Annotated in this window: 113 protein-coding genes, 3 tRNA genes and 2 pseudogenes (2 of these 118 running past the window's edge); 54 read left to right on the plus strand and 64 right to left on the minus strand. The window is 69.5% G+C overall.

Translation table 11 applies throughout. The features are described from left to right. Window positions 1-30: the 5' end (the start) of a serine/threonine-protein phosphatase gene (locus INQ48_26340; protein ID QRF56808.1), read on the minus strand. It extends 882 nt beyond the left edge of the window; the window shows 30 of its 912 coding nt (coding positions 1-30); the start codon lies at window positions 28-30; its stop codon lies off the left edge, out of view. A gap of 49 nt (window positions 31-79) precedes the next feature. Then, the gene (locus tag INQ48_26345) at window positions 80-1,087 is read right to left on the minus strand and encodes a serine/threonine protein kinase (protein ID QRF56809.1); all 1,008 of its coding nucleotides are present in this window, start codon (window positions 1,085-1,087) and stop codon (window positions 80-82) included. Between the two features lie 91 nt (window positions 1,088-1,178). Between INQ48_26345 and INQ48_26350 the strand changes: the two genes are divergently transcribed. The 4 genes from INQ48_26350 (at window position 1,179) to INQ48_26365 (ending at window position 5,328) form a co-directional block, all read left to right on the plus strand. After that, window positions 1,179-2,102, plus strand: coding sequence for a YicC family protein (locus tag INQ48_26350; protein ID QRF56810.1), 924 nt, complete (start codon window positions 1,179-1,181; stop codon window positions 2,100-2,102). Between the two features lie 20 nt (window positions 2,103-2,122). Next, window positions 2,123-2,743: a guanylate kinase gene (gmk, locus tag INQ48_26355; protein ID QRF56811.1), complete on the plus strand. Its 621-nt coding sequence runs from the start codon at window positions 2,123-2,125 to the stop codon at window positions 2,741-2,743. Between the two features lie 30 nt (window positions 2,744-2,773). After that, entirely contained in the window at window positions 2,774-2,977 is a 204-nt protein-coding gene (locus INQ48_26360; GenBank protein ID QRF56812.1) for a DNA-directed RNA polymerase subunit omega, read from the plus strand. A 95-nt stretch (window positions 2,978-3,072) separates the two neighbouring features. Beyond that, entirely contained in the window at window positions 3,073-5,328 is a 2,256-nt protein-coding gene (locus INQ48_26365) for a bifunctional (p)ppGpp synthetase/guanosine-3',5'-bis(diphosphate) 3'-pyrophosphohydrolase (protein ID QRF56813.1), read from the plus strand. 8 nt (window positions 5,329-5,336) lie between these two features. Here INQ48_26365 and greB read toward each other — a convergent pair whose 3' ends face one another. The 4 genes from greB to hrcA all read right to left on the minus strand — a co-directional run bounded on the left by greB (window position 5,337) and on the right by hrcA (window position 7,289). Then, window positions 5,337-5,912: a transcription elongation factor GreB gene (gene greB, locus INQ48_26370; GenBank protein ID QRF56814.1), complete on the minus strand. Its 576-nt coding sequence runs from the start codon at window positions 5,910-5,912 to the stop codon at window positions 5,337-5,339. 107 nt (window positions 5,913-6,019) lie between these two features. After that, window positions 6,020-6,096 (minus strand) — tRNA-Arg (locus INQ48_26375). A 69-nt stretch (window positions 6,097-6,165) separates the two neighbouring features. Continuing rightward, window positions 6,166-6,242 (minus strand) — tRNA-Ile (locus INQ48_26380). 39 nt (window positions 6,243-6,281) lie between these two features. Then, on the minus strand, window positions 6,282-7,289 hold the full coding sequence (gene hrcA / locus INQ48_26385) for a heat-inducible transcriptional repressor HrcA (protein ID QRF56815.1): 1,008 nt from the start codon (window positions 7,287-7,289) through the stop codon (window positions 6,282-6,284). Between the two features lie 30 nt (window positions 7,290-7,319). Between hrcA and INQ48_26390 the strand changes: the two genes are divergently transcribed. Genes INQ48_26390 through rapZ form a run of 3 tightly spaced genes read left to right on the plus strand, consistent with a single transcriptional unit; the run spans window position 7,320 to window position 10,819 of the window. After that, the gene (locus INQ48_26390) at window positions 7,320-8,225 is read left to right on the plus strand and encodes an NAD kinase (GenBank protein ID QRF56816.1); all 906 of its coding nucleotides are present in this window, start codon (window positions 7,320-7,322) and stop codon (window positions 8,223-8,225) included. 1 nt (window position 8,226) lies between these two features. Continuing rightward, window positions 8,227-9,912 carry a DNA repair protein RecN gene (gene recN, locus INQ48_26395; protein QRF56817.1) on the plus strand — a complete coding sequence of 562 codons (1,686 nt, stop codon included), beginning with the start codon at window positions 8,227-8,229 and terminating at the stop codon, window positions 9,910-9,912. 31 nt (window positions 9,913-9,943) lie between these two features. Continuing rightward, entirely contained in the window at window positions 9,944-10,819 is an 876-nt protein-coding gene (gene rapZ, locus INQ48_26400) for an RNase adapter RapZ (GenBank protein ID QRF56818.1), read from the plus strand. 25 nt (window positions 10,820-10,844) lie between these two features. Here rapZ and mutY read toward each other — a convergent pair whose 3' ends face one another. The 3 genes from mutY to mutM all read right to left on the minus strand — a co-directional run bounded on the left by mutY (window position 10,845) and on the right by mutM (window position 14,833). Beyond that, window positions 10,845-11,885, minus strand: a complete 1,041-nt coding sequence (gene mutY, locus INQ48_26405; protein QRF56819.1) for an A/G-specific adenine glycosylase — start codon at window positions 11,883-11,885, stop codon at window positions 10,845-10,847. A gap of 61 nt (window positions 11,886-11,946) precedes the next feature. Beyond that, window positions 11,947-13,914 carry a dynamin family protein gene (locus tag INQ48_26410; GenBank protein QRF56820.1) on the minus strand — a complete coding sequence of 656 codons (1,968 nt, stop codon included), beginning with the start codon at window positions 13,912-13,914 and terminating at the stop codon, window positions 11,947-11,949. A 109-nt stretch (window positions 13,915-14,023) separates the two neighbouring features. Further along, complete coding sequence (gene mutM, locus INQ48_26415; GenBank protein ID QRF56821.1) at window positions 14,024-14,833, minus strand: bifunctional DNA-formamidopyrimidine glycosylase/DNA-(apurinic or apyrimidinic site) lyase; 810 nt, start codon at window positions 14,831-14,833, stop codon at window positions 14,024-14,026. A gap of 71 nt (window positions 14,834-14,904) precedes the next feature. Between mutM and INQ48_26420 the strand changes: the two genes are divergently transcribed. From INQ48_26420 to INQ48_26445, 6 genes are all read left to right on the plus strand, one after another. After that, window positions 14,905-16,803, plus strand: a complete 1,899-nt coding sequence (locus tag INQ48_26420; protein QRF56822.1) for a tetratricopeptide repeat protein — start codon at window positions 14,905-14,907, stop codon at window positions 16,801-16,803. Then, on the plus strand, window positions 16,803-17,342 hold the full coding sequence (locus tag INQ48_26425) for a hypothetical protein (GenBank protein QRF60908.1): 540 nt from the start codon (window positions 16,803-16,805) through the stop codon (window positions 17,340-17,342). Before INQ48_26420 ends, INQ48_26425 begins: the two co-directional genes overlap by 1 nt. After that, window positions 17,339-18,229 (plus strand): 4-(cytidine 5'-diphospho)-2-C-methyl-D-erythritol kinase, encoded by an 891-nt coding sequence (gene ispE, locus INQ48_26430; protein ID QRF56823.1) that lies wholly within the window; start codon window positions 17,339-17,341, stop codon window positions 18,227-18,229. Before INQ48_26425 ends, ispE begins: the two co-directional genes overlap by 4 nt. Window positions 18,230-18,301: 72 nt before the next feature. Next, window positions 18,302-18,378 (plus strand) — tRNA-Gln (locus tag INQ48_26435). 151 nt (window positions 18,379-18,529) lie between these two features. Next, window positions 18,530-19,504 (plus strand): ribose-phosphate pyrophosphokinase, encoded by a 975-nt coding sequence (locus INQ48_26440; GenBank protein QRF56824.1) that lies wholly within the window; start codon window positions 18,530-18,532, stop codon window positions 19,502-19,504. Between the two features lie 135 nt (window positions 19,505-19,639). After that, window positions 19,640-20,284 carry a 50S ribosomal protein L25/general stress protein Ctc gene (locus tag INQ48_26445; protein QRF56825.1) on the plus strand — a complete coding sequence of 215 codons (645 nt, stop codon included), beginning with the start codon at window positions 19,640-19,642 and terminating at the stop codon, window positions 20,282-20,284. A gap of 52 nt (window positions 20,285-20,336) precedes the next feature. Here the strand turns inward: INQ48_26445 and INQ48_26450 are convergent, their stop codons facing one another. The 3 genes from INQ48_26450 to INQ48_26460 all read right to left on the minus strand — a co-directional run bounded on the left by INQ48_26450 (window position 20,337) and on the right by INQ48_26460 (window position 21,716). Further along, window positions 20,337-20,927, minus strand: a complete 591-nt coding sequence (locus INQ48_26450; protein ID QRF56826.1) for a hypothetical protein — start codon at window positions 20,925-20,927, stop codon at window positions 20,337-20,339. Between the two features lie 19 nt (window positions 20,928-20,946). Beyond that, window positions 20,947-21,459, minus strand: coding sequence for a hypothetical protein (locus INQ48_26455; protein QRF60909.1), 513 nt, complete (start codon window positions 21,457-21,459; stop codon window positions 20,947-20,949). Window positions 21,460-21,569: 110 nt separating this feature from the next. Next, on the minus strand, window positions 21,570-21,716 hold the full coding sequence (locus INQ48_26460; GenBank protein ID QRF56827.1) for a hypothetical protein: 147 nt from the start codon (window positions 21,714-21,716) through the stop codon (window positions 21,570-21,572). Here INQ48_26460 and pth point away from each other — a divergent pair. Then, entirely contained in the window at window positions 21,715-22,347 is a 633-nt protein-coding gene (gene pth / locus INQ48_26465) for an aminoacyl-tRNA hydrolase (GenBank protein ID QRF56828.1), read from the plus strand. The genes INQ48_26460 and pth overlap by 2 nt on opposite strands. A 123-nt stretch (window positions 22,348-22,470) precedes the next feature. Then, complete coding sequence (locus tag INQ48_26470; GenBank protein QRF60910.1) at window positions 22,471-22,923, plus strand: hypothetical protein; 453 nt, start codon at window positions 22,471-22,473, stop codon at window positions 22,921-22,923. On the opposite strand, the gene INQ48_26475 is transcribed toward INQ48_26470, so the two are convergent. Then, the gene (locus tag INQ48_26475; GenBank protein ID QRF56829.1) at window positions 22,909-23,202 is read right to left on the minus strand and encodes a YfhL family 4Fe-4S dicluster ferredoxin; all 294 of its coding nucleotides are present in this window, start codon (window positions 23,200-23,202) and stop codon (window positions 22,909-22,911) included. The genes INQ48_26470 and INQ48_26475 overlap by 15 nt on opposite strands. 117 nt (window positions 23,203-23,319) lie before the next feature. Between INQ48_26475 and INQ48_26480 the strand changes: the two genes are divergently transcribed. The 6 genes from INQ48_26480 to INQ48_26505 all read left to right on the plus strand — a co-directional run bounded on the left by INQ48_26480 (window position 23,320) and on the right by INQ48_26505 (window position 30,293). Continuing rightward, window positions 23,320-24,270 (plus strand): ABC transporter permease, encoded by a 951-nt coding sequence (locus INQ48_26480; protein ID QRF56830.1) that lies wholly within the window; start codon window positions 23,320-23,322, stop codon window positions 24,268-24,270. Continuing rightward, a complete protein-coding gene (locus tag INQ48_26485) occupies window positions 24,267-25,148 on the plus strand; it encodes an ABC transporter permease (GenBank protein ID QRF56831.1) in 882 nt (293 codons plus the stop codon). The genes INQ48_26480 and INQ48_26485 overlap by 4 nt, the downstream gene beginning before the upstream one ends. A 5-nt stretch (window positions 25,149-25,153) precedes the next feature. Then, the gene (locus INQ48_26490) at window positions 25,154-26,146 is read left to right on the plus strand and encodes an ABC transporter ATP-binding protein (GenBank protein ID QRF56832.1); all 993 of its coding nucleotides are present in this window, start codon (window positions 25,154-25,156) and stop codon (window positions 26,144-26,146) included. Continuing rightward, window positions 26,143-26,949: an ATP-binding cassette domain-containing protein gene (locus INQ48_26495; GenBank protein ID QRF56833.1), complete on the plus strand. Its 807-nt coding sequence runs from the start codon at window positions 26,143-26,145 to the stop codon at window positions 26,947-26,949. Before INQ48_26490 ends, INQ48_26495 begins: the two co-directional genes overlap by 4 nt. 120 nt (window positions 26,950-27,069) lie before the next feature. Next, window positions 27,070-28,566, plus strand: coding sequence for an ABC transporter substrate-binding protein (locus INQ48_26500; protein QRF56834.1), 1,497 nt, complete (start codon window positions 27,070-27,072; stop codon window positions 28,564-28,566). A gap of 239 nt (window positions 28,567-28,805) precedes the next feature. Then, window positions 28,806-30,293: an ABC transporter substrate-binding protein gene (locus INQ48_26505; protein ID QRF56835.1), complete on the plus strand. Its 1,488-nt coding sequence runs from the start codon at window positions 28,806-28,808 to the stop codon at window positions 30,291-30,293. A gap of 182 nt (window positions 30,294-30,475) precedes the next feature. On the opposite strand, the gene INQ48_26510 is transcribed toward INQ48_26505, so the two are convergent. Then, a complete protein-coding gene (locus INQ48_26510; protein ID QRF56836.1) occupies window positions 30,476-31,339 on the minus strand; it encodes a LysR family transcriptional regulator in 864 nt (287 codons plus the stop codon). Window positions 31,340-31,452: 113 nt separating this feature from the next. Between INQ48_26510 and INQ48_26515 the strand changes: the two genes are divergently transcribed. From INQ48_26515 to INQ48_26525, 3 genes are all read left to right on the plus strand, one after another. After that, window positions 31,453-31,851 (plus strand): tautomerase family protein, encoded by a 399-nt coding sequence (locus INQ48_26515; GenBank protein QRF56837.1) that lies wholly within the window; start codon window positions 31,453-31,455, stop codon window positions 31,849-31,851. Window positions 31,852-31,895: 44 nt separating this feature from the next. Then, complete coding sequence (locus INQ48_26520) at window positions 31,896-33,272, plus strand: tetratricopeptide repeat protein (protein QRF56838.1); 1,377 nt, start codon at window positions 31,896-31,898, stop codon at window positions 33,270-33,272. Window positions 33,273-33,366: 94 nt separating this feature from the next. Then, window positions 33,367-34,956: an amidohydrolase family protein gene (locus INQ48_26525; protein ID QRF56839.1), complete on the plus strand. Its 1,590-nt coding sequence runs from the start codon at window positions 33,367-33,369 to the stop codon at window positions 34,954-34,956. Window positions 34,957-34,962: 6 nt separating this feature from the next. Here INQ48_26525 and INQ48_26530 read toward each other — a convergent pair whose 3' ends face one another. Both INQ48_26530 and INQ48_26535 read right to left on the minus strand, forming a co-directional pair. Continuing rightward, complete coding sequence (locus INQ48_26530; GenBank protein ID QRF56840.1) at window positions 34,963-35,661, minus strand: histidine phosphatase family protein; 699 nt, start codon at window positions 35,659-35,661, stop codon at window positions 34,963-34,965. Window positions 35,662-35,705: 44 nt separating this feature from the next. After that, window positions 35,706-36,314, minus strand: coding sequence for a YIP1 family protein (locus INQ48_26535; GenBank protein ID QRF56841.1), 609 nt, complete (start codon window positions 36,312-36,314; stop codon window positions 35,706-35,708). Between the two features lie 122 nt (window positions 36,315-36,436). Between INQ48_26535 and INQ48_26540 the strand changes: the two genes are divergently transcribed. Next, window positions 36,437-37,147, plus strand: a complete 711-nt coding sequence (locus INQ48_26540) for an alpha/beta fold hydrolase (protein QRF56842.1) — start codon at window positions 36,437-36,439, stop codon at window positions 37,145-37,147. A gap of 9 nt (window positions 37,148-37,156) precedes the next feature. Here the strand turns inward: INQ48_26540 and pcp are convergent, their stop codons facing one another. From pcp to INQ48_26555, 3 genes are read right to left on the minus strand one after another with little or no spacing between them, the layout of a single operon-like run. Further along, window positions 37,157-37,849 (minus strand): pyroglutamyl-peptidase I, encoded by a 693-nt coding sequence (gene pcp / locus INQ48_26545; protein QRF56843.1) that lies wholly within the window; start codon window positions 37,847-37,849, stop codon window positions 37,157-37,159. A gap of 35 nt (window positions 37,850-37,884) precedes the next feature. Next, the gene (locus INQ48_26550; protein ID QRF56844.1) at window positions 37,885-38,145 is read right to left on the minus strand and encodes a hypothetical protein; all 261 of its coding nucleotides are present in this window, start codon (window positions 38,143-38,145) and stop codon (window positions 37,885-37,887) included. Between the two features lie 19 nt (window positions 38,146-38,164). Then, window positions 38,165-39,469 carry a hypothetical protein gene (locus INQ48_26555; GenBank protein ID QRF60911.1) on the minus strand — a complete coding sequence of 435 codons (1,305 nt, stop codon included), beginning with the start codon at window positions 39,467-39,469 and terminating at the stop codon, window positions 38,165-38,167. A 454-nt stretch (window positions 39,470-39,923) separates the two neighbouring features. Here INQ48_26555 and INQ48_26560 point away from each other — a divergent pair, with 454 nt between their 5' ends. Continuing rightward, entirely contained in the window at window positions 39,924-40,868 is a 945-nt protein-coding gene (locus INQ48_26560; GenBank protein ID QRF56845.1) for a LysR family transcriptional regulator, read from the plus strand. 25 nt (window positions 40,869-40,893) lie between these two features. Here INQ48_26560 and pxpA read toward each other — a convergent pair whose 3' ends face one another. Genes pxpA through INQ48_26590 form a run of 6 tightly spaced genes read right to left on the minus strand, consistent with a single transcriptional unit; the run spans window position 40,894 to window position 45,253 of the window. Continuing rightward, on the minus strand, window positions 40,894-41,631 hold the full coding sequence (gene pxpA, locus INQ48_26565) for a 5-oxoprolinase subunit PxpA (protein QRF56846.1): 738 nt from the start codon (window positions 41,629-41,631) through the stop codon (window positions 40,894-40,896). 44 nt (window positions 41,632-41,675) lie between these two features. Next, the gene (locus tag INQ48_26570; protein QRF56847.1) at window positions 41,676-42,701 is read right to left on the minus strand and encodes a biotin-dependent carboxyltransferase family protein; all 1,026 of its coding nucleotides are present in this window, start codon (window positions 42,699-42,701) and stop codon (window positions 41,676-41,678) included. Further along, the gene (gene pxpB / locus INQ48_26575) at window positions 42,698-43,360 is read right to left on the minus strand and encodes a 5-oxoprolinase subunit PxpB (GenBank protein ID QRF56848.1); all 663 of its coding nucleotides are present in this window, start codon (window positions 43,358-43,360) and stop codon (window positions 42,698-42,700) included. The genes INQ48_26570 and pxpB overlap by 4 nt, the downstream gene beginning before the upstream one ends. 9 nt (window positions 43,361-43,369) lie before the next feature. Then, on the minus strand, window positions 43,370-43,873 hold the full coding sequence (gene coaD / locus INQ48_26580) for a pantetheine-phosphate adenylyltransferase (GenBank protein QRF56849.1): 504 nt from the start codon (window positions 43,871-43,873) through the stop codon (window positions 43,370-43,372). Between the two features lie 44 nt (window positions 43,874-43,917). After that, window positions 43,918-44,574 (minus strand): RsmD family RNA methyltransferase, encoded by a 657-nt coding sequence (locus tag INQ48_26585; protein ID QRF56850.1) that lies wholly within the window; start codon window positions 44,572-44,574, stop codon window positions 43,918-43,920. 43 nt (window positions 44,575-44,617) lie between these two features. Then, a complete protein-coding gene (locus INQ48_26590; GenBank protein QRF56851.1) occupies window positions 44,618-45,253 on the minus strand; it encodes an amino acid transporter in 636 nt (211 codons plus the stop codon). A gap of 75 nt (window positions 45,254-45,328) precedes the next feature. Between INQ48_26590 and INQ48_26595 the strand changes: the two genes are divergently transcribed. Beyond that, complete coding sequence (locus tag INQ48_26595) at window positions 45,329-46,231, plus strand: LysR family transcriptional regulator ArgP (protein ID QRF56852.1); 903 nt, start codon at window positions 45,329-45,331, stop codon at window positions 46,229-46,231. Window positions 46,232-46,237: 6 nt separating this feature from the next. On the opposite strand, the gene INQ48_26600 is transcribed toward INQ48_26595, so the two are convergent. Continuing rightward, window positions 46,238-47,626, minus strand: coding sequence for an insulinase family protein (locus INQ48_26600; protein QRF56853.1), 1,389 nt, complete (start codon window positions 47,624-47,626; stop codon window positions 46,238-46,240). A 32-nt stretch (window positions 47,627-47,658) separates the two neighbouring features. After that, entirely contained in the window at window positions 47,659-49,110 is a 1,452-nt protein-coding gene (locus INQ48_26605; GenBank protein ID QRF56854.1) for an insulinase family protein, read from the minus strand. A 29-nt stretch (window positions 49,111-49,139) separates the two neighbouring features. On the opposite strand from INQ48_26605, the gene ftsY reads away from it, so the two are divergent. Further along, on the plus strand, window positions 49,140-50,477 hold the full coding sequence (gene ftsY / locus INQ48_26610) for a signal recognition particle-docking protein FtsY (protein ID QRF56855.1): 1,338 nt from the start codon (window positions 49,140-49,142) through the stop codon (window positions 50,475-50,477). 13 nt (window positions 50,478-50,490) lie between these two features. On the opposite strand, the gene INQ48_26615 is transcribed toward ftsY, so the two are convergent. Next, window positions 50,491-52,281 (minus strand): hybrid sensor histidine kinase/response regulator, encoded by a 1,791-nt coding sequence (locus INQ48_26615; protein ID QRF56856.1) that lies wholly within the window; start codon window positions 52,279-52,281, stop codon window positions 50,491-50,493. A gap of 10 nt (window positions 52,282-52,291) precedes the next feature. Next, complete coding sequence (locus INQ48_26620) at window positions 52,292-53,017, minus strand: response regulator transcription factor (protein QRF56857.1); 726 nt, start codon at window positions 53,015-53,017, stop codon at window positions 52,292-52,294. A gap of 176 nt (window positions 53,018-53,193) precedes the next feature. Between INQ48_26620 and INQ48_26625 the strand changes: the two genes are divergently transcribed. Both INQ48_26625 and rpoH read left to right on the plus strand, forming a co-directional pair. Next, entirely contained in the window at window positions 53,194-53,664 is a 471-nt protein-coding gene (locus INQ48_26625) for a DUF962 domain-containing protein (GenBank protein QRF56858.1), read from the plus strand. Between the two features lie 171 nt (window positions 53,665-53,835). After that, window positions 53,836-54,777, plus strand: a complete 942-nt coding sequence (gene rpoH / locus INQ48_26630; GenBank protein ID QRF56859.1) for an RNA polymerase sigma factor RpoH — start codon at window positions 53,836-53,838, stop codon at window positions 54,775-54,777. 64 nt (window positions 54,778-54,841) lie between these two features. Here the strand turns inward: rpoH and INQ48_26635 are convergent, their stop codons facing one another. From INQ48_26635 to INQ48_26660, 6 genes and pseudogenes are all read right to left on the minus strand, one after another. Then, window positions 54,842-55,705 carry a DNA alkylation repair protein gene (locus tag INQ48_26635; protein QRF56860.1) on the minus strand — a complete coding sequence of 288 codons (864 nt, stop codon included), beginning with the start codon at window positions 55,703-55,705 and terminating at the stop codon, window positions 54,842-54,844. A gap of 4 nt (window positions 55,706-55,709) precedes the next feature. After that, window positions 55,710-56,327 carry an SCO family protein gene (locus tag INQ48_26640; GenBank protein QRF56861.1) on the minus strand — a complete coding sequence of 206 codons (618 nt, stop codon included), beginning with the start codon at window positions 56,325-56,327 and terminating at the stop codon, window positions 55,710-55,712. A 3-nt stretch (window positions 56,328-56,330) separates the two neighbouring features. Beyond that, window positions 56,331-57,236, minus strand: a complete 906-nt coding sequence (locus tag INQ48_26645) for a protoheme IX farnesyltransferase (GenBank protein QRF56862.1) — start codon at window positions 57,234-57,236, stop codon at window positions 56,331-56,333. A gap of 83 nt (window positions 57,237-57,319) precedes the next feature. Further along, window positions 57,320-58,471 (minus strand): annotated as a pseudogene (locus INQ48_26650) (COX15/CtaA family protein). A 36-nt stretch (window positions 58,472-58,507) separates the two neighbouring features. Next, a complete protein-coding gene (locus INQ48_26655) occupies window positions 58,508-59,188 on the minus strand; it encodes a hypothetical protein (protein QRF56863.1) in 681 nt (226 codons plus the stop codon). Then, window positions 59,175-59,921, minus strand: a complete 747-nt coding sequence (locus INQ48_26660; GenBank protein ID QRF60912.1) for an SURF1 family protein — start codon at window positions 59,919-59,921, stop codon at window positions 59,175-59,177. Before INQ48_26660 ends, INQ48_26655 begins: the two co-directional genes overlap by 14 nt. 129 nt (window positions 59,922-60,050) lie before the next feature. On the opposite strand from INQ48_26660, the gene INQ48_26665 reads away from it, so the two are divergent. Next, window positions 60,051-60,281 (plus strand): twin transmembrane helix small protein, encoded by a 231-nt coding sequence (locus INQ48_26665; GenBank protein ID QRF56864.1) that lies wholly within the window; start codon window positions 60,051-60,053, stop codon window positions 60,279-60,281. Window positions 60,282-60,358: 77 nt separating this feature from the next. On the opposite strand, the gene INQ48_26670 is transcribed toward INQ48_26665, so the two are convergent. From INQ48_26670 to INQ48_26700, 7 genes are all read right to left on the minus strand, one after another. Beyond that, window positions 60,359-61,240, minus strand: a complete 882-nt coding sequence (locus tag INQ48_26670; protein QRF56865.1) for a cytochrome c oxidase subunit 3 — start codon at window positions 61,238-61,240, stop codon at window positions 60,359-60,361. Between the two features lie 71 nt (window positions 61,241-61,311). Then, window positions 61,312-61,539 carry a DUF2970 domain-containing protein gene (locus INQ48_26675; GenBank protein ID QRF60913.1) on the minus strand — a complete coding sequence of 76 codons (228 nt, stop codon included), beginning with the start codon at window positions 61,537-61,539 and terminating at the stop codon, window positions 61,312-61,314. Continuing rightward, window positions 61,539-62,165, minus strand: a complete 627-nt coding sequence (locus tag INQ48_26680; GenBank protein ID QRF56866.1) for a cytochrome c oxidase assembly protein — start codon at window positions 62,163-62,165, stop codon at window positions 61,539-61,541. Before INQ48_26680 ends, INQ48_26675 begins: the two co-directional genes overlap by 1 nt. A 197-nt stretch (window positions 62,166-62,362) precedes the next feature. Then, window positions 62,363-64,000 carry a cytochrome c oxidase subunit I gene (gene ctaD / locus INQ48_26685; protein QRF56867.1) on the minus strand — a complete coding sequence of 546 codons (1,638 nt, stop codon included), beginning with the start codon at window positions 63,998-64,000 and terminating at the stop codon, window positions 62,363-62,365. 62 nt (window positions 64,001-64,062) lie between these two features. Then, window positions 64,063-65,235 (minus strand): cytochrome c oxidase subunit II, encoded by a 1,173-nt coding sequence (gene coxB / locus INQ48_26690; GenBank protein ID QRF56868.1) that lies wholly within the window; start codon window positions 65,233-65,235, stop codon window positions 64,063-64,065. Between the two features lie 60 nt (window positions 65,236-65,295). Continuing rightward, window positions 65,296-65,772, minus strand: coding sequence for a DUF2244 domain-containing protein (locus INQ48_26695; GenBank protein QRF56869.1), 477 nt, complete (start codon window positions 65,770-65,772; stop codon window positions 65,296-65,298). Window positions 65,773-65,950: 178 nt separating this feature from the next. Next, window positions 65,951-66,868: a biotin synthase gene (locus tag INQ48_26700; GenBank protein ID QRF56870.1), complete on the minus strand. Its 918-nt coding sequence runs from the start codon at window positions 66,866-66,868 to the stop codon at window positions 65,951-65,953. 23 nt (window positions 66,869-66,891) lie between these two features. On the opposite strand from INQ48_26700, the gene INQ48_26705 reads away from it, so the two are divergent. The 3 genes from INQ48_26705 to INQ48_26715 all read left to right on the plus strand — a co-directional run bounded on the left by INQ48_26705 (window position 66,892) and on the right by INQ48_26715 (window position 68,515). After that, window positions 66,892-67,608: a ComF family protein gene (locus INQ48_26705; protein ID QRF56871.1), complete on the plus strand. Its 717-nt coding sequence runs from the start codon at window positions 66,892-66,894 to the stop codon at window positions 67,606-67,608. A gap of 20 nt (window positions 67,609-67,628) precedes the next feature. Next, the gene (trmL, locus tag INQ48_26710; GenBank protein ID QRF56872.1) at window positions 67,629-68,090 is read left to right on the plus strand and encodes a tRNA (uridine(34)/cytosine(34)/5-carboxymethylaminomethyluridine(34)-2'-O)-methyltransferase TrmL; all 462 of its coding nucleotides are present in this window, start codon (window positions 67,629-67,631) and stop codon (window positions 68,088-68,090) included. Between the two features lie 131 nt (window positions 68,091-68,221). Next, window positions 68,222-68,515, plus strand: a complete 294-nt coding sequence (locus INQ48_26715; protein QRF56873.1) for a DUF4148 domain-containing protein — start codon at window positions 68,222-68,224, stop codon at window positions 68,513-68,515. Window positions 68,516-68,538: 23 nt separating this feature from the next. Here the strand turns inward: INQ48_26715 and INQ48_26720 are convergent, their stop codons facing one another. Together INQ48_26720 and INQ48_26725 are read right to left on the minus strand one after the other, a co-directional pair. Continuing rightward, window positions 68,539-69,000, minus strand: a complete 462-nt coding sequence (locus INQ48_26720; GenBank protein QRF56874.1) for a MaoC family dehydratase — start codon at window positions 68,998-69,000, stop codon at window positions 68,539-68,541. Window positions 69,001-69,094: 94 nt separating this feature from the next. Then, a complete protein-coding gene (locus INQ48_26725; GenBank protein QRF56875.1) occupies window positions 69,095-69,715 on the minus strand; it encodes a ParA family protein in 621 nt (206 codons plus the stop codon). A 79-nt stretch (window positions 69,716-69,794) separates the two neighbouring features. On the opposite strand from INQ48_26725, the gene INQ48_26730 reads away from it, so the two are divergent. Both INQ48_26730 and kefC read left to right on the plus strand, forming a co-directional pair. Beyond that, the gene (locus INQ48_26730) at window positions 69,795-70,511 is read left to right on the plus strand and encodes an NAD(P)H-dependent oxidoreductase (protein QRF56876.1); all 717 of its coding nucleotides are present in this window, start codon (window positions 69,795-69,797) and stop codon (window positions 70,509-70,511) included. After that, window positions 70,512-72,362, plus strand: coding sequence for a glutathione-regulated potassium-efflux system protein KefC (gene kefC / locus INQ48_26735; GenBank protein QRF56877.1), 1,851 nt, complete (start codon window positions 70,512-70,514; stop codon window positions 72,360-72,362). Here the strand turns inward: kefC and INQ48_26740 are convergent. Continuing rightward, complete coding sequence (locus tag INQ48_26740) at window positions 72,359-73,309, minus strand: succinylglutamate desuccinylase/aspartoacylase family protein (GenBank protein QRF56878.1); 951 nt, start codon at window positions 73,307-73,309, stop codon at window positions 72,359-72,361. The two genes, kefC and INQ48_26740, sit on opposite strands and share 4 nt — an antisense overlap. Further along, window positions 73,306-74,301 (minus strand): ABC transporter substrate-binding protein, encoded by a 996-nt coding sequence (locus tag INQ48_26745; GenBank protein ID QRF56879.1) that lies wholly within the window; start codon window positions 74,299-74,301, stop codon window positions 73,306-73,308. The genes INQ48_26740 and INQ48_26745 overlap by 4 nt, the downstream gene beginning before the upstream one ends. Window positions 74,302-74,434: 133 nt before the next feature. On the opposite strand from INQ48_26745, the gene INQ48_26750 reads away from it, so the two are divergent. Beyond that, entirely contained in the window at window positions 74,435-75,322 is an 888-nt protein-coding gene (locus tag INQ48_26750; protein ID QRF56880.1) for a MurR/RpiR family transcriptional regulator, read from the plus strand. Here the strand turns inward: INQ48_26750 and INQ48_26755 are convergent, their stop codons facing one another. Then, entirely contained in the window at window positions 75,323-76,201 is an 879-nt protein-coding gene (locus INQ48_26755; protein ID QRF56881.1) for an amidohydrolase, read from the minus strand. Between the two features lie 103 nt (window positions 76,202-76,304). Between INQ48_26755 and INQ48_26760 the strand changes: the two genes are divergently transcribed. From INQ48_26760 to INQ48_26785, 6 genes are read left to right on the plus strand one after another with little or no spacing between them, the layout of a single operon-like run. After that, entirely contained in the window at window positions 76,305-77,078 is a 774-nt protein-coding gene (locus INQ48_26760; GenBank protein ID QRF56882.1) for a crotonase/enoyl-CoA hydratase family protein, read from the plus strand. Window positions 77,079-77,126: 48 nt separating this feature from the next. After that, entirely contained in the window at window positions 77,127-78,986 is a 1,860-nt protein-coding gene (locus INQ48_26765; GenBank protein ID QRF56883.1) for a feruloyl-CoA synthase, read from the plus strand. Between the two features lie 30 nt (window positions 78,987-79,016). After that, window positions 79,017-79,781: an SDR family NAD(P)-dependent oxidoreductase gene (locus INQ48_26770; GenBank protein QRF56884.1), complete on the plus strand. Its 765-nt coding sequence runs from the start codon at window positions 79,017-79,019 to the stop codon at window positions 79,779-79,781. Between the two features lie 29 nt (window positions 79,782-79,810). Next, on the plus strand, window positions 79,811-80,806 hold the full coding sequence (locus INQ48_26775; protein ID QRF56885.1) for a Bug family tripartite tricarboxylate transporter substrate binding protein: 996 nt from the start codon (window positions 79,811-79,813) through the stop codon (window positions 80,804-80,806). Window positions 80,807-80,810: 4 nt separating this feature from the next. After that, a complete protein-coding gene (locus INQ48_26780) occupies window positions 80,811-82,556 on the plus strand; it encodes an acyl-CoA dehydrogenase family protein (protein ID QRF56886.1) in 1,746 nt (581 codons plus the stop codon). 35 nt (window positions 82,557-82,591) lie between these two features. Further along, on the plus strand, window positions 82,592-83,083 hold the full coding sequence (locus INQ48_26785) for a MarR family transcriptional regulator (protein QRF56887.1): 492 nt from the start codon (window positions 82,592-82,594) through the stop codon (window positions 83,081-83,083). Between the two features lie 24 nt (window positions 83,084-83,107). Here INQ48_26785 and INQ48_26790 read toward each other — a convergent pair whose 3' ends face one another. Beyond that, window positions 83,108-83,773 carry a TetR/AcrR family transcriptional regulator gene (locus tag INQ48_26790; protein QRF56888.1) on the minus strand — a complete coding sequence of 222 codons (666 nt, stop codon included), beginning with the start codon at window positions 83,771-83,773 and terminating at the stop codon, window positions 83,108-83,110. A 160-nt stretch (window positions 83,774-83,933) separates the two neighbouring features. On the opposite strand from INQ48_26790, the gene INQ48_26795 reads away from it, so the two are divergent. The 4 genes from INQ48_26795 (at window position 83,934) to INQ48_26810 (ending at window position 86,807) form a co-directional block, all read left to right on the plus strand. Next, a complete protein-coding gene (locus INQ48_26795; protein ID QRF56889.1) occupies window positions 83,934-84,359 on the plus strand; it encodes a VOC family protein in 426 nt (141 codons plus the stop codon). 67 nt (window positions 84,360-84,426) lie between these two features. Then, entirely contained in the window at window positions 84,427-84,846 is a 420-nt protein-coding gene (locus INQ48_26800; GenBank protein QRF56890.1) for a VOC family protein, read from the plus strand. Between the two features lie 61 nt (window positions 84,847-84,907). After that, on the plus strand, window positions 84,908-86,383 hold the full coding sequence (locus tag INQ48_26805) for a DHA2 family efflux MFS transporter permease subunit (GenBank protein ID QRF56891.1): 1,476 nt from the start codon (window positions 84,908-84,910) through the stop codon (window positions 86,381-86,383). A 64-nt stretch (window positions 86,384-86,447) separates the two neighbouring features. After that, window positions 86,448-86,807 carry a DUF1428 domain-containing protein gene (locus INQ48_26810; GenBank protein QRF56892.1) on the plus strand — a complete coding sequence of 120 codons (360 nt, stop codon included), beginning with the start codon at window positions 86,448-86,450 and terminating at the stop codon, window positions 86,805-86,807. A gap of 18 nt (window positions 86,808-86,825) precedes the next feature. On the opposite strand, the gene INQ48_26815 is transcribed toward INQ48_26810, so the two are convergent. From INQ48_26815 to INQ48_26825, 3 genes are all read right to left on the minus strand, one after another. Then, entirely contained in the window at window positions 86,826-87,587 is a 762-nt protein-coding gene (locus tag INQ48_26815; GenBank protein QRF56893.1) for a sulfite exporter TauE/SafE family protein, read from the minus strand. Between the two features lie 100 nt (window positions 87,588-87,687). Further along, window positions 87,688-88,293 carry a nuclear transport factor 2 family protein gene (locus INQ48_26820; GenBank protein QRF56894.1) on the minus strand — a complete coding sequence of 202 codons (606 nt, stop codon included), beginning with the start codon at window positions 88,291-88,293 and terminating at the stop codon, window positions 87,688-87,690. A gap of 26 nt (window positions 88,294-88,319) precedes the next feature. Continuing rightward, the gene (locus INQ48_26825) at window positions 88,320-89,195 is read right to left on the minus strand and encodes an intradiol ring-cleavage dioxygenase (GenBank protein QRF56895.1); all 876 of its coding nucleotides are present in this window, start codon (window positions 89,193-89,195) and stop codon (window positions 88,320-88,322) included. 166 nt (window positions 89,196-89,361) lie between these two features. Here INQ48_26825 and INQ48_26830 point away from each other — a divergent pair, with 166 nt between their 5' ends. Continuing rightward, on the plus strand, window positions 89,362-90,294 hold the full coding sequence (locus INQ48_26830) for a LysR family transcriptional regulator (GenBank protein QRF56896.1): 933 nt from the start codon (window positions 89,362-89,364) through the stop codon (window positions 90,292-90,294). A gap of 152 nt (window positions 90,295-90,446) precedes the next feature. Continuing rightward, a complete protein-coding gene (locus INQ48_26835; protein ID QRF56897.1) occupies window positions 90,447-90,911 on the plus strand; it encodes a DoxX family protein in 465 nt (154 codons plus the stop codon). Between the two features lie 12 nt (window positions 90,912-90,923). Here the strand turns inward: INQ48_26835 and INQ48_26840 are convergent, their stop codons facing one another. Then, window positions 90,924-91,670 (minus strand): Crp/Fnr family transcriptional regulator, encoded by a 747-nt coding sequence (locus INQ48_26840; GenBank protein QRF56898.1) that lies wholly within the window; start codon window positions 91,668-91,670, stop codon window positions 90,924-90,926. 53 nt (window positions 91,671-91,723) lie between these two features. On the opposite strand from INQ48_26840, the pseudogene INQ48_26845 reads away from it, so the two are divergent. Both INQ48_26845 and INQ48_26850 read left to right on the plus strand, forming a co-directional pair. Next, window positions 91,724-93,371: pseudogene (locus tag INQ48_26845) on the plus strand (adenylate/guanylate cyclase domain-containing protein). 171 nt (window positions 93,372-93,542) lie between these two features. After that, window positions 93,543-94,004, plus strand: coding sequence for a hypothetical protein (locus INQ48_26850; GenBank protein ID QRF56899.1), 462 nt, complete (start codon window positions 93,543-93,545; stop codon window positions 94,002-94,004). Between the two features lie 103 nt (window positions 94,005-94,107). Here the strand turns inward: INQ48_26850 and INQ48_26855 are convergent, their stop codons facing one another. The 6 genes from INQ48_26855 to INQ48_26880 form a co-directional block, all read right to left on the minus strand. Further along, on the minus strand, window positions 94,108-95,169 hold the full coding sequence (locus INQ48_26855; protein ID QRF56900.1) for a maleylacetate reductase: 1,062 nt from the start codon (window positions 95,167-95,169) through the stop codon (window positions 94,108-94,110). Window positions 95,170-95,266: 97 nt separating this feature from the next. Further along, window positions 95,267-95,677 carry a DoxX family protein gene (locus INQ48_26860; GenBank protein QRF56901.1) on the minus strand — a complete coding sequence of 137 codons (411 nt, stop codon included), beginning with the start codon at window positions 95,675-95,677 and terminating at the stop codon, window positions 95,267-95,269. Continuing rightward, entirely contained in the window at window positions 95,674-97,137 is a 1,464-nt protein-coding gene (locus tag INQ48_26865; protein QRF56902.1) for an MFS transporter, read from the minus strand. The genes INQ48_26860 and INQ48_26865 overlap by 4 nt, the downstream gene beginning before the upstream one ends. After that, window positions 97,080-98,300, minus strand: a complete 1,221-nt coding sequence (locus INQ48_26870) for a 3-hydroxybenzoate 6-monooxygenase (GenBank protein ID QRF56903.1) — start codon at window positions 98,298-98,300, stop codon at window positions 97,080-97,082. Before INQ48_26870 ends, INQ48_26865 begins: the two co-directional genes overlap by 58 nt. Before the next feature lies 1 nt (window position 98,301). Then, window positions 98,302-99,273 (minus strand): amidohydrolase, encoded by a 972-nt coding sequence (locus INQ48_26875; GenBank protein ID QRF56904.1) that lies wholly within the window; start codon window positions 99,271-99,273, stop codon window positions 98,302-98,304. Between the two features lie 7 nt (window positions 99,274-99,280). Next, window positions 99,281-100,267 carry a tripartite tricarboxylate transporter substrate binding protein gene (locus tag INQ48_26880; GenBank protein ID QRF56905.1) on the minus strand — a complete coding sequence of 329 codons (987 nt, stop codon included), beginning with the start codon at window positions 100,265-100,267 and terminating at the stop codon, window positions 99,281-99,283. A gap of 73 nt (window positions 100,268-100,340) precedes the next feature. Here INQ48_26880 and INQ48_26885 point away from each other — a divergent pair, with 73 nt between their 5' ends. Next, window positions 100,341-100,790, plus strand: coding sequence for a MarR family transcriptional regulator (locus INQ48_26885; protein ID QRF56906.1), 450 nt, complete (start codon window positions 100,341-100,343; stop codon window positions 100,788-100,790). 9 nt (window positions 100,791-100,799) lie between these two features. Here INQ48_26885 and INQ48_26890 read toward each other — a convergent pair whose 3' ends face one another. From INQ48_26890 to INQ48_26915, 6 genes are all read right to left on the minus strand, one after another. After that, entirely contained in the window at window positions 100,800-101,831 is a 1,032-nt protein-coding gene (locus INQ48_26890) for an RNA 3'-terminal phosphate cyclase (GenBank protein QRF60914.1), read from the minus strand. A gap of 123 nt (window positions 101,832-101,954) precedes the next feature. Continuing rightward, window positions 101,955-102,833, minus strand: a complete 879-nt coding sequence (locus INQ48_26895; GenBank protein QRF56907.1) for a nucleotidyltransferase domain-containing protein — start codon at window positions 102,831-102,833, stop codon at window positions 101,955-101,957. Window positions 102,834-102,860: 27 nt separating this feature from the next. Beyond that, window positions 102,861-103,538: a hypothetical protein gene (locus INQ48_26900; protein QRF56908.1), complete on the minus strand. Its 678-nt coding sequence runs from the start codon at window positions 103,536-103,538 to the stop codon at window positions 102,861-102,863. Next, window positions 103,538-104,452 carry a zinc-ribbon domain-containing protein gene (locus tag INQ48_26905; protein QRF56909.1) on the minus strand — a complete coding sequence of 305 codons (915 nt, stop codon included), beginning with the start codon at window positions 104,450-104,452 and terminating at the stop codon, window positions 103,538-103,540. Before INQ48_26905 ends, INQ48_26900 begins: the two co-directional genes overlap by 1 nt. Window positions 104,453-104,511: 59 nt before the next feature. Further along, window positions 104,512-105,738 carry an RtcB family protein gene (locus INQ48_26910; GenBank protein ID QRF56910.1) on the minus strand — a complete coding sequence of 409 codons (1,227 nt, stop codon included), beginning with the start codon at window positions 105,736-105,738 and terminating at the stop codon, window positions 104,512-104,514. A 146-nt stretch (window positions 105,739-105,884) separates the two neighbouring features. Beyond that, on the minus strand, window positions 105,885-107,036 hold the full coding sequence (locus INQ48_26915) for a slipin family protein (protein QRF56911.1): 1,152 nt from the start codon (window positions 107,034-107,036) through the stop codon (window positions 105,885-105,887). A 317-nt stretch (window positions 107,037-107,353) separates the two neighbouring features. Between INQ48_26915 and INQ48_26920 the strand changes: the two genes are divergently transcribed. Together INQ48_26920 and INQ48_26925 are read left to right on the plus strand one after the other, a co-directional pair. Further along, on the plus strand, window positions 107,354-107,722 hold the full coding sequence (locus tag INQ48_26920) for a hypothetical protein (GenBank protein QRF56912.1): 369 nt from the start codon (window positions 107,354-107,356) through the stop codon (window positions 107,720-107,722). A gap of 10 nt (window positions 107,723-107,732) precedes the next feature. Beyond that, window positions 107,733-108,063: the 5' end (the start) of a sigma 54-interacting transcriptional regulator gene (locus INQ48_26925; GenBank protein QRF56913.1), read on the plus strand. 1,280 nt of this gene lie beyond the right edge of the window; the window shows 331 of its 1,611 coding nt (coding positions 1-331); the start codon lies at window positions 107,733-107,735; the stop codon falls past the right edge of the window.

A 108,063-nucleotide genomic window follows, 5' to 3' on the forward strand; every position in this document is an offset into this window, starting at 1 on the left:
GCGGCTGACCTGGAAGACGGAAAACTTCATGGCCGCGTCTCCAGGCGGGCAAGGATCGAGGAGGCGATGCGCTGCGTCTTCATGCCGGACGGGTCGTCGGTGCCGCCGCGCGGGGCGCGCTCTTCTTGTCGAAGGAGCGGATGTTGTCGATCGAGAGGCGCACCTTCTCGCTCACCGTGAGCTTGGTGTAGCGGCGCTCGCCCTCGCGGCTGAGTTCCTTCTGCAGCGCGAACACGGACTGCGGGCGCGAGAGCGGATCGAGCGACATGCACCACTCGACCACCTCGATGAGGTTGTCGGAATAGACGCCACGCAGTCGCGACAGCGAGAGGCTCAGGCGGTCCTTCTCGATGCGGCGCGGCGCGTCGTTGGGCGGGTAGCCCTGCATGCAGGCGTAGATGCAGGCGCCGATCGCGTAGATGTCGGTCCAGGGGCCCATCGACGAATCGCGGCGGTACATCTCGGGCGCGGCGAAGCCGGGCGTGTACATCGGGCGGATGAAGATGCCTTCCTTGCTGAGCACCTCGCGCGCGGCGCCGAAGTCGATCAGCACGGCCCGGTCGTCGTCGGTGACGAAGATGTTGGCGGGCTTGATGTCGAGGTGCAGCATCTTGTACTGGTGCACGATGCGCAGGCCACGCAGGATCTCGTCGAACAGCGAGCGGATGGTCGATTCGCGGAACACCTTCTGCCGCTTGAGGTCGCGCGCGGTGACCACGAAGTCCTGCAGGGTCGCGCCCTCGAGGTAGTTCATGACCATGTAGACGGTCTCGTTCTCGCGGAAGAAGTTGAGCACGCTGACCACCGAGGCATGCGAGATCTGGGCGAGCGAGCGGCCTTCCTCGAAGAAGCTCTTGAGGCCGAGGCGGTACAGCGAGAGCTTCTCGGCCGGCACCTGCGGGGCGAGTTCGCCGGGACCGCGGGTGGCGAGCGAAGACGGGAGATACTCCTTGACCGCGACCTGCTGGCCGCTGGGGTCGATCGCCAGGTACACCACCCCGAAACCGCCCGCCGACAACCTGCGAACGATGCGGTAGCCACCGATGATCGTATCGGGCGGCAGAGGTGACGGCTTGACCTTTGACATAATCCGGGAGTTTCGCCCGAAGGCGATGGTGCGGCAAGCGAACGCCGTGCCGGTGCCTCGGTGAATGCAAGCAGAACCACAGAGAGGCGCAATGCCAGTTTACAGCATGACCGGCTATGCCAGCGGCCAGAACGGCCCCTCGGGCAGCCACGCCGAAGCCGACGCGCGGCCCTCCGCCGCGGGCCGGCTCGGGGTCGAAATCCGCTCGGTCAACAGCCGCTTTCTCGACCTCACCTTCAAGCTCCCCGAAGAGCTGCGACAGCACGAGACCGCACTGCGCGAACTGCTGACCGGCCGCCTCAAGCGCGGCAAGGTCGAGCTGCGCGCGGCCATCGAAAGCAATGCCCAGGGCGGCGTGGCGGAGCCCTCCGTCAAGCTGCTGCAGCGGCTCAACGGCGTGCAGGACGGCATCAAGGCCTGGCTGCCCGGTGCGCGCGAACTCAGCGTGGCCGACGTGCTGCGGCTGGCCGGCAGCGACAGCGCGCCGCGTGGCGACTGGGGCGCCGACCTGCTCGAGGTGGCCGGCAAGGCACTCGAGGCGCTGGTGTCGGCCCGCCAACGCGAAGGCGCGCGGTTGGCCAAGATGCTCGAGGCCCACCTGGGCCAGCTGCGCGAACTGGTCGCGCAGGCCGGCCCGCTGGTGCCGCAGCTGGTCGAACAGCAGCGCACCCGCTTCCTCGAACGCTGGCAGGAGGCCATGGGCCTGGGCGCCAACGGCGGCGGCACGCTGCCCGAAGCGGCGCAGGACCGTGCGCTGACCGAGGCGACCGCGTTCGCGATCCGCATCGACGTGGCCGAGGAACTGACGCGGCTGAACTCGCACCTCGACGAGATCGAGCGACTGCTCAAGAAGGGCGGCGAGATCGGCAAGCGGCTCGACTTCCTGATCCAGGAGCTGCACCGCGAGGCCAACACGCTGGGCTCCAAGTCGGCGGCGCTGGAACTCACGCGCATCGGCGTGGACATGAAGGTGCTGATCGAGCAGATGCGCGAGCAGGTCCAGAACATCGAGTGAGCGAGCGAGTGAAGGAAAGCATGGACTATCCCGGCAACATCTTCGTGGTTGCGGCGCCCAGCGGGGCCGGCAAGTCGAGCCTGGTGAAGGCGCTGATGGAGCTCGACTCGGCGGTGCAGCCCTCCGTGTCGCACACGACGCGCCCGCCGCGCGGACAGGAGAAGCACGGCCGCGAATACTTCTTCGCCTCGACCTCGGAGTTCGACGCGATGGTTGCCTCGGATGCCTTCGTCGAATGGGCCCACGTGCACGGGCAGCGCTACGGCACCTCCAAGAAGGCGATCGAGGAACGCATCGCCCAAGGCGCCGACGTGATCCTCGAGATCGACTTCCAGGGCGCGCTGCAGATCCGCAAGGCCTTCGCGAACGCGGTGATGATCTTCATCCTGCCGCCGAGCTGGGAAGAACTGCGCTCGCGGCTGGAGCGCCGGGGCGAGGACAGCGCCGCGGTCATCGAACTGCGGCTGCAGAACGCCGCCGAAGAGATGGCGCAGGCCGGGAAATTCGATTTCGTTATAATCAACGAGTTATTTGAGCGCGCACTGTTCGATCTCAAGGCGATCGTCCACGCTCAGCGGCTCCGGTACTCCGCACAGCGACGCGCGCGTGCCGACACTTTCGCCGCCTTGAACATCCCCTGATTCCACGCTCACCGACCGAAAGATCCCATCATGGCCCGCATCACCGTCGAAGACTGCCTGCAGCAGATCCCCAACCGCTTCCAGCTCGTGCTCGCCGCGACCTACCGCGCGCGCATGCTGAGCCAGGGCCATGCCCCGAAGATCGAAAGCAAGAACAAGCCGGCCGTGACCGCGCTGCGCGAGATCGCCGAAGGCAAGATCGGCCTGGAAATGCTCAAGAAGGTTCCCGGCTGATCGCTGACGCAGGCTTGCAACGGAAAAGCACCGCGACGCGGTGCTTTTTTTACGCCTGATCACGTCCACACAGCGGTCACGCTAAAGTGATAGCCATGAGCGCGGTCGCAAAATCTCAGTCCCATGCCCCTGCGGGCACGCCGAAGCCGAGCCCGGCGGCGCTGAATGCGGCCGCCGCCAGCTTCGCGGCCCTGACGGCGCGGCTCGATTACCTGGGCCCCGAAGACACCGATCTGGTCCGCCGCGCCTACCGCTTCGCCGACGAGGCCCACCTGGGCCAGCTGCGCAACAGCGGCGAGCCCTACATCACACATCCCATCGCCGTGGCGGCGCAATGCGCCGAATGGAAGCTCGACGCGCAGGCCCTGATGGCCGCCCTGCTGCACGACGCCATCGAGGACTGCGGCGTCACCAAGCCCGAACTGATCGAGCGCTTCGGCGCGCCGGTGGCCGAACTGGTCGACGGCCTCACCAAGCTCGACAAGCTGCAGTTCAACACGCGCGAGGAGAACCAGGCCGAGTCCTTCCGCAAGATGCTGCTGGCAATGGCGCGCGACGTGCGCGTCATCCTGGTCAAGCTGGCCGACCGCACGCACAACATGCGCACGCTGGCCGATGCGCCGCGCGAGAAATGGGCCCGGATCTCGCGCGAAACGCTCGAGATCTACGCGCCGATCGCGCACCGGCTCGGCCTTAACCAGACCTACCGCGAGTTACAGGAACTGTCGTTCCGGCACCTCAAGCCGTGGCGTTATGCAACGCTGGCCAAGGCCGTGGCCAAGGCGCGCGGCCGCCGGCGCGACCTGATCCAGAAGGTGCAGCGCGAGGTCGAGACCGCCTTCGCCGCCGCCAACATGACGCTGCGGATCGCGGGGCGCGAGAAGACGCTCTATTCGATCTATCGCAAGATGGAAGAAAAGCACCTGAGCTTCGCTCAGGTGACCGACATCTACGGCTTCCGCCTGATCGTGCCGAACGTGATCGCCTGCTACACCGGCCTGGGCATCCTGCACCAGATGTACAAGCCGCTGCCGGGCAAGTTCAAGGACCACATCGCGATCGCCAAGCTCAACGGCTACCAGTCGCTGCACACGACGCTGGTGGGCCCGGCGGGCGTCAGCGTCGAGTTCCAGCTGCGCACCGACGCCATGCACGTGGTGGCCGAATCGGGCGTGGCGGCGCACTGGCTCTACAAGGCCGCGGACCCGAGCACGGCCAGCAACGACCGCCTGGGCACCAAGTGGCTGCAGTCGCTGCTCGACATCCAGGACGAGACGCGCGACGCCGCGGAGTTCTGGGACCACGTCAAGGTCGACCTGTTCCCCGACGCCGTCTACGTCTTCACGCCCAAGAGCCAGATCATGGCGCTGCCGCGCGGCGCGACCGTGGTCGACTTCGCCTACGCGATCCACAGCAACATCGGCGACCACACATCGGCCGCGCGCATCAACGGCGACCAGGTGCCGCTGCGCACCGAGCTCAAGAACGGCGACGTGGTCGAGGTGATCACCGCGCCGGTCTCCACGCCCAACCCGGCGTGGCTGGGCTTCGTGCGAACCGGCCGGGCGCGCTCGAAGATCCGCCACTACCTCAAGACCCTCGCCCATGCCGAATCCGAAGGCCTGGGCGAGAAGCTGCTGGCGCAGGCCCTGCGCGCCGAAGGCCTGGGCAAGCTGCCCGAGGACGACGCCGAGCACCAGCCGCTGTGGGAGAAGCTGCTGCGCTTCACCGGCAACCGCTCGCGCGCCGAACTGCTGACCGACATCGGCCTGGGCAAGCGCATCGCGAGCATCGTGGCCAAGCGGCTGATGGCGCTCATGGCCGAGCTCGGCGAACGCCCCGACGCGCTGCTGCTGAGCCGCGAGCGCTTCATCTCGCACGAGACCATCTCGCAGGGCGCGGTCACGCTCGACGGCAGCGAGAACTCCTCGGTGCGCTTCGCGCTGTGCTGCCGGCCGATCCCGGGCGATCCGATCGTGGGCTATCTCGGCCACGGCGAAGGCCTGGTGGTGCACACCGAGGCCTGCGGCGTGGGCCAGCGCCTGCGCCACAAGGACAGCGAACGCTTCTTCGCGGTGGAGTGGGCCGACGAGCCGACGCGCGCCTTCGAGACCGGCGTGATCATCACCGTGCGCAACGACAAGGGCGTGCTGGCGCGCGTGGCCGCCACGCTGGCCGATGCCGAGGCCGACATCACCCACGTCGAGATGGCCGACGAGACGCCGCAGGATTCGACCGACCTGCGCTTCGTGATCGCGGTGCGCGACCGCTCGCACCTCGATGCGGTGCTGCGCTCGGTGCGCCGGACCACCTCGGTGCTGTCCGCGGCGCGCACCGTTCCCGCGGCCTGATTGCCTGATTAAACGGCGGCCGGCCCTGGCGCCGGATAGACGACCGACAGCAACTCGACCTCGTGCGTGCCACCCGGCGTGACGAGCTTGACCACATCGCCCTCCCGCGCCTTCAGCAGCGCCCGCGCGATCGGCGAGATCCAGCTGACCTGCGACTGCGCGCTGTCGGCCTCGTCGATGCCGAGGATCGTCACGCTGCGCTCGTCGCCGTTCTCGTCCGCGTAGCGCACCGTGGCGCCGAAGAAGACCTGGTCGCTGCCGTGGTGCACCGAGGGATCGGTCACCTCGGCGATCTCGAGCCGCTTGGTGAGGAAGCGGATGCGGCGGTCGATCTCGCGCAGCCGCTTCTTGCCGTAGAGGTAGTCGCCGTTCTCCGAGCGGTCGCCGTTCTTGGCGGCCCAATGCACGGCCTCGACCACCTTGGGCCGCTCCTCGTCCATCAGCTGCAGCAGTTCGGTGCGCAGCCGCGCATAGCCGGCGGGGGTGATGTAGTTCTTGCCGCCCACGGGCAGCGGCGGCATGGCGCCGTCGGCGCCATCGTCGTCCGCGTCGGAATCGGTTTCCTTGGTGAATGCCTTGTTCAAGCGACGCCTCCGGAGATCGAAAGACAAGCGTGGCGTCCGCCCTGCGCGGACGAGCCTCGTACCCAAAAGAAAAGGGTCAACTCGTTTCCGAGTTGACCCTTGAAGAGTGGTGCGGCTGGCAGGAATTGAACCCACGACCCCTTGGTTCGTAGCCAAGTACTCTATCCAACTGAGCTACAGCCGCACAGCTTGCTATCATAGCATGCATTTTTGAGACTTCCCGATCCGTCGGAACAAATCTCAAAAATACGGGTGGTAGGCCGTGCTGGGCTTGAACCAGCGACCAACGGATTATGAGTCCGCTGCTCTAACCAACTGAGCTAACGGCCCACGTGGGCTCGATTCTATTCGCGCCGAAAAGGCGCCTCGCTACTTGCGATGGCTCAGCGCGTTGCTGACCAGCTTGGACGTGATGTCGACGATCTGGATCATGCGCTCGTAGGGCATGCGCGTCGGGCCGATCACGCCCAGCGTGCCAACGACCTGGCCGTCGACCTCGTAGTTGGCGCTGACGATGGACAGCTCCTCGACCGGCACCACCTGGCTTTCGCCGCCGATGAAGATGCGCACGCCCTCGGCCTTGCTCGACACGTCGAGCAGCCGCATCAGCTGCGCCTTCTGCTCGAACAGCTCGAAGGCGCGGCGCAGCTGCCCCATGTCGCTCGAGAAGTCGCTGACCGCGAGCAGATTGCGCTCGCCCGAGATCACGACGTCGTCTTCCTGCGATTCGCTCAGCACGTCCGAGCTGACCTTCACGGCCGCCTGCATCAGCGCCGCGATCTCGCCGCGCAGCGTGTCGACCTCGGACTGCAGCCGGTCGCGCACCTGCTCGATCGTCAGGCCCGCGTAGTGGGCGTTGATGTAGTTCGCGGCCTCGACCAGCTGCGACTGCGAGTAGTCGGCCTCGGGGAAGATCACGCGGTTCTGCACGTCGCCTTCGGGCGAGACGATGATCACCAGCAGCCGGCGGTCCGACAGGCGCAGGAACTCGATCTGCTTGAACACCGACGAACGCCGCGGCGCCATCACCACGCCGACGAACTGCGAGAGGTTCGACAGCAGGTGCGCCGCATTGGCGATCACGCGCTGCGGCTGGTCGGGCGCGAGGCTCGGCGCGGCCAGGTGCTCGCGCTGCGCGGTGAGCATGGTGTCAACGAAAAGCCTGTAGCCGCGCGCCGTGGGCACGCGGCCCGCCGAGGTGTGCGGACTGGCGATCAGCCCGAGCGACTCGAGGTCCGACATCACGTTGCGGATGGTCGCGGGCGAGAGGTCCAGACCCGAGGAACGCGAGAGCGTTCGCGAGCCGACAGGCTGGCCTTCGGCGATGTAGCGCTCGACGAGCGTCTTGAGCAGCAACTTGGCGCGGTCGTCCAGCATTGCAAGATTTTAGTGTTGTAATTTGTAGCCATGACCTCTCCCTTTCGTCACGTCGCGCTGATCGGCAAATACCAGGCTTCCGGAGCCCGGTGCGGCGAGCGCGACAGCGTGATGGAAGGCATCGCGAGTTTTCTCGAATCGCAGGGCTGCAAGGTCTACGTCGAGCAGCCGCGCGAAGGCGAACCGGCCCAGGCCCTGCCCACCGGCGACCGCTACGAAGCGCTCACGGTCGAACAGATCGGCCAGCAGTGCGACCTCGGCCTGGTGGTCGGCGGCGACGGCACCATGCTCGGCATCGGCCGGCAGCTCGCGGCCTTCGGCATCCCGCTGATCGGCATCAACCGAGGCCGGCTCGGCTTCATCACCGACATCCCGCTCGACAACTACCAGGCCACGCTGATCCCGATGCTGGCCGGCGAATACGAGGAAGACCACCGCAGCCTGATGCACGCGCAGGTGATGCGCGACGGCGCCGTGGTGTTCGACGCGCTCGCGATGAACGACGTGGTGGTCAACCGCGGCGCGACCTCGGGCATGGTCGAGCTGCGGGTCTCGGTGGGCAAGCATTTCGTGGCCAACCAGCGCGCCGACGGCCTGATCATCGCGTCGCCCACGGGCTCGACGGCCTACGCGCTGTCGGCCGGCGGGCCGCTGCTGCATCCGGCGGTGCCGGGCTGGGTGCTGGTGCCGATCGCACCGCACACGCTGTCGAACCGCCCGGTGCTGCTGCCCGATGCCGACGAGATCGTGATCGAGCTCGTGGGCGGGCGCGATGCCAGCGCGAATTTCGACATGCAATCGCTGGCCTCGCTCGCGATCGGCGACCGCGTGGTGGTGCGCCGCTCCGATTTCAGGGTGCGCTTCCTGCATCCGCGCGGCTGGAGCTACTTCGACACGCTGCGCAAGAAACTGCATTGGAACGAAGGAGGTTCCTGAGATGGCGCTCAGACGCATCGCACTGCGCGATTTCGTGATCGTGCGATCCCTCGAGATCGACCTGTCCGGCGGCTTCACGGTGCTGACCGGCGAAACCGGCGCAGGCAAGTCGATCCTGATCGACGCGCTGCAGCTCGCACTCGGCAATCGCGCCGATGCGGGCGCGGTGCGCGAAGGCGCCGAGCGGCTCGACGTGAGCGCGGAGTTCGACCACGACCCGGCCTTCACGGCCTGGCTCGACGAAGGCGGCTTCGAGGCGGGCGATGCCCTGCTGCTGCGCCGCACCGTCGACCTGCAAGGCCGCAGCCGCGGATGGATCAACGGCAGCCCCGCCACCGCCACGCAGTTACGCGACATCGGCGACCGGCTGCTCGACATTCATGGCCAGCACGCCTGGCAGAGCCTCACGCGGCCCGACGCGGTGCGCGGCCTGCTCGACGCCTACGCGGGCGTGCGCACCGATGCGCTCGACGCCGCGTGGCAGGGCTGGCGCCAGGCGCTTTCAGCGCTCGAACAGGCGCGCGGCACGCAGGATTCGCTGCAGCGCGAGCGCGAGCGGCTGCAGTGGCAGATCTCGGAGGTCGCGAAGCTCGCGCCCGGCACCGATGAATGGGAAGAGCTGTCGTCGAGCCACACGCGCATCTCGAACGCGCAGGCGCTGATCGATGCGGCCCAGGGCGCCAGTCAAGCGCTCGAGGACGAGGACAACGGCGCGCTGGCCGCGCTCTCGCGCGCGGTCACGCTGCTGCAGAACTGCGAACACATCGAGCCCGAGTTCCGCGCGCTCGGCGAAGTGCTGTCCTCGAGCATCGCGCAGGCCGCCGACGCCGCGCACTCGCTGCACGGCTACCTGCGCGACGCCGACACCGACCCGCAACGGCTGGCCGAACTCGACGAGCGCATGAGCCTGTGGATGTCGCTGGCGCGCCGCTACAAGCGCCCGCCGGCCGAACTGCCGGCGCTGCTGGCCGGCTGGCAGGCCGAGCTGCAGGCGCTCGATGCGCAGAGCGACCTCGAAGGCCTGGAGCGCGCCGAGCAGGCGGCGCAGCAGGCCTACCTGAAGGAGGCCCGCGCGCTCGGCAAGCTGCGCAAGCAGGCCGCGCCCAAGCTGGCCCAGGCGGTCACGCAGGCGATGCAGGGCCTGGGCATGCAGGGCGGCCGCTTCGAGGTCGATCTGCAGCCGCTGGCCCAGCCGGGCAAGGCCGGCCTCGAGGAGATCGCCTTCCTGGTCGCCGGCCACGCCGGCAGCACGCCGCGGCAGATCGGCAAGGTGGCCTCGGGCGGCGAACTCTCGCGCATCGCGCTGGCGATCGCGGTCACCACCAGCCAGCTCGGCACCGCCCAGACCTTGATCTTCGACGAGGTCGATTCGGGCGTCGGCGGCGCAGTTGCCGAGACCGTGGGCCGGCTCATGAAGCAGCTGGGCCGCGACCGCCAGGTGCTCGCGGTCACCCACCTGCCCCAGGTGGCGGCCTGCGCCGACCACCACCTCGTGGTCGCCAAGCGGCAGACCGCGGGAACCGGCGGCAAGGACGGCCCGCGCACCGAGAGCGGCGTGTCGCTGCTCGACGGCGACAGCCGCGCGAACGAGATCGCCCGCATGCTGGGCGGCGAGAAGGTCTCGCAGACCTCGCTCGCCCATGCGCGCGAGATGCTGGGCCACAAGACGCCGGCGGCCGCCTCATGAAGGCGGCGCGCCAAGACCACGGGGCCGCGCGATGAGCCTCGACCTGGTGCTCATCACCGGCATGTCGGGCTCCGGCAAGTCGGTCGCGCTGCATGCGCTCGAGGACGCGGGCTACTACTGCGTCGACAACCTGCCGCCCGAGCTGCTCACGCCCTTCATCGCGCTGCAGCACGCGCAGAACGCCCAGCGCGTGGCGATCGCGATGGACGTGCGCAGCGGCGTCTCGCTGCCGATCGTGCCGCAGCAGCTCGAGGCGCTGCGCAGCGACGGCGTGTCGCTGCGCTCGCTGTTCCTCGACGCGACCACCGATGCGCTGCTGCGCCGCTATTCGGAAACCCGGCGCCGCCATCCGCTGTCGAGCCAGGAAGGCCGCACCGACGTGCCCGACCAGCAGCGCGTGCTGGTGCAGGCCATCGAGCTCGAGCGCGAGCTGCTGGCCGACCTGCGCGAAGGCGCCGACGTGATCGACACCAGCCTGATCCGGCCGGCGCAGCTGCAGAGCTACGTCAAGTCGCTGATCTCGGCGCCGCAGAGCCGCCTGACGCTGGTGTTCGAATCCTTCGCGTTCAAGCGCGGCGTACCGCTCGATGCCGATTTCGTGTTCGACGTGCGCATGCTGCCCAACCCGCACTACGTGCCCACGCTGCGGCCGCTGACGGGCCGCGACGCACCGGTGGCCGACTGGCTGCGCGAGCACGACGACGTGGCGCGCATGTACGAGGACATCGAGCAGTTCCTCACGCGCTGGCTCGATGCGCTCACGCGCGACCACCGCAGCTACGTGACGGTGGCGATCGGCTGCACCGGCGGGCAGCACCGCTCGGTGTTCCTGGTCGAGCAGCTGGCGCGCAGCTTCGGCGCGCGCTGGGGCGCGCTCAAGCGGCACCGCGAACTCGACGCGAGCTGAAGAAAGAAGGGCGAGGGACCGGGCCTCAGCCCCCGGTGCTCTCGAGCAGCTTGCGCACCGGCGCGGGCAGTCCCAGGCCCAGCCACTCCGAGGCCTCGACCCAGCGCGCCGCGTCGCCCTGCGGCGTTCCGCCATCGATGCGCACCGGATGCAGGTGCAGGTCCTTGTGGGTCAGCACGTGCACGAAGGGCGCGAGGTCCTCGCAGCGGTCGCGCTCGGCCGCGGGCAGCGCGGCCAGCAGCTCGTCGTGCGAATCGAACACCGGCAGGCAATGCAGGCCGGCCCAGATGCCCTTGACGGGCCGCTTCTCGAGCCACACGCGCCCCTTCGCGTCGCGCGCCAGCAGCACCCACAGCGACTGCGCCGTGCGCCGCAGCTTGCGCGTCTTGACCGGATAGCGCTCGGGCGAACCTTCGCGCCGCGCCACGCAGCTGTCGTTGACCGGGCACAGCATGCAGCTCGGCTTGCGCGGCAGGCAGACGGTGGCGCCGAGGTCCATCTGGCCCTGCGTGTAGCTCGCGATCGCCTCGCGGTCGTCGGCCGGGGGCAGCAATTGCGTCGCGTGGTCCCAGAGCAGGCGCTCGCTGGCCGACGAGGACAGGTCCTCGCCGAAGCCCAGCACGCGCGTCAGCACGCGCTTGACGTTGCCGTCGAGGATGGCGACGCGCTCGCCGAAGCAGAAGGCCGCGACGGCCGCGGCGGTGGAGCGGCCGATGCCGGGCAAGGTGGCCAGTTCGGCGGCCGTCTGGGGAAAGCTGCCGCCGAAGCGCGCCATCACCTCCTGCGCGCAGCGGTGCATGTTGCGCGCGCGGCTGTAGTAGCCGAGGCCGCTCCACAAGCCGAAGACCTCGTCCTCGGTGCCTTCGGCCAGCGCCCGCACGTCGGGAAAGCGCTCGAGGAAGCGCGCGAAATAGCCGAGCACCGTCGTGACCTGCGTCTGCTGCAGCATCACCTCCGACAGCCACACGCGGTAGGGATCGCGCGTGTTCTGCCACGGCAGCTCGCTGCGGCCATGGCTGCGCTGCCAGGCAACCACCCGCTCGGCGAAGTGCGCCGGGAGTGTCAAGGCGGCAGCCTCGGGGCTGCGCTTGCGCGTGCGCGCGGCACCTGTCGCCGGCACGCCGTGCTCAGGCCGCGGCACGCAGCTCGCCGCCCGAGGCCGCCGTGGCGGACGGCTTGCCCTGCTGCGCGATCAGCGCGGTGAACTCGCTCAGGCGCTGCTGCAGCCCGGCCAGCGTGCTCTCCTGCGTGGCCAGCTCGAGCAGCCGCTCGTCGAGGCTGCCGGCCGCGTTCTGGATGCGCTCGATCGCCTCGATGCGCTTGCTGAAGTTGCGGCGGCGCTCCTTGAGCTGCGCATCGATCTGCGCGCTGGCGCCCTTGCTCCAGCGCTCGACCTCGGTCATGGCGGCCTCGTTCACCAGCCGCAGCCGGCTCGCGAGCGCGCGCACCAGCTTGTCGCAGAAGTCGGCCTGCGCGAGCTTGAGCATGTTGCCCACGCCAAGGTAGTGGATGTGGCTGCGCTCGATCTGGCTGAGCTCCTGCTCGAAGCCGCTGAGGTCGGGCTCGGCCGGCGCCTGCAGAGTGAAGCCCTGCTCGGCATTGAGCTGGCGGAAGGTGGCGTGCAGCATCGACTGGATCTCGGCCGTGGTCGCCTGCACCTCGCGCAGGTTGTTGCGCAGCGAGTCGAAGGTCTCGCCGTACACCTTGCGCACGTTGAACTTGACGCCGGGGCGCTTGAGCGCGGCCGACAGCCGCACCATATCGGCCTTGAGCGCCGTGCGGCCCAGCACCGCGTAGACCTCGCGCAGCAGCTTGCCCTGCACCGAGCGCAGCGCCAGGATGCGCGCGTTGCTGCCTTCGAACTCGTTCTGTTCCTGATCGATGCGCGCGCGCATGTGCCGGATCACCGACACGTTCTTGCCGCGCAGCCCCTGCAGCTCGAGCGCCTGCTCGGCCAGGTCGCGCTGGCGCACCTTGAGGATGCGCTCGGCCTCGGTCCGCAGCGCGGCCATGCCGGCATCGACGGCCAGCCGCAGCATGGTCTCGCGCTTGCCGAGCACGCCCTGGCCCAGCAGGGCCTCGAGCGCGGGCAGGCGGCTGGCCTCGAGCAGCCGCGCATCGCGGTGCACCTTGGCCTGCAGGCCCTTCTGCGCCGACACCGGCAGCACCTGCGCGAGCGGCACGTCGAGGTGCTTGGCGGCGACCTGGCGCTGCTGCTCGATCTGCTGCTCGATCTGCGCGTGGGTGCTCAGCGTGTCCCACAGGGTGTCGATCTTGTTGAGCACCACGAAGCGCGTGTCGCTGCCCTCGTTCTCGGTCACCAGGTGCTCGCGCCAGATCGAGAGGTCGGAGCGGGTGACGCCGGTTTCGGCGCCGAGGATGAAGACCACCGCGTGCGCCTGCGGGATCAGGCTCACCGTCAGCTCGGGTTCGGCGCCGATCGCGTTGAGGCCCGGGGTGTCGAGGATCACCAGCCCCTGCTCGAGCAGCGGATGCGGCATGTTCAGCACGGCATGGCGCCAGCGCGGGATCTCGACCCGGCCCTCGGCGTCCTGCACCGGGTTGTCGTCGGGCGTCTCCTCGTTCCAGAAGCCCAGCGCGCGCGCCTCGTCCTGCGAGACCCAGCGCACCTCGGCCACCTTGGCCATGGCCTGGGCCAGGCGCTCGGCATCGCCGACGTCGATCGCGATCTCGGTCCAGCGCGCGGGCTGGTCGCGCCAGTAGGCGAGCGAGTGCGGCTCCAGGCGGGTCTCGATCGGCAGCAGGCGCAGCTTGGGCGCCAGCGTGGCGTCGTAGCCGAGCTCGGTCGGGCACATGGTGGTGCGGCCCGCGCTCGCCGGCATGATGCGCCGCCCGTAGCCGGCGAAGAAGATCGCGTTGATCAATTCCGACTTGCCGCGCGAGAACTCGGCGACGAAAGCGACCATGACCTTGCTGGTGCGGATCTGCGATTCGAGCCCGCGCAGCCGCTCGGCCACCGCCTGGTCGAGCAGCTCGTTCTCGGTCAGCCAGCGGGACAGCCACTGCAGCCGATGGGCGAAGTTGCTCCGCCACGCACCGTGCTGATCGAGTTGTTGGTTGAAGGAGCGGATCAAGGTGGAAATGTAAAAACTTTCTTACAAATATAACATCGCAATCTGAAAACCGGGTGATCCGCGCGCATTGACCTCCGGTCGGACTGCGGCACTGCGACCGTTCATCGGATCACTTCTGGCACACCCGACAGTAATAGGTCGAGCGCTGCCCCTGGCGCAGCAGCCGGATCGGCGTGCCGCAGACCCGGCACGGTTCGCCGGCCCGGCCGTAGACCGTGGCCTCGAGCTGGAAGTAGCCGTTCTGGCCGTCGATGGAGAAGTCGCGCAGGGTGCTGCCGCCCTTCTCGACCGCGCGCGCCAGGATCTCCTTGACCGCGGCATGCAGCCGCGCAGCACGCGGCCGGCTGATGCGCGCGGCCGACAGCGTGGGGCGGATGCCGGCCTGGAACAGCGCCTCCGAGGCGTAGATGTTGCCCACGCCCACCACCACGTCGCCCGCGAGCAGCACCTGCTTGATCGCGGTGCGGCGCTTGCGCAGGCCGGCATGGAAGGCATCGAGGTCGAAGGCCTCGCCCAGCGGCTCCATGCCGAGCCCGCCGAGCAGCTTGATCGCCCAGGGCGCGGCCTCGTCGTCGACGTAGACCACGGCACCGAAGCGGCGCGGATCGTTGAGCCGCAGCGTGCCGCGGTCGGTGACGAGATCGAAGTGATCGTGCGCACCGGGCTCGGGCAGGGCGGCATCGAAGCGCAGGCTGCCCGACATGCCCAGGTGCAGCAGCAGCAGGCCCACGTCGAGATCGATCAGGAGGTATTTGCCGCGCCGGCGCACCTCGCGCACGCGGCGGCCCACCAGCAGTTCGGGCGCCACCATCAGCGCCCAGCGCAGCGGCTTGCCGATGCGCACGGCATCGATGCGCGCGCCGGCGATGCGGTCGGCGATTCCGCGCCGCGTGACTTCGACTTCGGGTAGCTCAGGCATGGGGCTCCAACAACTGCGTGACACGAAGCCCCACGCGGTGCTCGTTCAAATGCATGGATTATTATGGTTCGATGATTCCATCGCCCCGCCGACACCGCCTTGCGGCGGCCGCGTCACTCGTGCTCCTGGCCTGCGCCGCCCACGTCCACGCGCAGTCCTCCGACCCCGCCGCGCCGGACAGCCCGGCTCCCATCATCGAACGCAGCGCGCCGCCCAGGCCGGCGACTCCCGCGAGCCCGCAGCCCGCCAAGCCGCCCGCGCGCACGGCGCCCGCGAAGCCCGCTACGGCAGCAGCCGCGGCCGATCCCGCGCCGCAACCCTCGGCCCTGAGCGCCGACATGTTCTACGAGATCCTCATGGGCGAGCTCAGCGCGCGCTCGGGCGATCCCGGTTCGGGCTACCAGTACGTGCTCGACGCGGCACGCAGGCTGCGCGACGGCAGGCTGTTCCAGCGCGCGATCGAGATCGCGCTGCAATCGCGCTCGGGCGATGCCGCCCTCGCCGCGGCACGCGCTTGGCAGGACACGGTGCCCAACTCGCGCGACGCACGCCGCTTCGAGCTGCAGATCCTGATCCTGCTCAACCGCATCGGCGACACGACCGAGCTGCTGCGCGCCGAGATCGCGGCCAGCCCGCAGGTCGAGCGGCCGCTGCTGATGGCCGTGATCGCGCGCAACTACTCGCGCGCCACCGACAAGAAGCTCGCCGCCACGGTGGTCGAGCAGGCGCTGACCGACGAGCTCAAGAATCCCGCGACGGCGGGCCTGGCCTGGGCCACGGTGGGTCGGCTGCGCCTCAATGCCGGCGACAACGCGGGTGCGCTCGAGGCCGCGCGCAAGGGCCAGCAGGCCGATCCGGCCTCCGATGCGCCGCCAGCGCTCGCGCTCGAACTCATCGATCCGGGCCAGCCGCTGGCCGAACCGATCGTCACGCGCTACCTGGCAGGCAATCCGAAGGCCTCGCCCGAACTGCGCGTGGCCTATTCGCGCGTGCTGGTCGAGAACCGCCGCTACGCCGAGGCCTCGAGCCAGCTGCAGTCGCTGACCGTCGCGCGCCCCGAGCTCGCCGAACCCTGGCTGCTGCTCGGCAGCCTGCAGGCCCAGGCACGCCAGGACGCGGCGGCCGAAACCTCGCTCAAGCGCTACCTCGAGTTGGCCAGCAGCCAGCCGGCCCCCGCGCAGCCCGAAGCCGTCGACCGCAACCGCGGCATGACGCAGGCCTACCTGCTGCTGTCGCAACTGGCCGAGCGGCGCAAGGACCTCACCGGCGCCGAGCGCTGGCTCGCGCGCATCGACAGCACAGACGACCTGACGATCGCACAGACCCGCCGTGCCGGCCTGCTGGCCCGCCAGGGCAAGCTGCCGCAGGCACGCGAGCTCGTGCGCGGCCTGCCCGAGCGCACGCCCGAGGACAAGAAGCAGAAGTTCCTGGCCGAGGTGCAGCTGCTGCGCGACGCCAAGCAGTTCCAGGCCGCCTACGACATGCTGGCCCAGGCGTCGGCCGCCGCGCCCGACGACACCGACCTCGTCTACGACCAGGCCATGATGGCCGAGAAGCTCGACCGCCTCGACGAGATGGAGCGGCTGCTGCGCCGGCTGATGCAGCTCAAGCCCGAGAACCAGAACGCCTACAACGCCCTCGGCTACTCCTTCGCCGATCGCAAGATCCGGCTCGAGGAAGCCCGCACGCTGATCCAGAAGGCCGTGCAGCTCGCGCCCGAAGACCCGTTCATCGCCGACAGCCTGGGCTGGGTCGAGTTCAGGCTCGGCAACACGGCCGAAGCCATCCGCATCCTCGAGGCCGCCTACAAGACGCGCCCCGATCCGGAGATCGGCGCGCACTTCGGCGAAGTGCTGTGGAGCATCGGCCAGAAGGACCGCGCGGTCACGATCTGGAAGGAAGCGCTGCTGAGCGACGCCGACAACGAAACCCTGCAGGAAACGCTCAAGCGCCTGCGGGTCAAGCCTTGATGGTGGCGCTCGCGGTCCCCGCCGAGCGGTCCGACGGCCGCCGGCGTCTGCTGCTGGCATCGCTCGCCGCTTTCTCGGTGGCCGGTTGCGCGCAGCTCACGGGCGGCTCGAAGGCCTCCGTGCCGCGCGCAACGAATGCCTGGAGCGGCCGCATGTCGCTGCGCGTCGACAGCGAGCCGGTGCAGACCTTCTCGGCCCTGTTCGAACTTCGCGGCTCGCCCGAGACCGGCGAGCTCTCGCTCACCACGCCGATCGGCAGCACGCTGGCCCAGCTGCACTGGTCGCCCGGCGAGGCGCTGCTCAAGAACGGCAACGACACCCGGCGCTATGCCTCGCTCGACGCGCTGATCGAGGCCGCCACCGGCGCCGCGATTCCGGTCGCCGCGCTGTTCGGCTGGCTCGACGGGCGCAACGACCCCGTGCCCGGCTGGCGCCCAGACCTCGGCCAGCTCGCGAGTGGCCGGCTGCAGGCCGTGCGCGAGACTCCGACGCCACGGGCCGACCTGCGCATCGTGTTCGAGCGCATGCCGGCGTCATGAAGGCGATCTACGACCTTCCCGCGCCGGCCAAGCTCAATCTCTTCCTCCACGTCACCGGCCGGCGCGACGACGGCTACCACCTGCTGCAGTCGGTCTTCATGCTGATCGACTGGTGCGACACGCTCCACGTCGAGTTGCGCGGCGACGGCCAGCTGAGCCGCGAGGACCTGACCGTGCCGCTGCCGGCCGACGACCTCGTGCTGCGCGCCGCGCGCGCGCTGCAGACCCATGCGGCGCCGGGCCAGGGCGCGCACATCGGCGTCGCGAAGCACGTGCCCTCGCAGGCCGGCATGGGTGGCGGCTCGTCCGATGCCGCGACCTGCCTGCTGGCGCTCAACCGGCTCTGGAAGCTGCGGCTGCCCCTGTCGGAGCTCGCGCGCATCGGCCTGACGCTGGGCGCCGATGTGCCTTTCTTCCTCTCGGGCCACAACGCCTGGGTCGAAGGCATCGGCGAGAAAATCCGCCCGATCGAACTGCCGTCCGCACGCTTCGTGGTGGTCAAGCCACGCGAGGGACTGGATACCCGTTTAATTTTTTCTGCGGATGATCTGCAACGGGCCAGTCCTGTTGCTATAATCACGGGCTTTGCTGCAGTACGCGAACAGCACGACGATCAAAACCCCTTTCGCCTCGGCGAGGAAGTTTTCGATTTCGGCCACAACGACCTGCAGCCGGTTGCCCAGCGGCTCTGTCCCGCGATCACCGAAGCCATCGATTGGCTCGGCGCTCGAGGACTCGATGCCAGGATGACCGGCTCCGGAAGTTCGGTGTTCGCCCGAATGCAGCAGGAACCGCAGAACGCAGAACTGCTTTCGGGCCCCACGGGCTGGCAGGTTCGCCAATGCAACAATCTGGCTGCTCATCCACTCCGGGGTTGGGCAGACTGAGGAACTGATCGGAGCGCCCAGGCGTTTCGATGCGACATATATCGGTGGGTGGTGCAAACCATCAACCTGTGTAGGGGAGTCGCCAAGCTGGTTAAGGCACTGGATTTTGATTCCAGCATGCAAAGGTTCGAATCCTTTCTCCCCTGCCAAATCTTTCAGAAACTACGGCCCGCGGGCCGTAGTTTCTTTTTGAAGCCGCGGTCCCTGGACCCGCTGCAATAATCGGCGGCCCCAGGGTCGCCAAGACTCGTAACTCTTTGGCGGCTTTCCCAAGCCAAATCGCTCAGCCGGGACGCGCTCATGCAGGCTCACCATCCTGATTTCTTGGTTTTCACCGGCAATGCCAATCCGGGCCTTGCCGCAGAAATCGCGAGCAACCTGGGCACCACCCTCGGTGCCGCCCGCGTAGGCCGCTTCTCCGACGGTGAAGTCACCGTCGAGATCAATCAGAACGTGCGGGCACGCGATGTGTTCGTGGTGCAGTCCACCTGCGCCCCGACCAACGAGAACCTGATGGAACTGCTGATCATGGTCGACGCGCTCAAGCGCGCTTCGGCCGAGAGGATCAGCGCCGTGATTCCCTATTTCGGCTATGCCCGCCAGGACCGCCGCCCGCGCTCGAGCCGCGTGCCGATCTCGGCCAAGGTCGTGGCCAACCTGCTGGAAACCGTGGGCGTCGAGCGCGTGCTCACGATGGACCTGCACGCCGACCAGATCCAGGGCTTCTTCGACATCCCGGTCGACAACATCTACGCCTCGCCCGTGCTGCTGGGCGACCTGCGCGCCAAGAACTACGAAGACCTGATCGTGGTCTCGCCCGACGTCGGCGGCGTGGTCCGTGCGCGCGCACTGGCCAAGCAACTAAACTGCGACCTCGCCATCATCGACAAGCGCCGCCCCAAGGCCAACGTCAGCGAAGTCATGAACGTGATCGGCGAGATCGACGGCCGCAACTGCGTGATCATGGACGACATGATCGACACCGCGGGCACGCTGGTCAAAGCGGCCGAAGTGCTGAAGGAACGCGGTGCCAAGAGCGTCTACGCCTACTGCACGCACCCGATCTTCTCGGGCCCCGCGATCGAGCGCCTCAGCAAGGGCACGGCCCTCGACGAGGTGGTCGTGACCAACACCATCCCCCTTTCCGACAGCGCCAACGGCTGCGGAAAGATCCGCCAGCTCTCCGTGGCTCCGCTGATCGCCGAGACGATCCAGCGCATTGCCAAGGGCGAGTCGGTGATGAGTTTGTTCTCGGACCAGGACAATCTCTTCTGAGATTGCGCTCCTGCCGTTCGGGCAAAAAGCCGGCTTCCCCGCTCGGGAAGTCATTTTGAAACCGGCGCCGCACTGGTCGCGGTCGGCGCTCAAGAAGCGAAATGGCCGTCGTGCCTTCGCTCCAAGGAGTTAACTATGAAATTCGTCGCTTTCGAGCGCGCCAAGCAGGGCACGGGTGCGAGCCGCCGTCTCCGCATCTCGGGCAAGACGCCCGGCATCGTCTACGGTGGTGAAGGCCAGCCGCAACTGATCGAGCTCGATCACAACGCGCTGTGGCACGCCCTGAAGAAGGAAGCCTTCCACGCCTCCGTCCTCGAGATGGAACTCGGCGGCAGCGTGAGCAAGGTGCTGCTGCGCGACGTGCAGTACCACCCGTTCCGCCAGCTGGTCCAGCACATCGACTTCCAACGCGTCGATGCCAAGACCCGCCTGCATATGAAGGTGCCGCTGCACTTCAAGGGCGAGGAAGAGTCCGATGCCGTCAAGCTCGACCACAACCTCGTGAACCACGTGATGACCGAACTCGAAGTCAGCTGCCTGCCCAGCGACCTGCCCGAGTTCATCGAGATCGACCTCTCGGGTCTGAAGAAGAACGCCACGCTGCACGTCAACGACATCAAGCTGCCCAAGGGCGTGAAGTTCGTGAGCCACGGCAAGACCAACCCGGTCGTGGTCTCGGCCGTGCCGCCGCTGGTCGCCGAAGAGCCGGCACCCGCTGCCGAAGGCGCTGCCGAAGCTGCTCCCGCAGCGGCGCCCGCCAAGAAGTCCGGCAAGAAGTAATTCCTGCCTCTTCAAGAAGAAAGCCCACCGACCGGTGGGCTTTTTTCATGGCTCAACGCGCAACGGCCTTGCGGAAGTTCGGGTCGTCCAGCAGTTCGCCCACGAGCTTCTTGTACAGCGCGACGTACTGGTTGATGGCATCGGGAATCGCGATCGCGCCCACGAACGAAGACTCCCAGTCCGCCTTGGTGCTGAGCTCCTTGTCGTAGGTCTTGCGTCCCTGATCCTCCACGATGAATCGCGCGGCCAGGGATGCGGTGCCGCGTCCCATCGGGGCGTCGACCGTGCTCTGCGTGAGTTCACCGCGAATGGAACGCGACGCTCCCGGCTCGAGCACGCCCGCGGCGCTCAGGTCGGCCTTCAGCGATTCGGCCAGGTACTTCGACAGCGAGCTGTCGTAGGGCGAGAAGAAGGTGTTGCTGCGAATGCTGACCTTCAGATCGAGCGAGCGGTCCTTGCCCTCCGCGAGCTTGAACTCGCCGACGGAAACCGGACCGATGCCCCCGGCCTTGGCCTTCTGGATGTTGTCGGCGCTGGCCACCGGCTCGGCGAGTTTGACCTGCGCGCAGCCGACCAGGCCCATGGCCGCGGTGCAGAAAAGCACGGCGGCGATGCGACGGAATGAAATGGCGAACTTGTTCATGGTGTCTTTCTCCCCTGGATCAGTTGTTGTTGGCGGCGAAGGCTGGATCCTTCGAAAGATCGTTCAGTGCATTGCTCATGATCTGGCTGACCATCGAGAACACGGCCTCCTCGATCGATGCGGCCTTCCTGGCGTTGCCCGGTTGCGCGGTGGCGCCCATCGTCGTGTGAATCGCATGCCGGGCCGTCTTCACGATGGGGCTGGATTGGCCCTCGCCCATGTAGCTCACGGTGCAGATATAGCCGTCGGAGGCCTGCGAGCCGGCGAGGCCGAAGGTCAGTCCCGTCACGAAGCCCTTCTGGAAAATGTCGTCGGTCAGCGGAACGTTGTTGAGCTTGACGCTCAACAGCGCGCCGCCCTGGACGGGCTTTTCCTCGACGGAGGAGAACAGGCCGCTGGCCTTGACCTTCTCGATGACCTTCGGCTGCAGCACCTTCGTTGCCTGGGCGTTCGCAACGCCCTTGGTCTGGAACTCGAAGGCCACCTGCACGGGCTTCGGCGTCGCGGGCTTGCGGTACTCGCTGGCGTTGATTTCCCTGGTCGCGCCGTCGACATAGTGCGATGCGCAACCGGTCAGGACGACCGCGGCCGCGACACACATCACGTGCGAGACGCGACGCAGGTTTTCTAGGAATGAATGGCTCAAGACTTCTCCTCTTTTTGTTGGATGGAGTCGCGATCGTAGTGAGGGAAGATTTCTTCAGTTACAAAATAATTGCCTGGAGACAGCATCTGACTCTTCGAAGCAACAGCCGGACGTCCGATACCGGCCCTCGATAATTCGCTCATGATCAAACTGTTCGTCGGCCTCGGTAATCCCGGGCCTGAATACGAAGCCACTCGGCACAACGCCGGCTTCTGGTGGATCGACGCCCTCGCGCGCGACTGGAAGCTCAACCTCGTGCCCGAGCGCAGCTACCACGGTCTCGCGGCACGCGCAAACATCGGCGGCCAGAGCATCTGGCTGCTCGAGCCGCAGACCTTCATGAACCTCTCGGGCAAGTCGGTCGCCGCGCTCGCGCGCTTCTTCAAGATCGCACCCGAAGAAATCCTCGTGGCACACGACGAGCTCGACGTGGTGCCCGGCCAGGCCAAGCTCAAGTTCGGCGGCAGCCATGCGGGCCACAACGGCCTGCGCGACATCCATGCGCAGCTCGGCACCGGCGACTACTGGCGGCTGCGCCTCGGCATCGGCCATCCCGGCGTGAAGTCGGAGGTGATCAACTGGGTGCTCAAGAAGCCGCTGAAGGAACAGCGCGACGCGATCGACGACGCGATCGTGCGCAGCCTGCATGCCCTGCCCGCGCTGCTCGCGGGCGAAATGGAAAAGGCCACGGCCACCATCCACACGAGCAAACCGCCCCGGCCCAAGCCGCCGCGGCGCGAGCCTGGCGACGGCAGCGCGCCCGCCGCACCCTAGCCAGCGTTCATCGCGGGAAGCGCCAGCAGAGCGCGAAGCAAGAGGGAGAGAAGAACGATGTCGACAACGAGGGAGAGAACGAGAAGGACGCACCGCATGCACCGGTCCATCGTCGCGAGCGCGATGGCCATCGGCGTCTGTGCAGTGACGAGCGCATTCGCGCAGCAGCCGGGCACGTCGACCTGGCGCTGCGGCAACAGCTACAGCGACCGACCTTGCGCGGGCGGAACGACGGTGAAGGTGGACGACGTGCGCACCGACGACGATCGCCGGGCCGCCGACGAAGCCACGCAGCGCAACGCGAAGCTCGCCGACCGGCTCGAACGCACGCGGCTGTCCGAGGTAAAGCAGGCGCATCAGCGCGACCAACGCGCCGCGCAGGATGCCCAGCGCGCTGCCCTCGCGCAACGCAGGCTCGAAGCCCAGGAGCGCCTCGAGAAAGCGCGTGCCGCCAGGCTCGCGGCCGAGCCGCGCAAGGCCACGGCGAGCTACGGAGAGAGACCGGGATCGAAGCCCGCGGAGGAAGGCGGCGCGAAGAAAAAGCGCCGCAAGCCCGCGGCTTCAGACGCCGGCTGAGGGTGCGGACGGAGGCTGCGGCAGCGCGGCCTTCGTTGCCGTGAGACGCTCGTACTTCTGCATCAGCGTCTCGCGGCTTTCCACGTGGGCCGGGTTGATCGGGATGCAGGCCACGGGGCAGATCTGCACGCACTGCGGCTCATCGAAGTGGCCCACGCATTCGGTGCACTTGTGCGGATCGATCTCGTAGATCGCCTCGCCCATGTAGATCGCATCGTTCGGGCACTCCGGCTCGCAGACATCGCAGTTGATGCATTCGTCGGTGATCATGAGGGCCATGCTGCGATTATCCCCGCTGACGGAGTCCCCGGCGGCAACGTGGGAGAGCGATCCCCTCGGGGATCCGGTGCTACGGCACGCTTGTTGCAGTTGTCGGGTTATGCTGCGCCCCGCCCCATGAGCCTCTTTCTTCTCAAGCGCCTTGCCACGCTGATCGGCACGCTGATCGGCGCCTCCATCATCGTCTTCCTGGTCCTGGAGATCCTGCCCGGCAACGCCGCGCAGATGCTCATGGGACCGGATGCCGCGCCCGAAGCCGTCGCCGCCCTGGCCACCAAGCTCGGCCTCGACCAACCCGCCTGGACCCGCTACTGGCACTGGATCGCGGGCCTGCTCACCGGCGACCTCGGCGACTCCTACGCCTACAGCTCCCCCGTGCTCGACCTCATCCTCGAGCGCCTCGCACTCACCGTCCCCCTGGCCCTCTTGGCCATGGCCTTCACCACCGTGCTCGCCCTGCTCGTGGGCGTCACCGCCGCCGCACGCCACAACAAGCTCGGCGACGTCGGCTTGATGGGCCTCACCCAGGTCGGCATCGCCATCCCCAACTTCTGGTTCGCCATCCTGCTGATCCTCGTCTTCTCCGTGCAGCTGCAGTGGTTCTCCGCCGGTGGCTTCGACGGCTGGGGCGAAGGCGTCTTCGCTGGCTTGAAGTCGCTGCTGCTGCCCGCCCTGTCCCTGGCCGTCGTGCAGGCGGCCATCCTCGCGCGCATCACACGCTCGGCCGTGCTCGAGGTCATGCGCGAGGACTTCGTGCGCACCGCGCGCGCCAAGGGCGTGACCCAGCGCGCGGTGCTCTGGACCCACGTGCTGCGCAACGCCCTGATCCCCGTCATCACCGTCATGGGCATGCAGTTCTCCGAGCTGCTCGCCGGCACCATCGTGGTGGAGAACGTGTTCTACCTGCCGGGCCTGGGCCGCCTGATCTTCCAGGCCATCAGCAACCGCGACCTCATCGTCGTGCGCAACTGCGTCATGCTGCTCGCGGCCATGGTCGTCATCGTCAACTTCGTGGTCGACGTGCTCTATGCCGTCATCGACCCGCGCATCAAGGCGAGCGACATATGAGCGCCATTGCATCGGTTACCCCCAGCGCCGCCGCCCTCAAGCTGCCCGGCTTCTGGCAGCGCGCGCGCCATCACCGCAGCTTCGTCATCGGCGGCGTGCTCGCCGCCCTGCTGCTGCTCGCGGCCCTGGTCTCCTACCTCTGGACGCCCTACTCGCCCTACGCCATGGACATGGCCAACAAGATGCAGCCGCCCTCGGCCAGCCACTGGCTCGGTACCGACGCCTTCGGGCGCGACGTGGCCTCGCTGCTGCTGGTGGGGGCCCGTGCTTCCATCCTGGTGGGCGTCATCGCCGTGGGCATCGGCCTGGTAGTGGGCACCGCCCTGGGCCTGCTGGCCGCGGCCAGGCGTGGCTGGGTCGAAGAAGCCATCATGCGTTTCTCCGACTTCTCGCTGGCCTTCCCCGCCATCCTCTCGGCCATCATGATGACGGCCGTCTTCGGCGCGGGCATCGTCAACGCCATCATCGCCATCGGCATCTACAACATCCCCACCTTCGCGCGCATCACGCGCGCCTCGGCCAACGCCATCTGGTCGCGCGAGTACGTGGCGGCGGCCCGTGCCTGCGGCAAGGGCAGCTTCGCCATCACCATGCAGCACGTGCTGCCCAACATCTCGGCGGTGCTGATCGTGCAGATCACCATCCGCTTCGCCATCGCGATCCTGGCCGAGGCCGCCCTGTCCTACCTCGGCCTGGGCACGCAGCCGCCGCAGCCTTCCTGGGGCCGCATGCTCAGCGAGGCGCAGACCCTGATGTTCCAGCAGCCGCTGCTGGCCGTCTTCCCGGGCATGGCCATCGCGCTGGCGGTGCTGGGCCTGAACCTGCTGGGCGACGGCCTGCGCGACCTGCTCGATCCGCGCCTGGCGCGCGCGAGGTGAACCCCATGCCCCTCCTCGAAGTCGACAACCTCCACATCGGCCTGCAGACCCAGCGCGGCCCCGCCCAGGCCGTGCGCGGCGTCTCCTTCTCGCTCGAACGCGGCCAGACCCTCGGCATCGTGGGCGAGTCGGGCTGCGGCAAGTCCATCACGGTCATGTCCCTCATGGGCCTGCTGCCGGCCACCGCCAAGGTCACCGGCAGCATCCGCCTGGACGGCCAGGAGCTCATCGGGCAGCCCGAGTCGGCCATGTGCCAGATCCGCGGCAACCGCATCGGCATGATCTTCCAGGAGCCGATGACGGCCCTGAACCCGGTCCACACCATCGCGCGCCAGGTCGGCGAACCGCTGCGGCTGCACCGTGGGCTCACGGCCAAGCAGGCCCGCGCCGAAGCGCTGAACCTGCTGCAGCGCGTGGGCATTCCCGATGCGGCCTCCCGCCTGGATGCCTATCCGCACCAGTTCTCGGGTGGCCAGCGGCAGCGCATCGGCATCGCGATGGCGCTGGCCTGCGGGCCGGATCTCTTGATCGCCGACGAACCCACCACCGCGCTGGACGTGACCATCCAGAAGCAGGTGCTCGACCTGATCCAGAACCTGGTGGCAGAGATGGGCATGGCGCTGATCCTGATCTCGCACGACCTGGGCGTGATCGCCAACAGCGTGCAGCGCATGCTCGTGATGTATGGCGGCAGCGTGGTGGAGAGCGGGCCGACGCGCGCGCTCTTCGCGAACCGCGCGCATCCGTACACCAAGGGGCTGTTCGCGGCACGGCCGGTGATCGGGGCGCCGAAGGGCCAGCGGCTGGCGACGATTCGCGGCAGCGTGCCCGAGCTGGTGGACCTGCCCGCGGGCTGTCCGTTCGCGGGGCGCTGCAGCTACACGGTCGATGCGTGCCAGTCGACGCGGCCGCCCGCGGTAATGCTGCCTGACGACCATGCGGTGCGATGCATCCGGCTTGGAGAGATTGCAGAGATCGAAGCGGAGGCCGTGGCATGACGCAAACGAAGACGCCGCTGCTGCAAGTCACCGACCTCGTGCGCCACTACGCGCTGCCGCGCGAGAAGCTGCTGGGCCCGCCGCCCACGGTCAAGGCGCTCAACGGCGTGAGCTTCGAGGTGCAGGCCGGGCGCAGCGTGGGGATCGTGGGCGAGTCCGGTTCGGGCAAGTCGACCATCGCTCGGCTCGTGATGGCCCTGGACAAGCCCACCTCGGGCAGCGTGAAGCTCGAAGGGCGTGAGCTGCACGCGCTGAGCAAGGACGAATTGCGCACCGCCCGGCGCGACTTCCAGATGGTCTTCCAGGACCCCTACGGCTCCCTCGACCCGCGCCAGACGGTCGCGCGCATCGTCGCCGAACCGCTCGAAGCACTGGCCCAGGTCTCGAAGAAGGAGCAGCGCGAGCGCGCCGCCGAATCCCTCGCGGCCGTGGGCCTGCGCCCCACCGACCTCGACAAGTATCCGCACGAGTTCTCGGGCGGCCAGCGCCAGCGCATCGCGATCGCACGCGCGCTCATCACCCGCCCCAAGCTCATCGTCGCCGACGAGCCCGTGAGCGCCCTGGACGTCTCCGTGCAGGCCCAGGTGCTCAACCTCATGCAGGACCTGCAGCAGCAGTTCGGCATCAGCTACCTGCTCATCAGCCATGACCTCGCCGTCGTCAACCACCTGTGCGACGAGGTGTGCGTGGTCTTCAAGGGGCAGATCGTCGAGCGCGGAACGCCGCAGGCGCTGTTCGCCAACGCGCAGCATCCGTACACGCGCACGCTGCTGGGCGCGGTGCTGCAGGCACCGGGGCACTGAGCGCGCCCGTCATGCAACCAGGGCATAAGCATCTGGTTGCGCACCGGGCCTCTCCTCGCGGATGATGCGGCGCGCCCGGAGGGCGCATGCCCCCGCCACCGCTCAAAGGACCGCCCGCCCATGCTTCACAGACGCACCCTCCTCGCCACCGGCGCCGCCGCGCTCGCGCCCCTCGTGCTGCCGGCCGGCGCCCTCGCGCAGGCACGCCGCAAGGACACGCTGGTGCTCGGCCTCACGCTCGAACCCACGGGCCTCGATCCCACGGCCAAGGCCGGCGCCGAGATCGCCGAGGTGGTGCTCTACAACGTCTTCGAGACGCTGACCAAGATCAACTCCGACGGCAGCGTCACGCCGCTGCTGGCCGAGAGCTGGGAGGTCTCGCCCGACCTGCGCACCTACACCTTCAGGCTCAGGCGCGGCGTCAAGTTCCAGAACGGCGAGGCCTTCGACGCGAACACGGTCAAGTTCTCGTTCGACCGTGCCTCGGCCGCCAACAGCACCAACAAGGACAAGCGCTTCTTCGCCAACTTCACGACCCAGGCGCTCGACGCGAACACGGTGGTGCTGATCGCCAAGGAGATCGAGCCCGACCTGCTGTTCCAGCTCGGCCAGGCCTCGGCGATCGTGGTCGAGCCCAAGTCGGCCGAGGGCAATGCCACCAAGCCCGTGGGCACCGGTCCCTACCGGCTCGAGAACTGGGCCAAGGGCTCGTCGATCGTGCTCGCGAAGTGGGACGGCTACCGCCATGCCGACGCGGTGCAGATCCGCCGCGCGAGCTTCCGTTTCGTCTCGGAGCCGGCCGCGCAGACCACCGCGCTGCTGTCGAACGACATCGACCTGTTCCCGCATGCCTCGGTCTCGCGCAGCCTCTCGCAGTTCCAGAACGACAAGCGCTTCCAGATCCTCTTCAACGCCTCGCGCGGCAAGTCGATCCTCGCGATCAACAACAGGCGCAAGCCGCTCGACGACGTGCGCGTGCGCCGCGCGATCGCGGCCGCGATCGACCGCAAGGCGGTGATCGACGCGGCCATGGACGGCCGCGGCATCCCGATCGGCAGCCACTACGTGCCGACCGCGCCGGGCTACGTCGACACCACCGGCATCAACCCCTACGCCCCCGCGAAGGCCAAGCGCCTGCTGGCCGAGGCCGGCGTGAAGCTGCCGCTGCAGCTCGACCTGGTGCTGCCGCCCCCGCCCTATGCGCGCCAGGGCGGCGAGCTGATCGCCGCGCAGCTCGCGCAGGTCGGCATCGTCGCGAAGATCCAGAACGTGGAGTGGGCGCAGTGGATCAGCGGCACCTACGGCAACAAGAACTACGACCTGTCGGTGATCCTGCATGTCGAGCCCTTCGACCTCGTGAACTACACGCGCCCCGAGTACTACTGGGGCTACCAGTCGGCGAAGTTCAACGAGGTGTTCGAGAAGTCGCGCAACGCGCCGCGCGAGGCCGACCGGCTGCGCCTGCTGGGCGAGGCGCAGCACATCCTGGCCGAGGACTCGGCCAACGTGTTCCTCTACCAGCCGCAGCTCATCACCATCGCCGCGCGCGGGCTGCGCGGCCTGTGGAAGGACGCGCCGATCTTCGCCAACGACATCGCCGCGATGTCCTGGGCGTGAGTGGCCGCTGACCTTTCGCGGCGCCCCGCATCCGGGAACCTCCCGAGGAAAAAGCGCCGCGCCGCGGCATCGGCGGCGAGCGCGCTGCGCGAGAATGCTTTTGGCTGCACGGCGTGGCATCTTTCCTGCTGCGCCGAGGGTCTCTCGCGGCGCCGCGCCTTGATTCGGGGCGCGCCGTCCCCTCACCCTTGCGAGGCAGCCCTTTGCCTTTCCAGACGTTTTTCCGGAGATCACCACGTATGTTGAACCGTCGCACCCTCCTCACCACCGCTGGCGCCACCGTGGCCCTGGCCACACCGCTGGCCGGCCTGGCCCAGGGACGGAAGGACGCCATCGTGATCGGCATGGCGCTCGAGCCGCCGGGCCTCGATCCGACCGCGGGCGCCGCGGCCGCGATCGCCGAGGTGGTGCAGTACAACATCCTGGAGACGCTGACCAAGATCAACGCCGACGGCAGCGTCACGCCGCTGTTGGCCGAGAGCTGGGAAGTCTCGCCCGACCTCAAGACCTACACCTTCAAGCTGCGCCGCGGCGTGAAGTTCCAGAACGGCGAGCCCTTCAACGCGGCCACGGTCAAGTTCTCGTTCGACCGCGCGGGTTCGGACAAGAGCACGAACAAGGACAAGCGCACCTTCGCCAACCTCAGCACCCAGGCGACCGACGACTACACGGTGGTCGTCATCAACAAGGAGATCGACCCCGACCTGCCCTTCGTGCTGGGCCAGGCCACCGCGGTGATCGTCGAGCCCAAGAGCGCCGACGGCAACGCCACCAAGCCCGTGGGCACCGGCCCGTACAAGCTCGACAACTGGGTCAAGGGCTCCTCGATCACGCTGAGCAAGTGGGACGGCTTCCGCAACCCCGGCAACGCGAAGATCAACAAGGCGACCTTCCGCTTCATCTCCGACACCGCGGCCCAGGCCGCGGCCATGCTCTCGGGCGACATCGACATGTTCCCGCGCATCGGCACGCGCGTGGTGCCGCAGTTCAAGGCCAACCCGCAGTTCCAGACCATCCTGGCCGGCTCGCGCGCCAAGACCATCCTCGCGATCAACAACCGCAAGAAGCCGCTCGACGACGTGCGCGTGCGCCGCGCGATCCTCGCGGCCATCGACCGCAAGGCCGTCATCGAGGGCGCGGCCGACGGCTTCGGCGTGCCGATCGGCAGCCACTACGTGCCCGGCGCGGCCGGCTTTGTCGACACCACCGGCATCAACCCCTTCGACATCGAGAAGGCCAAGAAGCTGCTGGCCGAGGCCGGCGTGAAGACCCCGCTCGAGCTCAAGCTGACCCTGCCCCCGCCGCCCTACGCGCGCCAGGGCGGCGAGGTGATCGTGGCCCAGCTCGCCAAGATCGGCATCGTGGCGAAGGTGCAGAACGTCGAGTGGGCGCAATGGCTCAGCGGCACCTACGGCAACAAGGACTACGACCTGTCGATCGTCTCGCACGTCGAGCCCTTCGACCTCGGCAACTACGCCAAGTCGGACTACTACTGGGGCTACCAGTCGAAGGCCTTCGACACGCTGTTCGACAAGATCAAGACCACCGCCAACACCGCCGAGCGCAACAAGCTGCTGGGCGACGCGCAGAAGATGCTGGCCACCGACGCGGCCAACGGCTTCCTCTACCAGCCGCAGTTCCCGACCGTGGCGAAGAAGAACGTCAAGGGCATCTGGAAGGAAAACCCGATCTTCGTGAACGACCTGTCGGCCCTGTCCTGGGGTTGAACACAAGCCTCCTTCGCACAGCCATCTGAACACGAGAGACGCCGCACAACGCAGCGTCCCTCGTGCACAGGATGCCGGGTACTCCCCGCAGCGAAATCAAGGAGGAGGCCGAAGGCCGGGGGACATTCGCGGAGGGGAGTACCCGGCGTCCTGTGCACGCGCCCGCGACGCCAACAAAGAACTCACCCCAGCTGCACAGCCAGCATCTCCCGCGCCCGCGCCACGAATTCCGTCTCCCCCCGCCGCCCCGGCAGGAACTGGAAAGCCACGCGCGGCAACGCCGGCAACCCATGCGGCGCCGCGAGCCGCGCCACCCCTTCGCCGATCGCCGACTCGTTGAGGCAGGCCACGCCGAGCCCCGCCGCCAATGCCGACTGCAGCCCCGCCACCCCCGAGGCCACATGCGCGAGCACGTAGGGCACACGCCGGCGCCGCAGCAACGCCACCGTGAACTGATGCAGCGAGCAGGTGTCGGGCAGCACCAGCAGCCGCACCGGCTCGCCGCGCACCACCCGCATGCCGGCCGCGCCCAGCCAGGCCAGTGATTCGCGCCGCAGCACCGCCGGGCTGCCCGGCGGCGGCGTCGACACGCCCGCGATGTGCATCGCCAGTGCCACGTCGAAATCGCCGCGCGCATAGGCCGCGCGCAGCTCGTCGCTCTTGAGGATGCTCACGTGCAGCCGCACGCGCGGATGGCCCTGCGCGAGCCGCGCCAGCAATTGCGTGAGGTCGCCCGGACGGAAGTAGTCGGTGACCGCGAGCCGCAGCTCGCCCGCCAGCGTCTCGCCATGCAGGTCGCGGAAGGCCTCGTCGCTCAGTGCCAGGATGCGCCGCGCATGGACCAGCAGCCGCGCGCCGGCCTCGGTCGGCGACACCCCGGCCTTGCTGCGCGTGAGCAGCGACTGGCCCGCGCGCTCCTCGAGCTTGCGCATCTGCTCGCTGACCGAGGACTGCGAGAGGAAGACCCGCGGCGCCGCGGCCGTGAGGCTGCCCGCGTCGACCACCGCCACCAGCGTGCGCAGCTGTTCCAGATCGAATCCCTGCATGGCTCATCCATCCGATATTCCGATGGCTGTCATCATATCTTCCCGCTTTTCCGATGACGAGGCACTGCCCACAATCACCCCATCGACCACCCAAACCTTCCAAGGAGTCCGCCATGCCCCACATCGTCGTCCACCTCTCCGGCCAACCCGATGCCGACCTCACGCGCCAGACCGTCGACGCCGTCGCCGAGCTCACCCAGAGCGTGCTCGGCAAGCAGCTGCCGGTGATCGCCATCACCGTGCAGTACATCGCCGCCGACACCTGGTTCATCGGCGGCCAGTCGCTGGCCGCGCTCGGGAAGTCGGCCTTCCACCTCGACATCAGCATCACCGACGAGACCAACACCAAGGCCGAGAAGGCGCGCTACCTGCGCGAGGTCCATGCGGCCATGGCCAGGCTGCGGCCCAACCTGCACGAGGTCTCGTACATCCACGTGATCGACGCGCGCGGCGCGGCCTACGGCTACGGCGGCAAGACCCAGGAGTACCGGCACCAGCAGGCAGGCGTCTGAAGACGGCGCGTTGAAGCCGCCGCGGGGGCGTGGCACGATGCGCCATGCCCTCCGCCAGCCCCCCGTCGAACACCGTCCGCCACGCCGACAGCCTCGGCAACCCCCTCACGCTCGACGACGCCGCCAGCCTGCCGCTGGTCGACGATTTCGTCATGGGCTTCATCTCGAGCGAGGCCCGCGCCGTCAACCTGCTCGCCGCCACCGAGCACGACGCGAGCCCCATCGTGCAGGCCTACGGCGCCACGCTGCACCTGTTCGCCGAATCGCGCGAGGCCGTGGCCAATGCGCGCCCCTTCCTCGACAAGGCACGCCAGCAGGCCGCGCGCGCCACGCCGCGCGAGCAGCGCTACATCGCGGCCATCGAGGCCTGGGCCGACGGCGACATCGCGCGCGCCATCGCGCTGCATGCCGAACAGGCGCGCGAGCATCCGCGCGACCTGGTGTCGCTCAAGCTCGGCCAGTACCACTGCTTCAACACCGGCGACTGCCCCGGCATGCTGCGGCTCGCGCTCGCCGTGCTGCCGCATGCGGCCGAGGTGCCCTACGTGCACGGCATGGCCGCCTTCGGCTACGAGCAGTGCCACCTGATGCGCGAGGCCGAGGCCAGCGCGCGCCATGCGATCGCCCTGTGCCGCAAGGAGCCCTGGGCCCACCATGCGCTCGCGCACGTGATGCTCACCGAGGGCCGGCTCGCCGAGGGCCTGGCCTTCATGGAGAGCGTGAGCGACACCTGGGTCGGCCTCAACTCCTTCATGGTCACGCACAACTGGTGGCACGTGGCGCTGTTCCTCATCGACCTGGGCCGCGGCGACGAGGCGCTCGCGGTCTACGACCACCATGCCTGGGGCGTGGTCAAGGCGTATTCGCAGGACCAGATCGGCGCCGTCTCGCTGCTCGCGCGGCTCGAGCTCGCGGGCGTCGACGTCGGCGATCGCTGGGACGACGTGGCTGCGCACCTGCTGCAGCGCCAGGCCGACCACGTGCTGCCCTTTCTCGACCTGCAGTACCTCTATGGCCTGGCGCGCGCGGGCCGGCCCGAGGCCGACACGCTGCTGGCCAACATCGAGGCCTTCGCGCCGCATGCGCCGGCCTCGACGCGCGCAGCCTGGCAGCGTGTGTGCGTGCCGGCCGCGCACGGCCTGCGCGCCCATGCGCGCGGCGACCTGGCCGCGGCGATCGACGGCCTCGGCACCGCGCTGCCGCGCATGATCGAGATCGGCGGCAGCCATGCACAGCGCGACCTGTTCGAGCAGGTCTACCTCGACGCGCTGGTGCGCAGCGGCACCGAGGCCACGCTGACCGGCGCGCAGGGCATCCTGCAGCAGCAGTTCAACGGCCAGCCCGAATCGCTGCGGCTGCGCCGGCAGGCAGCCGAGGTCTACCGCAAGCTGGACCTGCCGGAGATCGCCGCGCGCTCATGAGTTCAGGACATGGGGCGTGCCGCAAAAGGAATTGGCGGCGCGCGCGAGGCGACTTCACACTGGCCGGCGTTTCCACCCGTGCCCACATCGCCCCATGCAGACTTCGCTCATCGCCCTGGCCGCGCTCGCCTTCCTCGCACCTTCGCTCCACGCCCAACCGGCCGACGCACCGATCGAGCTCGACCTGCTGCTGCGCGGCGGCACCATCTACACCGGCGACGATGACCGGCCCGTGGTCGGCGACGTCGGCATCGCGGGCGACCGCATCGTGTTCGCGGGCCGCGCGATGCCCGCGCAGTTCAAGGCCAAGCGCACCATCGACGCCACCGGCATGGTGGTGGCGCCGGGCTTCATCGACGCCCACACGCATGCCGACACCGATCTGCATTCGAACGACGCGCGCAAGCGCCTCAACATCCCGTTCCTGACCCAGGGCGTGACCACCGCCGTGATCGGCAACGACGGCTTCGGCGGCTGGGACATCGCGGCCCAGGCGCAGCGGCTGCGCGCCGTGCCGGTGGGCACCAACGTCGCGATGTACGTCGGCTTCGGGCCGGTGCGCACCAGCCAGCTCGGCGAGGCCAACCGCCAGCCCACGCCCGAGCAGCTCGAGGCCATGGGCCGCCACGTGAGCCAGGCCATGTGCGAGGGCGCGCTGGGCCTGTCGACGGGGCTCTTCTATCCGCCGCAGAACTTCTCGAAGACCGAGGAGGTGATCGCGCTCGCGAAGGTGGCGGCGCGCCATGGCGGGCTCTACGACAGCCACATCCGCGACGAGTCCATGTACAACATCGGGCTCAAGGGCTCGATCGACGAGGTGATCCGCATCGGCCACGAGGCGAAGCTGCCGGTGCACGTGGCGCACATCAAGGCGCTCGGCGTCGACGTGCAGGGCCAGAGCGGCGACATCATCGAGCGCATCGAACGCGAGCGCGCCAAGGGCCTGGACATCACGGCCGACCACTATCCGTGGACCGCCTCGAGCACCCGCTTCTCGGCCGCGCTGATCCCGCCCTGGGCCATCGATGGCGGCCGCTCCGCGCTGCTGCAGCGCTTCGACGATGCCGCGGTGCAGGAGCGGCTGCGCGGCGGCATGCGCGAGAACCTGCGGCTGCGCGGCGGGCCCGACGCGATCCTGTTCTCGGCCGGCAGCACGAAGTACGTGGGCAAGACGCTCGCGCAGGTCGCGAAGGCCCAGAACGCCGACCCGGTCGACGCCGCCATCGCGGTGCTGCGCGACGGCGACCTGATGATCGCCTCGTTCAACCAGAGCGACGACGACGTGCGCGCCTTCATGAAGCGGCCCTGGGTCATGACCTCGTCGGATTCCTCGCAGGGCCATCCGCGCGCCTACGGCACCTTCGCGCGCAAGTACGAGCAGTACGTGGTGAAGGAGCACGCGATCTCGCTCGCGCAGTTCATCCGCGGCAGTTCCTCGCTCACGGCCGACACGCTGGGCCTGGTGCAGCGCGGCCATCTACGGCCCGGCTACTACGCCGACGTGGTGGTGTTCGATCCCGCGCGCTTCGCCGCGCGTGCCACCTACACGCAGCCCACGCTGCTGTCCGAGGGCGTGCGCACGGTGCTGGTGAACGGCCAGCTCGCGGTGGACCAGGGCCAGCCGACCGGCGTCGGCGCGGGCCGGCCGCTGCTGCGCGCGCCGAAGGCGGGCAGCTGCGGCTGAGCCGCTTCAGTCCTTGTTCTTGAGGTGCCGCGTCTGGTCGTAGGTCGGCTGCGGCGGCAGGTCGGCCAGGTGCCGCGTGTCGGCCCATTCGACAATCTCGATCGCCTCGGGCGCCGCGGGGTCGGCGATGCGGATGCGGTTGAAGCCGGCGTTGGGAATCTCGCTGCGGCGCGGGCCGCTGAGGCTCAGGCCGTGCGCGGTGCGCCACACCATGTCGAGCACGCCGCCGTGCGTGACCACGATCAGGTGCTGCCCGCGGTGCGCGCCGGCGATGGTGCCGAGCGCCGCGACGATGCGCGCATGGAACTCGCGCGCCGTCTCGCCCTCGGGCATGGCGTGGTCCTCGCGGAACTCCAGCCACTCCTCCCAGGCGCGCGGATGCAGGGCCTGGATCTCGTCGGAACGCATGCCTTCGGCGATGCCGAAGAACTGCTCGCGCAGCGAGGCCGTGGTGACGATCGGCAGCGAGAGCTGCGAGGCGCCCGGCGCCGCCGTCTGCTGGGCCCGCAGCAGGTCGCTGCTGATCACGTGCTGCACCGCGGTTTCCTGCGCCAGCCGCAGCCCGATGCGGCGCGCCTGCTCGTGGCCCATGTCGTTGAGCGGCACGTCGGCGTGGCCCTGGAAGCGCAGCTCGCGGTTCCAGGCGGTCTCGCCGTGGCGGATGAGGATGATGTCGGTGGTGGTGTCGGGTTTGGGCGTGGGCATCGGCCCCCATTGTCCCACCACCGGCCGCCGTGGCGGCTTCGGCGTCAGGCGAAGGCCATCGGCAGCGCGCCCAGCCGCAGCGCCGGCGAAGCCGTGAGCAGCGAGAGCACCCACGCGATCGTGAAGCCGCCGACGATGGCGCAGACCACCACCACCGCGGTGTAGGGCAGCGCGCGATCGGCCGGGCACTTCATCAGCACCGGCAGGCCGAGGTAGATCAGGTAGATGCCGTAGAGCCCGCACAGCGCGCCCAGCGCCGACAGCGAGGGCAGCAGGCTGAATACGCCGCCGACCAGCGAGGCGGTGGAGGCATAGACCGCGAGCTTGAGCGCGGCGACCGGGCTCTGCACGCCGTCGAAGGTGGGCGCGAGCGCGTCGACGATGAGCCCGACCACGAACACCACCACGAGCGACAGCACGTAGCCGACCACCATGTTGACCAGCCCCGCGAGCACCGGCACGCGGAAGCTCACGCCGAAGGCGCCCATGCCGATCACCGACAGGCCGATGAAGCCGGCCACGGCCGGGATCAGCGCGAGGATCATCAGGTAGTTCTTGTAGAGCGAGGCGGTGTCCTCGGGCTCGGCATCGATCACCGGCCAGGTGGCCTTGGGCTTGAGCAGGATGTCCTGCACGCGTTGAACCAGGTTCATGGAAGTCGAAGGGAAAGGAGAAGGGGTGGCGGCGCGAGTATGTCGAGCCGCGGCGCGCCTGGCTGCTGGCCAGGAAGCCTATGCCGATGCGCCGGGATGACGTCCTCGCGCAGAATCCCGGCATGCCTGCCACCCTCGTACTTCTTCCCGGCCTCGCGTGCGATGCGCGCCTGTGGGACGCCCAGCTCCCCGCCCTCCCTTCGTCGCTCTCGCCGCGCGTGAGCGACGTCCAGCTGCGCCACGCCACCATCGAGGGCATGGCCGCGGCCGTGCTCGACGAGAACCCCGGCCCGCTGGTGCTGTGCGGCGCCTCGATGGGCGGCATGGTCGCGATGGAGGCCGCGCGCCAGGCACCCGGTCGCATCGCGGGCCTGGCGCTGCTGGGCACCAGCGCACGGCCCGAGACGCCCGACATGCGCGCGCTGCGCGAAGGCGCGATCGAGTACTTCGCGCGCGGCGAACTGCGCGAGGTGATCGAACCCAACGTGTTCTTCGCCTTCCACCCCGCCCAGGCCGCCGACCCGGTGCTCGTGCAGCGCTACCTCGACATGGTGCTGGGCGCCGGCGCCGAGCAGCTCACGCGCCAAAACCGCGCCGTGATGGCCCGGCCCGACGCGCGCACGCACCTCGCGTCGCTGCGCGCGCCGGTGCTGCTGATGTGCGGCGACGACGACCGCCTCGCGCCGCCCGAATGCACGCGCGAGCTCGCGGCGCTGCTGCCGCAGGCCGAGCTGGTGTGGGTGCCGCAATGCGGCCACATGCTGACGATGGAGAAGCCGGCGCTGGTCAACGACGCGCTCAACGGCTGGCTCGCGAAGCTGTTCGCGGCCTGAGTGCCGGGGTCAGTGCAGCTGGCCGCCGGTCTCGGCGATGTCGCGCTCGACCTCGAGCGCGGTGCGAACCGCGATGCGCAGCGCCTCGACCAGGGTCGCGAGCGCCATGCTCGGCGCGCCCGGAAAGTTCGCCGCCTGCTCGGGCAGGTAGGGGATGTGGATGAAGCCTCCGCGTGCGCTTTGCACGCCTGGCTGCACGCGCCGCGCGAGCTGGTGCATCAGGCCGTAGAAGATGTGGTTGCACACGAAGGTGCCGGCCGTGTTCGACACCGAGGCCGGCACGCCCGCGGCGCGCAGGTCGCGCACCATGGCCTTGATCGGCAGCGTCGAGAAATAGGCCGCGGGGCCCTCGGGCGCCACCGGCACGTCGACCGGCTGTCGCCCCGCGTTGTCGGCGATGCGGCCGTCGTCGACGTTGATCGCCACGCGCTCGGGCGTGACCTCGGCGCGGCCGCCGGCCTGGCCGATGCACAGCACCAGTCGCGGCTTCAGCTCGTCCATGGCCGCCGCGAGCGAATCGATGGCCGCGCCGAAGACGCAGGGCATCTGGCGCGCATGCACCACCGCGCCAGCGTGCTTCCAGCCATCGAGCGCGCGCACCGCTTCCCATGAAGGATTGATGGCCTCGCCGCCGAAGGGCTCGAAGCCGGTCAGCAGCACGCGCGATGGTGGAGAGGTTCGGGGCGTCTTCGGCGAGGTCATGGGACCGACGTTACCGCAAGCGCCCCCTGGCGTCGCTACTTCCTGGGCGCGAGGTCGAGCGGATTGGCGGGCAGGTCACCGCGCGCGGGCTTGGGCTTCTGCTCGGTCTTGCATTCGGCGTCCCGGAACGGGCCCGACAGCCGTTCCCAATCGGAATTGATGATGTGCTGGAAGCACACGACCTTGCCGTTGTCCTTGTGCTTGAACAGATAGAACCCGCCGGTGGGTTGGGACAGCGCCGGACCGCAGCTCAGGGCCGTGCCGAGAGCGAATGCGAAGGCTGCGATGAATTTCATGGTCGGTTCTCCCGGGAAATCACAGAGCGGGCGGCGAGGCCAGGCTCTTGGCCACCTCGATGACCAGGTTGCGGGACTGCGCAACGATCTTGTCACGGTGGGTCTCGAATTCCGGATCGGTGACGCCCCTGGGAATCTTCATGGTCGGCGTGTGAATGTGGCCTGCAGGAATGTCGAGCCGGAAGACGTCGCGCAGCAGGGTGTTGCGGTAGGCGCTGGCGTTGGACAGGTAGTTGCCGCCACCGCCCTGCAGCGCGCAGTTCAGCTCTTGCGGATTCGGCTTCGTTCCTTCGGGCGGAAAAAGAGCGTCGAGGGTGCACTCGATGACATCGTATTCGTCGTTCCGGGCCACTTTCCAGTCGCCCGTGGCCGCATCGATCATGCTCTGGAACGGCAGGCTTGCGACGGTGAACTGCGACGGCGCATCCTTCGACCATGGCGTGGGCGAATACCCCAACCAGCGTTCCGGCGGGTTGATCTCGCAATCCTGGTTCGAGGGAAAGCCGGTGCACGGAGGCCTGAGGTTGTCGTTGCCGACGGCGGAGAAGTGATAGCGCCCGTTGTAGTGCTCCAGGTCGAAGCTGTTGCGCCCCTGGCTCATGGTGATCGACGCATCGACGCGTTTGTCGCCGGGTTTGAACCAGGGCCCCAGCGTGTCTTCCTGCATGCCGGCGAGGAACGGACCGTAGTTGACGGGCAGGATGAAGGTGCGGATCACCGCGGTCGTCCCGTCGGCCAGCGCCACGGTATGACCATCGAGCGAGAGGATGGTGGCGCCCGACGGATTGCCTCTGGGCAGTTCGAAATCGCCGGACTCGATCCTGTCATCCGAGCTCGGGGCGCCGAGCGAGAACGGATCGAAGCCGCTCACCAGGATCCGCTTGTAGCCCTTGCCTTCGGGGAAATCGATCGACAGCTGCCCGCGCGAGGCACGCTCGAACTCGTTCTCCAGCGCAGCGCGCTGCGCGTCCGTCAGCGCGAACTCGGGCTTCCACTGGCGCAGCGCGAGCGTCATCGTCAGGCGTGCCCAATAGAGCATGCGGTCGTCGCTCTTCGCCAGCGTGCCCTGGACCGACCGGCCCTGCACGCGGTCGAGCGCCGCCTGCCAGAGCTTTTTCCCCTCGGCATGCAGCAGCGCCACCGCCTCGTCGTAGCTCGAGGCGCCGGCCAGGCCGTCGCTGCAGAGCCTGGCGGCGAAGTCGGGGCCGAAGCGGTCGAATCCGCTGGCCTGCAGCAGTTGCTGCGAATAGCTCGATGCATCGCTGGCGGCGATCTTGTTGGGCAGGCGCCGCTCCTCGTAGGAGGCCTCCACGGCGCTGTCCATCGCGCACTTGGCGCGCACGGCCGGCGGTGGCGGCGCGGGCGGCGGCGGTGCCGGAGGTGCCGGCGGAACGGGCGGCTGGGTGCCACCGGCGGCGGCGATCGCCGCCAGCACGGCCGGGTCGACGCCGCCGCCCCCACCTCCGCCACCGCAGCCGGCGACCGCCAGCGCGCAAATCCCCAGGGCGGCACCGATCCTGGCGCGCCTTGCCTTCGCTTTTTTCATTCGACCTCTCCCTGATCCAGTACCTGACAGCAACGAAAACAAAACATGAACCCGCTGGCACGGCTCCTGCAGCATTCGATCCGGGACCGAAGCTGCCGCCGGGGGCGGGTTGCACCGCTTACGTGTGCGACGAGTTGATGAAAACATGATCGATTGATCGAGTCGAACGAGTTTTTGTTAAACAACCCGATAACAAAAGTTCAACGATGCTCGGTACAGGGAGAAGCAGAAGATGAACACCCGTTTCCTCGAAACGCTGGTCATGCTCGACCGGCTCAAGAGCTTCCGAGAGACGGCGCAGATGCTCTGCGCCACCCAGGCCGCGGTCTCCAAGCGCATCGAGGCGCTGGAGGAAGAGCTCGGCGTGCAGCTGGTCGACCGTTCGCAGCGCTCGCTGCGGCTCACGCGCATCGGCGAGCAGGTGGTGGCGCAGGCCGAGCAGATCCTCGCGCTCGAGAAACAGCTCAAGCGCTCGGTGCAGCCCGATGCGCCGCCCTCGGGGCGCGTTCGCATCGGCGTGATCGAGACCGTGGTCCACACCTGGCTCACGCCGCTGATCCACCTGCTGAGCGCGCGGCTGCCCGCGGTCGAGCCGGACATCACGGTCGATACGGCGCACAACCTGCGCGAGCAGTTCCGGCAGCGCAAGTTCGACCTGCTGATCCAGAACGACGACGTCTCCGAGCTCGCGCGCAGCGGCGAATCGGTGGTGCTGGCGCTGTGCAGTTTCCCGATGCGCTGGGTGGCGCGCCCGACGCTGCTGCCGCATGCGCGCACCCTGCGGCTCGAGGACCTCGAGCGGGTGCCGCTTCTGAGCTTCTCGCGCACCTCGGGCCCGCGCGCGCATGTGAAGGCGCTGTTCGCGGGGCGCGCCGCGGAGCCGCGCGTGTGCAGCTTTCCGTCGGTGCAGTCGATCATCCAGCTGACCAAGGGTGGCTTCGGCGTGGCCGCGATCCCGCCGGTGTTCGTGCGTCAGGAACTGACGGCCGGCGAGCTCGAGGTGCGCGACGGCCCCGCGCTGCCGCCGATGGCGATCAGCCTCGCGCATGCCGAGGGCACGGCGCCCGCGGTGCAGGCGGTGGCGCGGCTCACGCGCACCGTGGTGGCCGACTATTGCGAGGAGATCGGGCCGCGCTGGGTGAATGCGCTGGCCTGCGAGGACGCACTGCCCGCCTGAGCGGCGGATGCAGCGCGCGGCTGCTTCAGTCCGCGCGCACCGCGATGCCTTCGGACAGCAGTCGCTCGCGGATGCGGCGCGCGAAGGCCAGCGCATGCGCGCCGTCGCCATGCAGGCAGACGGTCTGCGCATTGACCGGCACGATGCTGCCGTCGATGGCCTTGACCTGGCGCTCGCGCACGAAGGCCAGGGTCTGGGCGATGGCCTGCGCGTCGTCCTCGATCAGCGCGCCGGGCTGGCTGCGCGGCACCAGGCTGCCGTCGGGCATGTAGCCGCGGTCGGCGAACACCTCCTCCACCGGCACGAGGCCGGCGCGGCGCGCGGCGTCGATCATGCCGCTGCCCGCGAGGCCGAAGAACTTCAGCGAGGGATCGAAGCGGCGCACGGCCTCGCACAGCGCGTCGGCGAGCTCGGGCTCCTTCACCGCCTGGTTGTAGAGCTGGCCGTGCGCCTTCACGTGCGCGAGCCGGCCGCCCTCGGCCTTGACGATGGCCGCGAGCGCGCCGACCTGGTAGAGCACGTTGGAGACGATCTCGTCGGGCGGCAGGTGCATGGTGCTGCGGCCGAAGTTCTCGCGGTCGGGAAAGCTGGGATGCGCGCCGATGGCCACGCCCCGCGCGACGGCCCAGCGCACGCACTGGTGCATGGTCTTCGCGTCGCCCGCATGCCAGCCGCAGGCGATGTTGGCCGAGCTCACGAGTCCGAGCAGCGCTTCGTCGCTGCCGGCGCCTTCGCCGAGGTCCGCGTTGAGGTCGATGTGCATGGGGAGGACTCCTGGAGCGATGCGGCGGATGGAAAGGCCGCAGTCTATGCCGGGGTCGGCCAGCCCGCCGCCGCGAGGCCTTGCGCCACCTGCGCGACGTAGCGCTGCTGCGCGGCCCAGGCCTCGAGCGCGCCGGCGGCATCGACCGGCACCAGCCGCAGGCTGCCGTTGAGCGGCGCCTGCGCGAGCTTCCAGAGATCGGCGCGGATCACCACGCCGATGCGCGGATAGCCGCCGGTGGTCTGGGCGTCGCCCATCAGGATGATCGGCTGGCCCGAGGGCGGCACCTGGATCGTGCCGGGGATCACGCCCGAGGACAGCATGTCGGTGGCGCGCTTGCGCCGGAGCTCGGTGCCGCTCGCGCTCGCGAGCCGGCTGCCCATGCGGTTGCTCTGCGGCGTGATGCGCCAGCGCTCGCGCCAGAGCTGGTCGCGCGAGGCGACGGTGAACTGTTCGAACTCGGGGCCGGGCAGCACGCGCAAAGCGATGACACCGTCGGCCGCGGCATCGGGCTCCCACTCGGGACCGCGCACCCCGAAGGCACGTCGCGCGCGCTGCGCCTCGGTCAGCGCCGACGCGCCCAGCGGCAGGCGGTCGCCCTTGCGCAGCGCACGGCCCTCGTGGCCGCCGAAGCCGGCCTTGAGGTCGGTGCTGCGCGAGCCGAGCACGGGCGCCACGTCGATGCCGCCCGCCACCGCGAGCCAGCTGCGCAGGCCGGCCTTGCCGCCGCCCGCATGGATGCTGCTCGCATTGGCGCTAGCAAGCCGCAGCGTCTGGCCGGCCGCGACCGGCACGCTCCAGCACGGCCACAGCGGCTGGCCGTCGAGCGTGGCGCCGAAGTCGTCGCCCACCAGCGCGATGCGCGTGTCGGTCTCGAAGCGCAGCACGCTGCCGCCCAGGGTCAGCTCGAGCCCGGCCGCGCCGGTGGCGTTGCCCACCAGCCGGTTGGCGAGCGACAGCGCCAGCGTGTCGAGCGCGCCGCCCGGGCAGATGCCGAGCTGGCGATGGCCGTGGCGCCCGAGGTCCTGCACCGACGCCAGCGGGCCCGGCTTCTCGATCAGCAGCGTCATGGCCGCAGGCTTTCGACGACGAAGCGCACGCGGTCGCCGGGCCGCAGCAGGGTCGGCGAGTCGGCCAGCGGATCGAAGAGCGCGACCTCGGTGTGCCCGATCAGTTGCCAGCCGCCCGGCGAGCGCAGCGGATAGATGCCGGTCTGCTCGCCGCCGATGCCGACCGAGCCCGCGGGCACCGCCGTGCGCGGTACGTCGCGGCGCGGCGTCGCGAGCGCGGCGGGCAGTCCGCCGAGAAAGGCGAAGCCCGGCAGGAAGCCCAGCAGGTAGACCACGTACTCGGCCGCGGCATGGCGACGCACCACCTCGGCGGTCGACAGGCCGGTGTGGGCCGCCACGTCCGCGAGGTCGGGACCGTGCTCGCCGCCGTAGGCCACGGGAATCTCGATGTCGCGGCCCTCGATGCCGCCGCTCTCGAGTCGCGGCCAGGCCTCGAGCACGCGTGCGCTCAGCGTCTCGAGATCGACCGCGGTCGGGTCGAAGGTCAAGGTGAGGTTGTTCATGCCCGGCAGCGCTTCGCCGACGCCGCTCCAGCGGCCGGCTTCGCGCGCCAGGGCCCAGATCTTGTGTTGCTGCGCGAGCGTGGCGGGACCGGGCAGGTCGCACAGCAGCGCCGCGTCGCCCAGCAGGTGCAAACGAGGCGCCAGCGCGCCGCTCATCGGCGGCGCCTACTCTCTGCCGAGGCTTCGGACCTTGGCCGCGAGCTGCTGTTCGACGTTGGGCGAGACGAACTTGTGCACCTCGCCGCCGAGCATCGCGATCTCGCGCACGAAGGTGCTGGAAATGAACTGGTACTTGTCGCTGGGCGTGAGGAACACGGTCTCGACATCGGGCATCAGCGAGCGGTTCATGCCCGCGAGCTGGAACTCGTAGTCGAAGTCGGTGACGGCGCGCAGGCCGCGCACCATGGCCTTGCCGCCGCGCGCCACGACGAAGTCGCGCAGCAGGCCCGAGAAGCTCTCGACCGAGACCTGGTCGCTGTAGGGCTTGACGGCTTCGCGCGCCATCTCGATGCGTTCCTGCAGCGTGAAGAGCGCCTTCTTGTGGTGACCGGCCGCCACGGCGACGATCACCTTCGAGAACAGTTGGGTCGCACGCCGCACCACGTCCTCGTGCCCGAGGGTGATGGGGTCGAAAGTGCCGGGATAAACCGCGATCACGTTGCTGGCCATGGTTGCTACCTCCTCATGCAGCCGATGCGGCTTGGGTCGGCGGATTATGCAGTGCCGTGTGCGGCGTGCATCAAAAGGTGGGCATGCACCGCGCCGGCCTTCAAGTGGCGGAACACGACGAGGCCGAGCGCGGCCGCTTCCTCGTCGCTCCAGCGGCGCGGTGCCTCGAGGTAGATGGCGCCGCCCGCGCGCACGGCGCGCGCGGCGGCGCGCAGCGCGGGTTCGTAGAGCGTGGTGCTGTCGAAGGGCGGATCGAGGAAGACCACGTCGAGGCTCGCGGCCGGCGTGCGCTCGAGCGCGGTGACGCCGTTGCCGCGCTCCACGCGCACCGCCTCGGCGGCGAGCTTGGTCTTGGCGGCCTGGATCTGCGCGACCAGCGCGGCGTCCTGCTCGCACAGCAGCACGCCGGCCGCGCCGCGCGACGCGGCCTCGAGGCCGAGCGCGCCGGTGCCCGCGAAGGCATCGATGCACTGCCAGCCCGGCAGCTCGCCGCCACCGGCACCGGCCAGGCTCGCGAGCCAGTTGAACAGCGTCTCGCGCACGCGGTCGGGCGTGGGGCGCAGACCGGGCTTGTCGGCGACGGCGAGGCGGGTGCGTTTCCACTGGCCGCCGATGATGCGCACCTCGTGCGCGCGCGCCGGACGCGCGGGAGAAGAAGGCGTGGGGGTGCGCGAGGGCGCGGCGGCAGGCTTGCGGGGCATGCGGCGAGCTTAACGCGCCGGCCCTGCCCCATTGCGTCGCGGTTCAGAAGCCCGCGATCGCGCGCCGCGCGAGCAGTGCCGCCAGCACCAGCATCGTGCCGCCGATCAGCGCATCGAGCATCTGCCAGGCACGCGGCCGCGCGAACACCGGCGCCAGCAGCCGCGCGCCATAGCCGAGGGCCGAGAACCACAGCGCGCTCGCGAGCGCCGAGCCGGCCACGAACCATCCCTTGAGCGAGCCCGCGTACTGCGCGCCGGTGCTGCCCACGAGCAGCACGGTGTCGAGGTAGACGTGCGGGTTCAGCAGCGTGAAACCCGCGGCCTGGGCCAGCACCGCGGTACGCGAGAGCGAACCGCCCTGCGTGACCGTGCGCAGCGCGCCGGTCGCGCGCGACCGCCACAGCGCGCGCAGCCCGTAGCCGGCAAGGAACAGCGCGCCGAAGGCGGCGAGCGCGGTGGCCAGCATCGGCCGGCCCTGGAGCGCCTGCGCCATGCCGGCCACGCCGGCCGAGATCAGAACCGCGTCGCTCACGGCGCAGAACAGCACGACCGCGCTCACGTGCTCGCGGCGCAGGCCCTGGCGCAGCACGTAGGCGTTCTGGGCGCCGATGGCGACGATGAGCACCAGGCTCATGAAGAGCCCGTTGAGGAAGGCGGTGGTGACGAGTTCGGCAGACATGGTGCGAGCTTGCCGCCGCGCGCGAATTAACTCAAACTAAACTTCCTTAAGCCAATTCAGTTTTGCTTCATCCGCATGCTCGACTACGCCGCCCTCCATGCCCTGGCCACCGTGGTGCGCGAAGGCAGCTTCGAGCGCGCCGCCCGCGCGCTCAACGTCACGCCCTCGGCGGTGTCGCAGCGCGTGAAGCTGCTCGAGGAACGCATCGGCGGCGCGCTGCTGGTGCGCGGCCAGCCCTGCGTGGCGACCGAGGCCGGGCTGCAGCTGTGCCGGCACGTCGAGCGCGTGGGCATGCTCGAGCACGAGCTGCGCGATGCGCTGCCGGTGCTGGGCGCCGGCGAGGCCGGCGAGCGGGTCACGGTGCGGGTGGCGGTCAATGCCGACAGCCTCGCGACCTGGTTCGTCGGCGCGGCCGCCGCCTTCTCGCAGCAGCACGGCGCGCTGCTCGACCTCACGGTCGACGACCAGGACCACACGGCCGAGCGCCTGCGCAGCGGCGCGGTGCTGGCGGCGGTCACCGCGCTGGCCCAACCGGTGGCCGGCTGCAACAGCGAAGCGCTGGGCACGATGCACTACGTGGCCGCCGCCAGCCCGGCCTTCGTGCAGTCGCATTTCGCCAAGGGCGTGGGCGCGCGCACGCTGGCGCAGGCGCCGAGCCTGGTGTTCGACCGCAAGGACGCGCTGCAGGCGCGCTGGGTGCGGCGCATCTGCCATCGCGAGGTCGAGACGCCGCGCCACTGGCTGCCCTCGCCGCAGGCCTTCGTCGAGGCCGCGCGCGCGGGCATGGGCTGGGGCATGCATCCGCTGAGCATGGTGGCGCAGGCCTTGCGCGACGGCTCGCTGGTGGAGCTGGTGCCCAGCTCGCGGCTGCCGGTGCCGCTGTACTGGCAGCAGGCGCGCGCGGCGCCGCGGCTGCTCGCACGGCTCGGCGACTGCGTGCGCGCCGCCTCGCGCACGGCGCCGCACGCGCTGGCCTGAAGCCGCCTACTTGCCGTCCCGCGGCTTGGCCTGCGGGTCGCTGCCCACCACCACCGTCACCATGCGCTCGGGTTGCAGCTTGCGTGCGAACGCGGCCTTGATGTCGGCGGCGGTCACGGCATTCATGCGTGCGGTCCAGGTGTCGAGGTAGTCGAGCGGCAGGTCGTTCCAGGCGATGTTGGCGACGTTGCCGATCAGCTTGCGGTTGCTGTCGAGCAGGAGCGGGAAGCCGCCGATCAGGTTGTCCTTCGCGGCCTTGAACTCGTTCTGCGTGGGCCCCTCGGCGACGAACTTCGCGAGCACCTCGCGCGCCACCTTCACCGCCTCGGCCGCCTGGTCGGGCCGGGTCTGGAAGCCGACGCGGAACGCGCCCGCGTCGAGCCCCGGCGCGAAGCCGCTGTAGACGCTGTAGGTCAGGCCGCGCTTCTCGCGCACCTCGTCGGTCAGGCGCGAGACGAAGCCGCCGCCGCCGAGGATGTAGTTGCCGAGGTTGAGCGCGAAGTGGTCGGGGTCCTGGCGCGGATAGCCGGGCTGGCCGATGTAGACATGGGTCTGCGCCGACTCGAAGGAAATGCGCACCTCCTTCGATTCGGCCAGCGCCGGCACCGGCGCGATCGCGGGCAGCGGCGTGCAGGCCTCGGGGCCGGGCAGCCGCGACAGCATCGCGTTGGCGATGCCCTCGGCCTGCGCGCGCGTCACCGCGCCCACGATGCTGAGCTTGGCGCGGCACGGCACGATCAGCTGCTGGTAGCGCTGGCGCATGGCCGCGGTGTCGATGCGCGCGAGCGTGGCCTCGGTGGTCTGCTGGCCATACGGATGGCCGCCGTAGACCGCGCTCGAGAAGGCGCGCGCCGCGACGGTCGCGGGCTTGGTGTTGCCCTCGCGGATGGACGCCGAGAGGCGCTCGCGTTCGCGCTGCCAGATGTCGTCGGGGAAGGTGGGTTCGCCGATCACGCGCGCGGCCAGCGCCACCGCCTTGTCGAGCAACTTGGGATCGGCGAGGCTGCGCAGCGTGTAGCTGGTGCGGTCGTTGCTGGCGCTGACGTCGAACTCTGCCCCCAGATCGGCCCAGGCCTCGCCCAGCGCGTTCTGGTCGAGCGCGGGCTCGCCGTTGCGGCCGGCGCGCACGCCCTTCTCGACCATGGTCGAGCTCACGCTCGCGAGGCCGGCCTGGTCGGCGGGATCGCGCCGGCTGCCGGCGTCGAAGTCGACCTCGACGTCGACGATCGGCAGCGCCTGCGACGACACGAGGTAGATCCTGGCGCCGTTGGCGAGCGTCCAGTGTTCGATCGGCAGCGCGGCCTGCGCGGCCAGGGCGGCGAAGCCGAGCGCGGCCAGCACGCCGGTGCGCAGCAGGCGGCCGGCGGCGGCCGGCTTGGAACGGGAGAGGGACATGGGGATCGGACCTTCGAGCGATGCGGCGGCGTTCAACGCAGTTCTCCCGCGGGAGCGGCGAAGCCGCGGGCACGGGGCCGCGCATCGGGCGGCAGCGGGACCAGCGTGGCGACAGTGAGCTGGTCGTCGCCGAAATACTTGGCGGCCACCGCCTGCACCTGCGCGGCGGTCACGGCCTGCAGCTTCGCGATCATGCGCGGGTCGGCATCGAGCGGCAGGCCCTGCACCCAGTTGCTGCCGAGTTCGCGCGCCTGCGCCATCACCGAATCGCGCTTGTAGGTCTCGCTCGCCACCCACTGCGTCTTGACGCGCGCGAGCTCGGCCTCGCCCACGCCTTCCCTGGCGATGCGCGCGACCTGCGCGCGCAGCGCGGCCTCGACCTGCGCGGCGGTCTTGCCAGCCGCGGGCACGCCCGCCAGGCCGAACAGCTGCGGGCCGCGCCCGATCAGCCCCGAATAGGCACCGGCCGAATCGGCCACGCGCTCCGGTCCCTGCGTCAGCGCGCGGTCGAGCCGCGAGCCGGTGTAGCCGTCGAGCACGGCCGACAGCACCTCGAGCGCCCAGGCGTCGCTCTCGGCATCGATGCTCTCGAGCTGCGGGATGCGGAAGGCCAGCGAGACGTAGGCCTGCTCGGCCGGTGCCTTGAATTCGATGCGGCGGATGCCGCGCTGCGGCGGCTCGATGCGCGGCTTGCGCACCGGCACCGCGCGCGCGGGGATGCCGCCGTAGTACTTCTCGGCCAGCGCGCGCACCTTGTCGACGTCGACATCGCCGGCGATCACGATCGCGGCATTGGCGGGCACGTACCAGCGGCGGTGGAACTCGCGCACGTCCTCGGGCGTCATCGCATCGAGGTCGCTCATCCAGCCCACCACCGGCCGGTGGTAGGGCGAGGCGATGAAGACGGCCGCGCTCTGCTGTTCGCCGAGCAGGGCGCGCGGCTGGTCCTCGGTGCGCATGCGGCGCTCTTCCTTGACCACCTCGATCTCGCGCTTGAACTCGTCGTCGGGCCACTGGTTGTTGGCGAAGCGGTCGGACTCGAGCTTCATCACCTGCTCGAGGCTGCCGACCGGGATCTGCTGGTAGTAGCCGGTGTAGTCGCGCGTGGTGAAGGCGTTCTCCTGCCCGCCCAGCGCCGCCACGCGGCGCGAGAACTCGCCGGGCTTGATCGACTTCGTGCCCTTGAACATCATGTGCTCGAGCGCATGGGCCACGCCCGAGGTGCCGTCGACCTCGTCGAGCGAGCCCACGCGTACCCAGACCATCTGCACCGCGGTCGGCGAACGCCGGTCGGGCTGCACGATCAGGGTCATGCCGTTGGAGAGGGTGAACTGCTGGGGACCGGGGGCCGAAGCGGTGGAGACGGTGGAGGGGGTGGCCGGGGGCGATGGCTGTTGCGCCTGCGCGGGCAAGCCCCAGGGCGCCGCGAACGCCAGGGCCAGCACCGCACCAGACGCAGCGCGGCGTGGCGAGGGGTGTTTCATAGAATGGCTCCGATTCTAAAAAGCGCCCGATGTTCAGTTTCTTCAAGAAAAAACCACCCGCGGAAACGCCCGAAGCACCGGCCCCGCAGGCGCCAGCGATCCCGCCGGCCGAACCTGCCCCCGCCGCGGAGAGCGCGCCCTCGCGCTCGGTGTTCTCGCCCTCGAGCTGGTTCGGGGGGAAACCGGCGGCGAAGGAAGCGCCGCCACCCGCACCGGTTCCACCGCCCGCGGCGACGCCGGCACCGGTGGCCGCGCCCGCCGTACCCGCCGTACCCGCCGTACCCGCCGTACCCGTCGTGCCCCCGGTCGAGCCGATCGTCCAACCCGCGGCGCCGGCACCGGTCGCACCGCCACCCGCCGCACCCGTTCCTCCGCCGCCCCCCGCCATCGACCTCCCGATCCTCGCGCCGGCCCCCGCGCCCGTGCCGGCACCGGTGCTCGAGATCGCTCCGCCGCCCGCGCCCGAGCGCCGGGGCTGGCTCGACAAGCTCAAGACCGGCCTGCGCAAGACCGGCACCGGCATCCAGGCGGTGTTCGTCAATGCGCAGATCGACGACGCGCTCTACGAAGAGCTCGAATCCGCGCTGCTGATGGCCGATGCCGGCGTGAAGGCGACCGAATACCTGCTCGACGACCTGCGCCGCCGCGTCAAGAGCCAGATGGCCACCGACGCGTCGCAGGTCAAGCGCCTGCTGGCCGAGGCCATCGCCGACCTGCTGCGCCCACTCGAGAAGCCGCTCGAGATCGGCCGCCACACGCCCACCGTGATCATGGTCGCGGGCGTGAACGGCGCGGGCAAGACCACCTCCATCGGCAAGCTCACCAAGCACCTGGCCAACGAGGGCGCCTCGGTGCTGCTGGCCGCGGCCGACACCTTCCGTGCCGCGGCGCGCGAGCAGCTGCTGGTCTGGGCCGACCGCAACACGGTGGAGATCGTGAGCCAGGAAGGCGGCGACCCTTCGGCCGTGAGCTTCGACGCGGTCAACGCCGGCAAGGCGCGCGGCAAGGACGTGGTGCTGGTCGACACCGCGGGCCGGCTGCCGACGCAGCTGCACCTGATGGACGAGCTCAGGAAGATCAAGCGCGTGGTCACCAAGGCCGACGCCACCGCGCCGCACGAGGTGCTGCTGGTGATCGACGGCAACACCGGCCAGAACGCGCTGGCGCAGGTCAAGGCCTTCGACGAGACGCTGGGCCTGACCGGGCTGGTCGTGACCAAGCTCGATGGCACGGCCAAGGGCGGCGTGCTGTGCGCGATCGCGCGCGAGCGGCCGATCCCGGTCTACTTCATCGGCGTGGGCGAGAAGCTCGAGGACCTCGAGACCTTCGACGCGCGCGAGTTCGCGCAGGCCTTGCTGGGCAACTGAGCGGGCCTGCTCCTCAGCGGGCGCGCACCGCCTCGCTCATCGCCTCGAGCAGCCGGTCGGCCACCACCGGCTTGAACAGCACCGGCACGCGCGACTCGCGCACGCGCAGCAGCCGGTCGGGCGAGGTCTCGCCGGTGATCAGGAGCAGCGGCGTGGCACGCTCGCCCAAGCGGCTCAGGCGCAGGCCCACGTCGAGGCCGTCGACGCCGTCGGCCAGCCGGTAATCGCACAGCAGCAGCTCGAAGGGACGGCCCTCGCCGCGCGCCCGCGCCAGCGCCCGCGCGGCGGCGGCCTCGTCGTCCACGGCCAGGGCCTCGACCGCGTGCGAGCGAAGCAGGCCGGTCATGGCTTCGCGGATCTCCTGCTCGTCGTCGAGCAGCAGCACGCGCGCGGGCAGCCGCGCCGCGCTGCGGCGGCGCCGTTCCTCGGCATCGGCCGCCGCGGCCTGCGGCGGAAACGGCCCGGCCAGTGCGCTCGCCTGCGCGTTCGCGGCCTGCACCACCAGCCGGAAGTGCGTGCCGCGGCCCAGGCGCGAATGCATCTGCACCGGATGGCCGAGCAGGCGCGAGAGCCGCTGCACGATCGACAGCCCGATGCCCAGCCCGCGCGAGCGGTCGCGGCCCGGGTTGTCCACCTGGTAGAACTCCTCGAAGATCCGGCCCGACTGCTCGGGCGCTATGCCCACGCCGGTGTCGCGCACCTCGATCCAGACCGTGTCGCCGCGGTCGCGCGCGATCACCGTCACCCCGCCGCTGCGGGTGTACTTGAGCGCGTTGTCCATCAGGTTCGACAGCATGCGGTGCAGCAATTGCGGATCGCTGCGCACCCACAGGCCGCTGGCGCGCACGCGCAGCTGCAGCGACTTCTGCTCGGCGCGCGCCGAGAAGGTGTGGTTGAGCGGCAGGAACAGCGCATCGAGCTGCACCGCCTGCACCTCGGGCACGACCACGCCGGCATCGAGCCGCGAGACGTCGAGCATGGTGTCGAGCGAGGCGCCGAGCGCATTCACCGCGCGCATCAGCCGCTCGGCATTGCGGCCCTCGGGGCGGTTGCGCAGTTCGTTCTCGAGCGCCGCGCCGAACAGCGCGATGGCATGCAGCGGCTGGCGCAGGTCGTGGCTGGCGGTGCCGAGGAAGCGGGTCTTCTCCTGGCTGGCACGCTCGGTGGCCGCGATCTGCTCGCCCAGGCGCGCGGCCAGCGCCTCGTTCTCGAAGCGCAGCATCAGCGAATCGGTGAGCAGCCGGTGCTGGCGGATGCCCGCGTGCAGGGTCAGCATCAGGTAGGCGGCGCCGGCCGCGGCCAGGAACAGGTGCAGCCCGTCGCCCTGCCAGGCCAGCGCGGTGATCATGCCCAGCGACATCGGCAGCGTGTAGCCGAACAGCGCGGGCTTCAGCGGCCACAGCGACTGCGAGGCGCGCGCGCAGCTGCCGACGATGACCGCCATCAGCAGCGAGGTCATCGGCAGGTTGCCGGCCGGCACGACCAGCCAGGGCACGACGGCCGTGACCATGCTGACCAGCGTGACCAGGCGCGAGATCTTGCGCGCCCAGTACGGGCTCTCGAGCGCCGGCCGCGCCGGATACCAGCGCGGCGTGAAGAAGACGTAGACGTCGGCCAGCACCATGCCGGCCATCCAGAACAGCAGCCGCGGGTCGTGCAGCTGCGCGTAGAGGATGGCGCCGAACACCGCCACGAAGCACAGGTGGGTCAGCGTCGAGGCGCTGTAGGTGTCGTAGACCGAGGCGACGTGTTCGCGCAGCACGCGCTGGCCGAGAACGACATCGGCGGCCGGGTCGTTCAGCACCGCGCGCCGTTCAATGCAGGGTGCTGATCAACTGGGCCCGCGAGCGCATGCCGAACAGCAGCAGGATGGTCGACACGTGGTTCTTCACCGTGCCTTCGCTCAGGTTGGCGAGCTGGGCGATCTCCTTGTTCGCCTTGCCCTCGAGCACCCACTGCAGCACCTGCATCTGGCGCGGCGTGAGCTCCTGCCAGGCGCTGGCATGGGCGAACTCGGCATAGCCCGTGAGCGCCTTCGGCACGGCCGGCGGCGGCGACTGGGCGGCATCGGCGTCGAGCAGGCCGCAGGCGCGGATGAAGCTCACCACTTCCTTGAGATCTGCCGACTTCGGCAGGAAGGCACTCGCGCCCAGCGCCAGCACGCCCTGCGCCAGGGTGCTGTTGCCGGTGCCCGAGAGCACCACGATGCGGGCCTCGGGATAGCGCAGGCGGAACTCGGCCAGGCCGCTCAGGCCATGGGTGTCGGGCAGCGCGAGGTCGAGCAGCACCAGGCCGATGGCGTCCTGGTGCGCCTCGTAGAGCTTGAGCGCGTCGGCGACATTGCCGGCCTCGTAGACCTCGATCGCGGCGCCCGAGGAAGTCGCCTGCGCCTGGACCAGCGCGCAGACGCCGAGCCGCAGCAGGTCGTGGTCGTCGACCACCAGGATCGCGGTGCGGCCGCGCGGCGCGATGCCGGCCTGGGCCGCCGAGGACGGGGGAGTGGAAGAGGAAGAGGGATCGAGCGGAGCCACGCGCCGCATCTTAGCGGTGCACCCGGGCCGCGACAGTGCCGGAAGTCATGGCGATCCCCGCGATGGCCGCTCGGTGTAATGCTATTGTTTATATAGCACTTGCCAGCGAAGCCGGCGCGGGGCACCATCGGCGGATTCCATCGCAAGCCGCAACGAACGGTCCGCACGAGCCACGGAGACACGCCATGCCGCACACCGCCACCGCCCACGCGCCCGGGGCCGCCAGCGACCGCAAGGTCGACCGCCTGCTGGCCCACTACGAGCAGAGCCACCGGCACCCGACCAACGAGCTGATCCACTTCGTGGCGATCCCCGCGATCATGGTCAGCCTGGTCGGGCTGATCTTCGCGATCCACCCCTGGGCCGCCTACGCCTTCCTGCTGGCCAGCCTCGTCTATTACCTGACGCTGCGCTCGCCGGTCTTTCTGCTCGCGATGGGCATCCAGACCGCCATCCTGCTGGCGCTGGTCCACGCCATGGGCAGCCTTGTGCTGCCGATTTCCGCCGCCATCTTCGTGGTGGCGTGGATCTTCCAGTTCGTCGGCCACAGGATCGAGGGGCGGAAACCTTCGTTCTTCGAAGACATCCAATACCTCTGGGTCGGGCCGCTGTTCGTGGTGTCCAAGCTGCTGCTGAAGCTCGGCATTCGTTGGTAAGTACCCGCTTCCACGGTCTCGCCGACTGCAAGTCGGACAAGACCACGGTCCTTCGGGGCCGCCGGCCGACAGTCCTTGCCTATCGGCCCGATAGAGACTTTAGGGGAACCCTTGCCTTAGCACTCCCTCAAACCGAGTGCTAATATGGCCAATACGAAGGAGTTTCCCCTGATGACAACCCTGTCTGGAGCCTCTGCCAACCAGCTCGCCGTCGCCAATCCGTGGTCGATGGTGCCCCCGCTGGGTAACCTGGATGCTTACATTTCGGCCGCCAACCGACTGCCGCTGCTCACCCTCGAGGAAGAGCAGGGCTTCGCCCGCCGTTTGCGCGACCACAACGACCTCGAAGCCGCCGGTGCGCTGATCCTTTCGCACCTGCGCCTCGTGGTGTCCATCTCGCGCCAGTACCTGGGCTACGGGCTGCCGCACGGCGACCTGATCCAGGAAGGCAACGTCGGCCTGATGAAGGCCGTGAAGCGTTTCGACCCCGACCAGGGCGTGCGGCTGGTGAGCTACGCCATGCACTGGATCAAGGCCGAGATCCACGAGTACATCCTGAAGAACTGGCGCATGGTCAAGGTCGCGACGACCAAGGCGCAGCGCAAGCTGTTCTTCAACCTGCGCTCGATGAAGCAGGGCTTCAAGGCCGACTCGGCCGCGGCCGACACCGGCACGCACCGCGAAACGCTGAGCGCCGACGAGGTGACGCAGATGGCCGCGCGCCTGAACGTGAAGCCCGAGGAAGTGCTCGAGATGGAAACCCGGCTGTCGGGCGGCGACGTGCTGCTCGACCCGAGTCCGAACGACGACGGCGAGGAAGCCTTCGGCCCGATCGCCTACCTGGCCGACGCGACGCAGGAACCGACCGCGCTGCTCGAATCGCAGCAGCGCGACCGCCTGTCGAGCGACGGCATCGCGACCGCGCTCGAGGCCCTCGACGCGCGCAGCCGCCGCATCGTGGAAGAGCGCTGGCTCAAGGTCAACGACGACGGCTCGGGCGGCATGACCTTGCACGACCTGGCCGCGGTCTACGGCGTGAGCGCCGAGCGCATTCGCCAGATCGAAGTGGCCGCGATGAAGAAGATGAAGAAGGCACTGGCCGATTACGCCTGATCGGCTTCTTTCGCCCCTTCGAACGAGCCCGGCCCCGCGCCGGGCTTTTTCTTGGGGCCTTCGTTCAGCCCGGGGTCTTGACGAGCGTGCGCAGCGCGCGCCTGGCGATGTAGCGCGTCTCGGGCGTGTTCGATTCCTTCACCCAGCGCGCGCACACGCCATCGACCCACTCCGCCTGCGTCTTGCTCGCGTCGTTGAGCCAGTTGGCGACCGAGTTCTGCACGTAGCGGCTGCCGTCGGCGCGCAGCGGCTCGAGGAGCGGCAGCGCGCGCCAGGGTTCGGCCTTCAGCGCCTCGATCTGCGCGCACCACACGCCGCGCGGGCGCGTGAGTTCGCTCGCGAAGCGGCGGATGTTGGGATCGCCATCGCGCACCCACGGCTGCAGCAGCGCGAGCGCCTCGTCGAGCGAGCCGACGACCGCGTCGCGCACCGCCATCCAGGCGATCTCTCGCACGCCGAAATGCGGATCGGCCGCGAAGCGCCGCACCGCCTCGAGCTGCCCGGCCAGCGGCAATTGCGACAGCGTGACCCACTGCGCCGCCCAGCAGCTCGCGACGTCGCTGGCATGCGTGGCGAGCCGGTGCGCAACGGCGTCGCGTTCGTCGTGCAGCGCGGCGAGGTCGTACAGCGCGCGTGCGATGTGGCCGTGCCGCTGCATCGGCTTGAAGGCACTCAGCATCGCCAGCGTGTCGACCAGCCGCTCGCTCGCCGCGTCGAGGCCGATGTGGCCCGCCACGCTGCGCGCCAGCTGCGGCAGTTCGAGCGCGAGGAATTCGTTGAGGTTGACGGTCTCGATCAGCCCGTCGTTGAGCGCACGCAGCACCTCGGGCGGGATCAGCGCGATGCGGAACGCGCCCTTGCGCGCCTTCAGGTGCTCGACCGCTTCGATCGCTGCGGCGAGGCTCGCGACCTCCGTGCCGGGCGCCATCGGCTCAGGCCGCCAGCAGGGTCTTGATGTCGGCCACCATCGGCGGCACGCCGGCGCCGTAGCGCGCATACAGCCGCAGCCGGCCCTGCGGGTCGTAGACGAAGCTCGCTGCCGAGTGGTCCATCGAGTAGCTGGTGGGCGTCTTGCCGTCGACCTTCTTGTAGTAGACCTTGAAGTCCTTGGTCGTGGCGGCCAGCTCGTCGGCCGTCGGGATCAGCGCGACGAAGCTGGGGTCGAAGGCGCCCATGTAGGCCTTCATCACCTCGGGCGTGTCGCGCGCCGGGTCGACCGTGACGAACACCACCTGCAGCTTGTCGCCGTCGGCGCCGAGCTGCTGCTTGACCTGCGCCATCTCGGTCATGGTGGTCGGGCAGACGTCGGGGCACTGCGCGTAGCCGAAGAACAGCACGACCACCTTGCCCTTGAAGTCGGCCATGGTGCGCTGCTTGCCGTCGGCGTCCTTCAGCGAGAAGTCGCGCGCGTAGTCGGCGCCCGTGATGTCGACCGCATTGAAGCTCTGCTTGGTCTCGTTGCAGCCCGCGAGGCCCAGCCCCACGGTGGCCATCACGGCGGTCCAGCCTGCGCCGGCGGCGATCAATTTCAGGGCATTGCGCTTGTTCATGGGTCAGCGGAGGTAATGGTCGACGAGCAAGGCCGCGAACAGCACGCTCAGGTGGATCAGCGAGAACCGGAAGGTCTTGCGCGCCAGGGCGTCGGAGTAGTTGCGCCACAGCGCGAAGGCGTAGCCGGTGAAGCCCACGCTCACGACCACCGCCACCGCGAGGTAGAGCCAGCCGCTCATGCCGTAGATGAACGGCATCAGGCAGCCCGCGAACAGGATGAAGGTGTAGAGCAGCACCTGCAGCCGCGTGAACTCGTTGCCGTGCGTGACCGGCAGCATCGGCAGGCCGGCCTTGCGGTAGTCCTCGACGCGGTAGAGCGCGAGCGCCCAGAAGTGCGGCGGGGTCCACAGGAAGATGATGAGGAACAGGATCAGCGCCTCGGGTCCCACCTCGCCCGTCATCGCGGCCCAACCCAGCACCGGCGGCATCGCGCCCGAAGCGCCGCCGATCACGATGTTCTGCGGCGTCAGCGGCTTGAGGATCACGGTGTAGATCACCGCGTAGCCGACGAAGGTGGCGAAGGTCAGCCACATGGTCAGCGGATTGACGGTGAACCACAGCAGCACCGAGCCGGCGATGCACAGCGCCGCCGAGAACAGCAGCGCCTGGCGGTCGCTGAGCTCGCCGCGCGCGGTCGGGCGCCAGGCGGTGCGCTTCATCTTGGCGTCGATGCCCTTCTCGACCAGGCAGTTGAAGGCCGCCGCCGCGCCCGCCACCAGCCAGATGCCGATGCAGGCCAGGACGGCGCGCTGCACGTCGAGCCACGAGGGCGCGCCGGGCACGGCCAGCACCATGCCGATCAGCGCGCAGAAGACGATCAGCTGCACCACGCGCGGCTTGGTGAGCGCGTAGAACTGGCGCAGCACGCTCGCGCCATGCGCCTGCTGCAGGGGAATCGGGGTGCTCATCGGGGGACCTCCGCGCCGCGCAAGGGGGCGCCAGCTGGAACGGCGGGGTTCGCGCGCGACAGGCGGGCGCCGGCCGCCTGCTCGCGCCGGCTCTCGCACAGCGCCCAGACCAGCACCACCGCCAGGGCCGCGGCGCCGCCCGTGTGCAGCACGGCCGCCGCGAGCGGCCAGCCGAGCAGCACGTTGCCCAGGCCGGTGGCGAGCTGCAGCAGCGCGAGGCCGGCGAGCCAGCCGGCCTGCGGCCGCAGGCCGTCGATGCGGCGCATGCGCCAGGCCAGCAGGCCGAGCGCGACGAACACGAGGTAGGCCATGAGCCGGTGCGCGTAGTGGATGGCGGTCAGCGCCGCGAAATCGAGCGGCACGCCCTCGCCGGTCACGCCGAGGTGGCGCCAGATCTCGAAGCCCTGCGCGAAATTCATCGGCGGCCACCAGCTGTCCTGGCAGGTCGGAAACTGGGTGCACGCGAGCACCGCGTAGTTGGTGCTGACCCAGCCGCCAAGCGCGATCTGCGGCACCAGCAGCACCGAGGTCGCGATCAGCCCGTTGCGCAGCGCCGGCGACACCGGCGTGGGCAGGCGCTGCGCGGCCACCTGGCGGTAGCGCACGGCCTGGATGCACAGCAGCGCGAGCAGCACCACGGCGCCCAGCAGGTGCAAGGTGACGATGGCGGGAAAGAGCTTCCAGGTGACGGTGAGCGCGCCGAAGGCCCCCTGCAGGCAGACCCAGACCAGCGTGGCCGCGGGCCACCAGGCACTGAGCGCGGCATGGTCGCCCCCTTGCCGCGCCGACGAAGGCGCCGCCCTCGCCTGCCTGCGCTGCCGCGCGCGCACCACCCAGGTCGCGATAGCGAGCACCGTGATCAGCGCGCCGACGCCGGTGGCGAGATAGCGGTGGACCATCTCGACCCAGGCCTTGCTGTGCGTGACCGGGCCGGTGGGCTGCGCGGCCTGCGCCATCGCGATCTCGTGGCGCGCGCCGACCGGGCTCGCATTGCCGTAGCAGCCCGGCCAGTCGGGGCAACCCAGGCCCGAATCGGTGAGGCGCGTGAAGGCGCCGAACAGCGTGAGGTCGAAGGTCAGGAACAGGGTGAGCACGGTCAGCGCATGCAGCCGCCGCGCCGGGCCGGCCCCCGCGTTGCGCCGCCACACCCAGACCAGCGGCCCGAGCGCGATCAGCGCGCCGGCCGCCAGCAACCAGGCGATCGGCGTGAGGTCGTAGAGCGAGCTGGAGTCCATCTTGATTGAAAGCGTCGTGCGTCTTCGTCGTCGCGCTCAGCGGCCCGGCTCGTCCCACGAGGCGGAGGCGCGCAACAGGCGGTCGAGGTCGCGCTTGGCGCGGCCCGCGCCCTTGGCATCCATGCGCGCGGGGAAACGCATCATGAAGTTGCCCATCGGGTCGACCACGAACAGGTGCTCGGCCAGCGTGTGGCCGGCTTCGGGCGTGAACCACTTGGCGAGCTGCTCGGGCGGCAGGCGCAGCACGGTGGCGCCGCGCAGGCCGTTCTCGAGGCGCTCGGGCACGGGCGCGGCATCGCTGACCAGCCAGACGCGGTCGAGCCGGTCCTTCTCGCGGCCCAGCACCTCGCGCAGCTGGCGCTGCAGGTAGAGCTGCTGTTCGCACAGCGCGTCGCAGGCGGCATCGCCCACGGCCACCAGCAGCCACTGGCCCTTGAGCGTCTGCAGGCTGACCGGCGCGCCCGCGCGGTCGGCGGCGGTCAGCGCGGGCATCTCGTGCTGCGGGTCGATCAGCTGGCCGTAGACGCTGCGGCCCTCGGGCCGGATCACGTAGTAGGTGAAGTACGAAGCGATCACGGGCGCCGCGCACATCAGCATCACGGCGATCATCTTCCAGCGCCCGACGACCGTGCGGCGGCCCTCCGCGCCGTCGAGCGCCTGGGTCGGCGACGGCATCGAGTGCACGGTCAGCCCCAGCGGCTCGTCAGCGGACTGCATCGCGGCGTGCGCGGCGCGAGCGCCGGAGGGGGGCAATGAATTGGAACCAGACATAGAGGATCACCACGAGGGCCGACAGGCCGAACCACTGGAATGCATAGCCATAGTGTTTCTCCAGGCCCAGCGCGGGCGCCGGCCAATCGCGCTGCAGGCCCTCGGAAGCAGGCCCGGTCTGCTGCAGCGACACGTCGGTGCGCAGCGGCAGTTGCGTTTCGGCACGGAAGCCTTCGAGGTCGAGATTCTGCCGGATGGGCGAAGACCCCTCGCCAGCCGGTGCCGAGGCCGGCGCGGCGGGCTTGCCGAGCTCGAGCAGGTGGCCCGGCGGCGGCTCGATCAGGCCGGTGACGTCGACGAGGCCGGCCGGCGTCTGGACCGCGCCCAGCTGCGTGCGATCGTTGAAATTGCGCTGGATCCAGCCGCGCTGCACCATCACCGTCTGGTTGCTGCCCTCGAGCGCGAGCGGCGTCAGCACGTAGAAGCCGGGCACGCCGTGCATCTGGCGGTTGTCGAGGTACACCGACTGCGCCGCGAGCCACAGCCCGCGCAGGTGCACGGGGCGGTGCAGCATCTCGGCCGGCCGCTCGAGCCCGAGGAAATCGGCCTGCTCCAGCGGCGGCTTGAGCTTCTGGGCCTCGATCTCGGCCTGCAGCGCCTCCTTCTGCGCCGCGCGCGAGAGCTGCCAGCGGCCCAGCGAGATGGTCGACGAGACGGTGACCAGCGCGGCGATGGTCATCAGCCAGAAGCGGGCCCAGGTCCAGCCGCGGTCGCTGCGCTGGCGGGAGGAGGCGGTGTCCGGCGCGCGGCCGGGAGGCGGGGTCAGGGGATCGGGAGTCACTGGAGCGCGGGTGGCAGGCGGCCGATAATGCGGGTCATGAAATACTTCGTTGCCCTGTTGTTCGTGGGCATCTTCGCGAGCCTGGCTTTCGCGCTCTTCTACATGTTGAAGGACGGTCGCAACGGGCGCGCCAAGAGCGGCGGCATGGCGCGCGCGCTCACCTTTCGGATCGGCCTCTCGGTCCTTTTGTTCCTCTGCATGCTGCTGGCCTGGAAACTGGGCTACATCCAGCCCACCGGGCTCCCTCTCGGCAAGTAGGTGGTGCTCGTTCCACGAGAACCACAAAAAAGGCGCCTGACGGCGCCTTTTTTGTGGAATGCCGCGAGGTGCTTCGCTCAAAGCCAATAGACCAGCATGTAGAGGCCCAGCCACACCACGTCGACGAAGTGCCAGTACCAGGCGGCGCCCTCGAAACCGAAGTGGCGCTCGGGCGTGAAGTGGCCCTTCTGCAGGCGCAGCGTGATGAACAGCAGCATCAGCATGCCGATGAACACGTGCAGGCCGTGGAAACCGGTCAGCATGAAGAAGGTCGAGCCGTAGGTGCCCGAGCTGAGCTTGAGGTTCAGTTCGGTGTACAGGTGGTAGTACTCGTAGCCCTGCACGCCCAGGAAGACCACGCCGAGCAGCACGGTGAGCCACATGAAGCGGATGGTCTGCGCACGATGGCCGGCACGCAGCGCGTGGTGGGCGATGGTCAGGGTCACGCCCGAGCTCAGCAGCAGCGCGGTGTTGATCGTGGGCAGCCAGAACGGGCCGACGGTCTGGAACGGCTCGACGATGCCGGCCGGCGAACCGGTCACGCCGGCCGCGACGCTGGGCCACACGGCCTTGAAATCGGGCCACAGCAGGGCGTTGTCCAGGCTGCCGAGGTTCGGCAGCGCATGGGTGCGGGCCCACCACAGCGCGGTGAAGAAGGCGCCGAAGAACATCACCTCGGAGAAGATGAACCAGCTCATGCTCCAGCGGTACGAGAGGTCGATCTTGTGGCCGTACTGGCCGCTCTCGCTCTCGCCGATGGCGGCGCGGAACCACACGAACAGCGTGCCGAGCCAGATCAGCATGCCCAGCAGCAGCGACCACGCACCCCACTGGTGGCCGTTGATCCACTGCCCCGCGCCGAGGATCACGAAGAACAGGCCGATGGCGGACACGACCGGGTAGGCCGAGGGTCCTGGCACGAAGTAGTAAGGCGTGGTGCCGTGGGTGGTTGAACTCATATCAGCTCCTGGCTTTCTTTCTTCTCTCGATTCGATGGGTTCTGGGTAGCGTGGGTTCGTCCGCTCGGGGCTCAGGGCGCGACCACGAAGCGCACCACCAGCACGAGGCCGACGATGAACGCGATCACCATGACGAAGGCGACCGCGATGATGTGCAGCGGGTTCAGCTTGGCCAGGTCGTCCTGGTAGGCGCTCTTCTTGCGGATGCCGAAGAACGACCAGGCCACGGCCTTGAGGGTCGCGAGCAGCGAGCCCTTGCGTTGCGTGGCAGGTGTGGGGGTGGGCGGCGAATCGACCATCACGAACGCGGCTCGGCGGCGGTGGTGGGCGCGACGGCGACCGGCGCCGCGGGCGTCTTGCCGCCGACCTCGAAGAAGGTGTACGACAAGGTGATCGTCTTCACGTCCTTCGAGATCTTGGGATCGATCACGAAGGCGACCGGCCACTGCTTCTTCTCGCCCGCGTCGAGCGTGTACTGGTTGAAGCAGAAGCACTCGAGCTTGTTGAAATAGGGCGCGGCCTGCTGCGGCGCGTAGCTCGGGATGGCCTGCGCGGCCATGCGACGGTTCTGCACGTTCTGGAACTCGTACATCACCGTGTTGAGCTCGCCCGGGTGCACTTCCATCGTGCGCTCGGCGGGCTTGAAGTCCCAGAGGCCGCCGCGCACGTTGGAGTCGAACTCGACCTTGATGGTGCGGGTCATGTCGACCTGCGTGTTGTCGGGCACGCGCACGTTCTTGCCGCCGCTCGCGCCGCCGGGCACCTCGAGCTCGGAGAGCGCGAGGATGTTGATGCCGGTCATCTCGCAGATGGCGCGGTACAGCGGCACCAGCGCATAGCCGAAAGCGAACATGCCGCAGGCGACCACGGCCAGCTTGCCGACCATCTGGACATTGGCGCGCCGGATGCGTTGACCGAGGCTCATGTGCGTGTGCTCCCGTGCCTGGAAATTGATGGAGGCGTCAGCGGCCGCTGAACCAGACCATGCGCACGACGAAGCCGATGAAGAAGATCAGCGCGATGGAGGCCAGCGTGAGCCCCATGCGGCGGTTGTTTCTTCTCTGTTCGGGCGTCATCGCGTGGCGGTCTCGATCGTCGGGGATGCGTGGGGCGATGCGGCGCTCAGCCGATCACCTTGGTGGCGGTCGCGTCGAGCTTGGGCGGCGTCTCGAAGGTGTGGAACGGCGCCGGCGACGGCACTTCCCACTCGAGGCCTTCGGCGGCTTCCCACGGCTTCTGCGGAGCCTTCTCGCCCTTGCCGAGCATGGTCGGCAGCACGACGAAGAAGAAGAAGTACACCTGGGCCAGGCCGAAGGCGAAGGCGCCGACCGATGCCACCGCGTTGAAGTCGGCGAACTGCATCGGGTAGTCGGCATAGCGACGCGGCATGCCCGCCAGGCCCAGGAAGTGCATCGGGAAGAAGGTGACGTTGAACGAGATCAGCGACCACCAGAAGTGGATCTTGCCGCGCGTTTCGTTGTACATCACGCCGGTCCACTTGGGCGCCCAGTAGTAGTAGCCCGCGAACATGGCGTACAGCGAGCCGGCCACCAGCACGTAGTGGAAGTGGGCCACCACGTAGTAGGTGTCCTGCAGCTGGATGTCGATCGGCGCGATCGCGAGGATCAGGCCGGTGAAGCCGCCCATCGTGAACACGAAGATGAAGCCCACCGCGAACAGCATCGGCGTCTCGAAGGTCATCGAGCCCTGCCACATGGTCGCGATCCAGTTGAAGATCTTCACGGCCGTCGGCACCGCGATCAGCATGGTCGCGTACATGAAGAACAGCTGGCCCGTGACCGGCATGCCGGTCGTGAACATGTGGTGCGCCCAGACGATGAACGACAGGATCGCGATCGACGAGGTGGCGTACACCATCGAGGCGTAGCCGAACAGCTTCTTGCGCGCGAAGGCCGGCACGATCTGGCTGATGATGCCGAAGGCCGGCAAGATCATGATGTAGACCTCGGGGTGGCCGAAGAACCAGAAGATGTGCTGGTACATCACCGGGTCGCCGCCGCCGGCGGGGTTGAAGAAGCTGGTGCCGAAGTGGCGGTCGGTCAGCGTCATCGTGATGGCGCCGGCGAGCACCGGCATCACGGCGATCAGCAGGTAGGCGGTGATGAGCCAGGTCCAGCAGAACATCGGCATCTTCATCAGCGTCATGCCGGGGGCGCGCATGTTGAGGATGGTCACGATGATGTTGATCGAGCCCATGATCGACGAGGCGCCCATGATGTGCATCGCGAAGATGCCGGCGTCCATCGAGGGGCCCATCTGCAGCGTGAGCGGCGCGTAGAGCGTCCAGCCCGCGGCCGGTGCGCCGCCGGGCATGAAGAACGAACCGACCAGCATCAGCGCCGCGGGAATCAGCAGCCAGAAGCTGAAGTTGTTCATGCGCGCGAACGCCATGTCCGAGGCGCCGATCTGCAGCGGGATCATCCAGTTCGCAAAGCCCACGAAGGCCGGCATGATCGCGCCGAACACCATGATCAGGCCGTGCATGGTGGTGAACTGGTTGAACAGCTCGGGGTTCACCAGCTGCAGGCCCGGCTGGAACAGCTCGGCGCGGATCAGCAGCGCGAGCACGCCGCCCACCATCAGCATCGTGAAGCTGAACAGCAGGTAGAGCGTGCCGATGTCCTTGTGGTTGGTCGCGAACACCCAGCGGCGCCAGCCGGTGGGCGCGTGGTGGTCATGGTGGTCGTCGTGCGCGTGGTCGCCGTGGGCGTGACCGTGGGGGTCGAGGACTGCACTCATTTCATCGTTCCTTGAATATCTCGTCGCTGGGCGCTGTTCGCTGTATTGTTCCGGTCAACCGATCACTTGCCGCGCAGGGCAAGGACTTCGGCCGGCTGCACGATCTGGCCCGTCTTGTTCGACCAGCTGTTCTTGGTGTAGGTGGCGACGGCCGCGAGGTCGGTGTCGCTCAGCTGCTTCCAGGACGGCATCGCGCCGTTGTTCTGGCCGTTGAGCAGCACCATCAGCTGCACCTTGTGGTCGGCGTCGAGCACCTTGGCATCGCCGTCGAGCGCCTTGATCGGGCCCGCGCCCTTGCCGTTGGCCTGGTGGCAGGCCGCGCAGTTGGCGGCGTAGACCTTCTCGCCGCGCGCCATCATGTCGGGCAGGGTCCAGACCTTGGTCGGGTCGTCGAGCTTGGCGGCGGCTTCCTTGCGCTTGGCGGCGACCCAGGTCGTGTAGTCGGCGGCCGAGACCACCTTCACGTGGATCGGCATGTAGGCGTGTTCCTTGCCGCACAGTTCCTGGCACTGGCCGTAGTAGTCGCCGACGGTCTCGGCGCGGAACCAGGTGTCGCGCACGAAGCCGGGGATCGCGTCCTGCTTGATGCCGAGCTGCGGCACCGCGAAGGCGTGGATCACGTCGTTGGCGGTGGTGATGATGCGAACCTTCTTCTGCACCGGCACGACCAGCGGGTTGTCGACCTTGAACAGGTAGTCGTCGGGGATCGTGCCCTTGGCACCGGCGTCGGACATCGCGCGCTGCGAGCTGTCGAGCGTGGAGATGAAGGCCAGGCCCTCGCCTTCGCCGTTCAGGTAGTCGTAGCCCCACTTCCACTGGTAGCCGGTGGTCTTGATCGTGAGGTCGGCGTTGGTGGTGTCCTTCTGGGCCACCAGCACCTTGGTGGCGGGCAGCGCCATCACGATCACGATCAGGAAGGGAACGATGGTCCAGATGACTTCGACCACCACCGATTCATGGAAGTTGGCGGCCTTGTGGCCCACCGACTTGCGGTGCTTCCAGATCGAATAGAACATGACCGCGAACACGGCCACGAAGATCACCGTGCAGATGATCATCATCACCGTGTGCAGGAAGTGCTGCTCCTGCGCAATCTTGGTCACACCGACCGGAAGATTCAACTGGCGCACCGAGGGGCCGCCGGGCAGATCGTTGACTGCGTGCGCCGCGCCGCTGAAAGCCGCGCCGGCCGCCAGCATTGCCGGCATGAACTTATTGCGCCAAATGCTCTTCATCGTGTTCACGTTTCTTCAAATTTTCAACAAACCCAACCGTGCGGCACCGCGCGAGCCCCCTCAGGCGCCGCGCAACGCCATCCGAATCTCGCGCGCCAGTGCGGCCCTCAACTCCGGCCGTACATAGCGCCCCACCCTGACCGACCGGCCCTGGCCCGACAACTCGATCAGCGATCGGTCGCCGGTCTGCGGCTCGATCCGCACCCGGTGCGGCAGAAATTCCGTGCGCTCGTAGCTCCCGCCGTTCTCGAGTTCGACCACGAGCCGGCCCGCCTGCAGCATGATCCTCTCGCCATCGGTCGCATGCCGGGCGTAGGCCATGAACGCGAACCCCACGGCAGCCAGTTCGAGCCAGGCGAACGGCAACACGAGCGGCGCGCCGTGCATCCAGAAGACCGTCCCGATACCGAGCGATACCACGCACAGTGAAGCGTAGAGCCAGCCGAGCTGGCTCGGCGTCACCGAGCAGTTCCGCTTCAGGAACCAGTGGATGTTCTGGCCTGAAACAGTGGCAAATCGAAACACGGAATTCGACACGGGCGAGTTCAGCAAATCGGTAAGTCGGCGCCCGCCAGTTCCCTTGTCTTCCACGGGTTCCGACGGACCTCGATCGCGGGCATGTGCCCACGAGTTTCACGCAACGGCGGATTGTAGCGGGTAGATACCAGCGGCCGTGTACCGAATGCGGCACGCGCGGGCCGCGCTACAACGGTCTTCAGTGGGCGGACGGGCGTCCGCGCTGCAGCATCTCGCGCATCTCGCGCAACGAGACCGCGCTCTCGGCCGACAGCGAGACCCGCGGGGTCGGCTTGAAGGCATGGCCATAGATGATCTCGAAGGTCAGCGCGATGCGCCCGTCGCCGCCCTCGGCCGGCGCGAGTTCGGGCAGCGCCTTGTGCAGCGCCGCCTGCCAGGCCCGGCCGCGCAGGGCCGGGAAACGCGCCGGATGCAGGTTGCGCCCGAGCGTGCGCAGCTCGGCCAGCGCGGCCTCGGGCGTGGCCCAGGTCAGCACGATACGCTCCATGTCCATCACCGGCTCGGCGAAACCGGCGTGCACCAGCATGTCGCCCCAGTCGTGCATGTCGGTGAACTCGTGGCTCGCGGCCGGCCAGCCCAGGCGCGCATGCAGGGCGCGCAGTTCGCGCAGGGTGTCGGGGCCGAAGCACGAGAACATCAGGAAGCCGTCGGTGGCGACCTGCCGGTGCCAGTGCGCGATCAGCGCCTCGGGGTCGGCCGCCATGTGCAGCGCCATGTTGGCCCAGAGCAGGTCGACGCCCTCCTCGGGCAGTCCGTCGAAGCGCAGCTTGCCGCCCTGCCAGCGGCGCGCGCTCCACCACGGCGCGGCCAGCGCGGCCGAGGTCGCGGCGGCCAGCGCCGGCTCGGGTTCGATCACGAAGGCCTCGGCCTCGCGGTAGCGGCGCGCCAGCAGCTCGTGTGCCTCGAGGCCGCCGCGCAGCGGCGCCCAGTCGACCCAGTGGCGCGGCTTGGCCTTGATCCATTGCAGCCGGTCCTCCATGCGCCGCCCGATCTCCTCGTGCAGCCAGGGCGAGCCGTCGGCGGGCGCCAGCCGGCGCCAGCGGGCGGCCGCCGCGGCATCGATGGTCGGCGGTCGTCGTTGGGGGTCGGTGGCCATGGGGGCGTGAGTATATTGAGCCAATGCTCAGCCGTTGGACCGCACGCCCTTTGACCTCGCTGTTGGCACGGCTGCCCAGCCAGTGCGCGCTGTGCCGCGACTGGCCGTCGCGCCCGGTGTGCGAGCCCTGCGCCACGCGCTTCGCCGCCAGCGCGCCGCGCTGCCAGACCTGCGCGCTGCCGCTGCCTGCGGGCGTGGCGCGCTGCGGCGACTGCGTCGTGCACCCGCCGCCGCTCGATGCCTGCCTCGCGGCCTGCGACTACGCCTGGCCGTGGCCGGACTGCGTCGCCGACTTCAAGTTCCGCGGCGACACCGGCTGGGCCGGCCCGCTGGCGCAGCTGCTGCGCGCCATCCCCTCGGCGGCGGCGCTGCTCGATGCCTGCGACTGCGTGTTGCCGATGCCGCTCGCGCCGGGCCGGCTGCGCGAGCGCGGCTTCAACCAGGCGCTGGAACTCGCGCGCCGGCTCGCGCCTGCCAAGACCGATGCCGCGCTGCTGCTGCGCACGCGCGAGACGCCGGCCCAGCGCGGTCTCTCGCGCGCCGAGCGCATGCGCAACCTCCAGGGCGCCTTCGCGGTCGAGCCATTGCGCGCCGATGCACTGGCCGGCCGGCGCGTGGTGCTGGTCGACGACGTGATGACCACCGGCGCCTCGCTGTTCAGCGCGGCCCAGGTGCTGCGGCACGCGGGCGCGGCGCATGTCGCGGGCATCGTGCTGGCGCGCACCGACAGGCCGCACTGAGCGTGGCGACAATCGGGGCCATGTTCCATATCGTCCTGGTCCACCCCGAGATTCCGCCGAACACCGGCAACGTGATCCGCCTGGCCGCCAACACCGGCTGCACCCTGCACCTGGTCGAGCCGCTGGGCTTCTCGATGGACGACAAGCTGCTGCGCCGCGCCGGCCTCGACTACCACGAGTACGCCGAGGTGCGCCGCCATGCGAGCTGGCAGGCGCTGCTCGACAGCGAGCGGCCGGCGCCCGATCGCCTGTTCGCGCTCACCACGCGCGGCACCCGCGCCGTGCACGACATCCGCTTCGCGCCCGGCGACTGGCTGGTGTTCGGCTCCGAGACCAGCGGCCTGCCGCCCGCGATCCGCGAGAGCTTCGATCCCGCGCAGTGGCTGCGGCTGCCGATGCGCGAGGGCCAGCGCAGCCTGAACCTGTCGAACGCGGTGGCGGTGACGGTGTTCGAGGCCTGGCGGCAAAACGGATTCAAATGAGGCATCGCGACCCCTCGCGCAATGGGGTCGCATCCGAACGGCGGAACGCCCCGTATGGAAAGCATGCCGGCTCGATGCATTCCGGCATGCCGATCCACCCACGCTCCACACGGGGCACGAGGAGTTCCACCATGCAAGCCAAGTCCATCGCCTTCGCCGCCCTCGCCACCCTGGTCCTGAGCCACGGTGCCCAGGCCTTCCAGGGCGAACAGAATCCGCTGCCCGCGGCACCGTTCCAGTCGACGCTGTCGCGCGCCGACGTGCAGGCCCAGGCCCGGCAGCCGCTGCGCATCACCAATGGCGGCACCGGCGTGGCCCGCCCCACCGACGGCATGACCGACCGCGCCGCGGTGCGCGCGAGCGCGGTGGGCATCACGCGCCAGGGCGCGGCCGCCTATGGCGAGATCAGCGACCGCCGCATGTAAGAAGAGAAGGGACCGCGCCCGCCTCAGCGGTAGCGGCGCACCACCGACTCGGCCACGCAGGCAGGCTTGGCCGCGCCTTCGAGCTCGATGGTGGTTTCCCAGGTCATCTGGATGCCGTCGTCGGCAATGGGTTCGGCGGTCAGCAGCTTCATGCGCGCGCGCAGCCGCTTGCCCACCGGCACGGGCGACATGAAGCGCACCCGGTTGAGGCCGTAGTTCACGCCCATGCGCGACTCCACCACGTCGAGCGCGGTCTCGTAGAAGCGCGGCAGCAGCGACAGGGTGAGAAAACCGTGGGCGATCGGCCCGCCGAACGGACCCGCCTTCGCGCGCTCGAGGTCGACGTGGATCCACTGGTGGTCGCCGGTCGCCTCGGCGAACTGGTTGACCTGCTCCTGGGTGATGGTGATCCAGTCGCTCACCGCGACTTCCTGGCCGACACAGGCGGCCAGATCCTGAAGGGTCTGGAAGGTCTTCTTGGTCATGCGCCGCACTCTAGCGGCAAGGCCGCGACCGTGGGTGTCGGCACCGCGACAAGGAGGCTCAGGGAATACCTGGGGCGCACAGGCACGCGGCGGCTCAGCTGTCGAGCCATTCGCAGATCGGCTGCCACTGCTCGAGGTCGCGCTGCACCCGCCCCGGCGCGATGTCGAATACGGTGAGTCCGCGCGCCGCAAGCTGCACGTAGTTCTGCGTGTCGCGCAGTTCGCCGACCACCGGCACGCCCAGTCCCGCGATGAATTCGTTGAGCCGGTCGGCCGCCAGCGTGCGGGCGTTGACGCGCATGCCGACCAGGCCGATCTGCGTCTTCTCGGCGCGGCGCTGCTCGAGCAGCCGATCGATGAATTCGCGCGTGGCGTAGATGTCGAAGATGCTCGGCTGCAGCGGCACGATGAGCTTGTCGGCCAGCCCGATCACGTCCTTGAAGCGCCAGCCGTGCAGGCCGGCCGGGGTGTCGAGCACCGCGTGGGTGGTGCCGCGCGGCGGGCGCACCACGCTGTTGTCCTCGGTGGCCTCCCAGGTCGAGATCGGCCGCGCCTGCGGCGGGCGCAGGCCGAGCCAGAGCCGGGAGGACTGCTGGCGATCCACGTCGCCGAGCATCACGGCGTGGCCGCGGCTTGCAAAGTAGCCCGCGATGTTCGTCGCGAGCGTGGATTTGCCAACGCCACCCTTGGGATTGGCGACCAGAACCACCGGCATGGAAATCTCCTCCAGAAGGGACAGCCCGCCATGGTAGTGGCTGGCGCCCAAAATCCCGGGACTGCGCTATGTTCGCGGGATGACGACAACAACATCCACGGGAACCCCTCAAGGCGGAGGCACCTACGTGCTCGCCGCCCATCCGCACTGGCGCGATTCGCGCGTGAACCGCCGGCTGCTGGCCGCGGCGCGCGCGGTGCCGGGCGTCGATGTCAACGACCTCTACGGCACTTATCCCGACTACGCGATCGACGTCGAGGCCGAGCAGCGGCGCCTCGAACGCGCCCAGCTGGTGGTGCTGCTGCATCCGATCCAGTGGTATTCGATGCCGGCGCTGCAGAAGCTCTGGGTCGACGAGGTGCTGGCCTACGGCTGGGCCTACGGGCCCGAGGGCATCGCGCTGCAGGGCAAGGACCTGTGGCTGGTCGCCACCACCGGCAGCCCCGAGAGCAGCTACCACCCGCAGGGCTACCACCGCTATTTCTTCGACGCCTTCCTGCCGCCCTACGAGCAGACCGCCGCGCTGTGCGGCATGCGCTTCCTGCCGCCGCTGATCTTCCACGGCGCGCGCAGCGCCCCCGAGGCCGAAGTGGCCGCGCACGTGGAGGTCTTCGCCCAGCGCCTGGGCAGCTACCCCGACTGGCCCGAGATGGACGAGATCGACGCCTGCGTGGCCTGCCCGGTGCCCGAGAGCGACCGACCGGCCGAATCGGACGACATCGGCAAGGTGGTCGAGCGGGTGTTCCAGACCACCATGCGCCGCGGGCTGGCCGCCACGACCGACGGGAGCGCCTGAATGGAGCACGCGCCCGCCTGGCTGACCAACAGCCTGATCTACCTGAGCGCCGCCGTGCTGGTGGTGCCGCTGTCCAAGGCCCTGGGCCTCGGTTCCATCATCGGCTACCTGGTGGCCGGCATCGCCATCGGCCCCTGGGGCCTGGGACTGGTGTCGCGCGTGGAGGACGTGCTGCACTTCGCCGAATTCGGCGTGGTGCTGATGCTGTTCCTGGTCGGCCTCGAGCTCGAGCCCAAGCGGCTGTGGAACCTGCGCCGGCCGATCTTCGGCTGGGGCACGGCCCAGGTGCTCAGTTGCGCCGCCGTGCTGTTCGCCATCGGCTGCGCGGTCGGCGCGCCGTGGCGCGTGTCACTGGTGGCGGCGCTGGGGCTGGCGCTGTCGTCGACCGCGATCGCGCTGCAGGTGTTCGGCGAACGCAACCTGCTGCGCACGCCGAGCGGACAGGCCGGCTTCTCGATCCTGCTGTTCCAGGACGTGGCGGCGATCCCGATCCTCGCCATCCTGCCGCTGCTGGCCGGCGCCACCGCGGCCGAGCAGTCGATGAGCGGCCTCGACCGCCTGCTCGAGGGCCTGAAGATCTTCGGCGTGATCGGCGGCATCGTGCTCGGCGGCCGGCTCGCGCTGCGCCCGATCCTGCGTTGGATCGCGCGCAGCGACACGCCCGAGATCTTCACCGCCGCCGCGCTGCTGCTGGTGGTGGCGATCGCGGCGCTGATGCAGTTCGTCGGCCTGTCGATGGCGCTGGGCGCCTTCCTCGCGGGCGTGCTGCTGGCCGAGAGCGAATACCGGCGCGAGCTCGAGACCGACATCGAGCCCTTCAAGGGCCTGTTGCTCGGCCTGTTCTTCATCGCCGTGGGCATGACGATCGACTTCGGCGTGCTGTTCGCGAGCCCCTGGATCATGGCGATGCTGGTGGTCGGCTTCATGGCCATCAAGCTGGCGGTGATCTACGCGCTGGCCAAGGCGATGGGGCTGGCCTATCAGGAACGCCCGGTGTTCACGCTGCTGCTGGCGCAGGGCGGCGAGTTCGCCTTCGTGGTGTTCCAGTCGGCCGGGCCCGACGTGCTGCCGCCGCAGATCACCTCGCTCCTGATCGGCGCGGTCGCGCTGTCGATGCTGCTGTCGCCGCTGCTGCTGGTGCTGATCGACCGCTACCTGCTGCCGCGCTACAGCAACATCGGCGGGCCGCAGCTCGAGGAGATCTCGGAGCAGCAGGACGCCAAGGTGCTGATCTGCGGCTTCGGCCGCTACGGCCAGATCGTGGGCCGCATGCTGATGTCGCAGGGGCTGCGCGTGACGGTGCTCGACCACGATGCCGACAACGTCGAGGGCCTGCGCGAGTTCGGCTTCCGGGTGTTCTACGGCGACGCCACGCGCCTCGACCTGCTGCGCACCGCGGGCGCCGGCACGGCCAAGGCAGTGGTGGTGGCGGTCGACGACATCGAGCAGTCGCTCGAGATCGTCGACCTGTTCCGCGAGAACTTCCCGCAGGCGCAGATCATCGCGCGGGCACGCAACGTGAGCCACCTGTTCCAGCTGCGCGACCGCGGCGTGACGCTGGTCGAGCGCGAGGTCTTCGAGTCGTCGCTGCGCAGCGCGCGCTCGGTGCTCGAGGTGCTCGGCTGGCCCGCGCACGAGGCGCGCGAATCGAGCATGCGCTTCCGCGAGCGCAACCTCAAGCTCACCGACGACATCTACCCGCACTACAAGGACCGCGCCAAGCTGATCGCGGTCAACAAGGCGGGCCGCCAGCAGTTCGAGGAACAGATGGCGCGCGAGCGCGAGGAGCGCAAGCGGCGCGCCGGGCGCGACTGGGACCGGCAGGAAGAGGACGAGGAGCGGGTGCCTTAGACCGGCACCGTGAGATACACGCCCTCGCGCCCCACCAGCGCCGCGCGCGTGGGCATGAAGACCGTGCAGCCGTCGCAGGGCGAACGGATCTCCTGCCCCGCGTCGACCGCGAGCAGCTCGCCGCGGTCGAAGGTCTCGAAGCCCAGCAGCGGCCGCACGAAGGCGAAGCTCTCGGTCTTCACCATGTGCACCTCGAGCAGGCGGAAGCGGCGCGCGGGCGCGGCGGGCGCCTGCGCGGCCACCGGATCGACCAGCCCGAGCTGCGCGAGAAAACGCTGCGTCACGTCGACCGCGAGCTCGGCCGCCGACCGGCTGAAGTGCTGGCCGCACTCCACCACGACCGCCGCGCCCTGGCCCTCGGCCGCGCCGTGGCGGCCGTAGCCGATCACGCCGGTGCCGGGCGCCGCGCCCGCGGGCATCACCAGGTGCACCAGCGGCACGCCCACGGCCAGCGCCAGCCGCGCATTGCGCTCGAGTTCCGGATAGACCCAGAAGGGCTGCACCGGCGCGCGCGTCGAATGGATGTCGAGCACGCAGTCGGCCGCGTCGAGCACGGGCCGCAGCTCGCGCGCGCGGCGCAGCTCGGGGCTTTGCTCGTTGCCGTCGAGCAGCGCCGGCGTCCAGATGCGGTTGAGGTTGTGCACCAGCTGGCGGTTCTCGTAGGGCCGCTCGATGTCGAAGGCCTCGTAGGCCTCGACGTTGGCGAAGCTCACGGTCAGCGTGCCGATCTTCGGGCGCACGCCGCGGTCGAGCAGGTCGGTGGCCGCCACCATGCCGCAGATCTCGTTGCCGTGCGTCAGCGCATTGACCAGCACATGCGGCCCGGGCCGGCCCGATTCGAAACGATGCACGTAGTCGATGCCGGTATTGCCCGCGCGGTAGGCCGAGAGGTCGCGCGGCAGCACCTCGAGCGGCGCGGTATCGGGAGTGAACGAGGAGGTGGTCATTCGCCGCGGATCCCCGCGCGCTTCACCATCTCGCCGTACAGCGCGAGGCGCTCCGACATCATGGCCGTGAACTGCGCGGGCGACTGCTGCTCGGGCGTGAGCGAACCGCGCGACTCCAGCGCCTCGACCATGGACGGCTGGTCGGCCACCGAGCGCACGGCCTTGTGCAAGGTGGCGATCACGTCGCCCGGCGTCTTCGCGGGCGCGGCCAGGCCGATCCACGAGGTGGTGTTGAGCACCGGGTAGCCGAGCTCCGCGAAGGTCGGCACGTCGGGCAGCGCCGCGACGCGCGCCGGCGCGGCCACCGCGAGCGCGCGCAGCTTGCCGGCCTGGATGTGCGGCAGGAAGGGCGCGAGGTTGTCGAGGCCGAACTGCACCTCGTTCGAGATCAGCGCCGTGACCAGCGGGCCGCCGCCGCGGTAGGGCACGTGCGTGGCATTGAGCTGCAGCTGCGACTTCATCAGCTCGACGTTGAGCTGGCCCATGCTGCCCGGTCCGGCGCTGCAGAAATTGAGCTCGCCGGGGCGGGCCTTCACGAGCGCGACGAATTCCTTGAAGTTCTTCGCGGGCACGGCCGGGTTCACCAGCAGCACGTTGATCGAGCGCGCGAGCTGGCTGATGGAGGCGAAGTCCTTGATCGGGTCGTAGCCGGGGTTGGCCTGCGTGAGCGGATTCGCGAGGTGCGAGCTCTGCGACGAGACCACCAGCGTGTAGCCGTCGGGCTTGGCGCGCGCCACCTGCGCGCTGGCGATCGAGCCGCCCGCGCCGCCACGGTTGTCGATCACCACCGGCGCGCCCAGCGCCTTGGCGAGCGGATCGGCATAGAGCCGCGCGATCAGGTCCACCGAGCCGCCGGCCGGGAACGGCACGACCAGCGTGACCGGCCGCGACGGATAGGCCTGCGCATGTGCCGCGAGCGGCAGCGCGGCCACGAGGCCCGCGCCCAGGAAGGTGCGGCGGCGCAGCGCGGGAGCGGAAAGGGGGAAGGTCATGGGGACGTCCTGGAATCGGAAGGGTGGCGCTTGAAATGTGCGCGTATTCTTGCAAGGTCGTCATATTTTTGCAATAACCATTGCAAAATCGAAGCCCATCGCGATCCCCGCGAAGGCAGAATGCCCGGCGACCATGAACCTCAACCAACGCATCTCGGGCTACGGCCGCAAGCTCACCAAGAGCGAGCAGCGCCTGATCGAGGAACTGCAGACGCGCTATCCCCAGGGCCTGCTCGAATCTGCAACGAGCCTTGCAAAGAAGGTGGGCACCAGCGCTTCGACCGTGGTGCGGCTGCTCGCCAAGCTCGGCTATCCCAGCTATGCGGAAGCACAGCTCGAGGCGCGCTCGGAGGTCACGGCGCGGCTGGCCTCGCCCGCCACGCGCGCCGATGCCGTGATCGTCGACGACGCCTCGGTGCGCACCTGCCTGGCCAATGCGCTGCTGCACGACCAGCACAACCTGAGCTCGACCTTCGCGGCCATCGATCCCGTGGCCTTCGAGGCCGCCGTGCGGCTGCTGGTGCAGCGCAAGGCGCGCGTGCACGTGCTGGGCCACCGGCATGCGGCCGCCATCGCGGGCCATCTCGCGCTGCACCTGAACCTGTGCCTGCCCGAGGTGCGGCCGCTGGCCGGCACGGCCGCGCTGCCGCTCGAGGACCAGCTGCTGTGGATCGGCGAGAACGACGTGCTGCTGGCCGTCACCTTCCGGCGCCACTCGCTGGCCACCGCGCGCGCGGCGGCCTACTTCCGCGAACGCGGCGCGAAGGTGATCGTGATCACCGACAGCCCCTCGGCGGCCGCGGCCGCCTCGGCCGACCACCTGATGCTGGTGCGCACCTCGAGCGCCTCGCCCTTCGATTCCTACACGGCCGCCTTCTCGCTCGGCAATGCGCTGGTCACCGCGGTCGTGCAGCGGCGCAGGAAGGAACTGGGCGCCGCGCTCGAACGCGGCGACGCCCTGTGGGAACAGCACTGGAACGACGCCGCCGCGCCGGCGGGCCCGGCGCGCAAGGCGGGCTGATCAGGCCGCGGCGGCGGTCTCGAGCCGCAGCAGCCTCACCGCGTTGCCCTTCAGGATGCCGGGCATCACCTCGGGCTTGAAGCCCGCGACTTCGAAGTCCTTCATCCAGCGCTCGGGCGTGATCAGCGGGTAGTCGCTGCCGAACAGCACGCGGTCCTTCAGCAGCGTGTTGGCGTACTGCACCAGCTGCTTCGGAAAGTACTTGGGACTCCAGCCCGAGAGGTCGATCCAGACGTTGGGCTTGTGCGTGGCCACGCTCAGCGCCTCGTCCTGCCAGGGGAAGCTGGGGTGGGCCATCACGATCTGCATGTCGGGGAAATCGATCGCCACGTCGTCCAGGTGCATCGGGTTGCTGTACTCGAGCCGCAGGCCGCCGCCGCAGCGCATGCCCGAGCCGATGCCGCTGTGGCCGGTGTGGAAGATCGCGGGCATGCCGTACTCGGCGATCACCTCGTAGATCGGCCAGGCCATGCGGTCGTAGGGATGGAAGGCCTGCACCGTCGGGTGGAACTTGAAGCCCTTGACGCCGTGCTCCTCGATCAGCCGCCGCGCCTCGCGCGCGCCCATCTTTCCCTTGTGCGGATCGATGCTCGCGAAGGCGATCATCATGTCGGCGTTCTTCTGCGCCGCCTCGGCGATCTCCTCGTTCGGGATGCGCCGCCGGCCCATGTTCGACTCGGCGTCGACCATGAACATCACCAGCCCCAGCTTGCGCTCGCGGTAGTAGGCCACCGTCTCCTCGATCGTCGGGCGGCGGTTCGAGCCGAAGTACTTGTCGGCCGCGCGGTCGTACTCCTCGCCGTAGTTGTCGAACGGGTTCCAGCAGCTCACCTCGGCATGGGTGTGGATATCGATCGCGATCAGGTTCTGGTGGTCCACTTCATCGTCTCCTTTACGGGAAAGTCCCTAGTCCATGGCAGTATCGAATGCCTTGAATTGATTATTTCACATAACCATAATCCGCTTCAACACCGAACGCAACATGACCTCTTCCGACCTTCACATCGACCTGCGCGACGACGTCGCCATCATTCGCCTGACGCGCGGCGCCAAGCGCAACGCGCTGTCGGACGGCCTGATCCTCGCGCTGCGCGATGCCTTCCAGAACCTGCCCGCCAGCGTGGGCGCGGCCGTGATCGACGGCGAGGGCCCGCACTTCTGCGCCGGCCTCGACCTGAGCGAACTCAAGGAGCGCGACGCGGGCCAGGGCCTCGCCCATTCGCGCCTGTGGCATGCCGCGCTGGAGTGCATCGAGAAGGGCCCGGTGCCGGTGATCGCCGCGCTGCACGGCGCGGTGGTCGGCGGCGGGCTCGAGCTCGCGAGCGCCTGCCACATCCGCGTGGCCGACCGCAGCACCTTCTATGCGCTGCCCGAGGGCTCGCGCGGCATCTTCGTGGGCGGCGGTGGCTCGGTGCGCATCCCCAAGCTGATCGGCGTGGCGCGCATGACCGACATGATGATGACCGGCCGCGTCTACAACGCCGAGGACGGCGAGCGCGCCAACTTCGCGCAGTACCTGGTCGACGAGGGCACGGCCTTCGACAAGGCCTTCGAGCTCGCCAAGCGCGTGGCCACCAACGCGCCGCTCACCAACTACGCGCTGATGCACGCGCTGCCGCGCATCGCCGAGCAGCCGGCCGACCACGGCTTCTTCACCGAGGCGCTGATGTCCGGCATCGTGCAGGCCGCGCCCGAGGCGAAGCAGCGCGTGCGCGACTTCCTCGAAGGCCGCGGCGCCAAGGTCAGCAAGGGCTGAGGCCCTTCCTTCATTCATTCACCGATCCACTCACGCACGGGCGCCCCGATGACGGCCATCCAATACCGACCGCTCGCCTTCGGCGTCACGCGCGCGCTGCTGCGCGACGGCGCGCCCGGCACCCAGTACCTGCGCGCGGAAACGCCGCTGCGCCCCTACCGCGAGCGCATGACCGACCGGCTGCACCACTGGGCCGAGGCGGCGCCCGAGCGCACCTTCATCGCGCGCCGCGCGCGGCTGCCCGATGGCGGCACCGGCGACTGGCTGCGCGTGAGCTATGCCGAGGCGCTGCACAAGGCGCGCGCGATCGGCCAGGCCCTGCTCGCGCGCGGCCTCGATGCCGAGCACCCGGTGGCAATCCTCAGCGAGAACGGCATCGAGCACGCGCTGCTCGCGCTCGGCTGCCTCTACGCGGGCGTGCCCTACTGCCCGGTCTCGCCGCCCTACTCGCTCGTGAGCCAGGACTTCGACAAGCTGCGCCACGTGCTGGCCACGCTCACGCCGGGCCTGGTGTTCGCGGCCGACGCCGCGCGCTATGCCCGCGCCATCGAGGCCACGCTGCCGGCCGACTCCGGCGTCGAGATCGTGCTGGCCGAAGGCGAGCTGCCCGGCCGCGCCACCACCTCCTTCGACGCGCTCGCGGCGACGGTGCCCACGCCGGCCATCGACGCCGCGATGCAGGCCACCGGCCCCGACACCATCACCAAGTTCCTGTTCACCTCGGGCTCGACCAAGATGCCCAAGGCGGTGATCAACACGCACCGCATGTGGTGCGCCAACCAGCAGCAGCTGCGCCAGTCGATCCCGGCGCTGGGCGACGAGCCGCCGGTGCTGGTCGACTGGCTGCCGTGGAACCACACCTTCGGCGGCAACCACAACGTGGGCATCGTGCTCGACAACGGCGGCACGCTCTACATCGACGAGGGCAAGCCCACCGCCACCGGCATGGCCGAGACGCTGCGCAACCTGCGCGAGATCGCGCCCACCATCTACTTCAACGTGCCGACCGGCTTCGAGGCGATCGCGCAGGCGATGGAGACCGACCCGGTGCTGCGGCGCAACCTGCTGTCGCGCGTGAAGATGTTCTTCTACTCGGGCGCGGCGCTGTCGCAGCCGGTCTGGGACAGCCTGCACCGCACGCAGGAGGCCGAGGTCGGCGAGCGCATCGTCATGGGCACCGGCCTGGGCATGACCGAGTCGGGCCCGTTCGCGCTCTACGTGACCGGCCCCGACGTGAAGTCGGGCGACGTCGGCCTGCCCGCGGCGGGCATCGAGCTCAAGCTGATCGAGGTCGACGGCAAGACCGAGGTGCGCTATCGCGGCCCCAATATCACGCCCGGCTACTGGCGCGCGCCCGAGGCCACGGCCGAGGCCTTCGACGAGGAAGGCTTCTTCTCGACCGGCGACGCGGTGAAGTGGATCGACGACGCCGACATCCACCGCGGCCTGCGCTTCGACGGCCGCATCGCCGAGGACTTCAAGCTCGCCACCGGCACCTTCGTGAGCGTGGGCCCGCTGCGCGCGAAGATCGCCACGGCCGGCTCGCCCTACGTGCAGGACGCGGTGCTGACCGGCATCAACCTCAAGGAGGTCGGCGCGCTGGTCTTCCCTACGCAGAAGGTGCGCCAGCTCGCGGGCCTCGACGCCGGCGCGAGCATGCGGCAGGTGCTCGAGAGCGCGCCGGTGCAGGCGCACTTCCAGCAGGTGCTCGACCAGCTCGCGGCCGCGAGCACCGGCAGCGCCAACCGCATCGCGCGGCTGCACCTGATGAGCGAGCCGCCCTCGATCGACAAGGGCGAGGTCACCGACAAGGGCTCGATCAACCAGCGCGCCGTGCTCAAGCACCGCGCCGCGCTGGTCGAGGCGCTGCACGACGGCACGCTGCCCTTCACCCTGCGGCCGCGCTGACGCTTTTCCCCCCTCTTTGGAGACCAACCCATGAAGATCGAAGGACAGGCCGCGCTCGTGACCGGCGGCGCATCGGGCCTCGGCGAGGCCACCGCGCGCGAACTCGCGCGCCTGGGCGCGAAGGTGGCGCTGCTCGACCGCAATGCCGAACTGGCCGCCAAGGTCGCGGCAGAAATCGGCGGCATCGCCTGCGCCTGCGACATCACCGATGCCGCGAGCGTGAGCGCCGCGCTCGACCGGGCCGAGGCCGCGCACGGCCCGGCGCGCATCCTGATGAACGTGGCCGGCATCGGCAGCGCCAAGCGCATCGTCGGCAAGGACGGCAACCCGGCGCCGCTCGAGGACTTCGTGCGCGTGGTCAACGTCAACCTGATCGGCAGCTACAACGTGGCGCGCCTGTTCGCCGCGCGCTGCGCGAAGCTCGATGCGCTCGCCAACGGCGAGAAGGGCGTGATGCTGTTCACCGCCTCGGTCGCGGCCTTCGACGGCCAGGTCGGCCAGCAGGCCTACAGCGCCTCGAAGGGCGGGCTGGTCGGCATGACCCTGCCGATGGCGCGCGACCTCGCGCAGCACGCGATCCGCGTGTGCACCGTCGCGCCCGGCCTGTTCGCCACGCCGCTGCTGCTCGAGCTGCCCGAGCCGGTGCAGCAGTCGCTCGCGGCCTCGATCCCGTTCCCGCCGCGGCTGGGCCAGCCCTCGGAATTCGCCGAGCTGGCCTGCCACGTCGTGACCAACGGCCACCTCAACGGCGAGGTGATCCGACTCGACGGCGCGCTGCGCATGGCGCCGCGATAGATCCAGCACCACCAACCGGAGACAAGACCATGACCAACCGACGTCAGTTCGTGACGGCGCTCGGCGGCGCAGCCGCGCTCGGCGCCCTGCAGCATCCCCTGGCCGCGCTGGCCGAGATCGTCGCCCAGCAGGTGAAGATCTACTACGGCTTCCCGGCCGGCAGCGCGGGCGACAGCGTGGCGCGCCGCGTGGCCGACAAGCTCGGCGGCACCGACTTCACCAAGCTCAATCCCGTGGTCGAGAACAAGCCCGGCGCGGGCGGGCGCATCGCGCTCGATTCGCTCAAGAGCGCGCCGGCCGACGGCTCGGTGCTCGCGCTCTCGCAGGCCTCGGCGCTGTCGACCTATCCCTACATCTACAGCAAGCTGAGCTACGGCCTGGCCGACTTCGCGCCGGTCTCGATCGGCGCGGTGATGACGCACGGCCTGGCGGTCGGCCCGATGGTGCCGGCCAGCGTGAAGACGCTGAAGGACTACGTGGCCTGGGCCAAGGCCAACCCGGGCCAGGCCAGCTACGGCTCGCCGGGCGCGGGCTCCACGCCGCACTTCCTGGGCGCGCTGCTGGGCCTCAACAGCGGCGCCGACCTGCGCCACGTGCCCTACCGCGGCTCGCTGCCGGCGGTCAACGACGTGGTGGGCGGCCAGATCGCCTCGAGCCTCACGCCCAGCGGCGACTACCTGCCCTTCGTCAAGGCCAGCAAGCTGCGCGTGCTCGCCACCTCGGGCGCCCAGCGCGCCACCTACCTGCCCGAGGTGCCGACCTTCGCCGAGCAGGGCTTCCCCGAGCTGGTGGCCGACGAGTGGTTCGGCTTCTTCGCGCCCGCCAAGACCCCCGCGCCGGTGATCGCCGCCGCGAGCGGCGCGATCCAGGCCGCGCTCAAGGACAAGGCCGTGGCCGACGGCCTGCTGTCGGTGGGCCTGCTCGCGCAGGGCTCCACGCCCGAGGAGATGCGCCGGTCGCTGCAGTCCGAGTACGAGCGCTGGGGCCCGCTGGTCAAGAAGATCGGCTTCACGGCCGAGTCCTGAGCCGATGGATTACCGGCCGCGCCCCGAGGACGTTCGCTTCCTGCTCGAGGCGGTGCTTGACGCGCCCGCGCGGCTGCGCGCGCTCGCGCCCTTCGCCGAGGTCGACGATGCGCTGCATGCGCAGGTGCTCGAGCAAGCGGCCCGCTTCGTCGGCAGCGCGGTCGCGCCGCTGAACCGCGTCGGCGACGCGCAGGGTTGCCGTTTCGCCTCGGGCGAGGTGCGCACGCCGCCGGGCTTTCGCGAGGCCTACCGGGCCTTCGTCGATGGCGGCTGGCCCGCGCTCTCGGCCGCGCCCGAGGATGGCGGCCAGGGCCTGCCGGCCGTGCTCGAGGCGGTGCTCTACGAATGGCTCGCGGCCGCGAACCACGGCCTGACCATGGCGCCGGGCCTGCTGCACGGTGCCTACGCCTGCCTGCGGCACCACGGCAGCGAGGAGCTCAAGGCGCGCTACCTGCCGAAGATCGCGAGCGGCGAATGGCTCGCCACCATGTGCCTGACCGAGGCCCACGCGGGCAGCGACCTGGGCCAGGTGCGCACGCGCGCCGAGCCCCGGTCCGACGGCAGCCTGCGCGTGAGCGGCGGCAAGATCTTCATCTCGGGCGGCGAGCACGACCTCACGCCGAATATCGTGCACCTCGTGCTGTGCCGGCTGCCCGATGCGCCGGCCGGCCCCAGGGGGCTGTCGCTGGCGCTGGTGCCCAAGTGGCTGCCCGGGGGCGAGCGCAACGCGGTGCACTGCGAGCGCATCGAGGAGAAGATGGGCCTGCACGGCAGTCCCACCTGCGCGATGCGCTTCGAGGACGCCACCGGCTGGCTGGTCGGCGAGGCCGGTCGCGGCCTGGCCGCGATGTTCGTGATGATGAATTCGGCGCGGCTGCACGTCGCGCTGCAGGGCATCGGCCTGCTCGATGCCGCCTGGCAGAAGGCCGAGGCCTACGCGGGCGAGCGCCGCCAGATGCGCGCGCCCGGCCCGGTGCCGGCGAGCCGCGGCGGCGAGAGCGCCGACCTGATCGCCGAGCATCCCGCGCTGCGCCGCATCCTCGACACCCAGCGTGCCTGGATCGACGGCGCGCGCGCCATCGCCTACCGCAGCGCGCTGATGCTCGACATCGCGGAACACGACGCCGATCCCAAGGCGCGCGAGCGCGCGCAGCGCTGGTGCGCGATCGTCACGCCGGTGCTCAAGGCCGCCTGCACGCAGCAGGCCTTCCACGGCGCGAGCGACTGCCTGCAGGTGTTCGGCGGCCACGGCTACGTGCGCGAGTGGGGCATCGAGCAGACCGTGCGCGATGCGCGCGTGACCATGATCTACGAGGGCACCAACGAGATCCAGGCCATCGACCTGCTGGTGCGCAAGGTGCTGCCCGACCACGGCGCCGCGATGTCGGCCGTGCTGCTCGAGCTGCGCGACACGCTCGATGCCTCGCGCGAGGCCGAGGCCGACGTGCAGCGCCGGCTGGCCCAGCTGCGCTACCTCGGCACCACGGTGGCGATGGCCGCGCAGGCCGATCCGGTGCTGCCGCACGAGGTGGCCGACGACTACCTGCGCGCCACGATGCTCGTGCTGCTGGCCTGGGCCTGGGCGCGCATCGAGGCCGCGGCGCCGCTGGATGCCGGCCGTGCGCGCGTGGCCGCGGCCTTCCGGCGCTGGGTGCTGCCCGAGTTCGAGATGCGGCTGGCGATGGTCAAGCGCTCCTGCGAGCCGGTGGCGCTGACCCATGCGGCTGTCGCCAGGTCGCCATCGGGCTAGCGCCGCGGGCGCCCGCTCGCGGTTACGCTAGCGCCATGCCCAGCTCTCCGAAATCCGCCATCCCCAAGAGCGACACGGCCGCCGCGCCGCTCGGCAGGACGGACCGCCTCGACGCCCACGTGCTCGAGACCCTGGTCGGCTACAACGCGCGCCGCGCCTGGCTGGTGGTGAGCGCGCTGTTCGCCAGGCGCATGGCGGCCTTCAAGCTCAAGCAGATCGACTTCTCGGTGCTGTCGCTGCTGGCGCACAACCCGGGCGCCACCTCGCGCCAGATCTGCAGCACGCTCGACATCCTGCCGCCCAACCTCGTGAGCCTGGTGGCCGAGCTCGACGCGCGCGCGCTGATCGAGCGCAAGCCGCATCCGCACGACGGCCGCGCGGTCGGCCTGCATCTCACGCCGGCCGGCGAGGAACTGGTGCGCGAAGCGGAGCAGGCCGTGATCCAGCTCGAGCTCGATGCCAGCGCGCGGCTCAGCGCGCGCGAGCGCGAGACGCTGATCAAGCTGCTGCAGAAGGTCTATCTCTAGGCTGCGGTCGCGTGAGCGCCGCGCCTACTGCAGGCCCAGCTCCACCATCTCCAGCAGCCGCAGGGTCAGCGGCTCCAGCACCGACGGGTCGGCGTCCTTGAGCGGACCTTCGATGATCAGCAGCGCGAGCCCGTGCACCGCCGACCACGCCAGGTACTCGGCATTCGGGCGCCGCGCCGGATCGAGCGCGCCGGCCTCCACCAGCCGGTCGAGGCCCGAGCCCAGCAGCTGGAACGGGTCCATGCCGCTCGCGCCCGCGCTCGAGGGGCCGATGGCTCCGCGCGCCTCGTCGGAAGAGATCACGAAGGCGGTACGGAACAGCCCCGGCTGGGCCTGCGCGAAACGCAGGTAGCCCGCGCCGATCGCCCGCACCCAGGCGCGCGCGTAGTCGGCCGGCGGCTGGTCGTGCGAGATCGCGCCGAGCTCCTGCTCCATTGAGCGCGCCGCGGCCGACAGTGCGGCGCCGCGCACCGCCAGCAGCAGCTCGTGCCGGCTCGCGAAGTGGCGGTAGGCCGCGTTGGGCACCACGCCCACGCGGCGCGTGGCCTCGCGCAGCACCACGGCGTCGGGGCCGCCGTCGCGCGCCAGCTCGATGCCCGCGTCCAGCAAGGCCCGGCGCAGGTCGCCGTGGCGGTAGGTGGAGCGCGAGGGCGGCGCGGATTCGGCGGCGATGGCGGCGTTGCGGACCATTTCCTTCTTTCTCGGACTACGATTTTTCGATGTGGACACTGTCCATTATCTTTGCTATTCTTTGTGGACGGTGTACACAAAGTAGTGCCATCGTATTCGCCTCGGGCTTTCATGCCCAGCGGCGCCCCCGGAATAACCGCTTTTGCGAAGAGGAATTGCCATGAAAGTCCAGTCCTATCTCTCGTTCGAAGGCCGCTGCGACGAGGCCATCGCGTTCTATGGGAAGGCCCTCGGCGCCGAGGTCGTGCAGCTCATGCGCTACAGCGACGCCCCCGCCGACATGCCGCCCGACGCGGACGGCTGCGCCGGCGCCATGCCCGGTCCCGACAAGGTCATGCATGCGGTGCTGCGCATCGGCGAGACCGAGCTCATGGCCTCCGACGGACGCTGCTCGGGCCAGGCCGAGTTCAAGGGAATCATGCTGGCGATCACCGCGCCCACCGAGGCCGACGCGCGCAAGTGGTTCGACGCGCTGGCCGACGGCGGCCAGGTGATGCAGCCGCTGATCGCCACCTTCTTCTCGCCGGGCTTCGGCATGGTCGGCGACCGTTTCGGCGTGGGCTGGATGGTGGTGGTCGGCGGCTGAGGCCAGCCGCCACGCGCCGCCCTTTCCTCATCCCGCGCCCCCAACCACTCGATCACAAGGAACTCCCATGTCGCTCCTCAATGCCTATCTCACCTTCGACGGCAACGCGGCCGAGGCCATGCGCTTCTACGAGAAGACGCTCGGCGGAAAAATGGAAATGCTCATGACCGTGGGCGAAAGCCCCGAAGCCGCCAACATGCCGCCCGAGGCCGCCAGCCGACTGATGCACGCCAGCCTCGTGGTCGGCGACAGCATGCTCATGGCCTCCGACAGCATGCCGGGCATGCCGTACGAAGGCATGAAGGGCTTCGGCGTCGCGCTCAACTACCCGACGGTCGCCGAGGCGAAACGCGTGTTCGACGCCTTCGCCGACGGCGGCCAGGTCGGCATGCCGTTCGAGAAGACCTTCTGGGTCGAGGGCTTCGGCATGGTGACCGACCGCTACGGCACGCCCTGGCTGATCAACGGCGGCGCCTCCCTGGTCTGACGAAGAACGCCACAACCATCCGCCGGGCGGCCTGCCGCCCGGCCCCTGAGGAATCCTTTCCATGACCGAATCCCTCGACAACCGCAAGCGCTGGCTCGCCCTCATGGTGCTGTGCCTGGGCGTGCTGATGATCGTGCTCGACACCACCATCGTGAACGTCGCGCTGCCCTCGATCCGCACCGACCTCGGCTTCACCGAGACCTCGCTGGTGTGGGTCGTCAACGCCTACATGCTGACCTTCGGCGGCTTCCTGCTGCTGGGCGGGCGGCTCGGCGACCTCTACGGCCACCGCCGCGTCTTCCTCGCCGGGCTGGTGCTGTTCACGCTGGCCTCGCTGGCCTGCGGCATCTCGACCACGCAGGGCCTGCTGATCGCCGCGCGCGCGGTGCAGGGCCTGGGCGGCGCGATCGTGTCGGCCGTCTCGCTGTCGCTGATCATGAACCTCTTCACCGAGCCGGCCGACCGCGCCAAGGCGATGGGCGTCTACGGCTTCGTCTGCGCCGGCGGCGGCAGCATCGGCGTGCTGCTCGGCGGCCTGCTCACCAGCTCGCTGAGCTGGCACTGGATCTTCCTGGTCAACCTGCCGATCGGCGTGGCCGTGTACGCGCTGTGCATCGCGCTCTTGCCGAGCGCGCGCGGCCAGGCCCATGGCGAGAAGCTCGACGTGGCCGGCGCGGTCACGGTCACGCTCTCGCTGATGCTCGCGGTCTACGGCGTGGTCAACGGCAACGAGGCCGGCTGGCGCTCGGCGCAGACGCTGGGCCTGCTCGGCACCGCGGTCGCGCTGCTCGCGATCTTCATCGCCATCGAGGCCAGGGTGAAGCATCCGCTGATGCCGCTGGGCCTGTTCCGGCTGCGCAGCGTCTCGGTCTCGAACGTGGTGGGCGTGCTGTGGGCCGCGGCGATGTTCGCCTGGTTCTTCATCTCGGCGCTCTACATGCAGCTGGTGCTCGCCTACACGCCGATGCAGATCGGCCTGGCCTTCCTGCCGGCCAACGTCATCATGGCCGTGTTCTCGCTCGGGCTGTCGGCCCGGATCGTGATGCGCTTCGGCATCCGCCGTCCGCTCGCGGCGGGCCTGTGGCTCGCGGCCATCGGGCTGGCGCTGTTCGCGCGCGCGCCGGTCGACGGCCGCTTCGCGATCGACGTGCTGCCCGGCATGCTGCTGCTGGGCCTGGGCGCCGGCATGGCCTTCAATCCGCTGCTGCTGGCCGCGATGAGCGAGGTGAGTCCGAACGAATCGGGCCTGGCCTCGGGCGTGGTCAACACCGCCTTCATGATGGGCGGCGCGCTGGGCCTGGCGGTGCTCGCGAGCATCGCGGCCGCGCAGACCGGCTCGATGCTCGCGGCCGGCGCGAGCACGCCGCTCGCGCTCACCGGCGGCTACCAGATGGCATTTCTCGTCGGCGCCGTGTTCGCGGCGGTGGCGGGTTTGTTGGGCGCCCTGCTGCTTCGCTCCGCCATGCCGGGGCAGATGCAGAACAACGAGGAAGCGGCGGGCCCCGGGAGCGCGACGAATGGCGCGGCAACGTCCTGACGGGCTGCTGCTGGGCCGGCCGCCGTTTCTGTTTCTCTTTCCTTTCTTTTCAAGGAGTGTTCCCATGGCTCGCTATGTCGACGGTTTCATCGTGCCGATTCCCGCCAAGAACGTGGAGGCCTACCGCAAGGTGGCGCGCAAGGCCGGCAAGGTCTGGATGGAGTACGGCGCGCTCGAATACGTGGAGTGCGTCTCGGACGACGTCAAGCCCGGCAAGCTGACCTCGTTCCCGCAGAGCGTGAAGCTCAAGGCCGACGAGGTGGTCGCGTTCTCGTGGATCGTCTACAAGTCGCGCAAGCACCGCGACACGGTCAACGCCAAGGTGATGGCCGACCCGCGCATCGCGGCGATGGACCCGAAGACCATGCCCTTCGATGCCAAGCGCATGATCTTCGGGGGCTTCAAGTCGATCGTCGAATTCTGAGCGCCGCGGCGGCGGGACTCAGGCCGCCACGAAGCCGTCGTAGACGAGCTTGAGCCCTGTCAGCAGCATGCCCAGGTAGACGAAGCGGTAGAACCAGGTGGCGTCGATGCGCCGCGCGATGCGGATGCCGACCCACACGCCCAGCGGCGCGAAGGGCATCAGCGCCAGCGAGGTGGCCAGCGTGCGCAGGTCGATCAGGCCCAGCCACGCATAGGGGATCCACTTGCTGAGGTTCACCACGAAGAAGAAGTAGGCCATGGTGGCGGTGAACACCACCGGCGACAGCCGCAGCGGGATCACGTAGGCATTGATCGGCGGCCCGCCCGCATGCGCGATGAAGCTCGTGAAGCCCGACACCGTGGTCAGCGCGGCGCCGATGCCGCGCGAGGGCAGCGGATCGTTTGGCTTGGGCGGGAACAGCACGCGCTGCGCCAGGAACAGCAGCGTGAACACGCCCACGATGCCCGCCACCGTGTGCGCCGACAGCGCACGGAACAGCAGCGTGCCGATCACCGTGCCCAGCAGGCCGAAGGGGATCAGGAACTTCAGCAGCGAGCGGTCGAAGTCGCGCCGGAAGGCCGCGAGCCCCAGCAGGTCCATCAACAGCAGCAGCGGCATCAGGATCGCCGCGGCCTGCGGCACCGTGACCGCCAGCGCCATCAGCGGCACCGCGAGCGAGCCGAAGCCCGCGCCGAAGCCGCTCTTGCTGATGCCGAGCAGCAGCACGGCGGGAATGGCGACCGCGTAGAAGTGCGGGTCGGTGATGAGGGGGAAGACCATGGGCAGGGACGGCGCGCGAAAAAAAGCCCGTCGTCGCGACGGGCCCCGGCGAGCGTAGCAGGAAGGCGCGCGGGCCGCTGCGGCCCCGATTCGATCCGGCTCAGCGCTCGAGCGCGCCGCCCGCGAGCCAGCGCGCGCCGCGCTGGTACAGCGCCTCGACCGCCGGCCCCTTGAGCATCGGCATGTCGAGCTTCACCGTGTAGCCGATGCGCTGCTGGATGTAGGCCAGGTGGCGGTAGCCCTCGGGCAGCTCGGCCAGCTTCGCGGCATCGAGCGTCACGGTGGCGGCCGGGTCGATCGGGTCGATGCGGTCCTTCTCGTAGATCGGCTGGCGGTGCAGCAGCTTCCACTGCCCCTCGTGCAGCACCACGAAGTCGTAGAAGCGGCCGGTGCACACCACGTCGCAGGGCACGCCCTCGACCGGGCCGCGCTGCGAGATCGTCATCTTGGTCTGCACGATGGCGCGCTCGCCCGCCAGCTCGATCGCCGAGCCGCCGAGGAAGTGCAGGATGCTCACGCCCTTCGCCCAGCCCTCCTGCGTGACGCGGATGAACTCGGCGAACGGCCCCTGGAACCAGGTCGCCATCATCACGCCCTCGGGATGCCACACGGTGGCGAAGCGCTCCCAGTCGCCGGCATCGCGCCAGACGGCCCAGCGTTCGATCATGCGGCGGATCAGCAGCTCCTGCTGCAGCGTGTCGTTCATGCCTCTGTCTCCTGGTTCGGGTGCGTTCAGGCCGGCTGCGCCGCGGCCCGCGGTTCGGATCGCGCCGGCGCTGCCGCCAGCGGGTTCAGCACGAAGTCGAAATCGAGCCGCCAGCGGCCGTCGGCCTGCCGCATCCACGGCGCCACCAGCGATTCGCGCACCGCGAACACCGCGTCGGAATCGAGCCACTGGTCGCCCTCGCGGAACACGTGGGTGATGAGCCGCTCGTAGCCCGGCGCCTGGATCATGAAGTGCAGGTGCGCGGGCCGCCACGGATGGCGCTTCGTGGCGTCCAGCAACTGGCCCACCGGGCCGTCGGTCGGGATCGGGTAGGCCTCGGCCAGCACGCTGCGGAAATGCAGCGCGCCGTCGGGCCCGGTGTGCAGGCGGCCGCGGTTCTCGGCATGGCCGAGCTCGGGATGCTGCACGTCGTAGTGCCCGCCCGCGTCGGCCTGCCACACGTCGACCACGGCACCGGCCACCGGCGCGCCGTCGAGGCCGCGCACCGTCACGCTGACGTCGCAGGGCTCGCCGGCCGCGCCGTTGGCCACGTCGTCGCCGTGCGCGTACTCGGGGGCGCCCTCGACGTAGAAGGGGCCGAACACCGTCGCTTCGGTGCAGCCCGCGGGCTTGTCGTTGTTCATCGCGATCGTGAGCATCGACAGCCCCAGCACGTCCGACAGCAGGATGAATTCCTGGCGCGTGTCGTCGCACATCTGGCCCGTGGCCGTCAGGTAGTCGATGCCCTGCTTCCACTCTTCCTCGGTCAGCTTCACCTCGCGCGCGAAGGCGTGCAGGTGCTGCACCAGGCTGGTCACGATCTCGTGCAGCCGCGGGTTCGGTGTGTCGGCGAAGCGCGCGAGCACGGCCTGGGTGATGTTGTCCTGGTTGAGATTGCGCATGGCGGCTGTCTCCATTCGTTCGAGGGGTTCGCCCGACTCTAGGCGTCGGACCGGTGGGCGCAAAGCATCTCGGCGCAAATGATTTTTCCGCCCAGCGGAACGGTCGACCCACCCCCTGGGACAAAATCGCCCAGCCCGAAAAAGACGCTCGCCGGAGACACGCCCCATGGACCGCTGGACCGAAATCGCCCTGCTCGTGCAGATTGCCGACGCCGGCAGCCTGAGCCGCGCCGCCGAGGCGCTGGGGCTGTCGAACGCGGCCGCGAGCCGCCACCTGAGCGCGCTCGAGGCGCGGCTGGGCGCCCGGCTGGTCGAGCGCAACACGCGCCGGCTCTACCTGACCGACACCGGCCGCGAGTTCTGCGGCCGCGCGCGCACCATCCTGTCGGACCTCGACGATGCCGAGACGGCCGTCAACGCCACCGCGTTGCAGCCCACGGGCACGCTGCGCATCACGGCCTCGCTGTCGTTCTCGATCCACCACATCGCGCCGCTGCTGCGCGAGTACACCCAGCGCTACCCCGGCGTGAAAGTGCACGTGGAGGCGGCCAACCGCTACTTCGACCTGATCGACAACAACATCGACGTGGCGATCCGTACGCGCGAGTACGAGCCCGATTCCAACGTGACGATCCGCCGCCTCGGCGAGACGCGGCGCATCCTCGCGGCCTCGCCGCGCTACTTCGCGCAGCACGGCTTCCCGAAGACGCTCGAAGAGCTGCAGCAGCACAAGCTCTTGATCTACACCTACGCCAACAACCCCAACGAGCTGCGCTTCACCGGCCGCGACGGCGAGGTCCGCACGGTGGCCATACAGGGGCTGCTCGAGTCGAACGACGGCCAGGTGCTGCGCGCCGCGGCGCTCGACGGCATGGGGATCCTGGTGCAGCCCACCTACATCGTCTACGACGACATCGTCGCCGGCCGGCTGGTGCCCACGCTCGACGACTGGGACCTGCCGCACCTGCGCATCAACCTCGCCTACCCGAGCCGCAAGCACCTGTCGGCCAAGGTGCGCAGCTTCATCGACTTCATGGCGGCGCACTTCCACAAGATGGACTACGAGCGCAAGTGGACCGGGCATTTCCTGGGCCGCTGATCCCCCGAACCCGCCCCCGCCCGGCTTTCGCGAAAAAAGGTGCGTAAACGCACCGACCGGCCCGCCGCCTCCTGCGCACACTGGAAACGGACCTGCCCGCATCCTGCGGGCGGGCACTGTCTTATTCCATCCTGACCGCTCGAGGAACCGCCATGAACACCCAGGCCGCCACCACGCATGCGCCGATCGCTTCGTCGTTCGCCACCCCCAACCTCGCCAGCGGCGACGATGCCGGCAAGCTGCTGCTGCGCGTCGCCATCGGCGTGCTCGTGCTGCTGCACGGCATCTTCAAGCTCTCGGCCGGCGTCGGCTTCATCGGCGGCATGCTGGCCAAGGCCGGCCTGCCCGGTGGCCTGGCCTACCTGGTCTACGTCGGCGAGATCGTCGCGCCGCTGCTGCTGATCGCCGGTTTCTGGACCCGCGCCGCGGCCGCCGTGATCGTGGTCAACATGCTGTTCGCCTTCGGCCTGGTGCACATGGGCGACTTCTTCGCGCTGACCAAGCAGGGCGGCTGGGCGCTCGAACTGCAGGGCCTGTACCTGTTCGGCGCGCTCGCCGTGGTGCTGCTGGGCGCGGGCCGCTTCAGCGTAGGCGGCACGACCGGCCGCTGGAACTGATCGCGCGCAGGCTCAGGACGCGTCGCCGCGCACCTGGGCGACCATCCGCTCCAGTCGGCCGGCATCTTCCAGCACCAGCGCGCGGCCGTCCTTGCGCAGCACGCCGCTGCGCACCAGCGCATTGAGCTCGCGCGTGACCTGCTCGCGGTTGGTGCTGATCTGGCTGGCCAGGGCCGCATGGCGCGGCGCGGGTTCGAGCCGCGCCTGGTTGCCGTCGAAGCCGGCGCCGCGTGCCAGCCGCAGCAGTTCGGCATGCAGCCGGTTCTGCACGCCCAGGGTGCTCAGGTCGATCACGCGTTCGCTGAGCTGACGCACCAGCGCAGCCAGCCGCTGCATCACGCGCTCGGCCACCAGCGGCTCGTCGCGCAGCAGGGCCAGGAAGGCGGCACGCTCGAGGCTCGCGACCACGCAGGGCTCGAGCGTGACCACGTCGGCCGAACGCGGCCCGCCGTCGATGGCGGCGATGTCACCGAAATGCTCGCCGGCCTCGGAATCGCGGAAGGTCACCTGGCGGCCATTGGCCGAATAGGTGGTCACGCGCACGCGGCCCGAGACCAGCAGGAACACCTCGCCCTGCTGCTCGGCGCGCAGCAGCAGCGGCTTGCCCGCGGCCACGCTGTGCCACAGGCACTGCTGCGCGAGCTGGTCGAGCCGCTGCTCGGACAGCCCCGCGAGCAGCGCGATCTGGCGCAGCGCGAGGCTGGAGCGCGGAGCGGCCGGAGCCGGGGAGGAAGACGGGGAAGGTGTGGTGGAGGCCATGCCGGGTCGGTGGGCGCCGCGCATTATGCTCGGGTGCCCTTCCGACCCGCCGCATGCACAGACGTTCCCCATCCGCCCTGAGAACGCCCACGCGGCGCAACCTGCGCTGGGCCAGCGGGATCGTGCTGATGGCCTACGTCACGCTGCACCTGCTCAACCATGCGCTGGGCATCGCCTCCTTCGCCCGGGCCGAGGCAGTGCTCGACCAGTTACGCGCCTTCTGGCACAGCCTGCCCGGCACCCTGCTGCTGTATGGCGCCGCGCTGGCGCACCTGGCGCTGGCCGTGGTCGCGCTGTGGGAGCGGCGCACGCTGCGCATGCCGCCACTCGAGGGCCTGCGCGTGCTGCTGGGCTTCTCGCTGCCGCTGCTGCTGGCCACGCACCTGACGGCGATGCGCGGCGCCTACACCGTCTACGGCATCGAGGGCTCGTATGCCCGCGTGGTCTGGGGCCTGTGGGACCTGCCGGGCGCGAGCGCGCAGTTCGCGCTGATGCTCGCGGCCTGGGTGCATGGCTGCCTGGGCCTGCACTTCGCGCTGCGCGTGCAGCCCTGGTACCGCCGCTTCTCGCATTTGCTGCTGGCCATCGCCGTCGTGCTGCCGCTGATGGCCGCCGTGGGCTTCGTCTCGATGGGGCGCGAGTTCCAGTGGACCGGCGTGCCGCCGACGGCCGTGCCCACGGCCGAGCAGTCGCGCGCGCTCGGCACGATCGAGCGCAACATCAAGCTCTTCTATGCGCTGGCGCTGGCCGCGCTGCTGCTCGCGCGCTGGGGCCGCACGGCCTTCTACCGCTGGTCGGGCCGGCCCTCGATCGCGCTGCGCTATCCCGAGCGCACGGTGCACGTGCCGCGCGGCTGGAGCGTGCTCGAGGCCAGCCGCTCGCACGGCATCGCCCACCTGTCGGCCTGCGGCGGCCGCGCGCGCTGCTCGACCTGCCGCGTGCGCGTGAACGGGCCGGCCGGCCACGTCGACCCGCCGGGCCGCGACGAGCAGCGCACGCTCGAACGCGTGCGCGCGCCGGCCGACGTGCGCCTGGCCTGCCTGCCAGCTGCGCCCGCGCGGCGACATCGAGGTCACGCCGCTGTTCGCGCCGCGCCCCAACAAGGGCCGGCCCGCGCCCGTGGGCAGCTTCGGTCACGAGCGCGACGTGGCGATCCTGTTCGTCGACCTGCGGCGCTGGTCGGGGCTGTCGGAGCGCCAATGGCCCTTCGACCTCGCCTACGTGCTCGACCGCTACTTCGCCACCGTCGGCGCCGCGGTGCGCGAGGCCGGCGGCGTGCCCAACCAGTTCATCGGCGACAGCGTGATGGCGATCTTCGGCCTCGAGACCGACCTCGCCACCGCCTGCCGCCAGGCGCTGCGCGCCACCGCGCTGATCGGCGAGCGCATGGACGCCTGGAGCGAGGGCTTCGAGGCGCAGTTCGGCCAGCGGCTGGACTTCGGCATGGGCCTGCACGCGGGCCGCGCCGCGGTCGGCGAGGTCGGCTACCTCGAGACCACCACCTTCACCGCGATCGGCGAGGTGGTCAACACCGCGAGCCGGCTGCAGGACCATTCGAAGAAGGCTTCGGCGCGGCTGGTGCTCTCGCTGTTCGCGGCGCAGCAGGCCGGCGCGGCCGACACGCTCGGCGAGCCCGAGATGCTCGCGGTGCGCGGGCGCACCGAGCCGCTCGCGGTGCTGTACGCGGTGCGAACGGCCTGAGCCTTCGTCCCCGTTTCTCCCCACTGCCCGTGGGGTTCACGGCCCCCGCGCGATCGATCGAAAAAAGCGGTGCGCAAACGCACAGCGCAAACCACGATGCGGTTTCACACTGCATCCCGTGGCAACGACGAATGTCCGCCGCCCACACAGACATCCGAAGGGACTTCCATCATGAACACCAAGCAACTCATCGCCCTCTCCGCTTTCGCACTCGCAGCCGGCGCCGCCTCGGCCCAGACCGTGCCGGCCGAAGCCTGGGTGGGCGCGCCGATCGCCACCACCGGCAGCGCGCTGAGCCGCACCGACGTGCGCGCCGACCTGGACCGTTCGAAGACCGTGGCCCAGGCACCGCAGGAAGCATGGGTCGGCAGCGAAGCCGGCGAGAACGTGGCCGCGGGCGCGCTGAGCCGCGCCGAAGTGAAGGCCGACCTCGCGCTGTGGACCCGCGCCGGCCTCAATCAGTACGCGCGCATCGACGGCATCGACAGCACCAACCCCGATTTCCGCCAACGCACGGCCGCCTACGAGCGCCTGCGCAACAGCCCGGCCTACCTGGCCGAAGTGAAGCAGCTGCAGGGCGTGCCCTCGGTGGCCAGCACGCAGCCCGCGGGCGGCGAAGCGGCCGCGAACTGAGCGCCGCAACCGGACCTCGCGCGAAGGGCGCGAAGGTCCCGCCAGCACGGCGGGCCCTTCGCGCCCTTCTTCTTTTGAGCTCGACGAAGAAGAAGGCGGCCGCTCAGGGACGCGCACCTTCCCAGGCGTTCTGCAGCAGCGCGCGGATCGCATCGCGCTCCAGCGGACGCGGATTCGGATACTGGTTCTGCAGCGCATGCGCGCAGGCCACGTCGAGGTCGGCTTCCTTCATGCCGATGTCGCGCAGCGCCACCGGCGCGCCGTTGTCGCGCGCGAGCTCGTACACGGCCTGCGCCGCGCTGTTGCCGCCGAGCGCGCCGGCGATGCGCTCCATGGCGCGCGGCGCCGCCGCGGCGTTGTAGGCCAGCGCATGCGGCAGCACGATGGTGTGGGTCTCGGCATGCGGCAGGTTGAAGCTGCCGCCGAGCGTGTGGCAGAGCTTGTGGTGCAGCGCCATGCCGACGTTGCCGAGCACGGTGCCGCACAGCCATGCGCCGTACAGCGCATCGCCGCGCGCCGCCACGTCCTGGGCCGACGTACGCAGCACGGGCAGCGCACGGCCCAGCGCGGCGATGCCCTCCACAGCCATCAGGTCCATGATCGGATTGGCATCGACCGCGTACAGGCCCTCGGCCGCATGCGCGATCGCGTTGATGCCGCTGGTCACGCTCATCGCCACCGGCAGGCTCAGCGTGAGCTCGGGGTCGTAGATCACGGTGCGCGGCAGCACGCGCGCGTCCTTGCCGGTCTTCTTCATGCCGGCCTCGGTGATGCCGTAGATCGGCGTCATCTCGGAGCCCGCATAGGTGGTGGGAATGGCGAGGATCGGCAGCCCCGAATCGAGCGCGATCGCCTTGCCCAGGCCGGTGGTCGAGCCGCCGCCGATGGCCACGGCGCAGTCGGCATCGAGCCGCCGTGCCACCTCGCGCGCCTCGCGCGCGGTCTCGATCGGCACGTGCATCACGGCGCGGTCGAACACGCCGGCCGCATGGTCGCCGAGCAGCGCGGCGATGCGCTCGGCCTGCGGCCGCTGCTCGGGCGTGGACAGCACCAGCGCGCGGCGCGCGCCGAGCGCCTCGATCTCGCGCGCCAGGTGCCGCAGCGCGCCGGCACCGAAGACCACGCGCTGGGGTGCGCTGTTGTAGACGAAGGAGGAAATGGTCATGCGTCGGGCTTTCTTTTTCAGGGCGCGAGGCGCCCGCCGCGAGTCTCCCGCGCGCCCGCGCGCGCTGCCATGCCGCGAACGGAAAGCAGTTTTCCGCTCAGCGCACAGTGTCGCTGGCGCGGGCCTGCACGATCAGCAGCAGGAAGCCGCCCACCATCGCCACGTTCTTGAGGAAGTTGTTGAGCTGCGCATTGAACTGCGCCGCGTCGGCCGCCCAGAAGGCATGGGCCGCGAAGGCGGTGGCGATGGTGAAGAGCGCGAGCGCACCCGCCACCCACTTCACGCGCCAGCCCGCGACCAGCAGCAGGCCGCCGCCGATCTCGAGCGCGATGGTCAGCGGCAGCACTACGTCGGGCAGCGGGATGCCGAGCTTGGCGAAATAGCCGAGCGTGGCGCCATAGGTCATGAGCTTGCGCGTGCCCGCGATCAGGAAGATCGCGGCCATCAGCACGCGGGCCGCCACCACCGCCGCGCCGCCCTCGCGCGCACCCACCGTTGCCGTCGTCATGTCTTTTCTCCTTCGCGCGTCGCCGCGCCGTTGTTGCCGTTGTTGCCTTTGCCGAATCCCGTGCGCCCCATGCAGAACACCATCGCGCACGACAGCAGCGCGGGCAGCGCCGCCGCCACGAACAGCGCGCCGTTCGACCAGTGCATCCCGATCAGCCAGCCCGCCACCAGCGGCCCCGCGATCGAACCCGCGCGGCCGATGCCAAGGCTCCAGCCCATGCCGGTGGCGCGCACCGTGGTCGGGTAGACGCTCGAGGCCAGCGCGATCAGCGCCGGCTGCGCGCCGACGATGCAGAAGCCGCTGACCACCACCGCCGCCAGCATGGCCGCGAGCGGCAGCGCGGGCTGGCCGATCAGCGCGATGGTCAGCACCGCGAGCGCGAACACCGGCACCAGCACGCGGTAGAAGCCCACGCGGTCGATCAGCGGCCCCATCGCCACCGTGCCCACCACGCCGCCCACCTGAAGCAGCGTGCCGGCGGCCACCGCCACGTTCGCGCTGTAGCCCGCGTCGACCGCCAGCGTGGGCAGCCAGTTGGCGAGGAAGAACAGGTTCAGCAGGTTGAGGAAGTTGATGCCCCACAACAGCAGCGTGGCGCGCGCGCGGCCGCCGCGGAACAGCTCGGCCACCGGCGCGCCGTCCTGCTTCGCCTCGTGCACCACGTAGCGGCTGGCGGCATCCACCGGCACGCCGGGCGCGATGTGGCGCAACCACTGCTGCACCCGGTCGAGCCGGCGCCCGCGCAGCACCAGGAACTGCATCGACTCGGGCATGTAGCGCAGCATCAGGGCAGCGATCACCAGCGGCACCACGCCGCCGAACACGAACACCGCGCGCCAGCCGCCCAGCGGCAGCAGCAGCGCGCTGATCGCGCCGCCGAGCACCGCGCCGCCGGTGAAGCCGCACGAGACCCACATCATCAGCGTCACGCGCCGCCGGTGCGGGCTGTACTCGCTGGCCAGCGCGCTGGCATTGGCCATGATGCCGCCCAGCCCGATGCCGGTGACGAAGCGCATCGCGAGCAGCTGGCCCAGCGTGTGGACCCCGGTGGTCGCGAGCATGCACAGCGCGAAGAACACCGTGGCCGCGATCAGCACCGGCCGGCGGCCGAAGCGGTCGGCGCAGATGCTCAGCACCAGCGAGCCGACCAGCATGCCCAGCAGGCCGGCGCCGAACACCGGGCCCAGCGCGGCCTTCTCGATGCCCCATTCGTGCACGATCGCGGGCGCCACGAAGCCCATCGCCTGCACGTCGAAGCCGTCCATCACCACCGCGCAGCCCACCAGCACCAGGATCCAGCGCTGGAAGCTGCTGACCGGATGGCTGTCGATCAGCGCGGGGATGTCGATCGGCGCGCGCACTTCGGCGGCACCGCCCGTGCCCGCGGATTCGGCGATGGCTCTCACGCGAGGGCCTCGTCGAGATCCAGGCAGTGCTCGGCGCTCCAGCCGTAGAGCCATTCGAGCGCGTCGTAGAAGCGCTCCTGCGGCCGGCCCTTCCACATGCTGTTGCGCACCTGCCGCTCCACGCCCTTGGCGTGATAGATGCGCCCCATCTCGCGCGCCGACAGCACCACGCGCGCGGTGCGCGCCACGCGCGACCGCTCGTACAGCGCGAGCGCGCGCGGCCAGTCGCCTTGTTCGCGGCGCAGCGCGAGGCCGAGCGTGACCGCGTCCTCGCAGGCCATGCAGGCGCCCTGCGCGAGGTACTGCACCATCGGATGCGCGGCGTCGCCCAGCAGGGTGGCGCGGCCGAAGGTCCATTGCTCGATCGGGTTGCGGTCGGCGGTCGAGTAGCGCTTCCAGGCCTGGGGCACGCGCAGGATCTGCTGCACCCGCTCGCAGGTGCCGGCGAAGAAGCGCAGCAGCTCGGCCGGGTCGCCATCCATCGAGCCCCATTCCTCGGGCCGGTCGCTGTGGAAGGTGGCGGCCAGGTTGAACTTGTCGCCGCCCTTGAGCGGGTAGTGCACCAGGTGGCAGTTGGGGCCGACCCAGATGCACGGCGCGGTGAAGCGCAGCGCCTCGGGGAACTCGGCCGTGTCGACCACCGCGCGGAACACCACATGGCCCGACACCCGGATGCCGTCGCCCACGTACTGCTGTCGCACCACCGAGCGCACGCCGTCGCAGCCGATCAGCGCCTGGCCTTCGTGGCGCCCGCCCTGCGCGTCGATCAAGGTCACGCCCTCGGCGTCCTGTTCGATCTTCACGCCTTTGGTCGAGGTCAGGAACTCGATCCGGCCGTCGCGCGCCGATTGGACGCCGTCGAGCAGCGCGCCATGGATGTCGGCGCGGTGGATCACCGCATAGGGATTGCCGAAGCGCTCGCGGAAAGCGTCGGCCAGCGAGATGCCGGCCACGCGCCGCGCATCGAGCGCGTCGAACATCACCATCTCGTCGGTGTAGACCGCCTTGGCGCGCAGTTGCGCGCCCACGCCGAGCGCATCGCAGGCCGCGAAGGCGTTCGGGCTCAGCTGGAAGCCGGCACCGATCTCGCCGATCCGGCCGGCCTGCTCGATCACCTTGACGCGATAACCCTCGCGCACCAGCGCGAGCGCCGCCGCCAGCCCGCCGATGACGCCGCCGGCCACCAGCACCGGCCGTGTGTCTTTCGCAGCGCCCATCTCAGTTCAGCCCGAACAGCCGGCGCGCGTTGTCGCGGCCGATCTTGCGGCGGTCGTTCTCGCTGATCTCGCAGCGGTCGAACCAGCGCGCCGCGTCCTCGTGCTTCTCGAACGGATAGTCGACCGAATACATGATTCGGTCCGATCCCACCTCGAGCAGGGTCGACAGCAGCGTGGGCGTGCGGAAGTTTCCGCTGGTCGTGATGTGCACGTTGCTGCGCAGGTAGTCGCCGATCTCCCTGTCGCAAGGCATGCCGCGGCGGCCCTTGCGCAGGATGTGGTCGACGCGCCAGATGTTGAACGGGATGCCCTCGCCGAAGTGGCCGAGGATCATCTGCAGCTCGGGATGGCGGTCGAACAGGCCGCTCGACAGCAGTCGCAGCGCATGGATGCCGGTCTCCACCGCGAAGGCCCAGGTCGGGCCGGTGAGCCAGTGCGCGCCTTCGTAGATCGGCTCGCGCGGCAGCAGCGGGTCGCGCGGATGCATGTAGAAGGGCTTGCCCAGCGCCGCGGCGACGCGCCAGAAATCGGCGAAGCGCGGGTCGTCGTAGTAGACGACCGTCTGCTCGTCGCCCACCTGCGAGAAGCCGTTGACCAGGAAGCCGTGGAAGCCCAGTTCCTTCACGCAGCGCTCGAGTTCGCGCGCCGCGGCCTCGGGGTCCTGCAGCGGCAGCGCCGCGAAGCCGCCGAAGCGCGCGGGATGGCGGCGCACCTGCTCGGCCAGCACATCGTTGGCGCGCTTGGCGACCTCCACCGCGCGCCTCGCGTCGGGAATGCCCTGCACCGCGGGCGAGTTCAGCGAGAGGATCGAGAAGGCCGTGCCCCACTGGTCCATCTGCTCGAGGCGCTGCTGCTCGAAGTCGAGCAGGTTGCCCTTCAGCGTCTGCCACACCTCGGGCCGTGCGTAGACCTGCGAGTCGGCGATCGTCAGGTCGATCGCGAAATGCTCTTCGAGCGCAATCTTGTCTTTCATGGGGTGTTCACTCCGGTTTGATGTTCAGCTTGTCGAGCACGTCCTGCCAGGTCTTGCGGTCCTCGGCGATGTAGCGCGCCAGTTGTTCGGGCGTGCCAGGGCGCGGATAGGTGCCGAGCTCGCGCGACTTGGCGACCACCTCGGGCAGCAGCAGCGCCTCGTTCATGTCCTTGTTGAGCTTCGCGAGCACCTGCGCGTCGACGCCCTTCTTCGCGATCACCGCGAACCAGCCGTGTGCCACCGCACCGGGCACGGTCTTGCTCGCGAGCGGGAAGGCCTCGAGGCCGGGCTCCACGCGGTCGCCCATGCTGGCCAGGATGCGCATGCGGCCGCCCTGCACGTTGCCCGCGACCACGTTGTAGGTCTCGACCATCATCTGGGTCTGGCCGCCGAGCGTGGCCTGCATCGCCTGCGCGCCGCCCGGGTAGTGCACCTCGAGGAACTGCGCGCCCGACTGCAGCCCGAGCAGCGCCGAGGCCAGGTGGGGCGCCGTGCCGCGGCCGTTGTCGGCCACCTCGACGCCCTGCGGCCTGGCGCGCGCGGCCGCGATGAAGTCGGCCAGCGTCTTGTGCGGCGAGTTGCCGGGCACCGCGAGCATGAAGGGCGCCACCGCCGCGAGCGTGACCGGCACGAAGTCGCGGTTGAAGTCGTAGCTCACGCCCTTGATCGTGCTCGGCGCCACCGAGATCGCCGAGCCCTGCACGAAGCCGAAGCTGTAGCCGTCGGCGGGCGCGGCGAGGATGCCGTTCATGCCGATCACGCCACTGCCGCCGGGCCGGTTGTCGACGACCACGCCCTGCCCCCACTTCTCGCCGAGCTTCGCGCCCACGAGGCGGATCAGCACGTCGGGCGCCGAGCCGGCCGGGAACGGCACGATGAATCGCACGGCCTGGGTCGGCCATTTCGTGGCCGTCTGCGCCCGGGCAACCGGCAATGCCGAAACGAGGGCCAGCAGGGCCGCGACGGCGTGCCTGCGCGAGTGTCCGAGGCTCATCTTCTTGTCTCCATTTACTTGATTATTCAAATAAGTGGGCGGACTATATACTTGAACAATCAAGCATGTCTAGATGAAAACCCTGAGTCAAGAACACGACCTCGAGAAGGCCATTCCCTTCCTGCTGGCACGCGCCGGCGCGCGCATGGGCAATGCCTTCGCCAAGGCCCTCAAGCCCTATGGGCTGAGCCTCAGCGAGTGGCGCGTGTGCGCGTCGCTGCAGCACACGCCGCGCCAGACGCTCTCGGAGCTGGCGACGCATGCCTCGACCGACCTGTCGGCGCTGTCGCGCATCGTCGACCGGCTCGCGGCCAACGAGCTGGTGATGCGGGAGAAGTGCGACACCGACAAGCGCGCGGTGCGCATCGCGCTGACCGAGCGCGGTCTGGCGCTCACGCTCGAGCTGATCCCGCTCGCGCAGCACTACGAGGCGGTCGCGATCTCCGACTTCAGCCCGGCCGAGGTGAAGACCCTGCGCGCGATGCTGCTGCGGCTGTACGCGAACGCGACGCCGCTGGCCTGAGGCGCCGGCTCAGGCGGGTTCGACGCGCACCGTCGAGGCCGCGCGCGCCTGCGCGATCGCGAAGCGCACCGGAAGGAAGCGCTCGATCACCGCGCAGTTGGTGCGCGTGTGCTCGGTCACCTCGCTGCAGGTGAACGCCGCGCCGCGGCCGCTCTGCCAGCTCGCCAGCGCCAGCAGCAGCGCGAGCTGGTCGGCCAGGTGCGGACCGACCGCCGCCTCGCTCCTGAGGAAGCCGCGCAGTTCCTTCACCAGCGCATGCGCCACCTGCTCGGCGCTCAGCGTCTTCTCGCCGAAGGCCGTGAACACCTCGGTCACCTCGGCATGCGCGAGCGTCGCGATCAGCGCATTGCCCGGGCCTTCGTTCTGCCGCGTGGCGCCGTAGCGCAGCTGCTCGCCGGTCCAGCCCATCGCCGCGCCCAGGGTCTCGAGCTCGCGCGTCATCACATGGCGCGCGATGCCCGGCGCCAGGCATTCGGCATGGCGCTCCAGCGCCTCGCCGCGCGAGAGCAGGTCGAAGGGCTGCAGCGCGCCGGCCGCCGGCACGATCTCGGCCTCGACCTCGCCACCGCCGGCCGGATAGAAGCCATGGCGGCGCAGCTGCAGTCGCAGGTCGGCGCCGAGGCGGCGCACCAGCGGCGCGAAGGCCCGCTCGAGGAAATGGAACGGCGGCGCCATCGGGTTGTGCGTGCCGCCGCTCAGGTGCAGCCGGCTCGCAGCACCCGCCAGCAGCAGCGGCGGCAGCACGGTCTGCAGCACCAGCATGCAGCTGCCCGCGCCCGAGATCGCGAAGCGGTACTCGCCCGCGCGCACCGGGCCCGGCGCGAAGCGCAGCGACTGCGAACCGAGCTCGGCGCCCTCGACGGCTGCGCCGCTGATGGCAGACGCCGCGTTCACGCACGCGAGGTGCTGGCGCATCAGGCCCGGCTTGGCTCGGCCGGCGCGAATCTTCTCGATGGCCATGGGCCGGCCCGTGACCATCGACAGCGCGAGGCTGGTGCGCAGGATCTGGCCGCCGCCCTCGCCTTGGGAGCCGTCGAGCATCACGGCCTGCAATGGCGCCGCATGCGCCGGTTCTCGTTGGATTTTTTCTTCTTTCATGGCTGTTCTTCTCGTAGTGAGCGCGGTCCTCGCGCGCCCCTGTTCCCCGTTGTCCTTGCTGCGTCCTCAGCCGCAACCCTGCGACTCGTGGCGCACCGCGCCCTTCGCATCGCCGCCCCCGAAACGCAGCACCGTGTCGCTCAGGAAGGCATCGAGCCCCGACGCATCGGCCGGCGGCAGCGCCGTCAGCGGTTCGGCCGCATGCGCGGCCAGCTCCGCCTCGATGAAGGCATGGATGCCCGGCCAGCGCGGGCTGGTCGCGGCCTCGCCCGCGCGCATCTTCACCTCGAGCAGCGCGTTGATCTCGTCGATCAGGGCGGCGTCGCGCACCGCATCGAGCGTGTGCTGCGCGAGGTCGGCGAAACGCATCGGCGGCACGCCGGGCCGCATGCGGATCCAGCGCGCGGCCAGCAGCGGTCGCAGCACGTAGAGGTACTTCTTGTAGCGCACCGTCTCGGCCTGCAGGTGCTCGCGGAAGTTCTTCTTCGCCATCGAGGCGTAGTGGTGCCAGCCGCGCGCATTGGAGAACACCGCCTCCGACAGCGCGCGAAAGCGCGGCATCGCCTGCGCGTCCTCGCGGTAGACGATCGGCGAGCGCAGCCACTCGAGCAGCGTCGGGTTCGACTCGCGCATCAGCCCCAGCGCCTTGCGCAGTTCCCAGCCGTTGATGTCGAGATCGCCGCTGATCGGCAGCTCGATCACGTCGCGCCGCGGCGTCACCGTGAGGTACCACGGCAGGCGGTTCACGTAGATGAAGCGCACGTCGTAGTCGCTGTCGGGCGAGGCGAAGCCCCAGCCGCGGCTGCCCGATTCGCAGGCAAACAGCACCGTGACCTCGTGCCGGGCCTCGATGGCGGCGAGTTCCTCCATGATCTGCGCGCGCATGGCGGGCTCGACCGGGTGGGCCGAGCGGATGCGTTCTTCTTCATGCCGTTGCGGTTTCATCGTTGTCCTTTCCCTGTCGTTCGTCATTCAGTCCGTCGTGCTCGCCATCACCGCGGCCAGCGTGCCACGCCGCGGATTCCACACGGTGAAGCACCAGATGCCCCACCACTCCTTGCCGTCCTCGAAATACGCGCTCCAGGTGCTGCGCTCGGGCTCGCGCTCCGGATCGCCGACCCAGTCGAGCAGCACGAGGCCCTCGTCCGGCAGCAGCCCGACGGCCTCGCAGAAGCGCGGGAACAGCGAGGCCCGCTCGGCTTCGTCGGCCACGGTCAGCGGATAGGGCGGATCGCCGAAGGCCTGGCAGAGCCACTCGAACCAGTCCACCTCGTCGAGCTCGCGCGTGTGCGCGATGCGATGGTTCGGTGGATAGCTGTCGGCGGCGATCACCGCCGCCGCATCGAGCCGCGTCGCGCTTGCGCTCGCCACGTCGAAGGCCCGTTGCGCATCGAAGCTGGCCGGCTGCAGGGACGGGTTCTTTTCCATGGCCTCGCGCCAGTGGCGTTCGGCCCGCGCCATCGTTTCCTCGCCCAGCCGCCGCAGCACCTCGCGGTGATGCGCTTCGCCCACGGCCGGTGCCTCGCCGGCCACGCGGCAGACGCTGAACTCGAACACCACGCCCACGCGCTGCAGCGTGGCGCGCAGCGCGTCGTGCGCCGCCGCCTCCCCCGATGCCATCGGCACGACCTCGTCCTTCGATGCGCTCATTACGGCTTGCTCCCGAATCGTTGGGCCCACTGGCGGACCTCCTTGTCCGCGTGGGCGTTCAAGGCCGCGATCTGCGCCGGCCCGGGCACGCGTCCCAGGCAATGCGCCAACGCCAGCCACCGCAACAGCCGATGATGCCCGTCGCCGCGCCGCGCGAACTCCGCCTCGCCGCATGCCGCGAGGCGCGCCGACGGAATGGCGGCCAGGAAGGCACGCCAGTTCCACGGGCTCGCATGGCCGCGCAGGCAGGCTTCGAGGGCCCAGTCCTCGTCGACCGGATGGCGCAGCTTCGCGGCCAAGGCCTCGACGGCCACCTGCGCACCCTGTCGCTCCCAGCTGTTCCATGACGGTTGCCAGGCATCGACCAGCGCGCGCAGGCGCGCGAGATCGGCTGCCGAACCCCAGCGTCCCAGTGCCTCGATCGCCAGCGTGCGCAGGCCCCACCATTTGCTCTCGAGCGCGGCGTCGACTTCTTCGCGCGCCGCGGGCGTCGCAGGTGCGTCGGCGAACGCGCGCAGCCGTTGCGACATCTCGCCGAGCAGGTTCGCGCCCTCGCCGTCGCGCGAGGCGGACCGCGCCGCGCGCAACGCCCGCCGGCATGGCAGGCAGCGCACCGCGCGGCTGTCGATGTTGGCGTGCATCGTCTCGTACCACCACTTCTGCTGCTTCGCCGTCCACACCTGCTCGGCACCGCAGTCGCGGCAGGTGAAGGCGCGGTCGACGTAGTAGGTGGGCAGCGCGCCGTAGGTGTTGTTGTGGCGTGCCAGCACCGCCACGTCGGCGGGCTCCAGGCCCGGCGCGCGCCGCGACAGCAGATGCCGCTGATCGGGCAGGCGCAGTTGCGCCTCGATGCGCGCCGCGCGCTCGAGGCGGCGGCTGCGGATCTCGGCGCGGCGTTGCTTGTTGCTCTTCATCTCGTCGTCCTCGTCCAGTCTCTCTGAAAAAGGAGGCCGGTCGGGACGACCTCCTTGCGCTAACCCTTCACGCACACCACCTGCTTGAGCGTGTAGACCACCTCCACCAGGTCCTTCTGCGCCTCCATCACCGCGTCGATGTCCTTGTAGGCCATCGGGATCTCGTCGATCACGTCGGCGTCCTTGCGGCATTCCACGCCCTCGGTCGCGGCGATCTGGTCGGCGATCGTGAACAGCTTCTTCGCCTTGGTACGGCTCATCTTTCGACCGGCGCCGTGGCTGCAGCTCATGAAGCTCTCGGGGTTGCCCTTGCCGCGCACGATGTAGCTCTTGGCGCCCATGCTGCCGGGAATGATCCCGAGCTCGCCGGCCTTCGCGCTCACCGCGCCCTTGCGGGTCACGAGCACGTCCTCGCCGAAATGCGTTTCGCGGCTCACGTAGTTGTGGTGGCAGTTCACCGCTTCCACATGCGCCTCGAAGGGCTTCGCGATGACCTTGCGCGCGGCCGCGACCACGCGCTGCATCATCACCTCGCGGTTCGCACGCGCGAACTTCTGGGCCCAGCCCACCGCGCGCACGTAGTCGCCGAAGTACCGGGCGCCTTCCTCGAAGTACGCCAGGTCCTGGTCGGGCAGGTTGCGCTGATGCAGTTGCGCGTCCTTCTTCGCGAGTTCGATGAAGTGCGTGCCGATCGCGTTGCCCACGCCACGCGAACCCGAATGCAGCATGAACCACACGGCGCCCGCCTCATCGAGGCAGACCTCGATGAAGTGGTTGCCCGTACCGAGCGTTCCCAGGTGCTTGTGGTTGTTCGTGTTCGAAAGGCGCGGGTAGTCCTCGCAGATCGCATCGAACTCATCCACCAGCTTGGCCCAGGCAGCGTCGGTTTCGTCGGGTGGCGTTTCCCACGAGCCCTTGTCGCGGCCCATGCGCTTGGGGTTCGAGCCGTGCGGCACGGCCTTCTCGATCGCCGAGCGCAGCGGGCCCAGGTTGTCGGGCAGGTCGTTGGCATGCAGCGTGGTCTTGCACGCCATCATTCCGCAGCCGATGTCCACGCCCACCGCGGCCGGGATGATGGCCTTGAAGGTCGGGATCACCGAACCCACGGTCGCGCCGATGCCGTAGTGCACGTCGGGCATGGCCGCGATGTGCTTGAACACGATCGGCAGGCGCGCGGCGTTCTCGAGCTGCTTGCGCGCTTCGTCTTCCACGGGCACGCCGCGGGTCCACATCTTCACGGGCACGCCGTTGGTCACTTCGTGCAGGTCGTAGTTCTGTTGTTTCATTTTTTTCTCTCCGTCTATCTGTTCTTCACGATCATTGTGGTGGACACGGCGGGATTGCCCGGCTTCGCCCTCGGCCTGCGGCCAGTGGCCTTGGCAGTGGCGCTCCCTTCTGTGCCTGCGTGCCCTTGCCCCTGATCTCCCGTCGCTCAAGCCCCGTTCGGCCGCAGCGTCACGAGCCCGTTGAGCACCTGGTCCAGGCCGCCGACCACCGAGATCTTGTCGATCCGCTCGGCCACGCGCTCCAGCGTCTCGAGTTCCTTCATCCGCAACGCGACGGGGTTGCCCTCCATCACCTTCGCGGTGTTCAGAAGCGAGCGCGTGGCCGCGGTTTCCTCGCGGCGGCGGATCACGTTGGCCTGGGCCGATTTCTCGGCCTCCACCACCTGCGCGAGGATGGTCTTCATCTCGCCCGGCAGGATGATGTCCTTCACGCCCACGCTCTCGAGCACGACACCCGAACCCTCGAGCCGTTCGCGCACCTGCGCCAGCACCGTCTGATCGATGGCTGCCTTGTTCTCCAGCAGCGCATCGAGCGTTTGTTCGCCCACCGCGGCGCGCAGACCGAACTGCAATTCGCGGTAGACATGCTCGGCCGGCTTCGGCATCTGGGCCAGGGCCTGCCGCACGTCGGCGAAGCGCCACACCGCCGACAGGTTCAGCCGCAGCCCCACCTTGTCGCGGGTCAGGATCTCCTGGCCGCTCACTTCCGCGATCTGCGAACGCAGGTCGATGCAGCTCACCGCCACCTGGCGGTTGAAGCGCCAGAAGCCGTGGTTGCCCGCCGGCAGCAGCGCCTGCATCTGCCCTTCGAGCGTCAGCACGCCAACGTGGAACTCGGGCACCTGCACCAGCAGCACGCCTTCGAGGCCCTGCACCGCACGCGGACGCAGCGCCACGCTCTGCAGCTTCGCCAGCAGATCGGCCGGCAGGCGCGCATCGACCGCCACGTCGACCACGTCGACGCGCTGCTCGCGCAACCCGCGCCAGTACAGCTTGCGCGTTGCGGGCGGCAGGATCTGCACCAGCACACCGTCCTCGTGGCGCAGGCCCACCTGCGTCTCGCCCAAGGAAACCTGCACGAACTCGCGTGCCACCAGTTCGGGCTCGCGCGCCAGGAAATAGTCGGCCAGCTCGTGCTCGAACACCGGCTCGCCGAGCGCGAAGCGCTCCAGCTTCACGGTATCGAAGCCCGCGAACACGCGGTGCTTTCCCGGGCCGAGCAGTTGCTCGAAGTCGCCGTTGCGCAGCAGCAGTGCGCGCTCGTTCTTCTTGACGGTGATCTGGTGGAAGCCCAACATTTCTTCTCTCCTTCTTCGCTTGTCGTTCGTTTCGTCGTCTTGTTCTCGGCAATGAATCCAGACCCTCGAAAGGGCAGGCGGCGGGCCTCGCGGTCGCCAGGGGCTGCAGCGCGGCGCTCGCGCGGTTCGGTGGTGCCTCCTGTCGTCGCGATCGCAACGCCCTCCTCACCGTCCTCGCCGTCGATGGCCGCGCGCAATTCCCTGATGCACGCACGGTGCGCAAGCCGCCTGCGCTTGGCACGGTGTCGCGCGCCGCAGAACCGGGGCCCTGCGCCATCGCTCCGGTGTGCCGGGGCGGGGGGCTTTCGCCCCATCAGATGGCGGTGCACGCACCGCCGGGTTTTTCGCGGGAATCGAACCCGCAACGCCATGTGATCCACACGGTGCTCAACCATGAGCAAACTGGATCGAGTCCAGTCGCCAGGCAGTTCAACAGCGGCATACCGCCGACCCAAGACAGGTCTGGCCTGCGGCACCGGACCGCTTTCATGCGGTACCTGCGAGCGGATGAACTGCATCCGGACGGGTTCTTCATTGCAGGCCGCGTGCCAGGTTGCGGCAATCCGCGGCACGGAGCGGCCGGAAGCGCGCAAGTCATTGATATTCCTGGGGAAAAGTTCTTTCCCTTCTTTGACACCTCGCCGCCCATCCGGCTAGCATTCAGAAATATTTATAAATTCAGCTAGTTTCTTATCCATGAAACCTATCGTCGTCATCGGCTTCCTCGGCACCCAGCTCGACGCCGGCCAGGGCGCCGGCCGCTGGAGCAAGTGGCGCCCCACCGTCTCGCTCGCGCAGCACGAAGACATAGTGGTGGCGCGCATGGAGCTGCTCTACACGCTCAAGCACAAGACGCTGGCCGAGCTCGTCAAGGCCGACATCGCGGCCGTCTCGCCCGAGACCACGGTCAACCTGGTGCCGATGGAGCTGGCCGACCCCTGGGATTTCGGCGAGGTCTACTCGCGCCTGTACGACTGGGCGCGCGCCTACCCCTTCGACACCGAGCGCGAGCAGTACTGGTCGCACA

Origin of the sequence: Variovorax paradoxus, assembly GCA_016806145.1 — a bacterium.
In the GTDB taxonomy this organism is placed as follows: Bacteria; Pseudomonadota; Gammaproteobacteria; order Burkholderiales; family Burkholderiaceae_C; genus Variovorax.

What these genes read in the sequence shown, in the direction of transcription:
- INQ48_26855 (QRF56900.1), bottom strand. Translation starts at nt 95,169, where the DNA reads ATGACCATTTCCTCCTTCGTCTACAACAGCGCACCCCAGCGCGTGGTC.
- INQ48_26720 (QRF56874.1), bottom strand. Translation starts at nt 69,000, where the DNA reads ATGACCAAGAAGACCTTCCAGACCCTTCAGGATCTGGCCGCCTGTGTC.
- coaD (QRF56849.1), bottom strand. Translation starts at nt 43,873, where the DNA reads ATGGCCAGCAACGTGATCGCGGTTTATCCCGGCACTTTCGACCCCATC.
- gmk (QRF56811.1), top strand. Translation starts at nt 2,123, where the DNA reads ATGGACTATCCCGGCAACATCTTCGTGGTTGCGGCGCCCAGCGGGGCC.
- INQ48_26825 (QRF56895.1), bottom strand. Translation starts at nt 89,195, where the DNA reads ATGCGCAATCTCAACCAGGACAACATCACCCAGGCCGTGCTCGCGCGC.
- INQ48_26760 (QRF56882.1), top strand. Translation starts at nt 76,305, where the DNA reads ATGACCTCTTCCGACCTTCACATCGACCTGCGCGACGACGTCGCCATC.
- INQ48_26390 (QRF56816.1), top strand. Translation starts at nt 7,320, where the DNA reads ATGACCTCTCCCTTTCGTCACGTCGCGCTGATCGGCAAATACCAGGCT.
- INQ48_26570 (QRF56847.1), bottom strand. Translation starts at nt 42,701, where the DNA reads ATGACGCTGCTGATCGAGAAGCCGGGCCCGCTGGCGTCGGTGCAGGAC.
- INQ48_26850 (QRF56899.1), top strand. Translation starts at nt 93,543, where the DNA reads ATGAACACCAAGCAACTCATCGCCCTCTCCGCTTTCGCACTCGCAGCC.
- INQ48_26535 (QRF56841.1), bottom strand. Translation starts at nt 36,314, where the DNA reads ATGAACCTGGTTCAACGCGTGCAGGACATCCTGCTCAAGCCCAAGGCC.
- INQ48_26470 (QRF60910.1), top strand. Translation starts at nt 22,471, where the DNA reads ATGGCCATCGGCGTCTGTGCAGTGACGAGCGCATTCGCGCAGCAGCCG.
- INQ48_26715 (QRF56873.1), top strand. Translation starts at nt 68,222, where the DNA reads ATGCAAGCCAAGTCCATCGCCTTCGCCGCCCTCGCCACCCTGGTCCTG.
- INQ48_26745 (QRF56879.1), bottom strand. Translation starts at nt 74,301, where the DNA reads ATGACCTTCCCCCTTTCCGCTCCCGCGCTGCGCCGCCGCACCTTCCTG.
- INQ48_26590 (QRF56851.1), bottom strand. Translation starts at nt 45,253, where the DNA reads ATGTCTGCCGAACTCGTCACCACCGCCTTCCTCAACGGGCTCTTCATG.
- INQ48_26805 (QRF56891.1), top strand. Translation starts at nt 84,908, where the DNA reads ATGACCGAATCCCTCGACAACCGCAAGCGCTGGCTCGCCCTCATGGTG.
- INQ48_26440 (QRF56824.1), top strand. Translation starts at nt 18,530, where the DNA reads ATGCAGGCTCACCATCCTGATTTCTTGGTTTTCACCGGCAATGCCAAT.
- INQ48_26595 (QRF56852.1), top strand. Translation starts at nt 45,329, where the DNA reads ATGCTCGACTACGCCGCCCTCCATGCCCTGGCCACCGTGGTGCGCGAA.
- INQ48_26900 (QRF56908.1), bottom strand. Translation starts at nt 103,538, where the DNA reads ATGAGCGCATCGAAGGACGAGGTCGTGCCGATGGCATCGGGGGAGGCG.
- INQ48_26680 (QRF56866.1), bottom strand. Translation starts at nt 62,165, where the DNA reads ATGAGCCTCGGTCAACGCATCCGGCGCGCCAATGTCCAGATGGTCGGC.
- INQ48_26920 (QRF56912.1), top strand. Translation starts at nt 107,354, where the DNA reads ATGGCGGTGCACGCACCGCCGGGTTTTTCGCGGGAATCGAACCCGCAA.
- INQ48_26830 (QRF56896.1), top strand. Translation starts at nt 89,362, where the DNA reads ATGGACCGCTGGACCGAAATCGCCCTGCTCGTGCAGATTGCCGACGCC.
- INQ48_26360 (QRF56812.1), top strand. Translation starts at nt 2,774, where the DNA reads ATGGCCCGCATCACCGTCGAAGACTGCCTGCAGCAGATCCCCAACCGC.
- coxB (QRF56868.1), bottom strand. Translation starts at nt 65,235, where the DNA reads ATGAAGAGCATTTGGCGCAATAAGTTCATGCCGGCAATGCTGGCGGCC.
- INQ48_26500 (QRF56834.1), top strand. Translation starts at nt 27,070, where the DNA reads ATGCTTCACAGACGCACCCTCCTCGCCACCGGCGCCGCCGCGCTCGCG.
- pth (QRF56828.1), top strand. Translation starts at nt 21,715, where the DNA reads ATGATCAAACTGTTCGTCGGCCTCGGTAATCCCGGGCCTGAATACGAA.
- INQ48_26875 (QRF56904.1), bottom strand. Translation starts at nt 99,273, where the DNA reads ATGAAAGACAAGATTGCGCTCGAAGAGCATTTCGCGATCGACCTGACG.
- INQ48_26450 (QRF56826.1), bottom strand. Translation starts at nt 20,927, where the DNA reads ATGAACAAGTTCGCCATTTCATTCCGTCGCATCGCCGCCGTGCTTTTC.
- INQ48_26550 (QRF56844.1), bottom strand. Translation starts at nt 38,145, where the DNA reads ATGAAATTCATCGCAGCCTTCGCATTCGCTCTCGGCACGGCCCTGAGC.
- INQ48_26555 (QRF60911.1), bottom strand. Translation starts at nt 39,469, where the DNA reads ATGGACAGCGCCGTGGAGGCCTCCTACGAGGAGCGGCGCCTGCCCAAC.
- INQ48_26810 (QRF56892.1), top strand. Translation starts at nt 86,448, where the DNA reads ATGGCTCGCTATGTCGACGGTTTCATCGTGCCGATTCCCGCCAAGAAC.
- INQ48_26725 (QRF56875.1), bottom strand. Translation starts at nt 69,715, where the DNA reads ATGCCGGTGGTTCTGGTCGCCAATCCCAAGGGTGGCGTTGGCAAATCC.
- INQ48_26635 (QRF56860.1), bottom strand. Translation starts at nt 55,705, where the DNA reads ATGGCGCCCGGCACGGAGGTCGCGAGCCTCGCCGCAGCGATCGAAGCG.
- INQ48_26750 (QRF56880.1), top strand. Translation starts at nt 74,435, where the DNA reads ATGAACCTCAACCAACGCATCTCGGGCTACGGCCGCAAGCTCACCAAG.
- INQ48_26795 (QRF56889.1), top strand. Translation starts at nt 83,934, where the DNA reads ATGAAAGTCCAGTCCTATCTCTCGTTCGAAGGCCGCTGCGACGAGGCC.
- ispE (QRF56823.1), top strand. Translation starts at nt 17,339, where the DNA reads ATGAAGGCGATCTACGACCTTCCCGCGCCGGCCAAGCTCAATCTCTTC.
- INQ48_26895 (QRF56907.1), bottom strand. Translation starts at nt 102,833, where the DNA reads ATGAAACCGCAACGGCATGAAGAAGAACGCATCCGCTCGGCCCACCCG.
- INQ48_26660 (QRF60912.1), bottom strand. Translation starts at nt 59,921, where the DNA reads ATGACCATCGCCGCGCTGGTCACCGTCTCGTCGACCATCTCGCTGGGC.
- INQ48_26600 (QRF56853.1), bottom strand. Translation starts at nt 47,626, where the DNA reads ATGTCCCTCTCCCGTTCCAAGCCGGCCGCCGCCGGCCGCCTGCTGCGC.
- pxpA (QRF56846.1), bottom strand. Translation starts at nt 41,631, where the DNA reads ATGCACATCGACCTCAACGCGGACCTCGGCGAAGGCGCCGGCAGCGAC.
- INQ48_26525 (QRF56839.1), top strand. Translation starts at nt 33,367, where the DNA reads ATGCAGACTTCGCTCATCGCCCTGGCCGCGCTCGCCTTCCTCGCACCT.
- INQ48_26705 (QRF56871.1), top strand. Translation starts at nt 66,892, where the DNA reads ATGCTCAGCCGTTGGACCGCACGCCCTTTGACCTCGCTGTTGGCACGG.
- INQ48_26520 (QRF56838.1), top strand. Translation starts at nt 31,896, where the DNA reads ATGCCCTCCGCCAGCCCCCCGTCGAACACCGTCCGCCACGCCGACAGC.
- INQ48_26890 (QRF60914.1), bottom strand. Translation starts at nt 101,831, where the DNA reads ATGCTCGACGGCTCCCAAGGCGAGGGCGGCGGCCAGATCCTGCGCACC.
- INQ48_26800 (QRF56890.1), top strand. Translation starts at nt 84,427, where the DNA reads ATGTCGCTCCTCAATGCCTATCTCACCTTCGACGGCAACGCGGCCGAG.
- rpoH (QRF56859.1), top strand. Translation starts at nt 53,836, where the DNA reads ATGACAACCCTGTCTGGAGCCTCTGCCAACCAGCTCGCCGTCGCCAAT.
- ctaD (QRF56867.1), bottom strand. Translation starts at nt 64,000, where the DNA reads ATGAGTGCAGTCCTCGACCCCCACGGTCACGCCCACGGCGACCACGCG.
- pcp (QRF56843.1), bottom strand. Translation starts at nt 37,849, where the DNA reads ATGACCTCGCCGAAGACGCCCCGAACCTCTCCACCATCGCGCGTGCTG.
- INQ48_26475 (QRF56829.1), bottom strand. Translation starts at nt 23,202, where the DNA reads ATGGCCCTCATGATCACCGACGAATGCATCAACTGCGATGTCTGCGAG.
- INQ48_26530 (QRF56840.1), bottom strand. Translation starts at nt 35,661, where the DNA reads ATGCCCACGCCCAAACCCGACACCACCACCGACATCATCCTCATCCGC.
- INQ48_26505 (QRF56835.1), top strand. Translation starts at nt 28,806, where the DNA reads ATGTTGAACCGTCGCACCCTCCTCACCACCGCTGGCGCCACCGTGGCC.
- INQ48_26510 (QRF56836.1), bottom strand. Translation starts at nt 31,339, where the DNA reads ATGCAGGGATTCGATCTGGAACAGCTGCGCACGCTGGTGGCGGTGGTC.
- INQ48_26870 (QRF56903.1), bottom strand. Translation starts at nt 98,300, where the DNA reads ATGGGCGCTGCGAAAGACACACGGCCGGTGCTGGTGGCCGGCGGCGTC.
- INQ48_26540 (QRF56842.1), top strand. Translation starts at nt 36,437, where the DNA reads ATGCCTGCCACCCTCGTACTTCTTCCCGGCCTCGCGTGCGATGCGCGC.
- INQ48_26815 (QRF56893.1), bottom strand. Translation starts at nt 87,587, where the DNA reads ATGGTCTTCCCCCTCATCACCGACCCGCACTTCTACGCGGTCGCCATT.
- INQ48_26790 (QRF56888.1), bottom strand. Translation starts at nt 83,773, where the DNA reads ATGGTCCGCAACGCCGCCATCGCCGCCGAATCCGCGCCGCCCTCGCGC.
- INQ48_26740 (QRF56878.1), bottom strand. Translation starts at nt 73,309, where the DNA reads ATGACCACCTCCTCGTTCACTCCCGATACCGCGCCGCTCGAGGTGCTG.
- INQ48_26865 (QRF56902.1), bottom strand. Translation starts at nt 97,137, where the DNA reads ATGGCTCTACGGCTGGAGCGCCGAGCACTGCCTGGATCTCGACGAGGC.
- trmL (QRF56872.1), top strand. Translation starts at nt 67,629, where the DNA reads ATGTTCCATATCGTCCTGGTCCACCCCGAGATTCCGCCGAACACCGGC.
- pxpB (QRF56848.1), bottom strand. Translation starts at nt 43,360, where the DNA reads ATGAGCGGCGCGCTGGCGCCTCGTTTGCACCTGCTGGGCGACGCGGCG.
- INQ48_26495 (QRF56833.1), top strand. Translation starts at nt 26,143, where the DNA reads ATGACGCAAACGAAGACGCCGCTGCTGCAAGTCACCGACCTCGTGCGC.
- INQ48_26425 (QRF60908.1), top strand. Translation starts at nt 16,803, where the DNA reads ATGGTGGCGCTCGCGGTCCCCGCCGAGCGGTCCGACGGCCGCCGGCGT.
- INQ48_26730 (QRF56876.1), top strand. Translation starts at nt 69,795, where the DNA reads ATGACGACAACAACATCCACGGGAACCCCTCAAGGCGGAGGCACCTAC.
- INQ48_26775 (QRF56885.1), top strand. Translation starts at nt 79,811, where the DNA reads ATGACCAACCGACGTCAGTTCGTGACGGCGCTCGGCGGCGCAGCCGCG.
- INQ48_26645 (QRF56862.1), bottom strand. Translation starts at nt 57,236, where the DNA reads ATGAGCACCCCGATTCCCCTGCAGCAGGCGCATGGCGCGAGCGTGCTG.
- mutM (QRF56821.1), bottom strand. Translation starts at nt 14,833, where the DNA reads ATGCCTGAGCTACCCGAAGTCGAAGTCACGCGGCGCGGAATCGCCGAC.
- INQ48_26765 (QRF56883.1), top strand. Translation starts at nt 77,127, where the DNA reads ATGACGGCCATCCAATACCGACCGCTCGCCTTCGGCGTCACGCGCGCG.
- INQ48_26675 (QRF60913.1), bottom strand. Translation starts at nt 61,539, where the DNA reads ATGGTCGATTCGCCGCCCACCCCCACACCTGCCACGCAACGCAAGGGC.
- INQ48_26515 (QRF56837.1), top strand. Translation starts at nt 31,453, where the DNA reads ATGCCCCACATCGTCGTCCACCTCTCCGGCCAACCCGATGCCGACCTC.
- INQ48_26910 (QRF56910.1), bottom strand. Translation starts at nt 105,738, where the DNA reads ATGAAACAACAGAACTACGACCTGCACGAAGTGACCAACGGCGTGCCC.
- INQ48_26670 (QRF56865.1), bottom strand. Translation starts at nt 61,240, where the DNA reads ATGAGTTCAACCACCCACGGCACCACGCCTTACTACTTCGTGCCAGGA.
- INQ48_26420 (QRF56822.1), top strand. Translation starts at nt 14,905, where the DNA reads ATGATTCCATCGCCCCGCCGACACCGCCTTGCGGCGGCCGCGTCACTC.
- INQ48_26770 (QRF56884.1), top strand. Translation starts at nt 79,017, where the DNA reads ATGAAGATCGAAGGACAGGCCGCGCTCGTGACCGGCGGCGCATCGGGC.
- INQ48_26560 (QRF56845.1), top strand. Translation starts at nt 39,924, where the DNA reads ATGAACACCCGTTTCCTCGAAACGCTGGTCATGCTCGACCGGCTCAAG.
- INQ48_26700 (QRF56870.1), bottom strand. Translation starts at nt 66,868, where the DNA reads ATGGCCACCGACCCCCAACGACGACCGCCGACCATCGATGCCGCGGCG.
- INQ48_26785 (QRF56887.1), top strand. Translation starts at nt 82,592, where the DNA reads ATGCCCAGCTCTCCGAAATCCGCCATCCCCAAGAGCGACACGGCCGCC.
- INQ48_26585 (QRF56850.1), bottom strand. Translation starts at nt 44,574, where the DNA reads ATGCCCCGCAAGCCTGCCGCCGCGCCCTCGCGCACCCCCACGCCTTCT.
- INQ48_26880 (QRF56905.1), bottom strand. Translation starts at nt 100,267, where the DNA reads ATGAGCCTCGGACACTCGCGCAGGCACGCCGTCGCGGCCCTGCTGGCC.
- INQ48_26605 (QRF56854.1), bottom strand. Translation starts at nt 49,110, where the DNA reads ATGAAACACCCCTCGCCACGCCGCGCTGCGTCTGGTGCGGTGCTGGCC.
- recN (QRF56817.1), top strand. Translation starts at nt 8,227, where the DNA reads ATGGCGCTCAGACGCATCGCACTGCGCGATTTCGTGATCGTGCGATCC.
- INQ48_26665 (QRF56864.1), top strand. Translation starts at nt 60,051, where the DNA reads ATGCGGGTCATGAAATACTTCGTTGCCCTGTTGTTCGTGGGCATCTTC.
- INQ48_26655 (QRF56863.1), bottom strand. Translation starts at nt 59,188, where the DNA reads ATGCAGTCCGCTGACGAGCCGCTGGGGCTGACCGTGCACTCGATGCCG.
- INQ48_26820 (QRF56894.1), bottom strand. Translation starts at nt 88,293, where the DNA reads ATGAACGACACGCTGCAGCAGGAGCTGCTGATCCGCCGCATGATCGAA.
- INQ48_26840 (QRF56898.1), bottom strand. Translation starts at nt 91,670, where the DNA reads ATGGCCTCCACCACACCTTCCCCGTCTTCCTCCCCGGCTCCGGCCGCT.
- INQ48_26905 (QRF56909.1), bottom strand. Translation starts at nt 104,452, where the DNA reads ATGAAGAGCAACAAGCAACGCCGCGCCGAGATCCGCAGCCGCCGCCTC.
- INQ48_26490 (QRF56832.1), top strand. Translation starts at nt 25,154, where the DNA reads ATGCCCCTCCTCGAAGTCGACAACCTCCACATCGGCCTGCAGACCCAG.
- INQ48_26485 (QRF56831.1), top strand. Translation starts at nt 24,267, where the DNA reads ATGAGCGCCATTGCATCGGTTACCCCCAGCGCCGCCGCCCTCAAGCTG.
- INQ48_26350 (QRF56810.1), top strand. Translation starts at nt 1,179, where the DNA reads ATGCCAGTTTACAGCATGACCGGCTATGCCAGCGGCCAGAACGGCCCC.
- ftsY (QRF56855.1), top strand. Translation starts at nt 49,140, where the DNA reads ATGTTCAGTTTCTTCAAGAAAAAACCACCCGCGGAAACGCCCGAAGCA.
- INQ48_26365 (QRF56813.1), top strand. Translation starts at nt 3,073, where the DNA reads ATGAGCGCGGTCGCAAAATCTCAGTCCCATGCCCCTGCGGGCACGCCG.
- INQ48_26620 (QRF56857.1), bottom strand. Translation starts at nt 53,017, where the DNA reads ATGCGGCGCGTGGCTCCGCTCGATCCCTCTTCCTCTTCCACTCCCCCG.
- INQ48_26885 (QRF56906.1), top strand. Translation starts at nt 100,341, where the DNA reads ATGAAAACCCTGAGTCAAGAACACGACCTCGAGAAGGCCATTCCCTTC.
- INQ48_26345 (QRF56809.1), bottom strand. Translation starts at nt 1,087, where the DNA reads ATGTCAAAGGTCAAGCCGTCACCTCTGCCGCCCGATACGATCATCGGT.
- INQ48_26625 (QRF56858.1), top strand. Translation starts at nt 53,194, where the DNA reads ATGCCGCACACCGCCACCGCCCACGCGCCCGGGGCCGCCAGCGACCGC.
- INQ48_26835 (QRF56897.1), top strand. Translation starts at nt 90,447, where the DNA reads ATGAACACCCAGGCCGCCACCACGCATGCGCCGATCGCTTCGTCGTTC.
- rapZ (QRF56818.1), top strand. Translation starts at nt 9,944, where the DNA reads ATGAGCCTCGACCTGGTGCTCATCACCGGCATGTCGGGCTCCGGCAAG.
- INQ48_26915 (QRF56911.1), bottom strand. Translation starts at nt 107,036, where the DNA reads ATGTTGGGCTTCCACCAGATCACCGTCAAGAAGAACGAGCGCGCACTG.
- INQ48_26480 (QRF56830.1), top strand. Translation starts at nt 23,320, where the DNA reads ATGAGCCTCTTTCTTCTCAAGCGCCTTGCCACGCTGATCGGCACGCTG.
- INQ48_26445 (QRF56825.1), top strand. Translation starts at nt 19,640, where the DNA reads ATGAAATTCGTCGCTTTCGAGCGCGCCAAGCAGGGCACGGGTGCGAGC.
- hrcA (QRF56815.1), bottom strand. Translation starts at nt 7,289, where the DNA reads ATGCTGGACGACCGCGCCAAGTTGCTGCTCAAGACGCTCGTCGAGCGC.
- INQ48_26460 (QRF56827.1), bottom strand. Translation starts at nt 21,716, where the DNA reads ATGAGCGAATTATCGAGGGCCGGTATCGGACGTCCGGCTGTTGCTTCG.
- INQ48_26640 (QRF56861.1), bottom strand. Translation starts at nt 56,327, where the DNA reads ATGAACAAGCGCAATGCCCTGAAATTGATCGCCGCCGGCGCAGGCTGG.
- INQ48_26780 (QRF56886.1), top strand. Translation starts at nt 80,811, where the DNA reads ATGGATTACCGGCCGCGCCCCGAGGACGTTCGCTTCCTGCTCGAGGCG.
- INQ48_26860 (QRF56901.1), bottom strand. Translation starts at nt 95,677, where the DNA reads ATGACGACGGCAACGGTGGGTGCGCGCGAGGGCGGCGCGGCGGTGGTG.
- kefC (QRF56877.1), top strand. Translation starts at nt 70,512, where the DNA reads ATGGAGCACGCGCCCGCCTGGCTGACCAACAGCCTGATCTACCTGAGC.